The organism is Nocardia sp. NPDC127579 (assembly GCF_042672005.1).
Lineage (GTDB): Bacteria > Actinomycetota > Actinomycetes > Mycobacteriales > Mycobacteriaceae > Nocardia.
This window is the reverse complement of record NZ_JBHXVZ010000003.1, coordinates 169,206-281,995: the sequence shown is the minus strand read 5'-3', so window position 1 is coordinate 281,995 and position 112,790 is coordinate 169,206. Positions and strand designations below refer to the sequence as shown.

Annotated in this window: 111 protein-coding genes and 1 pseudogene (2 of these 112 cut by a window edge); 58 read left to right on the top strand and 54 right to left on the bottom strand. The window is 68.6% G+C overall.

Features of this window, described 5'->3' with window-relative positions; translation table 11 throughout:
* Positions 1-528 carry the 5' portion of an SDR family NAD(P)-dependent oxidoreductase gene (locus ACFVMC_RS13690; protein ID WP_379210572.1) on the bottom strand. Its footprint begins 321 nt before the window's first position, so only the first 528 of its 849 coding nucleotides appear in the window; its start codon is at positions 526-528; its stop codon lies off the left edge, out of view.
* A gap of 85 nt (positions 529-613) precedes the next feature.
* On the opposite strand from ACFVMC_RS13690, the gene ACFVMC_RS13685 reads away from it, so the two are divergent.
* Both ACFVMC_RS13685 and ACFVMC_RS13680 read left to right on the top strand, forming a co-directional pair.
* Positions 614-1,066: a winged helix-turn-helix transcriptional regulator gene (locus ACFVMC_RS13685; protein WP_379210044.1), complete on the top strand. Its 453-nt coding sequence runs from the start codon at positions 614-616 to the stop codon at positions 1,064-1,066.
* Positions 1,067-1,155: 89 nt separating this feature from the next.
* On the top strand, positions 1,156-2,094 hold the full coding sequence (locus tag ACFVMC_RS13680; protein WP_379210570.1) for an ATP-dependent DNA ligase: 939 nt from the start codon (positions 1,156-1,158) through the stop codon (positions 2,092-2,094).
* A gap of 83 nt (positions 2,095-2,177) precedes the next feature.
* Here ACFVMC_RS13680 and ACFVMC_RS13675 read toward each other — a convergent pair whose 3' ends face one another.
* Together ACFVMC_RS13675 and ACFVMC_RS13670 are read right to left on the bottom strand one after the other, a co-directional pair.
* On the bottom strand, positions 2,178-2,528 hold the full coding sequence (locus ACFVMC_RS13675) for a DUF6968 family protein (protein ID WP_379210043.1): 351 nt from the start codon (positions 2,526-2,528) through the stop codon (positions 2,178-2,180).
* Positions 2,525-2,692, bottom strand: coding sequence for a hypothetical protein (locus ACFVMC_RS13670; protein ID WP_379210041.1), 168 nt, complete (start codon positions 2,690-2,692; stop codon positions 2,525-2,527). Before ACFVMC_RS13670 ends, ACFVMC_RS13675 begins: the two co-directional genes overlap by 4 nt.
* A 110-nt stretch (positions 2,693-2,802) precedes the next feature.
* On the opposite strand from ACFVMC_RS13670, the gene ACFVMC_RS13665 reads away from it, so the two are divergent.
* Genes ACFVMC_RS13665 through ACFVMC_RS13655 form a run of 3 tightly spaced genes read left to right on the top strand, consistent with a single transcriptional unit; the run spans position 2,803 to position 4,313 of the window.
* The gene (locus ACFVMC_RS13665) at positions 2,803-3,435 is read left to right on the top strand and encodes a maleylpyruvate isomerase family mycothiol-dependent enzyme (RefSeq protein WP_379210039.1); all 633 of its coding nucleotides are present in this window, start codon (positions 2,803-2,805) and stop codon (positions 3,433-3,435) included.
* Complete coding sequence (locus ACFVMC_RS13660; protein WP_379210037.1) at positions 3,435-3,593, top strand: hypothetical protein; 159 nt, start codon at positions 3,435-3,437, stop codon at positions 3,591-3,593. Before ACFVMC_RS13665 ends, ACFVMC_RS13660 begins: the two co-directional genes overlap by 1 nt.
* A gap of 18 nt (positions 3,594-3,611) precedes the next feature.
* On the top strand, positions 3,612-4,313 hold the full coding sequence (locus tag ACFVMC_RS13655; RefSeq protein WP_379210036.1) for a TVP38/TMEM64 family protein: 702 nt from the start codon (positions 3,612-3,614) through the stop codon (positions 4,311-4,313).
* On the opposite strand, the gene ACFVMC_RS13650 is transcribed toward ACFVMC_RS13655, so the two are convergent.
* The gene (locus ACFVMC_RS13650) at positions 4,289-6,145 is read right to left on the bottom strand and encodes a Na+/H+ antiporter (protein ID WP_379210568.1); all 1,857 of its coding nucleotides are present in this window, start codon (positions 6,143-6,145) and stop codon (positions 4,289-4,291) included. The genes ACFVMC_RS13655 and ACFVMC_RS13650 overlap by 25 nt on opposite strands.
* 113 nt (positions 6,146-6,258) lie before the next feature.
* Between ACFVMC_RS13650 and ACFVMC_RS13645 the strand changes: the two genes are divergently transcribed.
* From ACFVMC_RS13645 to ACFVMC_RS13635, 3 genes are all read left to right on the top strand, one after another.
* The gene (locus ACFVMC_RS13645) at positions 6,259-7,176 is read left to right on the top strand and encodes an alpha/beta fold hydrolase (RefSeq protein WP_379210034.1); all 918 of its coding nucleotides are present in this window, start codon (positions 6,259-6,261) and stop codon (positions 7,174-7,176) included.
* A 366-nt stretch (positions 7,177-7,542) separates the two neighbouring features.
* A complete protein-coding gene (locus ACFVMC_RS13640) occupies positions 7,543-8,148 on the top strand; it encodes a TetR/AcrR family transcriptional regulator (protein ID WP_379210032.1) in 606 nt (201 codons plus the stop codon).
* Positions 8,149-8,325: 177 nt separating this feature from the next.
* Positions 8,326-9,810, top strand: a complete 1,485-nt coding sequence (locus tag ACFVMC_RS13635; protein ID WP_379210030.1) for an amidase — start codon at positions 8,326-8,328, stop codon at positions 9,808-9,810.
* Here the strand turns inward: ACFVMC_RS13635 and ACFVMC_RS13630 are convergent.
* The 6 genes from ACFVMC_RS13630 to ACFVMC_RS13605 form a co-directional block, all read right to left on the bottom strand.
* A complete protein-coding gene (locus ACFVMC_RS13630; protein ID WP_379210028.1) occupies positions 9,777-10,280 on the bottom strand; it encodes a hypothetical protein in 504 nt (167 codons plus the stop codon). The two genes, ACFVMC_RS13635 and ACFVMC_RS13630, sit on opposite strands and share 34 nt — an antisense overlap.
* A gap of 346 nt (positions 10,281-10,626) precedes the next feature.
* Positions 10,627-11,838, bottom strand: a complete 1,212-nt coding sequence (gene thrS, locus ACFVMC_RS13625; protein ID WP_379210026.1) for a threonine--tRNA ligase — start codon at positions 11,836-11,838, stop codon at positions 10,627-10,629.
* 178 nt (positions 11,839-12,016) lie between these two features.
* On the bottom strand, positions 12,017-12,346 hold the full coding sequence (locus ACFVMC_RS13620; RefSeq protein ID WP_379210024.1) for a DUF190 domain-containing protein: 330 nt from the start codon (positions 12,344-12,346) through the stop codon (positions 12,017-12,019).
* Between the two features lie 44 nt (positions 12,347-12,390).
* The gene (locus ACFVMC_RS13615; RefSeq protein ID WP_379210022.1) at positions 12,391-14,535 is read right to left on the bottom strand and encodes a molybdopterin-dependent oxidoreductase; all 2,145 of its coding nucleotides are present in this window, start codon (positions 14,533-14,535) and stop codon (positions 12,391-12,393) included.
* A 54-nt stretch (positions 14,536-14,589) separates the two neighbouring features.
* The gene (locus ACFVMC_RS13610) at positions 14,590-15,468 is read right to left on the bottom strand and encodes an SGNH/GDSL hydrolase family protein (RefSeq protein WP_379210020.1); all 879 of its coding nucleotides are present in this window, start codon (positions 15,466-15,468) and stop codon (positions 14,590-14,592) included.
* Between the two features lie 61 nt (positions 15,469-15,529).
* Entirely contained in the window at positions 15,530-16,105 is a 576-nt protein-coding gene (locus tag ACFVMC_RS13605; protein WP_379210018.1) for a TetR/AcrR family transcriptional regulator, read from the bottom strand.
* A 96-nt stretch (positions 16,106-16,201) separates the two neighbouring features.
* Between ACFVMC_RS13605 and ACFVMC_RS13600 the strand changes: the two genes are divergently transcribed.
* The 4 genes from ACFVMC_RS13600 to ACFVMC_RS13585 all read left to right on the top strand — a co-directional run bounded on the left by ACFVMC_RS13600 (position 16,202) and on the right by ACFVMC_RS13585 (position 20,012).
* Positions 16,202-17,026 (top strand): SDR family oxidoreductase, encoded by an 825-nt coding sequence (locus ACFVMC_RS13600; protein ID WP_379210016.1) that lies wholly within the window; start codon positions 16,202-16,204, stop codon positions 17,024-17,026.
* Entirely contained in the window at positions 17,023-18,096 is a 1,074-nt protein-coding gene (locus tag ACFVMC_RS13595) for a dihydrodipicolinate reductase (RefSeq protein ID WP_379210014.1), read from the top strand. Before ACFVMC_RS13600 ends, ACFVMC_RS13595 begins: the two co-directional genes overlap by 4 nt.
* Before the next feature lie 156 nt (positions 18,097-18,252).
* Positions 18,253-18,657, top strand: coding sequence for a hypothetical protein (locus tag ACFVMC_RS13590; protein ID WP_379210012.1), 405 nt, complete (start codon positions 18,253-18,255; stop codon positions 18,655-18,657).
* Between the two features lie 359 nt (positions 18,658-19,016).
* Positions 19,017-20,012 carry a hypothetical protein gene (locus tag ACFVMC_RS13585; protein ID WP_379210010.1) on the top strand — a complete coding sequence of 332 codons (996 nt, stop codon included), beginning with the start codon at positions 19,017-19,019 and terminating at the stop codon, positions 20,010-20,012.
* Here the strand turns inward: ACFVMC_RS13585 and ACFVMC_RS13580 are convergent.
* The 3 genes from ACFVMC_RS13580 to ACFVMC_RS13570 form a co-directional block, all read right to left on the bottom strand.
* Positions 20,002-20,298, bottom strand: a complete 297-nt coding sequence (locus ACFVMC_RS13580) for a hypothetical protein (RefSeq protein ID WP_379210008.1) — start codon at positions 20,296-20,298, stop codon at positions 20,002-20,004. The genes ACFVMC_RS13585 and ACFVMC_RS13580 overlap by 11 nt on opposite strands.
* A gap of 1 nt (position 20,299) precedes the next feature.
* Positions 20,300-20,707: a hypothetical protein gene (locus ACFVMC_RS13575; RefSeq protein WP_379210006.1), complete on the bottom strand. Its 408-nt coding sequence runs from the start codon at positions 20,705-20,707 to the stop codon at positions 20,300-20,302.
* Between the two features lie 89 nt (positions 20,708-20,796).
* Positions 20,797-21,408, bottom strand: coding sequence for a hypothetical protein (locus ACFVMC_RS13570; RefSeq protein ID WP_379210004.1), 612 nt, complete (start codon positions 21,406-21,408; stop codon positions 20,797-20,799).
* 141 nt (positions 21,409-21,549) lie between these two features.
* On the opposite strand from ACFVMC_RS13570, the gene ACFVMC_RS13565 reads away from it, so the two are divergent.
* Positions 21,550-22,521, top strand: coding sequence for a diiron oxygenase (locus tag ACFVMC_RS13565; protein WP_379210002.1), 972 nt, complete (start codon positions 21,550-21,552; stop codon positions 22,519-22,521).
* Between the two features lie 61 nt (positions 22,522-22,582).
* The gene (locus ACFVMC_RS13560) at positions 22,583-22,969 is read left to right on the top strand and encodes a DUF4913 domain-containing protein (RefSeq protein ID WP_379210000.1); all 387 of its coding nucleotides are present in this window, start codon (positions 22,583-22,585) and stop codon (positions 22,967-22,969) included.
* A 51-nt stretch (positions 22,970-23,020) separates the two neighbouring features.
* Here the strand turns inward: ACFVMC_RS13560 and ACFVMC_RS13555 are convergent, their stop codons facing one another.
* Positions 23,021-23,650, bottom strand: a complete 630-nt coding sequence (locus ACFVMC_RS13555; RefSeq protein ID WP_379209998.1) for a hypothetical protein — start codon at positions 23,648-23,650, stop codon at positions 23,021-23,023.
* Between the two features lie 199 nt (positions 23,651-23,849).
* Here ACFVMC_RS13555 and ACFVMC_RS13550 point away from each other — a divergent pair, with 199 nt between their 5' ends.
* Positions 23,850-24,566, top strand: coding sequence for a metal-dependent hydrolase (locus ACFVMC_RS13550; protein WP_379209996.1), 717 nt, complete (start codon positions 23,850-23,852; stop codon positions 24,564-24,566).
* Positions 24,567-24,734: 168 nt separating this feature from the next.
* Here ACFVMC_RS13550 and ACFVMC_RS13545 read toward each other — a convergent pair whose 3' ends face one another.
* Positions 24,735-25,829, bottom strand: a complete 1,095-nt coding sequence (locus tag ACFVMC_RS13545; RefSeq protein ID WP_379209994.1) for a hypothetical protein — start codon at positions 25,827-25,829, stop codon at positions 24,735-24,737.
* Between the two features lie 193 nt (positions 25,830-26,022).
* On the opposite strand from ACFVMC_RS13545, the gene ACFVMC_RS13540 reads away from it, so the two are divergent.
* Together ACFVMC_RS13540 and ACFVMC_RS13535 are read left to right on the top strand one after the other, a co-directional pair.
* Positions 26,023-26,502, top strand: a complete 480-nt coding sequence (locus ACFVMC_RS13540; RefSeq protein WP_379209992.1) for a VOC family protein — start codon at positions 26,023-26,025, stop codon at positions 26,500-26,502.
* A 31-nt stretch (positions 26,503-26,533) separates the two neighbouring features.
* Complete coding sequence (locus tag ACFVMC_RS13535; protein ID WP_379209990.1) at positions 26,534-27,409, top strand: TIGR03619 family F420-dependent LLM class oxidoreductase; 876 nt, start codon at positions 26,534-26,536, stop codon at positions 27,407-27,409.
* Here the strand turns inward: ACFVMC_RS13535 and ACFVMC_RS13530 are convergent.
* Positions 27,387-28,169: a helix-turn-helix domain-containing protein gene (locus ACFVMC_RS13530; RefSeq protein WP_379209989.1), complete on the bottom strand. Its 783-nt coding sequence runs from the start codon at positions 28,167-28,169 to the stop codon at positions 27,387-27,389. The two genes, ACFVMC_RS13535 and ACFVMC_RS13530, sit on opposite strands and share 23 nt — an antisense overlap.
* Positions 28,170-28,457: 288 nt before the next feature.
* Here ACFVMC_RS13530 and ACFVMC_RS13525 point away from each other — a divergent pair, with 288 nt between their 5' ends.
* Together ACFVMC_RS13525 and ACFVMC_RS13520 are read left to right on the top strand one after the other, a co-directional pair.
* On the top strand, positions 28,458-28,835 hold the full coding sequence (locus tag ACFVMC_RS13525; protein WP_379209987.1) for a hypothetical protein: 378 nt from the start codon (positions 28,458-28,460) through the stop codon (positions 28,833-28,835).
* Between the two features lie 70 nt (positions 28,836-28,905).
* Complete coding sequence (locus ACFVMC_RS13520) at positions 28,906-29,397, top strand: GNAT family N-acetyltransferase (RefSeq protein WP_379209985.1); 492 nt, start codon at positions 28,906-28,908, stop codon at positions 29,395-29,397.
* A 129-nt stretch (positions 29,398-29,526) separates the two neighbouring features.
* Here ACFVMC_RS13520 and ACFVMC_RS13515 read toward each other — a convergent pair whose 3' ends face one another.
* Positions 29,527-30,063: a hypothetical protein gene (locus ACFVMC_RS13515; RefSeq protein WP_379209983.1), complete on the bottom strand. Its 537-nt coding sequence runs from the start codon at positions 30,061-30,063 to the stop codon at positions 29,527-29,529.
* A 210-nt stretch (positions 30,064-30,273) separates the two neighbouring features.
* On the bottom strand, positions 30,274-30,882 hold the full coding sequence (locus tag ACFVMC_RS13510; RefSeq protein ID WP_379209981.1) for a TetR family transcriptional regulator: 609 nt from the start codon (positions 30,880-30,882) through the stop codon (positions 30,274-30,276).
* A gap of 106 nt (positions 30,883-30,988) precedes the next feature.
* Here ACFVMC_RS13510 and ACFVMC_RS13505 point away from each other — a divergent pair, with 106 nt between their 5' ends.
* From ACFVMC_RS13505 to ACFVMC_RS13490, 4 genes are read left to right on the top strand one after another with little or no spacing between them, the layout of a single operon-like run.
* The gene (locus ACFVMC_RS13505; RefSeq protein WP_379209980.1) at positions 30,989-32,203 is read left to right on the top strand and encodes an alkane 1-monooxygenase; all 1,215 of its coding nucleotides are present in this window, start codon (positions 30,989-30,991) and stop codon (positions 32,201-32,203) included.
* Complete coding sequence (locus ACFVMC_RS13500) at positions 32,203-32,370, top strand: rubredoxin (protein WP_379209978.1); 168 nt, start codon at positions 32,203-32,205, stop codon at positions 32,368-32,370. The genes ACFVMC_RS13505 and ACFVMC_RS13500 overlap by 1 nt, the downstream gene beginning before the upstream one ends.
* Positions 32,367-32,546 carry a rubredoxin gene (locus tag ACFVMC_RS13495; RefSeq protein ID WP_379209976.1) on the top strand — a complete coding sequence of 60 codons (180 nt, stop codon included), beginning with the start codon at positions 32,367-32,369 and terminating at the stop codon, positions 32,544-32,546. The genes ACFVMC_RS13500 and ACFVMC_RS13495 overlap by 4 nt, the downstream gene beginning before the upstream one ends.
* Positions 32,543-33,772, top strand: a complete 1,230-nt coding sequence (locus ACFVMC_RS13490) for an NAD(P)/FAD-dependent oxidoreductase (RefSeq protein ID WP_379209974.1) — start codon at positions 32,543-32,545, stop codon at positions 33,770-33,772. The genes ACFVMC_RS13495 and ACFVMC_RS13490 overlap by 4 nt, the downstream gene beginning before the upstream one ends.
* A gap of 46 nt (positions 33,773-33,818) precedes the next feature.
* Here ACFVMC_RS13490 and ACFVMC_RS13485 read toward each other — a convergent pair whose 3' ends face one another.
* On the bottom strand, positions 33,819-34,190 hold the full coding sequence (locus ACFVMC_RS13485) for a hypothetical protein (protein WP_379209972.1): 372 nt from the start codon (positions 34,188-34,190) through the stop codon (positions 33,819-33,821).
* A 148-nt stretch (positions 34,191-34,338) separates the two neighbouring features.
* Between ACFVMC_RS13485 and ACFVMC_RS13480 the strand changes: the two are divergent.
* Positions 34,339-34,638 (top strand): annotated as a pseudogene (locus ACFVMC_RS13480) (contact-dependent growth inhibition system immunity protein); the annotation flags it as partial.
* 150 nt (positions 34,639-34,788) lie between these two features.
* Here ACFVMC_RS13480 and ACFVMC_RS13475 read toward each other — a convergent pair.
* Positions 34,789-35,196 (bottom strand): MerR family transcriptional regulator, encoded by a 408-nt coding sequence (locus ACFVMC_RS13475; RefSeq protein WP_379209970.1) that lies wholly within the window; start codon positions 35,194-35,196, stop codon positions 34,789-34,791.
* Between the two features lie 65 nt (positions 35,197-35,261).
* On the opposite strand from ACFVMC_RS13475, the gene ACFVMC_RS13470 reads away from it, so the two are divergent.
* Together ACFVMC_RS13470 and ACFVMC_RS13465 are read left to right on the top strand one after the other, a co-directional pair.
* Positions 35,262-36,221, top strand: a complete 960-nt coding sequence (locus tag ACFVMC_RS13470; protein WP_379209968.1) for an SDR family NAD(P)-dependent oxidoreductase — start codon at positions 35,262-35,264, stop codon at positions 36,219-36,221.
* Between the two features lie 94 nt (positions 36,222-36,315).
* Positions 36,316-36,981, top strand: coding sequence for a class I SAM-dependent methyltransferase (locus ACFVMC_RS13465; protein WP_379209966.1), 666 nt, complete (start codon positions 36,316-36,318; stop codon positions 36,979-36,981).
* Here the strand turns inward: ACFVMC_RS13465 and ACFVMC_RS13460 are convergent.
* On the bottom strand, positions 36,961-38,148 hold the full coding sequence (locus ACFVMC_RS13460; protein WP_379209964.1) for a lipase family protein: 1,188 nt from the start codon (positions 38,146-38,148) through the stop codon (positions 36,961-36,963). The two genes, ACFVMC_RS13465 and ACFVMC_RS13460, sit on opposite strands and share 21 nt — an antisense overlap.
* Positions 38,149-38,484: 336 nt before the next feature.
* Between ACFVMC_RS13460 and ACFVMC_RS13455 the strand changes: the two genes are divergently transcribed.
* A complete protein-coding gene (locus ACFVMC_RS13455) occupies positions 38,485-39,765 on the top strand; it encodes a PucR family transcriptional regulator (RefSeq protein WP_379209963.1) in 1,281 nt (426 codons plus the stop codon).
* Between the two features lie 127 nt (positions 39,766-39,892).
* Entirely contained in the window at positions 39,893-41,446 is a 1,554-nt protein-coding gene (locus ACFVMC_RS13450; protein WP_379209961.1) for an acyl-CoA carboxylase subunit beta, read from the top strand.
* Between the two features lies 1 nt (position 41,447).
* On the opposite strand, the gene ACFVMC_RS13445 is transcribed toward ACFVMC_RS13450, so the two are convergent.
* The 3 genes from ACFVMC_RS13445 to ACFVMC_RS13435 all read right to left on the bottom strand — a co-directional run bounded on the left by ACFVMC_RS13445 (position 41,448) and on the right by ACFVMC_RS13435 (position 43,042).
* Positions 41,448-41,789, bottom strand: coding sequence for a hypothetical protein (locus tag ACFVMC_RS13445; RefSeq protein WP_379209960.1), 342 nt, complete (start codon positions 41,787-41,789; stop codon positions 41,448-41,450).
* A 71-nt stretch (positions 41,790-41,860) separates the two neighbouring features.
* The gene (locus ACFVMC_RS13440; RefSeq protein ID WP_379209958.1) at positions 41,861-42,280 is read right to left on the bottom strand and encodes a hypothetical protein; all 420 of its coding nucleotides are present in this window, start codon (positions 42,278-42,280) and stop codon (positions 41,861-41,863) included.
* A gap of 48 nt (positions 42,281-42,328) precedes the next feature.
* Positions 42,329-43,042 carry a TetR/AcrR family transcriptional regulator gene (locus ACFVMC_RS13435; protein ID WP_379209956.1) on the bottom strand — a complete coding sequence of 238 codons (714 nt, stop codon included), beginning with the start codon at positions 43,040-43,042 and terminating at the stop codon, positions 42,329-42,331.
* Between the two features lie 9 nt (positions 43,043-43,051).
* Here ACFVMC_RS13435 and ACFVMC_RS13430 point away from each other — a divergent pair, with 9 nt between their 5' ends.
* Positions 43,052-43,978 (top strand): alpha/beta fold hydrolase, encoded by a 927-nt coding sequence (locus tag ACFVMC_RS13430; RefSeq protein ID WP_379209954.1) that lies wholly within the window; start codon positions 43,052-43,054, stop codon positions 43,976-43,978.
* A gap of 490 nt (positions 43,979-44,468) precedes the next feature.
* The gene (locus ACFVMC_RS13425; protein ID WP_379209952.1) at positions 44,469-45,224 is read left to right on the top strand and encodes a DUF3626 domain-containing protein; all 756 of its coding nucleotides are present in this window, start codon (positions 44,469-44,471) and stop codon (positions 45,222-45,224) included.
* A 160-nt stretch (positions 45,225-45,384) separates the two neighbouring features.
* Here ACFVMC_RS13425 and ACFVMC_RS13420 read toward each other — a convergent pair whose 3' ends face one another.
* Positions 45,385-46,596: an acyl-CoA dehydrogenase family protein gene (locus tag ACFVMC_RS13420; protein ID WP_379209950.1), complete on the bottom strand. Its 1,212-nt coding sequence runs from the start codon at positions 46,594-46,596 to the stop codon at positions 45,385-45,387.
* Positions 46,593-47,555, bottom strand: a complete 963-nt coding sequence (locus ACFVMC_RS13415) for a diiron oxygenase (RefSeq protein WP_379209948.1) — start codon at positions 47,553-47,555, stop codon at positions 46,593-46,595. The genes ACFVMC_RS13420 and ACFVMC_RS13415 overlap by 4 nt, the downstream gene beginning before the upstream one ends.
* Before the next feature lie 106 nt (positions 47,556-47,661).
* Here ACFVMC_RS13415 and ACFVMC_RS13410 point away from each other — a divergent pair, with 106 nt between their 5' ends.
* From ACFVMC_RS13410 to ACFVMC_RS13390, 5 genes are all read left to right on the top strand, one after another.
* The gene (locus tag ACFVMC_RS13410) at positions 47,662-48,279 is read left to right on the top strand and encodes a TetR/AcrR family transcriptional regulator (protein WP_379209947.1); all 618 of its coding nucleotides are present in this window, start codon (positions 47,662-47,664) and stop codon (positions 48,277-48,279) included.
* A gap of 167 nt (positions 48,280-48,446) precedes the next feature.
* The gene (locus ACFVMC_RS13405; RefSeq protein WP_379209945.1) at positions 48,447-50,912 is read left to right on the top strand and encodes an ATP-dependent Clp protease ATP-binding subunit; all 2,466 of its coding nucleotides are present in this window, start codon (positions 48,447-48,449) and stop codon (positions 50,910-50,912) included.
* A 48-nt stretch (positions 50,913-50,960) separates the two neighbouring features.
* Positions 50,961-53,156, top strand: a complete 2,196-nt coding sequence (katG, locus tag ACFVMC_RS13400) for a catalase/peroxidase HPI (protein WP_379209943.1) — start codon at positions 50,961-50,963, stop codon at positions 53,154-53,156.
* Between the two features lie 68 nt (positions 53,157-53,224).
* Entirely contained in the window at positions 53,225-53,578 is a 354-nt protein-coding gene (locus tag ACFVMC_RS13395) for a hypothetical protein (protein WP_379209941.1), read from the top strand.
* A 144-nt stretch (positions 53,579-53,722) separates the two neighbouring features.
* On the top strand, positions 53,723-54,685 hold the full coding sequence (locus ACFVMC_RS13390; RefSeq protein ID WP_379209939.1) for an NAD(P)-dependent alcohol dehydrogenase: 963 nt from the start codon (positions 53,723-53,725) through the stop codon (positions 54,683-54,685).
* Between the two features lie 176 nt (positions 54,686-54,861).
* On the opposite strand, the gene ACFVMC_RS13385 is transcribed toward ACFVMC_RS13390, so the two are convergent.
* Positions 54,862-55,818 (bottom strand): aminoglycoside adenylyltransferase domain-containing protein, encoded by a 957-nt coding sequence (locus tag ACFVMC_RS13385; RefSeq protein ID WP_379209937.1) that lies wholly within the window; start codon positions 55,816-55,818, stop codon positions 54,862-54,864.
* 53 nt (positions 55,819-55,871) lie between these two features.
* Between ACFVMC_RS13385 and ACFVMC_RS13380 the strand changes: the two genes are divergently transcribed.
* The 7 genes from ACFVMC_RS13380 (at position 55,872) to ACFVMC_RS13350 (ending at position 64,103) form a co-directional block, all read left to right on the top strand.
* Entirely contained in the window at positions 55,872-56,795 is a 924-nt protein-coding gene (locus tag ACFVMC_RS13380) for an N-acetylglucosamine kinase (RefSeq protein WP_379209935.1), read from the top strand.
* Positions 56,796-56,868: 73 nt separating this feature from the next.
* Positions 56,869-58,395 carry a sodium:solute symporter gene (locus tag ACFVMC_RS13375; RefSeq protein WP_379209934.1) on the top strand — a complete coding sequence of 509 codons (1,527 nt, stop codon included), beginning with the start codon at positions 56,869-56,871 and terminating at the stop codon, positions 58,393-58,395.
* A 17-nt stretch (positions 58,396-58,412) separates the two neighbouring features.
* Positions 58,413-59,555: an anhydro-N-acetylmuramic acid kinase gene (locus ACFVMC_RS13370; protein WP_379209933.1), complete on the top strand. Its 1,143-nt coding sequence runs from the start codon at positions 58,413-58,415 to the stop codon at positions 59,553-59,555.
* Between the two features lie 34 nt (positions 59,556-59,589).
* Positions 59,590-60,450, top strand: coding sequence for a MurR/RpiR family transcriptional regulator (locus ACFVMC_RS13365; RefSeq protein ID WP_379209932.1), 861 nt, complete (start codon positions 59,590-59,592; stop codon positions 60,448-60,450).
* A complete protein-coding gene (murQ, locus tag ACFVMC_RS13360; protein WP_379209931.1) occupies positions 60,447-61,340 on the top strand; it encodes an N-acetylmuramic acid 6-phosphate etherase in 894 nt (297 codons plus the stop codon). Before ACFVMC_RS13365 ends, murQ begins: the two co-directional genes overlap by 4 nt.
* Positions 61,341-61,572: 232 nt before the next feature.
* Positions 61,573-62,835, top strand: coding sequence for a PucR family transcriptional regulator (locus tag ACFVMC_RS13355; protein WP_379209930.1), 1,263 nt, complete (start codon positions 61,573-61,575; stop codon positions 62,833-62,835).
* A complete protein-coding gene (locus tag ACFVMC_RS13350) occupies positions 62,832-64,103 on the top strand; it encodes a PucR family transcriptional regulator (protein WP_379209928.1) in 1,272 nt (423 codons plus the stop codon). Before ACFVMC_RS13355 ends, ACFVMC_RS13350 begins: the two co-directional genes overlap by 4 nt.
* On the opposite strand, the gene ACFVMC_RS13345 is transcribed toward ACFVMC_RS13350, so the two are convergent.
* The 4 genes from ACFVMC_RS13345 to ACFVMC_RS13330 are packed head-to-tail and all read right to left on the bottom strand — an operon-like array spanning position 64,077 to position 76,069.
* The gene (locus ACFVMC_RS13345; RefSeq protein WP_379209926.1) at positions 64,077-65,393 is read right to left on the bottom strand and encodes an FAD-dependent oxidoreductase; all 1,317 of its coding nucleotides are present in this window, start codon (positions 65,391-65,393) and stop codon (positions 64,077-64,079) included. The genes ACFVMC_RS13350 and ACFVMC_RS13345 overlap by 27 nt on opposite strands.
* A complete protein-coding gene (locus tag ACFVMC_RS13340; protein ID WP_379209924.1) occupies positions 65,390-66,400 on the bottom strand; it encodes an AfsA-related hotdog domain-containing protein in 1,011 nt (336 codons plus the stop codon). Before ACFVMC_RS13340 ends, ACFVMC_RS13345 begins: the two co-directional genes overlap by 4 nt.
* Complete coding sequence (locus tag ACFVMC_RS13335; RefSeq protein WP_379209923.1) at positions 66,397-69,534, bottom strand: type I polyketide synthase; 3,138 nt, start codon at positions 69,532-69,534, stop codon at positions 66,397-66,399. The genes ACFVMC_RS13340 and ACFVMC_RS13335 overlap by 4 nt, the downstream gene beginning before the upstream one ends.
* A gap of 13 nt (positions 69,535-69,547) precedes the next feature.
* A complete protein-coding gene (locus ACFVMC_RS13330; protein WP_379209921.1) occupies positions 69,548-76,069 on the bottom strand; it encodes an SDR family NAD(P)-dependent oxidoreductase in 6,522 nt (2,173 codons plus the stop codon).
* Positions 76,070-76,302: 233 nt separating this feature from the next.
* Here ACFVMC_RS13330 and ACFVMC_RS13325 point away from each other — a divergent pair, with 233 nt between their 5' ends.
* The 4 genes from ACFVMC_RS13325 to ACFVMC_RS13310 all read left to right on the top strand — a co-directional run bounded on the left by ACFVMC_RS13325 (position 76,303) and on the right by ACFVMC_RS13310 (position 80,529).
* Positions 76,303-77,205 carry an SDR family NAD(P)-dependent oxidoreductase gene (locus tag ACFVMC_RS13325; RefSeq protein ID WP_379209919.1) on the top strand — a complete coding sequence of 301 codons (903 nt, stop codon included), beginning with the start codon at positions 76,303-76,305 and terminating at the stop codon, positions 77,203-77,205.
* Positions 77,192-78,409, top strand: a complete 1,218-nt coding sequence (locus tag ACFVMC_RS13320) for a lipase family protein (RefSeq protein ID WP_379209917.1) — start codon at positions 77,192-77,194, stop codon at positions 78,407-78,409. Before ACFVMC_RS13325 ends, ACFVMC_RS13320 begins: the two co-directional genes overlap by 14 nt.
* Positions 78,410-78,440: 31 nt before the next feature.
* The gene (locus ACFVMC_RS13315; protein ID WP_379209915.1) at positions 78,441-79,628 is read left to right on the top strand and encodes a lipase family protein; all 1,188 of its coding nucleotides are present in this window, start codon (positions 78,441-78,443) and stop codon (positions 79,626-79,628) included.
* A gap of 97 nt (positions 79,629-79,725) precedes the next feature.
* Positions 79,726-80,529: a thioesterase family protein gene (locus ACFVMC_RS13310; protein ID WP_379209913.1), complete on the top strand. Its 804-nt coding sequence runs from the start codon at positions 79,726-79,728 to the stop codon at positions 80,527-80,529.
* A 7-nt stretch (positions 80,530-80,536) separates the two neighbouring features.
* Here ACFVMC_RS13310 and ACFVMC_RS13305 read toward each other — a convergent pair whose 3' ends face one another.
* The 7 genes from ACFVMC_RS13305 to ACFVMC_RS13275 form a co-directional block, all read right to left on the bottom strand.
* A complete protein-coding gene (locus tag ACFVMC_RS13305) occupies positions 80,537-81,469 on the bottom strand; it encodes an ATP-binding protein (RefSeq protein WP_379210566.1) in 933 nt (310 codons plus the stop codon).
* 133 nt (positions 81,470-81,602) lie between these two features.
* The gene (locus ACFVMC_RS13300) at positions 81,603-82,304 is read right to left on the bottom strand and encodes a response regulator (protein WP_379209912.1); all 702 of its coding nucleotides are present in this window, start codon (positions 82,302-82,304) and stop codon (positions 81,603-81,605) included.
* Between the two features lie 224 nt (positions 82,305-82,528).
* Positions 82,529-83,008 (bottom strand): SRPBCC domain-containing protein, encoded by a 480-nt coding sequence (locus ACFVMC_RS13295; protein WP_379209910.1) that lies wholly within the window; start codon positions 83,006-83,008, stop codon positions 82,529-82,531.
* Between the two features lie 90 nt (positions 83,009-83,098).
* On the bottom strand, positions 83,099-83,890 hold the full coding sequence (locus tag ACFVMC_RS13290) for an SCO1664 family protein (RefSeq protein WP_379209908.1): 792 nt from the start codon (positions 83,888-83,890) through the stop codon (positions 83,099-83,101).
* A gap of 1 nt (position 83,891) precedes the next feature.
* Entirely contained in the window at positions 83,892-84,476 is a 585-nt protein-coding gene (locus ACFVMC_RS13285; RefSeq protein ID WP_379209906.1) for a DUF3090 domain-containing protein, read from the bottom strand.
* A 103-nt stretch (positions 84,477-84,579) separates the two neighbouring features.
* Entirely contained in the window at positions 84,580-85,290 is a 711-nt protein-coding gene (locus ACFVMC_RS13280) for a histidine phosphatase family protein (RefSeq protein ID WP_379209904.1), read from the bottom strand.
* A gap of 49 nt (positions 85,291-85,339) precedes the next feature.
* Positions 85,340-86,275: an undecaprenyl-diphosphate phosphatase gene (locus ACFVMC_RS13275; protein ID WP_379209903.1), complete on the bottom strand. Its 936-nt coding sequence runs from the start codon at positions 86,273-86,275 to the stop codon at positions 85,340-85,342.
* A gap of 233 nt (positions 86,276-86,508) precedes the next feature.
* Between ACFVMC_RS13275 and ACFVMC_RS13270 the strand changes: the two genes are divergently transcribed.
* The 4 genes from ACFVMC_RS13270 (at position 86,509) to ACFVMC_RS13255 (ending at position 90,759) form a co-directional block, all read left to right on the top strand.
* Positions 86,509-87,504 carry an aldo/keto reductase gene (locus tag ACFVMC_RS13270; RefSeq protein WP_379209901.1) on the top strand — a complete coding sequence of 332 codons (996 nt, stop codon included), beginning with the start codon at positions 86,509-86,511 and terminating at the stop codon, positions 87,502-87,504.
* A gap of 21 nt (positions 87,505-87,525) precedes the next feature.
* On the top strand, positions 87,526-88,545 hold the full coding sequence (locus ACFVMC_RS13265; protein WP_379209899.1) for a hemin ABC transporter substrate-binding protein: 1,020 nt from the start codon (positions 87,526-87,528) through the stop codon (positions 88,543-88,545).
* The gene (locus ACFVMC_RS13260; RefSeq protein WP_379209897.1) at positions 88,542-89,726 is read left to right on the top strand and encodes a FecCD family ABC transporter permease; all 1,185 of its coding nucleotides are present in this window, start codon (positions 88,542-88,544) and stop codon (positions 89,724-89,726) included. Before ACFVMC_RS13265 ends, ACFVMC_RS13260 begins: the two co-directional genes overlap by 4 nt.
* A gap of 193 nt (positions 89,727-89,919) precedes the next feature.
* Entirely contained in the window at positions 89,920-90,759 is an 840-nt protein-coding gene (locus ACFVMC_RS13255) for a heme ABC transporter ATP-binding protein (RefSeq protein WP_379209895.1), read from the top strand.
* 88 nt (positions 90,760-90,847) lie between these two features.
* On the opposite strand, the gene ACFVMC_RS13250 is transcribed toward ACFVMC_RS13255, so the two are convergent.
* From ACFVMC_RS13250 to ACFVMC_RS13240, 3 genes are read right to left on the bottom strand one after another with little or no spacing between them, the layout of a single operon-like run.
* The gene (locus tag ACFVMC_RS13250) at positions 90,848-91,174 is read right to left on the bottom strand and encodes a YrdB family protein (RefSeq protein ID WP_379209893.1); all 327 of its coding nucleotides are present in this window, start codon (positions 91,172-91,174) and stop codon (positions 90,848-90,850) included.
* A 42-nt stretch (positions 91,175-91,216) separates the two neighbouring features.
* Positions 91,217-93,331, bottom strand: coding sequence for an MMPL family transporter (locus ACFVMC_RS13245; protein ID WP_379209891.1), 2,115 nt, complete (start codon positions 93,329-93,331; stop codon positions 91,217-91,219).
* A gap of 6 nt (positions 93,332-93,337) precedes the next feature.
* Positions 93,338-93,862 (bottom strand): hypothetical protein, encoded by a 525-nt coding sequence (locus tag ACFVMC_RS13240; RefSeq protein WP_379209890.1) that lies wholly within the window; start codon positions 93,860-93,862, stop codon positions 93,338-93,340.
* Positions 93,863-94,199: 337 nt separating this feature from the next.
* Between ACFVMC_RS13240 and ACFVMC_RS13235 the strand changes: the two genes are divergently transcribed.
* From ACFVMC_RS13235 to ACFVMC_RS13225, 3 genes are read left to right on the top strand one after another with little or no spacing between them, the layout of a single operon-like run.
* Positions 94,200-95,198 (top strand): YncE family protein, encoded by a 999-nt coding sequence (locus tag ACFVMC_RS13235; RefSeq protein WP_379209888.1) that lies wholly within the window; start codon positions 94,200-94,202, stop codon positions 95,196-95,198.
* A complete protein-coding gene (locus tag ACFVMC_RS13230) occupies positions 95,199-95,447 on the top strand; it encodes a DUF5703 family protein (RefSeq protein ID WP_379209886.1) in 249 nt (82 codons plus the stop codon).
* A gap of 5 nt (positions 95,448-95,452) precedes the next feature.
* A complete protein-coding gene (locus tag ACFVMC_RS13225) occupies positions 95,453-96,529 on the top strand; it encodes a quinone-dependent dihydroorotate dehydrogenase (protein WP_379209885.1) in 1,077 nt (358 codons plus the stop codon).
* Between the two features lie 6 nt (positions 96,530-96,535).
* On the opposite strand, the gene ACFVMC_RS13220 is transcribed toward ACFVMC_RS13225, so the two are convergent.
* Positions 96,536-96,904, bottom strand: coding sequence for a hypothetical protein (locus ACFVMC_RS13220; RefSeq protein ID WP_379209883.1), 369 nt, complete (start codon positions 96,902-96,904; stop codon positions 96,536-96,538).
* Positions 96,904-97,206, bottom strand: a complete 303-nt coding sequence (locus ACFVMC_RS13215; protein WP_379209881.1) for a hypothetical protein — start codon at positions 97,204-97,206, stop codon at positions 96,904-96,906. Before ACFVMC_RS13215 ends, ACFVMC_RS13220 begins: the two co-directional genes overlap by 1 nt.
* Before the next feature lie 414 nt (positions 97,207-97,620).
* Here ACFVMC_RS13215 and ACFVMC_RS13210 point away from each other — a divergent pair, with 414 nt between their 5' ends.
* From ACFVMC_RS13210 to ACFVMC_RS13200, 3 genes are all read left to right on the top strand, one after another.
* Positions 97,621-99,144, top strand: a complete 1,524-nt coding sequence (locus ACFVMC_RS13210) for a carbohydrate kinase family protein (protein WP_379209879.1) — start codon at positions 97,621-97,623, stop codon at positions 99,142-99,144.
* 137 nt (positions 99,145-99,281) lie between these two features.
* The gene (locus tag ACFVMC_RS13205) at positions 99,282-100,040 is read left to right on the top strand and encodes a GTP cyclohydrolase II (RefSeq protein ID WP_379209877.1); all 759 of its coding nucleotides are present in this window, start codon (positions 99,282-99,284) and stop codon (positions 100,038-100,040) included.
* Positions 100,041-100,195: 155 nt separating this feature from the next.
* The gene (locus tag ACFVMC_RS13200; protein ID WP_379209875.1) at positions 100,196-102,028 is read left to right on the top strand and encodes an AMP-dependent synthetase/ligase; all 1,833 of its coding nucleotides are present in this window, start codon (positions 100,196-100,198) and stop codon (positions 102,026-102,028) included.
* A gap of 44 nt (positions 102,029-102,072) precedes the next feature.
* On the opposite strand, the gene ACFVMC_RS13195 is transcribed toward ACFVMC_RS13200, so the two are convergent.
* The 5 genes from ACFVMC_RS13195 to ACFVMC_RS13175 all read right to left on the bottom strand — a co-directional run bounded on the left by ACFVMC_RS13195 (position 102,073) and on the right by ACFVMC_RS13175 (position 106,113).
* Positions 102,073-102,600 carry a YbhB/YbcL family Raf kinase inhibitor-like protein gene (locus ACFVMC_RS13195; RefSeq protein ID WP_379209873.1) on the bottom strand — a complete coding sequence of 176 codons (528 nt, stop codon included), beginning with the start codon at positions 102,598-102,600 and terminating at the stop codon, positions 102,073-102,075.
* 24 nt (positions 102,601-102,624) lie between these two features.
* Complete coding sequence (locus ACFVMC_RS13190; RefSeq protein WP_379209871.1) at positions 102,625-103,986, bottom strand: M20/M25/M40 family metallo-hydrolase; 1,362 nt, start codon at positions 103,984-103,986, stop codon at positions 102,625-102,627.
* A gap of 81 nt (positions 103,987-104,067) precedes the next feature.
* Positions 104,068-104,205 carry a hypothetical protein gene (locus ACFVMC_RS13185; protein WP_379209870.1) on the bottom strand — a complete coding sequence of 46 codons (138 nt, stop codon included), beginning with the start codon at positions 104,203-104,205 and terminating at the stop codon, positions 104,068-104,070.
* A gap of 172 nt (positions 104,206-104,377) precedes the next feature.
* Positions 104,378-105,010, bottom strand: coding sequence for a hypothetical protein (locus ACFVMC_RS13180; RefSeq protein ID WP_379209868.1), 633 nt, complete (start codon positions 105,008-105,010; stop codon positions 104,378-104,380).
* A gap of 260 nt (positions 105,011-105,270) precedes the next feature.
* On the bottom strand, positions 105,271-106,113 hold the full coding sequence (locus ACFVMC_RS13175; RefSeq protein WP_379209866.1) for a phytanoyl-CoA dioxygenase family protein: 843 nt from the start codon (positions 106,111-106,113) through the stop codon (positions 105,271-105,273).
* A gap of 42 nt (positions 106,114-106,155) precedes the next feature.
* On the opposite strand from ACFVMC_RS13175, the gene ACFVMC_RS13170 reads away from it, so the two are divergent.
* Positions 106,156-106,731, top strand: coding sequence for a TetR/AcrR family transcriptional regulator (locus ACFVMC_RS13170; RefSeq protein ID WP_379209864.1), 576 nt, complete (start codon positions 106,156-106,158; stop codon positions 106,729-106,731).
* 126 nt (positions 106,732-106,857) lie between these two features.
* On the opposite strand, the gene ACFVMC_RS13165 is transcribed toward ACFVMC_RS13170, so the two are convergent.
* The 5 genes from ACFVMC_RS13165 to ACFVMC_RS13145 all read right to left on the bottom strand — a co-directional run bounded on the left by ACFVMC_RS13165 (position 106,858) and on the right by ACFVMC_RS13145 (position 111,979).
* Complete coding sequence (locus tag ACFVMC_RS13165; protein ID WP_379209862.1) at positions 106,858-107,481, bottom strand: ABC transporter ATP-binding protein; 624 nt, start codon at positions 107,479-107,481, stop codon at positions 106,858-106,860.
* A complete protein-coding gene (locus tag ACFVMC_RS13160; RefSeq protein WP_379209861.1) occupies positions 107,481-108,368 on the bottom strand; it encodes an ATP-binding cassette domain-containing protein in 888 nt (295 codons plus the stop codon). The genes ACFVMC_RS13165 and ACFVMC_RS13160 overlap by 1 nt, the downstream gene beginning before the upstream one ends.
* A gap of 64 nt (positions 108,369-108,432) precedes the next feature.
* Positions 108,433-109,254, bottom strand: a complete 822-nt coding sequence (locus ACFVMC_RS13155) for an ABC transporter permease (protein WP_379209859.1) — start codon at positions 109,252-109,254, stop codon at positions 108,433-108,435.
* Positions 109,255-109,382: 128 nt separating this feature from the next.
* Positions 109,383-110,336, bottom strand: a complete 954-nt coding sequence (locus tag ACFVMC_RS13150; RefSeq protein ID WP_379209857.1) for an ABC transporter permease — start codon at positions 110,334-110,336, stop codon at positions 109,383-109,385.
* Positions 110,337-110,383: 47 nt separating this feature from the next.
* Entirely contained in the window at positions 110,384-111,979 is a 1,596-nt protein-coding gene (locus ACFVMC_RS13145) for an ABC transporter substrate-binding protein (protein ID WP_379209855.1), read from the bottom strand.
* Positions 111,980-112,060: 81 nt separating this feature from the next.
* Between ACFVMC_RS13145 and ACFVMC_RS13140 the strand changes: the two genes are divergently transcribed.
* Positions 112,061-112,396 carry an ArsR/SmtB family transcription factor gene (locus tag ACFVMC_RS13140; RefSeq protein ID WP_379209854.1) on the top strand — a complete coding sequence of 112 codons (336 nt, stop codon included), beginning with the start codon at positions 112,061-112,063 and terminating at the stop codon, positions 112,394-112,396.
* A gap of 23 nt (positions 112,397-112,419) precedes the next feature.
* Here the strand turns inward: ACFVMC_RS13140 and ACFVMC_RS13135 are convergent, their stop codons facing one another.
* Positions 112,420-112,790, bottom strand: partial view of a GntP family permease gene (locus ACFVMC_RS13135; RefSeq protein ID WP_379209852.1) — the final stretch only. It continues 1,057 nt past the right edge of the window; only the last 371 of its 1,428 coding nucleotides appear in the window; the start codon falls outside the window, past its right edge; the stop codon is at positions 112,420-112,422.

Below are 112,790 nucleotides of genomic sequence, written 5' to 3'. Positions count from 1 at the left end.
GGCCGGCACGCCCCAGGTCGCGACATTGACGATGTGGCCGTCGCCGCGCTCGATCATGGACGGCAGCAGTTCGAGGGTGAGTGCGACGGGCCCGTAGTAGTTCACGGCCATCGTGCGTTCGAAGTCGTGGAATCGCGTGCACGACTCGAGCACGGTCCGGCGGATCGAACGCCCGGCGTTGTTGATCAGGATGTCGACCTGCCCCCAGGTGCCGAGCAGTTCGGCGGCCAGCTCGTGCACGGCGGCGCGGTCGGTGAGATCGCACGGGAGGACCAGCGCACGCCCGCCATGACGGGCGATCTCGGCGCCGACCTGCTCGAGTTCGTCGCGGCGCCGGGCCACCAGGGCCACCTCGGCGCCGAGTTCGGCCAGCCGCAGCGCGGTCGCGCGCCCGATTCCCGAGGAGGCGCCGGTGATCACGACGCGCTTTCCCGGCAGCGCGACCGCGCCGGCCGTGCGCAGTCGCCAGGGCGCGCAGAGGGGTTGCAGGGCGGCGGTCAGCGCCCGGTCGCGGATTCTGGCGAGCATGTCGGCCTCCCGAGTGAGTTTCGATTCGAGACCCACCTTGGCAGGGTAGGTTTTGTTTCGCAACCCACCTGGGTAGGCTGAGCGAATGAGCGAACCCCGCGACGACCTGCCGCGCCTGCGCCACGATCCGGTCGCCGCGGCCGTCGACCACGTGGGGGATCGCTGGACCTTCCTGATCCTGCGCGAGGCGTTCTTCGGCGTCCGCCGGTTCGCCGATATGCGCCGCAACCTGGGCGTGGCCCGCAATATCCTGACCGAACGCCTGAAGAAACTCGTCGACAACGGCATCCTGGAGCGCCGCCGCTACAGCGAGCGGCCACCCCGTGACGAATACCGGCTCACCGACAAGGGCCGCGATCTCTACGGAATCACCGTCGCCCTCATGCGCTGGGGCAACCGGTGGGGCCCGGACGGTCCCACCCTGCGCCTGCTGCACGCCGCCGACGACGGCGACCTCGAGCAGGTGATCCGCTGCACCTGCTGCGGCCGCGACGTCGACGCGCGCGAGGTGCGCTACGAGTACCCCGGCCCGCACTGAACATCCCGTGACCGAACCGTATTCGATACCGCAGCCCAGCGAAGTTTGCTGAAAGTACGCTGACGTGGGTGGGATCGGTGCCCTCGCCCATGCTGGCGACCCCCGGACAGCCGCCGGACGAACCCGGCCGGTGGGCCATCGAGATGAAATGGGACGGCGTACGCGCCCTGGCCGTCTGCGACGGCGGCGCCTGCCGGCTCTACAGCCGCAACAGCCGCGACATCAGCGGCTCCTACCCGGAACTCACCACCGCCCTGACGAAGGCCGCCGCGGGCCGGACCCTGCTGCTCGACGGCGAGATCACCGCACCCGACCCGGCCACCGGCGCACCCTCCTTCGCGCGACTGCAACGACGCATGCACGTCCGACAGCCGACCCCGACGCTGCGCGCGCAGATCCCCGTCGAATACTTCCTGTTCGACGTGCTCGAAGCCGACGGCGCGACACTGCTCGGCCTGCCGTATCGGCAACGCCGCGAACACCTGGCCGGACTCGGCGTGGAGGGCCCCGGCATCCGGCTGTCCCCGTACTGGATCGACCGCGACGCCGACACCCTGCTGACCCTGGCCCACGAGCACCACCTCGAAGGCATCGTCAGCAAACTGCTCACCGCCCCCTACCGGCCCGGCACCCGCTCACCGGCCTGGATCAAGACCCCGTTCCGCCACACCACCGAAGCCGTCATCGCCGGCTGGCTCCCCGGAAACGGCCGCTACACCGGCACTTTCGGCTCCCTGATCCTGGGCGCCCACGACGCCGCCGGTCACCTGGTCCACATCGGCAATGTCGGCACCGGCTGGACCCTGCCCGCCCGCCGCGCCCTGCAAGCCGACCTCGACCGCCTCGCCCGGCCCGACCCCCCGTTCGACACTCCGCCCACACTGCCCACCGCCCACTGGGTCGCCCCGACCCTGGTCGCCGACATCGAATACCGCGAAGCCACCCCCGAGGGCCTGCGCCACCCCAGCTGGCGCGGCCTGCGCACCGACAAGTCCCCGCGGGAGGTGACGGTGCCCGAATCCGGATAGCCGAGCGGGATTCTCGACCGTCGTCTCGCGTTGTCAACGGCACCGACAACGACCGGGCTATCCGGTGAACTCGGTGCCCGGCATCAGCGCTGGGCCGAACCCGTGGGCACCGACACCGTCGCTTGCCACCGATCGGTCAGGCCGAGTTCCGTACGGAGCATTCCGAGATTCGCCTCGTCACCGAGAAAAGACACGGGTTCGTTCTCGGCGGCGATCCGGTCACCAACGGCCGCGAGAGCGAAGATCAACGCCTGCATCGCGTCGATACCCATCGCGAAACTCGCGATCGGCCCGTCCTCGGATCCCTCGATGGTCCACGGGCAGAACCAGTCCGGCCGGTCGTCCGGTTGCACCGGTCTGCCGATGTGTGCGGTGATCTCTCCGTGAGGGGAGTCGAACACACGGGTGGCTATCGATTCCTCGAACTCGATCATGTCGAGATTCTCCTCCTGGACCCGCGCTGATGATCGATGACGGCTTGCACGCGAGATGCGGGCGCCGGATAGTCCATCTCGGCGACGATGTCGGCCGTGGGGCCCTCGTCCTGGCCGTCGGTGATCGGGACGATGTTGCCGTAGCGGCGGCTGTCGCTGAACACATCCGATCATCAGTGAACACCAGGCCGATGAGTTCGCGGGTGCGGCGCCGTCTGTAGTGGCGATCATCGAAACTGCTGCCATGCAGGCGGTCGAAGTGGAAGGTTCCCCGATGTCGTACTCGCGCGCCGAACTGTGGGCGCTGGCGCACGCCGAACGTGTGGCGCTGGCCGAGGATCTCGTCGGCCTGACCGACGAACAGTGGGCGCGGCAGTCGCTGTGCGGTAGCTGGTGTGTCGAGGAGGTGGTAGCGCATCTGACCGCCGCGGCGAGTATCGGGCGATGGCGGTGGCTGGTCAGTGTGCTGGGCGCCCGGTTCGACTTCGCCGAGCACAACGCGCGGCGGCTGGCCGAGCATCGCGGGGCCACCCCGACCGAGACCCTGCGGCGATTCCGTCGGGTGCTCTACAGCACCACCGGCGCGTCCGGTCACACCGCGGCCTGGGTCGGCGAGGTGATCGTGCACGCCCAGGACATCCGCCGGCCACTGGGACTGCCGGGCAAACCCTCGATCGAAGCCGCGACCGCGGTGGCCGAGTTCTACGCCGGCCGCGACTTCACCGTCACCGGCCGCACCGCCACCGCCGGGCTGCGCCTCGAGGCCACCGACGGCGAGTTCCGCACCGGGTCCGGCCCGCTGGTCACCGGCACGACGCTCGCGCTGACCATGGCGATGGCCGGCCGCGCCGTCTACTGCGACGAACTCACCGGCCCCGGCCTGGACACGCTGCGCAGCCGTCTCTGATGCGCTCGGCCGAGGACGTGCGCGATAGCGGGCAGCGCATCCGGCAGCAGGCAGCACGTACCCCGGATACCGCGCGGCTCAGCCCGGCACTGCGGTTGTCGGCCGGGCCGCGCGAACACAGCGCCCGGCAAGCCGATTCGCGCGTGCTGCCCGGGTAGGGCAGGGTTGTGCCCACCATGACTGACCTCGAGGAGCCCGGCAGCCGGTGGCGCGACGGTGTGCGGCTGGCGGTGTTCGCCGCCTTCCTGCTCGTGACGTTCTATCTGGTGGCGGTGGCCCGCGTCATCGACGTCGACGGGGTGCGGGCGGCGGTGGCCGCGACCGGTCCGGCGGCTCCGGTGGTGTACGCGGCGGCCGCGGCGCTGCTGGGTGCGGCGCTGGTGCCGGGCCCGATCCTGGCGGCCGGCAGCGGACTGCTGTTCGGGCCGTTGACCGGAACGTTCGTCACCTTGTCCGCGACCATCGGCGCGGCGGTGGTGTGCGGATTCCTCGGGCGCCGGGCCGGGCGCGGTAGCGCGCGCCGGCTACTCGGGCCCGAACGCGCGCAGCGGCTCGACGCGCAGATCGCCCGGCGCGGGCTGTGGGTGGTGGTGGGGCAGCGGTTCGTGCCCGGCGCCCCGGACGCGCTGGCCTCCTACAGCTTCGGCGCGCTGGGAATTCCGCTGTGGCAGTTGGCCGCCGGGGCGTTCATCGGATCCGCGCCGCGCTCGTTCGTCTACACCGCGCTCGGCGCCTCGCTCGGGGATCTGTCGGCGCCGCTGGCCTATTCGGCGATCGCGGTGTGGTGTGTGGTCGCGATCATCGGCACGTTCGCCGCGCATCGCGGCTGGCGCAGCTGGCGACGCGAACGCGCTCAGCCCAGCAGTTCGTCCTCGTAGCACCACCGCCACGCCTCACCCGGTTCGATACTGCGGATCACCGGATGCCCGCTGTCGGTGTGGTGGCGGGTGGCGTGGTTACCGGGGGAGGAATCGCAGCAGCCGATCTGCCCGCAGGTCAGACACATTCGCAGATGCACCCAGGTCAGCCCCTCGGCGATGCACTGCGCGCATTCGTCGGGGCCCTGCGGTTGCGAGAGCAGCGGCGCGGCGCGCAGGTGCGCGCACTCGTCGGCGCCGGGCCCGGCCAGCGGTTCGACCCGATCGTCCTCGGATTCGTCGAACCGGTCGATCATGGACTCCTCGAGGTCCAGACGTGCCATCACATGTTGCAGGATCTCGTAATCCATGCCGCCGGCGTCGCGTACGGCGAGCACGGTGTCGCGTTCGGCGGTCAGCATCGCCAGGCGCAGCCGCCGGTATTCGGCGGTGGGCGTGGCCTGTTCGGATTCCGCGCGCCCCAGCCGCTCCCAGGCGGCGTTGGTCTTCCAGGTGACCCGTTCGCGCAGTGACTGCACGACCGCATCGGGTGTCTCGGCGGTGACCTCGGCGTCGAGCACGGCCAGTCCCGCGGTCGTGGCCTGCGAGAGCAGGCTCGCCTTGGCGAGCGCGTCCTCGGCACGGCTGGGCCCGCGCAGTTTCAGCATGCGCACCAGCCACGGCAACGAGGTCCCCTGCAACAGCAGGGTGCCGCCCACCACAACCAGCGCCAGCAGTTTCAGCACCGCCAGCTGCGGGGTGTCCTCGGGCAGCAGCAGCACCGCGGCCAGGGTGACCACGCCGCGCATCCCCGCCCACGACACCACCGTCGCGTGTCGCAGCGCCTCTTCCGGCGGTGCGCTGGCCTCCCCGATGCGGCGCATGAGCAGCGACCACGGGAACACCCACAGCGGCCGAGCCAGCATCACCGCCGCCAGCACCGCGACCGCGGCCACCAGCAGGGTGGTGTGGTCCAGACCGCTGCTCCAGGCGTCCTCGACGATGCCGCGCACCTGCAATCCGATGATCAGGAACACCGCGCTTTCCAGGATGAACTGGATGGTGCGCCAGTTGGTGCGCTCGGCGATCCGTGAGGCCGCGCTCTGCCAGTGCGGCGCGTTGTGGCCGAGGATCATCCCGCACACCACGACCGCGATGACACCGGAGGCGTGGATCTCCTCGGCGGGCAGATAGGCGATGAACGGCGCCAGGAACGACAGCGTCGTGTCCAACACCGGGTCGGCGATGCGGCGGCGCAGCAACGCCAGCAGATAGGCCACCGCCATCCCGACCAGCGCGCCGCCACCGGCCGCGAGCAGGAAATCCCCGCCGGCGTTCCACACCGACACCGTGCCCGCCGACGCCGCGATCGCGGTGCGCAGCGCCACCAGCGCGGTCGCGTCGTTGAACAGCGACTCGTCCTCGAGAATGGTGACGATCCGGCGCGGCATCCCGATTCGCCGCGCCACCGCGGTGGCGGCGACGGCGTCCGGCGGCGCCACCACCGCACCCAGGGCGACGGCCACCGCGAACGGCACCGGCAACAGCAGCCACACCACCGCGGCCACCGCGAAGGTCGAGAACAGCACCAACCCCACCGACAGCAGCGCGATGGTGCGCAGATTCGCCCGGAAATCGACCAGCGAGGTGCGGATCGCTGCGGTGTAGAGCAGCGGCGGCAGCAACCCGAGCAGCACCACCTCCGGATCCAGGTGCACGGTCGGCACGAACGGCAGATACGACGCCGCCACGCCCGCCACCGTCAGCACCAGCGGCTCGGACACCCCGAACCGGCGCGCCACGGCCGCCAACCCGGCTGCCGCCGCCACGAGAATCACCAGGCCGATCGCCATATGCACCGCAGCATTCTCCCATCACCGCGACAGTTGACATGTCCCGCAGCAGGCGAACCGGCTGTGGGCGTAGCGTGCACGCGCAATGCTGGTCGCCACGAGGAGGTTTCGACATGGACGAGTTCGCGCGCTGGCGCGCCACCGGCCGCCGGTTCACCCACCGCGGGCATCAGATCTTCTACCGCGACAGCGCCTTCGACGCCGGCCCGCCGGCCACCGGCACCGACGGTGCGCGGGTGCTGCTGTGCGTGCACGGTTTCCCGACCGCCTCCTGGGACTGGCACGCCCTGTGGCCCGGGCTGTGCGCGGAGTTCACCCGGGTGCTGGCGGCGGACATGATCGGCTTCGGCTGGTCGGCCAAACCGCGTGATTACCGGTACTCGATTCTCGATCAGGCCGACCTACAGGAGCGGCTGCTGCGTGAGCAGGGGGTGCGCCGGGTGCACATCCTGGCCCACGACTACGGCGACACCGTCGCCCAGGAGTTGCTGGCCCGCGCCGCCGAACGCCGCCACGCCGGGGACGACTCGCTGGTCATCGAGTCGGTGTGCCTGCTCAACGGGGGATTGTTCCCCGAAACCCATCGCGCCCGCCCGATCCAGCGGCTGCTGGCGGGCCCGCTGGGGCCGCTGGCCTCGGCGCTGGCCAGCCGGGCGGCGTTCGAGCGGAGTCTGGGCGCGGTGTTCGGGCCCGAGACCAAACCGTCGGCGGCCGATCTCGATCGGTTCTGGCTGCTGTGGTGCGGGCGGCGCGGAAAACGCAACGGCCACAAGCTGATCCGGTATATGGCCGAGCGACGGGTGCATCGGCGGCGGTGGGTCGCGGCATTGACCGAGACGCCGGTTCCGCTGCGGTTGCTCGACGGCATGCTCGATCCGGTCTCCGGCGGGCACATGGTGGCTCGCTACCGGGAACTCGTTCCCGAACCGGACGTGGTGGAATTGGCCGATGTGGGGCATTACCCGCAGTTGGAAGCCCCCGAGGAGACGCTGGCCGGTGTGCTGGAATTCCATCGCACACGGGTGGGCTGAGCATCAAAAGCCCGAGCGCCAACCAGATAACCGAGGGTTACCATTGGTGGCGTTCGGGGTGGAAAGACTGCGGCGTCACCGAACCCGGCGCCGCGTGCGCGGGGCTCAGAGGAAGATACCAATTCCCGAGAGCAGAACTGTTGCCACAAACACGATGCCTGCGACGAGTAGCTCGATGAGCATGGAACCTTTCCTTTCCTTCTATTCGTGTGTCATCCGCAATGAGCGGACATGGAGTTAATCTCCAGCTAAACGTGATCTGTTTCACTTTTTCGGGCATAAAACCGAAATAGCCACCTGACCAGCGGCCGTTCGACCGACCTCCGGCAACCCATCCGTTATGGCATCGGCCATAGAATGTCGGGTGTGGCAGCCACCCGCCGAGCACGCACCGGAACCCGTCCGCGCCTACCCGACGCCCGCGCGCGCATGATCACCGGCGCCATCGACTCCCTGCGCGTGCACGGCGCCAGCGCCACCAGCATCGACCGCGTCCTGGCCGCCACCGGCGCGCCCCGCGGCTCGGTCTACCACCATTTCCCGGGCGGCCGCACCGAACTGCTGGGCCGCGCCCTGGATGCCGCGGGCGCCACCATGAGCGAATACATCGAACACCTCACCCGCACCCACGACCCGATGACCGCGCTCGAACAGTTCGCCGCCCTGTGGCGGCACACCTTGTGCGAGAGCGACTTCCGCGCGGGCTGCCCGGTCTTCGCGATCGCCGTCGAAACCAACGACGACGCACCCGAACTCGCCGGGACCGCCGCCGAGATCTTCGCCCGCTGGCACCGCGCCCTCACCGAACAGCTGCTGCGCCACGACTATCCGCCCGCACGCGCCACACGCCTGGCCTCGCTGACCGTCGCCGCGATCGAAGGCGCGATCGTGCTGTGCCGCATCCACCGCGAAACGACCCCGCTCGAGGACACCGTCACCGAACTACGCGTCCTCTACACCGGCGGTCAGTGAGACATCCATCCCGTTGTGCGTGACGGGCTTTCGTGCCCGCGCCGAACAACCGGTCCATGATCCCCGGCGTGACCTGGGCCGAGCCTGTTTCGGGCGAAACGGCCCGCTGAATCGGGCTCATCCATTGCGCGAACGACCGTTTTATGTCCTGCGCGGCAGGTCGTTAGCGTCGAATTCATGCGGTGGAGCTACCTTTCAGCACAAGAACAGTCGGCCGCGTTGCGGGCCGGTGCGGTGACCTCGGTGACGCTGACCGAGGAGGCGATCGCCCGGATCGAACAATACGATCCGGCGATCAACGCGATCTGCGTACCGGATTTCGATCGCGCGCTGACCGCCGCGCGGGCGGCGGATGCGGCACGCGCCCGCGGCGCGGACCGGCCGCTGCTCGGTGTGCCGGTGACGGTCAAGGAGTCCTACGACATGGCCGGTCTGCCCACGACCTGGGGTATGACACGGCATGCGCACCATATCCCCGATCAGGACGCGGTGCAGGTGGCCCGGGTGCGGGCCGCGGGCGCGGTGGTACTCGGCAAGACGAATGTGCCGGAGACACTGCGCGATATCCAGAGTTTCAACGACATCTACGGCACCACCGCCAATCCGTGGGATCTCACGCGCACCTCGGGCGGGTCCTCCGGCGGTTCGGCGGCGGCCCTGGCGGCCGGGTTCGGTGCGCTGTCGCTGGGTTCGGATCTGGCCGGTTCGCTGCGCACCCCCGCGCATTTCTGCGGTGTCTACGCGCACAAACCCACCCTCGGGCTGGCGCCGGTGCGCGGCATGGTCGCCCCGACCGCACCGCCCCTGCCGATCGACCTCGATCTGGCTGTCGTGGGCCCGATGGCTCGCACCGCCGCCGATCTCACGCTGCTGCTCGAGGTGATGGCCGGGCCCGATCCGCTGACCCACGGCCTGGCCTACGACCTGACCCTGCCGCCGGCCCGGCACGAGCGGCTGGCCGACTTCCGGGTCCTGGTCCTCGAGGACCATCCGCTCATCGCGACCGGTGCGGCGGTGCGAGCGGGCGTGAACCGGGTCGCCGACGCGCTCGCCGACGCCGGCGCGCACGTGCGGCGCCACAGTCGGTTGCTGCCGGATCCGATCGAAGCGGCAACGATCTACATGCAGCTGATGCTGTCCAATGCCGCCGCGGGGCTACCCGACGAGCTCTACGAACAGCTGCGCGACCGCGCCGCCGCCCGGGACCCGGCGGACCGGAGTCTGGACGCGGCCCGGGCGCGCGGCATGGTGCTCAGCCATCGCGAGTGGGTGCGAGCCGACCACCGGCGCGAACACCACCGCCACGGCTGGCGGCGGCTGTTCGCCGAATTCGACGCCGTGCTGTGCCCGATCACGCCCACGCCCGCCTTCCCGCACGACCACACCGGCGGGCTCGAGGACCGGCGCATCGAGATCGACGGCGCGACCTACCCGTATTTCGACCAGCTCGTCTGGGCCGGTACCGCCACCATGCCCGGCCTGCCCGCCACCGCCGTCCCCGCGGGCCGCTCACCCGAGGGTTTGCCGGTGGGCGTGCAGCTCATCGGGCCGATGTTCGAGGACCGCACGCCGCTGCGGCTGGCCGAACTGCTCGAACAGGCCATCGGCGGCTTCGACCCGCCCGCGGGTTACCGGGACTCGGCCAGGACCCGGGCCCGGTAGATCGAGAACACCGCGACGATGGCCAGGACCGCCGTCGCGAGCGAGGCGGCGATCCGGAACCCGTGTCCGACAAGGAATTCCGTCACCGCGCTCTCGATCTCGGCCACCGGGCGCTGCTCGTGTTCGCCGATGATGTCGGCGCGCGGCCACTGATACAGGATCGACAGCAGGAACTGGCCACTGACCAAGAACACCAGCGACGCGGCCAGCCACCGGCGCGCCTGCCGCGCCCACAGCGCCACCGCGATCGCGATCAGCGCGGACACCGTCATCACCGCACCCATCGGGCGCATCACCCCGCCGATGTCGACCACCGTCAGGAACTCGTCGGACAGCGCCAGCGACTGCGGCACGTCCCGAAACATGTTCGGGTACAAGAAGATCGTCTCGGCGGCGGTGACCGCGAAGACCAGAGCGGCGAGCGTCGCATACAGGCCGGTCGTCACGAGTGGGATGGTGGTCGGTTTCATGCACTCGACGCTACGACGGGGCCGCCGCCGCCACATCCGGCGCGAACCCCCACCTCGGATCAGGGTGTCCCCTGACCCCGGCTTCGACACCGGCCCCGCACGCGCGGCCACCTCCGAGGGCGCCCGCCGCATGCACCCTGCCCACCGTGCAACAGCCGATCCGGGTCGCCGAGTTCGACCGGTTCTTCGCCACCTCCGTGCGCGCGGTCCGCCGGCTCGACCCGGTTCGGCTGGAACTGCTCCTCACCTCCGACGCCGAAGCGGCGGCGCATGCGCTCGCCGCCCGCGAGACGAATTGCTGCGCGTTCTTCACCTTTCTGCTCGAGGGTGGATCCCGCCATCCCGATCATGCCTGCCACAGATCGGTCTCGTGCGACCCGATCAGACCCCGGATCCGGGCGATCGCGTCCTGGACCCCGAGCGCGGGCAGACGACGTCCGTCACGCAACCGGATCGCCACCTGCCGCGCCGCCTCCTCGGCCGGACCGAGAACGAACCGGTACGGCACCAGACGGGTCTCGCGTACCCGCGCCGAGAGGCTTCCGTCGCCGACGACCCGCACCCGCAGATCGGCGCGCACGCACTCCGCGCGCAGACCCTCCGCGGCCGCCTCCTGGGCGGGGGAGACCGGCAGGATCGCCACCTGCACCGGCGCCAGCCAGGCCGGGAACGCGCCACCGTGCACCTCGAGCAGCTGAGCGACCGCGCGTTCGACGCTGCCGATGATGCTGCGGTGCACCATGACCGGGCGGTGCGCGGCCCCGTCGGCGCCGATGTAGCGCAGATCGAACCGCTCGGGTTGATGGAAGTCGACCTGCACGGTGGACAGGGTGGATTCGCGCCCGGCATGGTCGCTGATCTGGATGTCGATCTTCGGGCCGTAGAACGCCGCCTCACCCTCGACCGCCTCGTAGGGCACACCGCAACCGTCGAGCACCTCGGTCAGGATCCTGCTCGACTCCCGCCACAGCCGGGGCTCCGCAACATATTTCCCGCCCGCGCCGGGCAGCGACAGCCGATAGCGGGCGGGCGCGATACCCATGGCCCGGTAGGCGGAACCGATGAGTTCCAGCGCGGCGGCGGCCTCACCGGCCACCTGGTCCAGGGTGCAGAAGATGTGCGCGTCGTTGAGCTGGATGCCGCGCACCCGGGTCAACCCGCCCAGCACACCGGAGAGCTCCGAGCGGTACATGCCGCCGAGTTCGGCCATCCGCAACGGCAATTCGCGGTAGCTGTGCGAGCGCGACCGGAACATCACCGCGTGATGCGGGCACAGGCTCGGCCGCAACAGCACCTGTTCACCACCGAGAGCCATCGGCGGATACATCTCGTCGCGATAATGCGCCCAATGCCCGGATATCTCGTACAGTTCGCGTTTGCCGAGCACCGGCGAATACACGTGCTGATAGCCCGCCCGCCGTTCGAGCCCGCGAATGTAGTCCTCGAGACTGTGCCGCACGATCGCGCCGTCGGGCAGCCAGTACGGCAGCCCCGATCCGATCAGCGGGTCGGTGTCGAACAAGCCGAGCTCACGGCCGAGTTTGCGATGGTCGTGCACGGGTCTTCCTTCCGGTGAAGGCGGATGACCACATGCGAAAGCCCCGGGCATCCGCCCGGGGCTTGGATTCGGAAACAGCAATCAGCGCGCCGGGACAAACTCCGGCGTCGTGGTGACACAAGCGCGCTGCATGCCGATCAACGTACACCGCGGCAATCCACCGAACAAGGCGGACAAACTATTCGGCGCGCCCCGGATACCGGATGACCTCCACCTCGTCGAGAACGACCAGCCCCTCGGTGACCAGCTCGTCGAGTTCGGGCAGGAACTCCCGCACTCGTTGCGCGTCGTCGACGATGACGATCGCGACCGGCAGATCCTCGCTCAGCGACAGCAGCCGGGTGGTGTGGATCCGCGAGGACGCCCCGAATCCTTCGACACCGCGGAACACGCTCGCCCCCGCCAGCCCGGCTCGCTGCGCACGGTGCACGATCTCGCTGTGCAGCGGACGGTGCCCGACGGTGTCGCTTTCGCCGACGAACACCGTCAGGCGCAGTGCCGATCCCATGACATCCCTCCAAGCGGTACGCGAGGCCAGACGATGCCGACAGGCTACCGCGACGAAGCCCCCGCGGCCCGCACCCGCACCCAGGTGCTGTTCACCGCCGCCGCTCCGGAGAACATGTCGGTCAGGCCCGGATCGTGCAGCAGGTTGACGTTCTTGCCCGGCACCGACGCCGCCACCTGCCAGCCGACGCCGGGTTCGCCGTGGCCCCACCCGTGCGGAACGGCCACCGTCCCGGGACGGATATCGGCACTGATCTCCACCGGGACCTCGATCTGCCCGGTCGCCGAGGCCACCGTGACCGCCACACCCGCAGCCAGGCCGCGCGCGGCAGCGTCCTCGGGATGCATGAGCACCGTGCACCGATCCCGGCCCTTGACCATCTCCGGCACATTGTGCAGCCAGGAATTGTTGCTGCGCAGATGCCGTCGCCCGATCAGCCGCAGATCGAAACCGTCGGTGCGCGGCTCGGCGTCGACGCGCAACGCGCGCGCGGCGGTCACGAAATCCGGTGGAGCCAAACACACCCGGTGATCGCCGGTACCGATCAACTGCCGCAGCCGCGGACGCAACGCACCCAGATCCATCCCGCCCGCGCTCGCGCGCACCTTCGCGATCGTCAGGCCCCGCATGCCCTTGCGCAGCACACCGTAGGGTCCGGCCGCGACTCCGAGCGCCGACAACCGCATCGGACTCGCCTGATCGAACACTCGCCGCAACACCCCGGCACTCCACCGGCGCGCCGGTAGCGGCAGCACCTCGGTGATCAACCGCGCCAGGATCTCCCAATCCTCGAGCCCGTCGGCCGGCGGATCGAACACCCGCGCGCTGTAGCGCATGTTGTTGCGCACACTGAACACCGGCAACAGCACGTCGACCTCCTCGCGCTCCAACGGCGAGATCGGCGGCAGGATGATATCGGCGTGGCGGGTCGTCTCGGTGACGTACATGTCCACCGCCACATAGAAATCCAGGCCCGCCAGCGCCGCGTCCAGCTCGCCCCGGTTCGGGGTCGAAAGCACCGGATTACCGGCGTAGGTGACCATCGCCCGGATCGCGCCACCGCGGATCTCCCCGGTCAGCGCCGCCACCGGCAACTCCGACCGGAACGATTTGAACCGTCCCGAACTGTCGGTCCACGCGCCGTGGCCCATCGGCAGATACTTGCCCAGCCGCGGCGCGTCGATCGGCGGCGTCGCGAACATCTGCCCGCCGGCCCGATCCAGATTCCCGGTCACCGCGTTCACGACATTGACCAGCCAGTGCGTCAGCGTGCCCGTCACCTGCAGGCACACCCCCAGCCGGGCATACAGCACCGCCGACCGCGCGGCGGCGTGCTCGCGCGCCAGCCGGCGGATCACCTCCGCGGGCACACCCGCGGGGCCCGCCATCCGCTCCGGCGTCAGATCCGAGACCAGCGCCCGGATCTCACCCCACCCCGAACACTGGCGCGCGATCGCCGCCTCGTCGCACAGCTTCTCGGTGACCAGCACATGCAACATGCCCAGCAGCAGATACGGGTCACCGCCGGCCGCGACCGCCACATGCTCGTCGGCCAGCCGTGCGGTCTCCGTGCGCCGCGGATCGATCACCACCACCGTGCCGCCGCGTCCACGCACATCCTTGATGCGCTGCTTGGCATTCGGCATGGTCGAGATCGACCCGTTCGACACCGCCGGATTCGCGCCCAGCACCACCAGCCGGTCCGTGCGATCGATATCGGCCACCGGCATCAGCAGATTCGACCCGAACATCCGCCATGCCGCGAACTCCTGCGGGAACTGATCGATCGAGGACGCGGTGAAGAAATGCTTGGTCGCCAGCACCGCCCGCAGCAGCGCCCCGTAGATCACCGAGGAACTGTGCGCGGCGGGATTGCCCAGATACATGCCGATCGCGCTCGCGCCGTGCTCGGCGCGCACCGCCCGCAAGCGCCTCCCGATCTCGTCGAACGCCTCGTCCCAGCCGATCGGCTCGAACGTCGACCCGACCCGGCGCACCGGGGTACGCAGGCGATCCGGGTCGTGGTGCAGCCCACCCATCGCGGTGGCCTTCGGACAGATGTAGCCCTTGGACAGGACATCGTCGGGATTGCCCTCGATCCGGCGCACCCGCTGCTCCTCGACGGTGACCAGGATGCCGCAGTGGGCTTCGCACAGGGTGCATTGGCGGGCAATTGTCTTGGCGCTCACGGGAATCAGGCTACCCCGACTGGCCCAGACGGTCGATCCGTCCGTGGGTGGATCTCAGCGGCCCAGCACCGCCAGCACAGTGCGCGCCTGATGATCGGCGCCCAGCTGATTCGGATGGAACGGCACCGCCGGTCCCGCCGGATCACTGGTGAGCGGCCACAGACCCTCACCCCAGCGCACACCCGGCGCCTGGCACGCGTCGTGACCGTGACTGCCCGCGAAGGTGTCCACCAGCTCCACCCCGCTCGCCTGCGCCACCCGAGCCAGCATCGAATTCAGTTCGAGCAACCGGTGACCCAGCCAGCTCGCATCCGGATCCGAGATCGGGATGCGCGGGAAACAGCCGCCCGTCGTGCCCACGATCTCGAAATAGTTCAGCAGCAGGATCCGGGCCCGCGGAGAGCGCTCCCGGATACCCGCGAGCACCGCGGCCACCCTCGGCTCCGCCGCGACGATCGCCGCCGACATCCGATCCGAACCGCCGGGGGAGTAGCGATCCAGGCACGGTGTGGCCGTCGCACTCGTCGTCACGCACCCCATCACCGCCGCCGCCAGCCCCGCGTCGTTACCGCCGATCAGTACCGTCACCAGATCCGTCGCCGGGCTCAGCTGGTCGAACTGCGGGGGATTGCCGACCGAGGTCGTCGAGGACTGCGTGCGGGTCATGTCGCCGGTCATCGCCCCACCGCAGGACGCGTCGCGGAACCGCGCCACCGCCAGCGCCCGCGCCACCTGCCGCGCGTAATTGCTGCCGCTCTGCAGACACGACAGCGGCGCGAACTCCGCACTCACCAGCGCCGGATTCAGCGTCACATCCGCGGCCCAGGAATCACCCAGCGCCACATACTCGGTGACCGCGGGCGCCGCCTGCGCGGCCGGTACCCACCCCAGCAGCACAGCACACGCCGCCACCGCCGACCACGCCTTCATCATGACCCTCCCAGCAACCCCGGCACTGGTGAAAGTAGCAGTCGCGCAACCGCTTCGCCAGCGTTCAATCCGGACGCCGGCCCACGATCCCGTACAGCAGCAGGTCCTCGAGCGATTCGGCGAACCCGTCCAGATCCTCGACATCACGAATGCACATCGCGAACAACGCCGCCCCGGCGATGGTGTCCAACAGGGTGTCCGGATCCAGCCCCGCTCGCCGCGGCTGTTCGGCGAGGAACTCGCCCAGCTCGGCACGGGTAGGGGAGTCCAGGCGCGCCGACAACTTCTCGTAGAGGGTCGCGTCCTGGCGCATCTCGGTCATCAGGCCCGGCATCGCCGCGCGGGTCTCGGGAGAGCCGAACAGCTGGATGGTCCCGCGGATCACCTTGCGGATCTCACCGATCAGATCCGCGGCCGTCTGCGCCGATCCGACATCGGGGAACACCGCCTGCGCGATCAGATGCGCCTTGGAGGGCCAGCGCCGGTAGATCGCCGGGCGACTCACCCCCGCGCGGGCCGCGATCGCATCGATCGAGGTTGCGGCGTAACCGTTTTCGACCAGCAGCCCGCGCGCGGCATCGAGCACCGCGGTATCGACCGCGGGGTCGCGGCGCGGGCCGAGGCGATGGCGGGTGGTCACGAAATCTCGTCCTTGTGAGGGTGGGCAGCAGTCGTTACAGTCTGTCACAACAAAGTCGTTACAGAGTGTAACTGCTGCGGACTTCGAGGAGGAGCCGTGTCAGCCATCCACCCCACCGCACCCGCGGACGCCTACACCCCCGTCCCGCTACTCCAGGGCAAAGTCATCGTCATCTCCGGCGTCGGCCCCGGCCTCGGCCACGCCCTGGCCACCGAAGCCGCCCGCATGGGCGCCACCCTCATCCTCGCCGCCCGCACCGAACAACGCCTGAAACACCTCGCCGAGGAAATCCGCCAACTCGGCGCCGAAGCCACCACCATCACCGCCGACATCACCGACGAACAGCAGCGCACCCACCTCGCCGAACACGCACTCCACGCCTACGGCCGCATCGACTGCCTGATCAACAACGCCTTCGCCATCCCCCCGATGCACCCCATCACCCAGATCGAGCTCGACGACCTGCGCAAGGTCAACGAAACCAACGTCTTCGCACCCCTGCGCCTGAGCACCCTGTTCGCCGACGCCCTCGAAACCACCCGCGGCTCGATCATCATGCTCAACTCCTGCGTCGCCTACAGCTCCCAACCCGAATACTCCGGCTACAAACTCTCCAAAGGCACCCTCGCGCACCTCGCCTCCTCACTGGCCACCGAACTCGGCCCGCGCGGCATCCGCGTCAACAGCATCGCCCCCTCCTACGTCTACGAAGACATCAACAAGGCCTACTTCGACTGGCTCGCCGGCCAAGCCGGCGTCGACCACGCCGAGATCTACCGCCGCAAAGCCGAACCCACCGACCTCAAACGCCTCGCCGGACCCGAAGAAGTCGCCCGCGCCACCCTGTTCCTGGCCAGCGACCTCGCCACCGCCATCACCGGCCAGATGCTGACCGTCGACTGCGGGGAGTTCCACCGATGAGCACCAAACGCATCGCGCTGTGGGGGACCGGCGTCGTCGGCACCATGGTGCTCGCCGAAATCCTGCGCCACCCGAACTTCGAACTCGTCGGCGTCGGCGTCAACAACCCCGACAAGGTCGGCAAAGACGCGGGCGCACTGTGCGGCGCCGACGAAACCGGTGTACTGGCCACCGACTCCATCGAACAGCTCATCGCCCTGCGACCCGACGCACTGGTCCACTACGGGCCCACCGCCGCACTCGCCGACGACAACATCCGCGTCATCGGCGCCTTCCTGCGCGCGGGCATCGACGTCTGCTCCACCGCCATGACCCCCTGGGTGTGGCCGCAGATGAAACAACTACCCGACGTCTGGCGCGACCCCATCACCGCCGCCTGCGCCGAAGGCGGCGCCTCCTGCTTCACCACCGGCATCGACCCCGGCTTCGCCAACGACCTGTTCCCGATGACCCTCATGGGCCTGTGCGGCGAAGTCACCTCGGTGCGCGCCTCCGAACTGCTCGACTACACCGACTACGAAGGCGACTACGAATTCGAGATGGGCATCGGACACCCACCCGAATTCACCGCGCTACTCGAACATCCCGACATGCTCATCATGGCGTGGGGCGCCACCGTGCCCATGATCGCCGCCTCGGCCGGCATCGAACTCGACGACATCACCACCACCTGGGACAAATGGGTCACTCCCACCGACCGGCCCACCGCCAAGGGCGCCGTGAAAGCCGGAACCGTCGCCGCCATCCGCTTCACCATCAACGGCATCTACCGCGGACGCGAGGTCATCACCCTCGAACACGTCAACCGGATCGGCCTCGACGCCGCCCCCGACTGGCCCGCCGGCACCCGCGACGACGTCTACCGCGTCGACATCCTCGGCTCACCGTCGATCTCCCAGGAAACCTCCTTCCGGTTCACCGACGGCTCCGGCCGCACACCCGCCGTCGCCGGATGCCTCGCCACCGGACTACGCGCCCTCAACGCCGTCCCCGCCGTCAACGACCTCCCGCCCGGCTGGGTGACACCACTGGACCTCCCACTGATCCCTGGTGCGGGCACCATTCGCTGACCGCACGGCGCTGGTTCATCGCACGGAATGAACCAGCAGGCTCTTGGGCAGCAACTGACGGCTGGCCAACCTGACGATCCGGGCACTGCCCTAGTCAAGTGAAATCCCGTGGCGCTCGACACCGCGGCCGGAGATGATGAGTCCACAGTTCGCTCAGTGAGATACGGGGACAGCGGAATGAAGAAGAAGGTCGTCGCCGCGGTCGCGGCAGTGTTCGCGGGCGGCATACTGCTCGGCTGCTCGAGCGACGCCGATGTCGTATCGGAGAACCTCTCCAAGGAATCCGACCAGTTCAAGATCGACCGCCGGGTCGTGTTCTTCAACGGAATCACCGACAAGTACCTGCTGTCCATCGAAGGCAGGTGCTCGATCAAGGACGAGAACAACCAGCTCGAGGTCACCTGCAAGACCGGCGAGAACGAGTACAAGAAACACTTCCTCGGCCTGTCGGACAACGTGAGCTACTTCGTCGAACAACTCGAAGCGGTCGAGGTGAGCCGCTACCACTACAAGGTCATCTTCAAGCCGGAAGCGATCATCCCGGACGTCGACCGTCCTTGAGTGCTCGGGCGACAGACAATACGTCACAGTGACGTTTTATCGATGAGTGATCGGGTCGTGGGGAAGTGGGGTGTCGACCTCGAATTAGAGCCAGAGGCAATAATTGCGGCAAAAACGTGAGTTCGCAGGAATTTTTACACGGCGAGTTGATCGGTGACGCGGAGCGATCCAGCGCTCGGCACGCACCGCATCGACGCAGTGGCTGCCGTAGGCGCGTCGAGGTTCAGCCATGACACATGCGCCGGAACGCATATGTTCGTATCGTTCGGTCACTTCCGCGAGCTCATTATTCAACCGATAATCGACATTATGTCAAGCACGCCTGGTAGATCACTCCTCCGGCCGCTAACCTCTCGAGCATGCATCGAATGCCAGTTCGTGAGATAACCGACCTGATAGTCGAACTCGGCCTCACCGACACGGCCACGGTGCACTCGGCACTCACCCCTGACGAACTCGACTCGCCACTGGACGACTTCGGTGACACCGCGCAGCAGTCCGTGCTGCTCGTGCTCGACTACCTGACGATTCGATACAGCACTGAACGCAAGACCTTCCGCCACGCCTGCACCGACAACGCGTGGGTGTATCGAGCGGAGCTGGAACGGATCGCTGCCTGCGGACAGGGCCTGCTCCCTCTCGCCGAGATCGAGGTGACCGATACACCCGCCGGTCACCACCTGATCCGATTCCAGTGCAACGGCCGCTCGCACGAGTGGCCGATCGCCCACGGACCCGACGAGGAATTCGACGCCCAGCAGATATTCTGCTGGTCCGTCGGCGAGCTCGTGCCGCCCGCCGCGCCCGCACGCTGGTGCACCGTGGACCCGGGCGACCCGGACGTGACCGCGGAAGCATTCTTCGGCGACCCGGCGGCACTGAACGCGCTGGGCCACAAGTTCGGCCTGACCTTCACGCCGATCGCGATCTCCCCCGCCACACCCGAATCCGAATACCTCCAGAACTGGTTGCAGGCCCGGCAAGCCGGATTCGACCACTGGAGCGCGACCTATGGCGCCGGAGTCACCTGGGACCATTCCCCCGCGTCGCTCGAAGCCCTGGGCGCCCTCGTCCTGCGCCGCACACCGACACTCGACACCCTCGACGATCCGGCGAACAAGGACTTCCTCGAGGGTGCGAGCTGGTACCTCGGTGAAGCACTGCTCCGAGTGGACGGCGGCCAGTGGGTCTATCGTGACGGTGATCCCATGATCAACCCATTCGACGGCTATCCGTTCATCGAACAGTACGGTCCCTTCCCCAACAGCGCCGTGCCCTACCGGGCACTGCGCGTGCTGATCAAACGCGCGGACCCACACCACCTCCGCCGGCGCTACGACGACTTCACGGCGTGATCGGGTCCGGCACCGTACGGGCGCGACACAGCGCCATCACGTGGGTTCCCGCGTCGTGAGCGGAATCCCCCACCGTGGCATGCACACGCTGATGCTCGAGCACCTCCAGACCCTCCGAGCGGGCCATGGCGAGAAAATTGCGCAGATACGTCTTAGGTTCCACGTCGTAGTCGATACCGGCCACCAGAGCCTCGAGTTCCAGTACAGCGAAACGCACACGCTGCCAAGGACTACGAATTCCGACGGGCTGGGCCAGGTGCTTCATGGCCCGGAAGAACAGCCGCATATCAGATGGTGTGACGCGCCCACCGACACCACCACCGGATAGCGGTCATGGCCGGGAAATTCGGTGATGCCACAGTGATGCGCCGCCCAGCCGCATTGGCCACCAGGTACGGAAACGCGGCGCGACTCGGCTCGACCGCATCGATCCGGGTATCCGGGAAGAGCTCGGTCAGCATCACCGTCGGCAATCCGGGACCACTACCCACATCCAGCATGGTCGCGGGCACGCTCGCCGCATGCCGCCGCACCATTCGGGCGAGTTCGACCACCTGCACCGCGTAAGCCGGATGCGTGGCCTCGTAGAGCGCGTACTCGTCCACATCGATGCGCGACTCCCACATCTGAGAGGCTGGAACCTGCTCGTGCCGCACGACCTCGCGCGGGACGTGCTCCCGCACGAACCGGGGCACGCGCGCCACACCCGCCGAACGCCTGGAGAATCCGGCCCCGGCCTCGGCCGCGATCGCTACCCAGGACTTCTTAAGCGTGACAAGTACTCTCAGGGATTTCGCCGTACCAGCTCGGCGCAGGTCAGGGCGGCGAACATCGCCGCTTCCCCCGCATTGCCGAGCGGCGGGCAGGCCACTGCCGCACCCGAGGCGACGATCAGTGCGCCGACGCCGATCAGCGGGAAACGCAGCCCCTCGCGCCGCCACAGGATCACGCCCACCGCCAGTAGCGCCACCGATACCACCAGTGCGGGGATCGGCACAGCCGGATGCTCGGCGCCGTAGCGAACCGTATCGGCGAACGACCGCGGTATCAGGCGCACATGTGCCAGCTCGCCCGCCAAGCCCCACAGCACCAGGCCCGCCGTGCTCACCGCCGCGACCAACCGCCAGCGCGCACCCGCACCGACCCGATCGACCGCCCACCACAGCAGTAGCGGCGTGAGCACAGCGTGGCCGGCGAAACGCCCGACGCTCAGCCCATGTAGCAGCGCGCCTTCACCGATCGACGTGCCCAGGCCGAAAACCGCGGAATCATAGGCGATCCCGACACCGACCACCGCGAGGAGCAGGACCCGGCCCGACTGTTCGGCGCTCCGCCACAGCCGAACCACACACCACATCTCGATACCCGCGACCACGAGCAGTACGACTGAGACCACGACAAACCTCCCCCTCGGACAATAGGGACATCGAATACAGGCGTGCGGCGCCGCATGATCTATATCTACATACAGCATTGTATGTAACCGTCAGTATCGTTAAGCTGCGGATAGTCAGATCACCAGAAGGAGACATCACCGATGCTGTCCGCCACCTCGACCGACGCGTCCTACCACGAAATCCTGCGGAATCTCTCCGACGGGTCGGTGAACAAGCACTTCGACCCCTATCTCGACATCGACTGGGACTCACCGGAGTTCGCCGTCGATACCGCCGATACGCGGTGGATCATGCCGGAGGAAGACCCACTGGGCCGCCACCCCTGGTACAAGGCGCAGACAGTGGAACGGCAGATCGCCATGGGTATGTGGCGACAGGCCGGCATCGCCAAGGTCGGCCTGGACTTCGAACAACTGCTGATCCGCGGCCTCATGCAGTACTCGACCGCGATCCCCAACGGTGACCCGGAATTCCGGTACGTCGCCCACGAGGCCGCCGAAGAGTGCAATCACACGATGATGTTCCAGGAGATGATCAATCGCATCGGCGAGGACGTCGTCGGCATGGGGTCGATCGACCGGAAGCTGACGATGATCATCTGGCCGGCGGTGAAGTACTTCCCCGCCGCGTTCTTCACGATGGTGCTCGGCGGAGAGGAGCCCATCGACCACCTCCAGAAGTCGCTGCTGCGAGCGGGAGCCGACCTGCACCCGATGGTGCAACGGGTCATGCAGATCCACGTCGCCGAGGAAGCGCGGCACATCTCGTTCGCGCACGAGTATCTGCGCCGCGAGGTCCCTGGGCTCGCCACGATGCCGAAACTCGCGCTATCTGTGGCGTTTCCGATCGCCATGCGCGTGATGCTGAGCATGATCATGACCCCGCCCAAGGAGTTCGCCGAGAAATTCGAGATCCCCGCCGAGGTGATGCGCGAGGCGTACTGGCAGGCACCGCACTCGCGCACCCTCAAGCGAGACATCTTCGCCGATGTCCGTGCCCTGGCCACGGACATCGGCTTGATGAACCCGGTCGCGAAGTCGACGTGGCGTCTGCTCGGCATCGACGGCCGAGTTTCGCGCTACCGCAGCGAACCGGCCCGCGAGACAGCCTGATCCGGGCGTCGGGAACAGCGATCGGTCAGCCGCCGGTCGGCACACCCCAGACAATGGGGACATGGAAGACAGACAAGCGACGCCGACGGTCCATCTCTCGGTGGTGGAGTTCGTCGAGAACTACCTCAGCCTGATCTATCGGCGCGACGTCAGCGAGCAGGCGCGGCGCAGCTGGTGCCCGGAATGGTGGAAGCATGCCGAGGCAGTCGTACGGCTCGACGCGCTGTGGCGCACCTGGGAGCACTACCGCTTGATTCCGGCCACCGGGCTGAGCATCTGGATGCTCGACCATGCCGACCCGCACATGCGTGAACTGTTCGACCCGGAAGGCCCCTTCCTGCACTGCTCCCCCACGCGTGGACACCGGGATCAGCTCCCCCCGCTCCCGCTGAAATCCCCGGAACGCGGCATGTTCGGCGAGCCCCTCACACGATCCGACGACACCTAGGGCACGAAACGGCCGCACGGCAAGAGCCGTGCGGCCGTTCAGGATCCGGGTTCAGTTGTAGACGGCCCCGAAGGACGGAATCGAGATGGTGCCCAGCTGATACTGGAAACCGTCCGGGTTGGCCTCGCTCACCGGAACCGACCAGCGATGCCACAGCGAACCGTAAACGGCCGCCACGACCATGCCCGGGCCCGTATCCAGGACGCGGGTGCGGATCGTGGTGTCGACCGGAACATCGTTGTGCTCGTACAGCAGATCGGTCGCACTACGTCCGTTGGACAGGTTGTACCAGACGACCTCCATCTTCGCGCCGGTCTGATTCGGGGCGATGGTGCCGGGGCCACCGAAGAAACCGAGCCGGAAACCGTCCACGCCCAGCGCGATTCCCGAACCGTAGACGCCGGGGCCGCCACCCCGGCCGATATCGGACTGCGCCGGAATCTGGAACGGCTGCGCCGGCAACGCCGCCTTCTGCATGGCCAGCTGCTGGTTGGAGGCGATCAACCGGTCCACCGCTGCCAGCGCGGCCGGGTTGTCGGCCGCCGCCGCACGCAGATGGCGCATGGCCGAGGACCAGTCCACCGATTCTCTCTCGGCGGTGGCGTGCCCGACGCCGGTGAGCATGAGCAGAGCGGAGGCGGCAGCGGCTGCCGCCAGTCGTATCGAACGCACACGATGCATAACCGAGTTCTCCTGCGGTCGAAGGAATATCACGGAGCCAGCGAACGAATGTGCCGAAAGCATGCCAGCCACACGGCGCGCCGAAGGCCCGACACGCCGAGAATTCGGCTGTCCGTCCACCGCCGCACTCGCGGGTGATCTTGATTACTGGGCCGTATTACGTTGCGTGACAGCGCCATTCCCCCACTACCGTGAACCGGTGCTTGGACATTCTCACGCGACCAGTGGCGCTCTGGCCTGGTCGGGGGCGGCGGCGCTGCTGCCCGTTACCGTATTGAGCTACCCCGCATTACCGGACGCCACCGGCCATATAGGCACCGTGGAACTGGTTCTCGGGGTCTTCCTCACCGCCGGCGCGGCCCTGCTCCCCGACGCCGACCACCCGAAGAGCTCGATCGCGCATGTGCTGGGGCCGGTTTCGTACTTCCTGTGCGTACTCATCAGCAAACTCTCCGGCGGACACCGCCGCGGCACGCACTCGCTGCTGTTCGTCGGGGTCGCGGCCGCCACGACCTGGGCCGGCATGCACTGGATCGGCCGCCCGTTCACCCTCGCGCTGGTCTTCTTCCTGCTTGCCCTCGCGGTCCGCGCACTGCACCTGTGCCCGCCCGGCGACAGCGTCCGCACCTACGGCGCGGTCATCGTGCTCGCCGCCTCCGGCACCTTCGTCATGGACCACTACATCAGCGACAAACCTGCCTGGCTGCCGTTCTGCGTCGGCCTCGGCGCCCTGGCCCACATCCTGGGCGACTGCCTCACCGATCGCGGCTGCCGCCTGTTCTGGCCGATCGACCTGCGGGTGCGCTTCCCCATCATCGAACGCACCGGGAACAAGGTCGAAACCTGGGTGCTGTCACCGCTGTTCGTGATCGGAACGATGGCGGTGCTCTGGTACTGCATCACTCAGCAACCCTGATGGCCCCACGGCAGCTGCCCCCTCTCTTCGTTGCTGTCTTTTGGAGAAGTGCGGGGGCACTGTCGCGAGGGTCCATAGGTGCAGCAATACATAGTTCAATGCGCATATCTACACACTAGGATGTTTTAGTGCGACAGTGGGTTGCCGAGACGGCAACCTCACTTCAGCTCAGAACAACTGTTCCGAGTGCGCCTCCGCCTCGGCGCGGACATCGTCGGCGAACTGCTCCTCCAACTCGTCCTCCTCCCCTGCCCCGTGCGCGATGTACAGCAGCAGACAGCCGCGGATTCCGTCGAGCAGGTCCTCCAGCAGATCCAGCGCGGGGCGCACCGGATCGAGCCGGCTGATCCGGAACTCGGCCAGCAACGCCGCCCGGGTCGCGCTGTCGGCCTCGGATTTGCGTGCCTGCTCCTCGATTTCGGCCACCCGCGCGACGACGGCCCAGGGGGCGGGCACCCGACCTTCCGACACCGACATGGCCTCGGCGATGAGGTCGGCGACGATCTCGGTCGGGGTCTCCCCCGCTACCAGCCGCTCCAGCACCAGCGTCGGAGTCTCCACCTGTAATGCTTCGATCTCGTCCGCCTCCACGACCACGTCGGCGGTCGGAACACCGGCGAGTTCGCCCGCGACCTCCGCGGCGGCGTAGAGCCAGTGTGCGGCGGCCACCGACGCGGAGGCGGGGTCGAGTTCGGTGAACAGTTCGGCGCTCCCGAGCGGGTCGGCGCGCAGCAGTTCGTCGGCGGCCTGGACCTGGGCCGGTGAGACGTCGGGCCGGGACAGTTCGACAGCTTGGCGCGCCCGTCCGGACAGGTCGCCGAGTTCTGCGTTCTCGATGGCGCGCTGTTCGCGATCGACCTCGGCGACAATCGTCGCGGTGAGCTGGTCGTCGCCGATGACGTGCAGGGCGCGACCGACCCGGTGCGCGGATTCGACGATGCCGCTGTAGGAGATGACCAGGCCGTGGTCGGTGGGCAGGTGCGGCCGGCGCAGTCCCGCTTCGACGTCTTTGAAGTTGCGGCGTTCTTCGGCGCGGCGCCACGCTTCGCTGTTGGGGACGTCGGGGTCGCCCGCGGCGCTGGCCGGGTGGGTGTAGGTGCGCCAGTGGAAACGGGACAGGGTGGTGAGATTCGACGCCAGGCCGGCGGCCTGCTCGTGGCTGACGGGTGGCAGTACGGCCACGGTCTGGGTCAGGTCACCGCGCCCGGTCGCCCAGATGGCGACGAGGGCGTTGCGGTCGGTGTCGAATGCGTATCGGGTCACGCCGGACAGTGTCGCTTATCGGGTGTTCTCGCGCCTGGCAATGGGGTCATTGCCGTTCGGGGAGTGGCGATTCCGCAGGGGCGGTTTCGCGGGCGGATCAGCCGGATCTCTTGACGGAGGGCGGTGCGGGGTGGTTGGTTGAGATGGTGAATCTAGAACACGTTGCAGTTGAGTGCCGGTCCGGGAGCGGCCGGTGACGATTGCGCGTGGGCCGATCTTCCAGCTGTGCTGGGTCGTCACCGATCTCGCGGCGGCCACCCGGGAGTTCGGCGAGCGCTACGGGGTCGACCGGTGGACGACCTTCCCGGATGTGCGATTCGGTCCGGATCGGTGCGAGCTGCGTGGCGCGCCCGCCGACTACACGATCAGCGTCGCCCTGGGATATGCGGGCGGGCAGCAGCTGGAGCTGATCGAGCCGCGCTCGGGCGTGAGCCTGTACTCCGAGCACGGTCCCGGCCTGCACCATGTCGGGTGGATACCGGAGGACTTCGACGCGGCGGTCGCCGAGGCGGGCCCGGACATCGTGGCGCGCGGGGCGTCGGAGGGCATGGAGTTCGTCTATCTGGCGGGCGGGCCGCTCGGTTCGTATGTGGAGCTGATGCGGTTGTCGGAGCCGATGCGGGCTTTGTTCGATCAGCTCGTCCCGGACGGTTACCGCAACCCGTGGACCTAGTTTTCCGGCACACCAACAGAAAGGCCGCACATTGCGTTTCACCTATGCCGAGGCGATGACGAATCCCGAGTACTACGTGCCGTTGGCGCAGGCGGCCGAGGCGGCGGGGTACTCCTCGATCACGGTGGCCGACAGCATCGCCTACCCCAAGGAATCCGACGCCACCTATCCGTACACGCCGGACGGTAATCGGGAGTTCCTGGAGAACAAGCCGTTCATCGAGGCGTTCGTGCTGTCGGCGGCGATTCTCGCGGCGACCAAGACGCTGCGGGCGACGCCGTTCGTGGTGAAGTTGCCGATCCGGCCGCCGGTGCTGGTGGCCAAGCAGGCGGCGTCGGTGGCGGCGCTGAGCGGCAACCGGTTCGGGTTCGGTGTGGGTATCAGCCCGTGGCCGGACGATTTCGAGATCCTGGATGTGCCGTTCGAGAAGCGTGGCGCGCGTATGGACGAGTGCATCGATATCGTGCGCGGGCTGTGTGCGGGCGGGTATTTCGAGTTCCACGGCGAGTTCTACGATCTGCCGCCGATCAAGATCAACCCGGTGCCGACGGAACCGATGCCGATTCTGATCGGCGGGCACAGCGGCCCGGCGCTGCGGCGCGCGGCCCAGCGCGGCGACGGCTGGATGCACGCCGGCGGTGACGGCGAGGAGCTGGATCGGCTGCTGGTCAAGCTGGACAAGCTGCGCGAGGAGTACGGGACGCGCAAGGATTTCGAGGTGCATGTCATCTCACTGGACGCCTACACCGTCGATGGGATCAAGCGGCTCGAGGACAAGGGGGTGACCGATGTGATCGTCGGTTTCCGGGTGCCCTATACCCGCGAGCCGGATACCGAGTCGCTGGACACCAAGATCGCGAATCTGTCCCGGTTCGCCGAGCGGGTCATCGCGAAGACAGCGTCCTGAGCGTTTCGCGGGTGGCGTCGTCGGCGGGCAGGAAGGATTCGATCGCCAGTTCGGCGACGGTGACGTTCATCGGCGTGCCGAACACGGTGCTGACGCTGAGCAGCGACAGGACCTGCCCGTCGTGCTCGAGGCGCAGCGGTACCACGACCTGATGGGGTTCGGGTAGGACGAGTTCGGTTTCGCCACCGGGGTATTCGCGGACTTCGGCGCACAGGTCGGCGAGCTCGGGTGAGCCGGTGACCTCGACCTGGCGGGTGAGCCGGGCCAGCAGATGTCCGCGCCATTCGGCCAGGTTGCGGATTCGCGGGGCCAGCCCGTCGGGGTGCAGGCTCAGGCGTAGCGCGTTCACCGGCGGTGTGAGCAGTGCCGGGTCGACGCCCGCGAGCAGTACCGTCACTCCGGCGTTGGCGTCGACCATGGTCCAGGCCTGGTCGATCGCCAGCGCCGGGTAGGGCGCGTGCCCGGCCAGGATCTGCCCCATCGCCGCCCGTACGGGCGCCATCTCGGGCGCGTCTATGGCCGGTTCGGCGAAGGCGGGCGCGTATCCCGCGGCGAGCAGCAGCCGATTGCGTTCGCGCAGCGGGATCTGGAGGTGCTCGCACAGGTTGGCCAGCATGGCCCGGCTCGGTGTGGCGCGGCCGGTTTCGATGAAGCTCAGATGCCGGGTGGAGGTTTCGGCGCGGCCGGCCAGTTCGAGCTGGCTCAGGCGGCGTCGCAACCGCCAGTGGCGGAGCAGGTCGCCGGCGGTGAGAGTGGGCATGTCGTGCAGCCTAGGATTTTCGGCGGGGCTGAGCCATTACCCGGTAGGTCATGCCAGCAGTTCCCGGGCCAGGATGTCGGCCCACCAGTTCTCGACCTGGTCGGGTGACCAGCCGCGTTCGGTGATGAGCGTGGTGTAGACGTCGATGGCGCACAGGGCGGCGTAGATGTCGACCGAGGTTTCCAGATCGGTGCGCAGTGTCCCGTCGGGCCAGGAGGTGAAGACCTGGATGCGGGTGGCGTCGGCGCGGCGGCGGGCACGGCATGGTCGGTCGTCGGATCGGCCGGATTGCTGTTGCAGAACGCCACATTCACGGTGATCATCGCGATCCGCTACGCACTCGGCAGCACCGACGACGGCCGGGCACTGTGGTCGTTGTGCGACGCCCTCCTCGCACTCAACGGCACCTTCCTGGCACTGGCACTGGTCGGACTGAACGTCGCCGGTCGACTCGGCGGACTGCTCCCCCGCTGGCAGACCGTCATCGGGTTCCTGGCCGCCGCACTGCAATTCACCGCCGCCACGATCGCGCCGCTCACCATCGACGCGAACGGGCCACTCGGGCTGATCGGGTTGGCCGGGTGGCTGCTGTGGGTGATCTGGTTCGCGGCGTACGGGCTCACGCTGCTCCGGTCCACGGGCGAGCGCACGCCGGGGATGGCTTAGACCGTCCGGTAGGGCGTGGCCGAATCTGTTGTGTAGCGGGCAATGTCGGTGTCGCCCATAGGATGACGCCATGGATATCGACTCGGTGCGGATTCTCGAACTCGAACCCGAACAGTGGGATCGCTTCCGCGCCATCCGGTTACGCGCGCTCGCCGAGGCACCCTACGCTTTCGCCTACACGCTGGCCGACGCGCGCGGACGCCCGGAGCAGAGCTGGCGCGACCTGCTCGCCGCACGCACCCTGTTCCTCGCCACCACCGGCGAGCTCGATCTCGGCACCATCGGTGTGGCCACCATCGGCGGCGGCGCGCACATCATGGCGATGTGGGTGGCCCCCGATGCCCGCGGGACCGGGGTTGCCGATCTGCTGGTCCGCACGGTCCTGGATTGGGCCACTCGCACCGGCCATCCGCGAGCCGATCTCGAGGTGTCCGACGGCAACATCGCCGCCGAACGCCTCTATCACCGTCACGGGTTCCGCCGCACCGGCGCAGTGCGGCCGATCTCCGACACCGATCCCCGGCTCGAATTCGATATGACGCTCACGCTGGCGCAGGGCTGATTCAGAGGCCCTCGGCCCGGCCTCGCCCGGTCTGCGATGCCGGCTTCGGAGGGGAACCCCGACCGGGCCGCACAGTGTCGACTCCGGCACATGGATCATGACCGGATCAGGGTTGATACGCCCGCTCGTTCAGTTCTCACTCGGGTCGGCGGCCAGACCCCGAGTGGGGCGGAACGCGCCGACGAGTACCGCTATGCCGCCGAGGCCGAACAGCGATCCGAGGACCAGGCAGAAGGCACCGATGAAGACGGTGACGAAAAGCAGGCTTCCCCAGCCTTGCCCAGGCTCGAAGGCGGTGTCGGCGCGGTTCGCCGAATTCCAGTTACCCGGATCGCCTTTCACCAGTTCGGCACGGACCTGTCGGCCGGGCACGCAGGACTCGACGGAGACTCGTATCGTCGACCGGACCGGCCCACCGTCATCGGGGGTGAAGTCGCCTCGGCAGATGATCTCACTGCTACGCCCGCTGCCACGCTTCTTCTGGGTGACCGTGATAGTTCCCGCGCTGTCGCCCCATCCCGCCCACGTTGCGCCGAGTCCACGCGCGGCATGTCCTGGCAGGTCGACAAGAGCTCGAAGGAAGAAGCACCCGACAACCAGGCACACCAGCGCCAGTGCTACCGCGAACCATCGTTCCGACGATCGCTTCGGTCCGGTCCCGCCCATCAGCGCTCTCCTACCATGCATGCAGTAGAAACGCGTGCCCGTTCGATTCACGCCACCGACCGGACTTCCCGGCACAGCTGCGGAGAGAATGCCCGGTCGCGTCGAGTTTCGCAATCCCGACGTCACTGATCAGCGGGTCGGATCTAGCAGCTCCGAGCGGATATCGGCTGGCGACCGATATCACTCGCTCGTACGCGGGGTGGTTGTCCGCTAGGCGGTCAGCGCGGTGAGCAGGCGGGTGATCACCACTTCGATCTGGGCGACCGCGTGTTCGATCGGGCCCAGCGGCTGGAACAGGTGGCTGAGGGTGAGCCGGACCAGGATTTCGATCAGTGATTCCAGGTCGTCGTCGGAAACCGTCGGCAGGTCGTAGTTCTCGCGCATCGCGGGCAGTAGGGCGGTGAGTGCGCGGCCCAGGACGGGTTCGGGTTCGGTGACCAGGGCGGGCAGCAGGGTGGTGTCGCTGCTGTGACGGCCGGACAGTACGGCTTTGAGCAGTGTGTTGTCGGCGCCGGTGCGCAGGGTGTATTCGGCGGCGCGGGTCATGCCGACGATCGGGTCGCCGGGGTGGCGGGCGACGGTGTCGAGGATGCCGCCGACGAAGACGGCGAGTTCGCGGGCGATGAGCGCGTCGGCGAGCGCCTGTTTGGTGCCGATCTCCTTGTAGAGCACGGGCCGGCTGATGCCGACGTCCTTGGCGATGCGGGACATGTTGACCGCGCCCCAGCCCTCGGTGCACACCACCTCGCGGGCCGCGTCGAGGGCGCGTTCGCGCAGGAGCAGGCGCATCTCCATCTGAAAGTTCGGCGCTTCAGCCACGTCGGCAATCGTACATCAGCAGCACATCTGACTTCACCGTTGACAATCAACCATGAGTTGTTTCTACTGAATACAGATCGACCGAAAGTGTAAACGGAGTGGGAACATGACCTCTACAACCGGCGACGCGGTGCTCGCGCCCCCGTGGCGGGACCGCAAGCGATACCTGTGGCTGCTCGGACTGGTGGCGCCGACCGCGCTGCTCATCGCGGTCGCCCTGGTCTGGGCGTTCAACCAGCTCGGCTGGAACGCCGTCGCGCCGGTCTGGTGGTGGATCGGCCCGATCCTGGTCTACGGCCTGCTGCCCACCCTCGACCTGTTCTTCGGCCCCGACGGCCAGAACCCGCCGGAAGAGGTGATGGAACAGCTCGAGCACGACAAGTACTACCGCTACTGCACCTACGCCTACATTCCGCTGCAACTGGCCAGCCTCACCGCCGCCTGCTACCTGTGGACGGCCACCGACCTGTCCTGGCTCGGCATCGACGGCGGGCTGGGCCTGATCTCCAAGATCGGGCTGGCCATCAGCATGGGCGCCATGGGCGGCGTCGGCATCAACACCGCGCACGAGCTCGGGCACAAGAAGGACAGCCTGGAACGCTGGCTGTCCAAGATCACCCTCGCCCAAACCGCCTACGGCCACTTCTACATCGAGCACAACCGCGGCCACCACGTCCGCGTCGCCACCCCCGAGGACCCGGCCAGCGCCCGCATGGGCGAAACCTTCTGGGCCTTCCTGCCGCGCAGCGTGTGGGGCAGCCTGCGCTCGTCCTGGGAACTCGAACGCGCGCGACTACAGCGGCTCGGGCACAGCCCGTGGACCCCGCGCAACGACATCCTCAACGCCTGGGCCATGACCGTGGTGCTGTGGGGCGCACTCGCACTCGCCTTCGGCCCGATGGTGCTGCCGTTCCTGGCGCTGCAAGCCGTCTACGGGTTCTCGCTGCTCGAGACCGTCAACTATCTCGAGCACTACGGGCTGCTGCGCCAGCGCACCGCCAGCGGTCGCTACGAGCGCTGCACCCCCGAGCACAGCTGGAACTCCGACCACATCGTCACCAACATCTTCCTCTACCACCTGCAACGGCACAGCGACCATCACGCCAACCCGACCCGCCGCTACCAGACCCTGCGCAGCATGGACGGCGCACCCAACCTGCCCAGCGGCTACGCCAGCATGATCGGGCTGGCCTACTTCCCGCCGCTGTGGCGCCGGGTCATGGATCACCGCGTGCTCGAGCACTACGACGGCGACATCACGCGGGTCAATCTGCACCCGCGCGCCCGCCGGCGCCTGCTCGCCCGGTACGGGACACGCTGATGGCCGCCTACCGCTGCCCGGTCTGCGAGTACGTCTACGACGAGGCCACCGGCGCACCCCGCGAAGGATTCCCGGCCGGAACCCCGTGGTCGGCGGTGCCCGACGACTGGTGCTGCCCCGACTGCGGCGTCCGGGAGAAGATCGACTTCGAACAGGAGAAGCCATGAACTACAAGCTGTTCCGCTGCCTGCAATGCGGTTTCGAGTACGACGAGGCGCTCGGCTGGCCCGAGGACGGCATCGAGCCGGGCACCCGCTGGGACGACATCCCCGCCGACTGGTCCTGCCCCGACTGTGGAGCCGCCAAGAGCGACTTCGAGATGGTGGAGGTCAGCCGCTCGTGACCGGACAGATCGTGATCGTGGGCGCGGGCGTCGCGGGCGCGACCGCGGCGCGCACCCTGCGCAGCTCGGGCTACACCGGCCGGATCGTGCTCGTCGGCGCCGAGCAGCACGCGCCCTACCGGCGGCCGATGGTGTCCAAGGACCTGCTGGCCGGGACCCGGGAACTCGAGCGTTGCCTGCTCGAATCCGAGAGTTACTGGGCCGGAAGCGATATCGAGCTACGGGTGGGGACCACGGTCACCGATCTGTGCACCGATCGCGGGCGGGTGTGCCTGAGCACCGGCGAGTCGCTGGGCTACGACAGTCTGCTGCTGGCCACGGGCGCGCGGGCACGTCGGCTGGAACACCATCCGCCGCTGCGGGTGCGGACCCTGCGCGGTGTCGCCGATATCGCGGCGCTGCGGGCCGCGATCGCGACTGGCCCGCTGCTGATCGTCGGCGCCGGACTGGTCGGGCTCGAGGTCGCGGCGACCGTGCGTGGCCTCGGCGGGCAGGCGCAGGTCGTGAACGCGAGCGCGGGGCCGCTGGATCGCGTCGTCCCCCACGAGGTCTCGGCACTGGTCCGGGATCTGCACGCCGAACACGGTGTACGGATCGACAACGATGTCGAATTGACCGGCATCGAGCAGATCGACTCGCACGGCGTGGTCGCGACCGCCACCGACGGGCGCACCTGGAGCGCCGCCTCGGCGCTGGTCGCGATCGGCGCCGACCCCGACACCGCCCTCGCCCGCACCGCCGGCCTCGAGATCAGCGACGGCATCCTCGTCGACGCCCACTTCCACACCTCCGCGCCCGGCGTGTTCGCCGCCGGTGACGTCGCCGCCCGCTTCACACCCCAGCGCCGCCGCCACGAACGCGACCAGCACTGGAACAGCGCCCAGGCCCAGGGCGCCGCGGCCGCCAAATCCATGCTGGGACAACCGGACACCGACCTGGAGATCCCCTGGGGCTGGTCCACGCAGTACGGCGTGAACCTGCAATTCGCGGGCTGGCCGCACCCGTGCGAGGACCTGGTCGTGCGCGGATCCATCGCCGACCGCGACTTCATCGCCCTGGCCCTGACCGAGGGCGCCCTCGTCGGCGCGGTAGCCGTCGGGCGCCCACGCGATCTGCGCACCGCACGCGAACTCATCGCCGGGGGCGCGGTGCATCCTCGCGCCGACTGGGCCGAGGCGGCCGAGCTGGCGGAGCTCAAGCGTGAGGTTCAGCCCGTACGACAGTGAACCCGCCAGTCCTCGGGTGCCCCTGCTGAACGCACGATATTGCCGATCACTCCTCGTCCAGACGTTGGAGAACCGCCGTGAGGCCATCGTCATCGTCATGAAGGCCGATGAGGACAGCGGTCATGGCACGCACACCCGGATCACCGACGATGACACCGTCCCTGCACCAGAAGTAGGCGCCGCCCCCGCATTCCCCGGTCTGCGACCAGCGCGCCATCAACCTCTGGACCTCCGCCACAGTGAACATCGTCGCGCTCCACCGTGAACCATCGGTCAACCGCACCTCGACGTCCACGTTCTCCACTCGTTCGGGATCCGCATCCGCGCTGATGATGAACCTGGCATCGAACGATGTCGTCTGGACACGGTAGAAGATTCCGTCGAAGCTCTGCGATAGCACGGATGTAGCGGTGGCCATGGATGGACACCGTACGGACGGACGCACTGAACTGCCGAATAGCGTGTCGATAGCGGACTCGGATCGAACCGGTAACGCTAGTGTGGGCGGACCTCGACAGCGGCGGATGCTGCGCGAGAACGGGTAACCCACAAAGGAGACGAGGGCGGTGACGAGCGTGGCCGGCGACGAAGAGTTCCCACGATCGGTGCAGGACATCGAGGGCGTCGTTTGGCCGGTATCCACCCCGGAGGACACCTACGTGGTTCGGACGATCCATCGGCTGCGGCAGACTCCGATCGGAGAACTGGGTATCGAAGACCTGCGAATCATGTTGTCGCAGAACGTTGGAACAGCGGCAATATTGCCTCGGGCGCTCGACCAGCTGGAGCTGAATCCACTCGCAGCCGGTCACTATTACCCAGGCGATCTGTTGCGGGCCGTACTCCGGCTTCCTCGCGACCAATGGTCACGCTCGGCCGGGCTCTCGGGCAGAGCACGGGGCATCGCTGATCGAGCGGACGCGATGGTCGCCGAACTGGACGGCGCGCCATATCCAGAACTCCGCGGCCTGGTCAAACACTTCCTGTCAGACCCACTACGGACGGAACTCTTTCGGTCAGCGGCGCGGCTTCGGGGACCAGAGCCCGGCCGCAGTCCCATCCTCGACGTGCTTGCGGTAGGTGACGACCTTGCTGTGGATGATCTCCAGACTTGCCGTCAACTCCGCGATCTTGTCTTGGACGGTCCGTTCGTGGTGCGTTAGAAGTGCGAGGCGCTCACGCTCATTGCCAGGCCCCGACCGGACGAGTTGAGCGAACTTTCGCACAGTGGCGATGGGCATGCCGGAGTCGCGCAGCCGATTGCACAGCAGGAGCCACTCCACATCCGTCGAATCGTAGATCCGCTGCCCTCCAGCGGTACGCGGGATGGGGCGCAGGAAAAGCTCCTCGCGTTCGAAGAAGCGCAACGCGTGGACTCCGAGCCCGGTCGCCCTCGCGACATCTCCGATGGAAAGACCATCCATGTGATTGCCCAAACCGCCCCTCATAACTTGACCTAGATCGCACTCTAGATCTTAGCGTCGAGGGCATGCCACCAACTCAGCAGCACAAGCTCGGTTCAGGGTTCGGCGCCTCCAGCACAGCGGACGAAGTTCTGGCCGAGATCGACCTGACCGGCAAGACCGTTCTGATCACCGGCGGCTACTCGGGTCTGGGCAAAGAGACCACTGCGGCACTGGTTCGCGCTGGAGCGAAGGTCATCGTGACCGCGCGCCGGCCCGACCTGGCCCGGGAAGCGCTGCGCGATACAGCACAGACCGAAATAGCCGAACTCGACCTGGCCGACCTCGACAGCGTCCGAACCTTCAGCGACCAATTCCTCGACACCGGCCGCACCCTCGACATCATCATCAACAACGCCGGCGTCATGGCCTACCCGCACCAGCTCATCGGCCCCGGCTGGGAAGCACATTTCGCCATCAACCACCTCGGCCACTTCGCCCTCGTCAACCGACTACGCCCAGCCATGTCCACTACCGGCTCGCGCGTCGTTTCAGTCGCGTCCTCAGGGCACTTCCTGACCGACATCCGCTGGGACGACATACATCTGCGCCACGGCTACGACCACTGGATCGCGTACGGGCAGTCCAAGACCGCCAACGCATTGTTCGCCACCCATCTCGACGCACTCGGCACGGCCACCGGTCTGCATGCCTTTTCGGTGCATCCGGGCAGCATCCTCACCCCGCTGCAACGAAACATCCCCCACGCGGAACAGCTCGCTCAGGGCTGGATCACCCGAGACGGCCGCGCCGCCACCGGGTTCAAGACTCCCGCACAAGGCGCAGCGACAACAGTCTGGGCGGCCACCTCACCCCTACTCGATCAACACGGCGGCCTCTACTGCCAGGACTGCGATATCGCTGAATCCGCCACCACCGACGACATGCTCGTCGGCGGCGTGAAACCATGGGCTGTCGACCCCAGTTCCGCCGCCCGCCTCTGGGCAGTGTCCAGCGAACTGACCGGGCTGGACAGCTTCTCGTGACCTCGGAGCGTGACGCTGGCGGGTTCGAGCCGCATCAGCCGAATTCTCGGACGGGTGGCGGCCGTTCCGGGCCACGATCGCTACCGTGGGTGCGGTGACCTTGCTTGCCCGGCTGGACCGGTTCAACCAGCGGCACCCGTGGAGCCACAACGACTTCTACGGTCGATGGGTCCTCGGCCGGGTGCGTTCGGCCCGTGCCCGCGAGGTTCTCGATATCGGCTGCGGCACAGGCAATCTCATCGATCGACTCCGACCGGACGTCGAACGGGTGACGGGAGTGGAGCCGGACCCGGACAGCGCGCGGGCCGCGGCGGATCGTTTCGCGGGCGACGCCGCGGTCGTCATCGAGCAGCTCCGCTTCGATCAGCTGCCACCCCGGCGGTGGGACGCGATCACGCTGGTCGCGAGCCTGCACCATCTACCGCTGCACGAGAGCATCCCGGTCCTGGACCGCAGCCTGAACCCCGGCGGCCGCCTGATCGTCATCGGCTGCTACCGCGCGTCGAGCCTGCTCGACCACTTCGTCGGCGGGGTGGCCGCACTCGCCAATCCCCTGCTGGGCCTGCTGAAACATCCCCGCGTCGCGGAACGGCTCCCCCACGCGATGACCGCCCCGACCGCCCCACCCCGCGAAACCCTCACCGACATCCGTGCCGCCGCGCGAGCCCACCTGCCGGGGGCTCGCATTCGCCGCCGCCTGTTCTGGCGCTACTCCCTCGTCTACGACAAGCCCGGCCGCCTACCCACGCCGCCGGGCTGAGATCTGCTCGCGCGCAAGCATTCCCGGCTGGAACGGGCGGCCGCACAGCAGACGCAGGCAGAGGGCGGCGAAGCGGAGGTGGCCGAGGGCTTCGCGGGGGCGCCAGGCGACCGACCAGACGGTGCGGGTCGCCGGTGGCGGGAGCGGCGTGCCGGCGAAGCGGTCGGCGAGCCAATTCATGGTGAGCGGGGTGCCCAGGTACAGCAGTGGCAGGTGCAGGCTCAGGCGGTCGCGCACGTAATGGATCGCCGCGCCCGCGGCGCGGTAGCGGTCGACGTGGTCGTCGATATCGGCGACGGCGATCAGTTCGTCGTGGACGCCCTGCAGGATCAGGACCGGCATGGCGGGCGGGTGGGCGCCGGGGCGGATGTCGTCGAGGACGCCGCGCATGTCCGGGCCCGTGAGCAGATCGGTGAAACTCGTGCGGCTGTAGCGGTCGAGGTTCTTGCCGGCCAGGCGCGGCAGCAGGGCGAGGGTGGTGTGGGCGGCGGCGGTCGCGAGTACCGCCTGGAATTCGGGAGTGCCGTGCGTGTCGACCGCACGGGCCACCTCGGGGTAGGCGCGCTGGAGCGCCGCCACGCAGACTGTCGAGAAGCCCGACAGCAGTGAGCCGTTCAGGCGCGCGAACGCCGCCCCCGGGTCCCCCACCGGGGAACCGGCCACCGCGCCGACGATCCGCAGTTCCGGGGCGTAGTCGGCGGCCAGTTCCGCGGCCCAGGCGGTCGCCAGTCCCCCACCCGAATAGCCCCACAGCCCCACCGGACACTCACGGTCCACCCCGAGCGGCGCGAAATCCAGGCTCGCCCGCACCGCGTCCAGCGCCCGGTATCCGGGTTCGCGCGCCACCCCGAAATGCCCGCCCATCCCGCCGTGATCCGGGATCGACACCGCCCACCCTCGCGCCACCGCCTCCGCGATCACGGGCAGCTCCAGCTGCGGGATCGCCCCGAGCGCCCGCGCGCCTCGCCGCAACGCGTAGGACGGGAAACACCGGGAACTCACACCGTCGATCGCGCATTGGAACGACACCAGTGCCCGCACCGGCCCTGCGGGCACCAGCACCGTGGTCACCGCCGCGTCCGGCACACCGTGCAGATCGCTGGTCCGATACAGCAGCTGCCAGGCCCGCACCCGCATCGGCACCAGCCCGAAAACAGCCAACTGCACCGGACGGCTCCGTAGCATAGCGCCGGGCTCCGATCGTTCGAATCCCCTTGGTGGACAATAGAAGTCGTCATCATGAGGCAGTGGCGGCGCGGGCGGGGACGTTATCGGCCGAGGTGTTCGGCGGTCATCGGAGGAACGGACGGCCGAATCCACCCCGGCCACCGGCGAACCCGAAGCGCGCGGCACGCTCATGCGCGCCTACCGCGTACAGCCGCAGGGAACGCGCGAGGTGCGGGCAGGCGGTCGCGAGACGAGGTCATGGTGTGAGTGTGCTGGCGCGGTGGCGGGACGTCACTGCACTGGCGCACGAACTCCGGCGCTACCGGATTGTGTCCGGTGACAAAGAATTCGGCGCATCGCACGCGCGGCTATGCCGAATCGCTGTGCTCGGTGACAATCGAGCGCATGCTCGCTGCTTCGTCGTCGACCGCACACACCGCCCTGCTCACCCGGCTGCTCACCCGGTGGCCCCAGATCGCGGAACGGTTGCTGGCCGAAGGGCTCGATGCCAGTGCGCCCGCCGCCGAATTGCCCGCGGGCCATTTCCGGCCCGAGGTGCTGCCCGCCATCTACGCGTGCGGGCGGGCGGTCCTACAGGCGATCTCGCAGGGACGCACGCTCAGCCGCGCCGAAGTGGCGGCATTCGTGACACCGGTCGCCGAACGCCACGCCGAGGACCGGTTCCCGCTGCCGGTCCTGATCGAGGCGATCCACGCCTCCGCGCAGGCGGTGCTGGCCGTGGCCGCGGAGCTCGCCGAACCGCAGGAGACCGAGCAGCTGGTCGTCATCGGATCGGGGCTGCTCGATCTGCTCATGCACATCAATGTCACCGTGATGCAGACCTATCTGGAGGTCGGCCAGTCCATCCATCACGCCGAACGTGAAGCGCGCCGCGAACTGTGTTCGGCGCTGCTGCGCGGCCGGCCCGCCGAGGAACTGTCCGCTCGCGCCGACACTCCGCTCTCGGACCGCTACACCGTGGTCGCCGTCCACACCGGTCCCGCCATGCCCGCTGCCGCGGACCTGGTGGCGCGCAGGCGGATCCGGATCGTGCACCGCACCCTGGACGCGGCCACCAACGGCGCCGCACTGATCTCCTTCGACGGCTCGACCGGGATCGCGCTGCTACCCACCCACGCCGAGACCGGCCCCGACGCCCGCATCGAAGGACTCGCCGCCGAACTCACCGCCGAACTGGGCGCACCCGTCTACCTCGCGGAATGCGCGGGAGTGCGCCGCCCCGAACTGCCCCGGGCCGCCGCCGAGGTCACCGAACTCGCCACGCTCGCCCGGGTATTGGGCCGCGACCCGGGCGTGTACCGGCTCGACGACCTGCTGCTGGAATACCAGCTCACCCGTCCCGGCGCCGCCCGCGACCGGCTCGCCGCCCGCATCCGCCCGCTGCTGCGCACCCCGCATCTGCTCGAGGCCCTCGAAGCCCACCTGCGGTTCGGCGCCGACCGCAAGTCCGCCTCCGCGCACCTGCACGTGCACCCCAACACGCTCAGCTACCGGCTGCGCCGGGTCGGTGAGCTCACCGGCATCGACCCGTCCGAACCCGGCAACTCCCGGCTGCTGGCCGCCGCTGTCACCGTGCACCACCTGTACTCACGCTGAACTGTTCACTGCTCCAGACGGATACGACCCGCGTTTGTGATCTATCCCGCAAATCGCGTCCGGAATACCGGTTGCGGCCACACACCGCATACCGTCGCGGAGGCACAACTGAGGGAGGCACACGAGCGTGGTCGGAACGCGGTCGAAACTCGATGAACTGGAACAGATCCTGGCTCTCGCCACGGAACCGGCGGGCGCGGGCGGAATCGCCAAACGCGCGAAAAAGGGCATACCCAGTGTCCGTGACCGCATCAACCTGCTGCTCGATCGCGGCACCTTCCTCGAGACCGGCGCGCTGGCGCGCCAACCCGGTCAGGCCGACGCCCTCTACGGCGACGGCCTGGTCACCGGCCGCGGCCTGATCGACGGCCGCCCCGTGGTGGTGATCGCCCACGATCAGACCGTCTACGGCGGCTCGGTCGGCATCACCTCCGCGCGCAAGTTCATGCGGGCGCTACAACTGGCCTTCGACACCGCCTGCCCGGTGGTCACGATCAACGATTCCGGTGGCGCGCGGATCCAGGACGCGGTCGGCTCGATCGCCTCCTTCGGCGATATCTCGCGGGTGCTCGAGAAGCTGTCCGGCTATGTGCCGCAGGTGTCGATCATTCTCGGCAAATGCGCGGCCGGCTCGGTGTACGGGCCGATCAACACCGATGTGCTGATCGGCACCGGGGACTCCTACATGTTCGTCACCGGGCCCGAGGTGATCAAGGCCGTCAACGGCGAGGACATCACCGCCGAGGAGCTGGGCGGTGCGGCCGTGCAGGCGCGGCGCGGCACCCTGCACCATGTCGCCGACACCGAAGCCGACGCCTACGAGTGGGCACGCAAATATCTGAGCTATATGCCGACCAGCTGCCTGGAGCAGCCGCCGATCGTGAACCCGGGCCTGGAACCCGAGATCACCGCCTACGACCGCGAACTCGACGCGATCATCCCCGATTCCGATCGCACCGGCTACGACATGCACGAGATCCTGCTGCGGATCTTCGACGACGGCGACTTCCACGAGGTGCGCGCGGAATTCGCGCCCAATCTGATCACCGGATTCGCCCGCGTCGACGGGTATCCGGTCGGGGTGATCGCGAATCAGCCACTGGTGCTGGGCGGTTCGATCGACGCCGCCTGCTCGGACAAGTCGACCTATTTCATCCGGCTCTGCGACGCGTTCAACATTCCGCTGGTCTTCGTCGTCGACACCCCGGGTGTGCTGCCGGGCCTGGACCAGGAAGCCAGCGGTGTGATCATCCGCGGTGGCCGGGTGCCGCGCGCCATCATCGAGGCGACGGTGCCGATCATCAATCTGGTGGTGCGCAAATCCTATGGCGGCGCCTACGGCATGATGGCGGCCCGCCAGGTCGGCGCGGACCTCAGTTTCGCGTGGCCGACCGCCCGGATCGCGGTGATCGGCGCCGAGAGCGCGGTCGATCTGATCGGTAAACGGCAGCTGGCCGCGGTGCCCGAGGAGCAGCGCGCCGCGGCCCGCGAATTCATGGTCAACCACTACAACGAGACCATCGCGACGCCGTGGATCGCGGCCGAACGCGGCTACATCGACGCGGTCATCGAACCGGTGCGCACCCGGCTCGAGATCCGCAGCGCGTTGCGGCTACTGCGGGACAAGCCGCCGGTCAAGCCGGAATTCAATCCGCGCAAGCACGCGGTCTACCCGATGTAGGTCACTGGAGTTGCTTGCGGATCCCGGCGAACCACGCCTGGGTGTCGACCAGGCCCGCCGCGATGTCCTTGCGCGCGCCGTGGAATCCGTACAGTTCGCCGGCGAAGCGGGTCAGCACCGAGCCCTCGGGTTCGCCGAGTTCCTCCAGCAGCGCGGTGTCGCCGAGCAGGTAGGCGACACCGGCGAGTTCGCCCTCGGTCCAGGTGCCGCGGTAGTCGTCCCAGCCGTGCGCGCGGACCAGGCGGGCGCGCTCGAGCAGGGTGGTGCCCACGGCGGCGCGTTCGGCGTCGCTCGGGTGGCGGGTTTTCAGGTGCTTCCAGTCGACCGGCGCCGCATCCGACACGTCCGAACTCCTCTGCGGGTGGGTGGATTCGCCTCGGCGCGGCGGCTGCCGCGCCGAGGTGAGCCTACGCGTCAGTGCTGGCAGAGCCATTCGGTGCCGTAGTGCTCGGCATTGCTGCCCTCGAGGTGCACCCAGTGTCCGTCACCCTCGCAGGGCGCGCCCGCCACCGGACCGGCCTCGGCGCTGGTGGTCACCGGCGGCGGGCTGGGCACCGGTGTGGTCGTGGGCACGACCGGCACGGAGGTGGGGTCCGGGCCCGCGCCGTGGTTGGGGTTGGTGCAGATCGTGCCCTCGCACGGCACCCAGGTTCCGTCGCCGTTGGGGCTGGGGACGGCGTCGGCGCCGATGTAGCTGCCGGGCGGGCAGCCCGGATCCTGGTTCTTCGCACAGTATTCCGCGCTCATCGGGTGACCGCTGTGCTGCGGTGAGCTCGTCGCGGGCGCGCTCGACGGTGTGCTCGCCGCGGGCGTCACTGCCAGCAAACGCTTCATCAACGCTTCCTTTCTCGATCGATACTCGGAGAGCACGCGAATCTCGCATTAGCTGCCAGTTTGCCATCCGAGTATGCGATCGAGCAGATGATCGACGAGTTCGACTGCGGCGTCTGCGGTCCAATACCCCTGGAGCATGCCTTGAGCGAGTCCACCGATCGCCATCGCGACGAGCTCGGCATCCAGTTCGGGATTTCTCGGGCTCGAGCCGTCCGTGTGCCGTGCCCGTCCGAGTTGATCCGCAACCACCATGACCAGTGCCCTCGGTGCGGCGAAGGTTTCCTCCGCGGTGATGTCTCGGCTCGTGACAGCCGCCCAGCCGAAGGCGCCGAGCACGAGAGCTTCCTCCCGACGTCGATCGTCGAGCGGCAGCAGTTCGGTCAAAACCGCCCGGAGGGCTTCGCGAGGCGCGGCGTCCGGGCCGAGGGCGGTCCACCGTTGCATGAACCGAGCGCCGGCGTCCTCCATGACCGATCGGTGCGTCGCCAGGAGGAATTCTTTCTTGGTGCCGAAGTAGTACTGGACCAGCCGAACCGAGATCCCGGCCTCGGCGGCAACCGTTTGAAAGGTCACCCCTTCCAAGCCGCCGGTGACAATGACCCGCCGAACGGCATCGATGATGTGACGTCGCCGAACCTCGTGGTCGACCAATCGTGGCACGTGACCTGCCGCCTTCCTGCCGCATCGCGGAATCTTCGGTCTATATGGTACGCACATACCGCATCCGTGGTACGGTCGTACCGCATTAAGTGATACGAACATACCGTAACGATGACGAAGGGGAGGCTCGTGCCGAAGATCGGGCGATTCACCAACACCGAGGCAAAGGCCGCCTTCATGGCCGCGTACGACGCGGTGGCAGCGCAATGGCCGGTGCCCTCGGTCGACCTCGATGTCGAAACACCGTTCGGGACAACGCGAGTACGAAAGTCCGGATCCGGAGCGGGCGCACCGATCGTGCTGCTACCGGGCATCGGCGGCAACGGAATGGTGTGGCACCGGTTCATCGACGAGCTGTCGCGCGACCACACGGTGTACACGCCGGATGTCATCGGATGGGCCGGGCTGTGCGAACAGACTGCACCGCTGCACGATGCACAGGATGTAGCGACGTGGCTGGTCGCTGTGCTCGACGGTCTCGGCGAGAAGCGAGTACACCTCGCCGGAAATTCCTTCGGCGCCTGGCTGGCAGGTGTCGTCGCGGCGTACCACTGCGAGCGCCTCGCCAGCCTCACCATGTTCGAGCCGAGCGGAGCCACATTCGCCAAACCGAGCTGGGGGCTGTTGCTCAAATTCCTCAAGGCAGGCATGCGGCCGACACCGGAACGCATGAGAAAACTCAACAAATGGCTGATGCCCGGGTTCGAAATGACCGACCACGAATTCGCGGTAGCCATGGCGACGACGAAGTACCGCCCGGGAATGCCGTGGGATCGCCCCCTCACCGACGAACAGCTGGCCGCTGTCACCGCGCCGAGTCTGATCCTCTACGGCGCCGAGACCGTCGTCAGCGATCCGGTACATGGGGCCGCTCGCATCCGCGCCCACATCCCGACAGCCGAAGTCGAAACCTATCCGGGCATCGGACACGATCTGCTGTGGGCCAATCCGGACCAGGTGATTCCGCGCTTCTTGAACTTCATCGACAGCCACGATCCCGTACGGGCACAAGGCCGGCCGACGTTCGAGACATCCTGAAATGCCGCGCGGCGCGGTTCGAACGGGAAAGAGCTGTTGGGGAACTCGCCGACGCGAACCAGACTCCGGCCCCCGTTACAGGAGAGGCACTGCCGCTGGAGACGTCCGCATCTGCCGATGTCAGGATGGAAACAGAACCAAATGAAGGCGTCGAAGCCGACAGTGAGAATGTCGAATCCGAGGCGCCCGCGCAGACATCCGTACCGGTGGTTCGTGCCGGTAGTCACCAGATCGGTATGGCCCTGGAGTTAGCGCCAAAGTCGGCGGATCCCAGCCAGCGCGCAGTGTCCAAGTAGCCGCGGCCCACGCGTTGGGCGCCCGTCCAAAACTTCGGGCCGACAGGGTTTCCCGACACACCATCATGCCGAGTTGCGTATGGTCCGGCTTCGAGCAGACTGTGCTGATGCGAGGGGAGCGTTCGGTCGCGGGTGCAGTTCAGGCAGTTGCGTATGTCGCGTCGAGATCCGTTGGGCTCCCGCTGGATTCGTCGGTGTCGGTGACGGTGAACTTTCATCCGGACTGGCTGGTTGCCGATCGGATGGTTCTGGAAGCTTTGGCGAATGACGGAAGCTACCGCTCGCAATTCGTCACCGGGACGAGCAATGGCGGGTTGACCGCACACCCCGGTGGCGACCGCTGGCACTGGGAGAGCCGAATGTTCGGCGGTGCCTATGACCGCGCTCCTTCGGAAGATCGGCCTGTATACGGTGCGTTGAACTTTCGGCGAGCACCTGTCGGCGCCGCACCCCGGTTCGGCTCGGCACACCTGCGATTGGCTGCGACTGTGTTGGACCGGGCGACGTTCTGCTACCCCGACAGCTACCTGAACCCCTCGAACTTCGGAGTGGCGTCACACATGGGTCTGATTGCGCTGGCCGAGGCCGACAACCAAGACCCACTCGACAACTACGTCGAAGCGCATATTCATGGTCCGGTCCAACTCGATTGCGATGTCGAGGCGATTGTGCTCGACTCTAGTCACCGGGGCACCGACATCGAAGTGGTCGCGCACCGACTGCCCTGTGCAGTGGAGTGGCACAACGGATTCCGTCTCACCGTCGATCGTTTGCGACGGCATCCCGACTATCGGGGTCAGCAATATGTCGAACTGGGTATCTCGTTGGCCGTCGATGGTGTGCTGGACGCTCGCCTGGTAGGGCAAGCCGCACAATCCCGTCGATACGATCCGCAGGCGTTGAAGCGAGTCTGGCATTACCTCGCCCGCTTCGGGACCGGGCCGACGTGAGGGGGGCGACGCACTGTCATGCCGCTTATCGCGCTGACCTGAACGATTGACCTGGAAATCTGCGCACCCAGTAGGTTCGGGGCCGTGATTTCGGCAGCGGTGTTCGACGGGGGCACACTCGTGGACTAGACCCGCGAGTATTATTCCGTTGTCTCCCAGGTCACTTCAGCTCGGCACTGGTCTTGCCGAGCACCCGCCGCGCCACGATGAGCTGCTGGATCTGCTGGGTGCCTTCGAAGATGTCGAGAATCTTCGCGTCGCGGGCCCATTTCTCCAGCAGCGTGCGTTCGGAATAGCCTGTCGCGCCCGCCAATTCGACGGCCTTCGAGGTGATGTCGGTTCCGATCCGGCCCGCTTTGGCCTTGGACATCGACGCCTCGAGCGAATTGGGCCGCTTGTTGTCGGCCATCCAGGTGGCGCGCAACGCGAGCAGGTAGGCGGCCTCCCACTCCGCCTCCATGCGCAGGAATTCCGCGGCGGCGGCGGGCTGATTGCCGGGCGGGATGTCGTAGGAGGGCTCGATACCGGCCGTCCGCAACACCGCGCGCAGTTCCTCCAGTGCGGCACGCGCGACACCGACGGCCATCGCCGCGACCAGCGGCCGGGTGTTGTCGAAGGTCTGCATGACCCCGGCGAAACCCTTGTCCACGGCGACCTCCGGGCTGCCAAGGATGTTGTCCGCAGGGATCCGGCACTGTTCGAGGCGCAGTTCGGCGGTATCGGAGGCCCGGATGCCCAGTTTGTGCTCGAGGCGGGTCACGCTCAGGCCCGGGGCGTCGCGCGGCACCACGAACGACTTGATCGCGGCGCGACCGGCCGACCGGTCCAGGGTCGCCCACACCACGATGTGGGTGGCGCGGGCACCGGCGGTGACGAAGATCTTGGTGCCGTCGAGTACCCATTCGTCACCGTCGCGCACGGCGGTGGTGCCGACCGCCGCCGAGTCCGACCCGAAGCCGGGCTCGGTGATGGCCATGGCCGCCCAGATCTTGCCGAAGCGCGCCAACTGCTCCTCGGTGGCCACGGCCATGATCGCCGCATTGCCCAGCCCCTGGTAGGGAATGGTCATCATCAGCGCGGCGTCACCCCAGCAGGCTTCCATGGCGCTGACCATCGCCGTCATATTGCCGCCGTTGACATTGCCGAAGGCCGTTGCGCCGCCCGGGTTCCGGGTGCCTGCCGCGCCGACGGCCTGCCGGCTGCCGGAATCGGCCAGGCCCGCCATCAGCGCCGCCATCAGGTCGAGTTCGACCGGGTACTCGTGTTCGGCGCGATCGTATTTGCGCGAGATGGGGCGGAAGATCTGGGCCCCGACCTGATGGGCCAGATCGGCGGTGGCCCGCAGCTTCCTGGAGAGTTCGAGGTTGATCACGGCTGTACCGAACGCGCGGGTTCGCTGCGGTAGCGCGAAGCCCTGCCGTCGACCCGCAGCAGCCGCCACAGCTGCGCGGACACCGGGTTCATCAGGCCGCAGGCGTGCGCCAGGCCGCGCACATCGGAGAGCATGTCACGGCGCATCTGCCGCGATGCCGGCGAACGCCAGAACGCCTCGCGCATGGCGTGGCGCGGAATCCCCTGCTGCGCCGCCCACTTCGGTGACGGCTTCGCGATCAGATCACACGCGATGGCGAACATCACCGGGAACAGCAGCGACAGCAGCGTGCGTCCCGCCGGGTGCAGCGCGGGCACGGTCCGGCGCAGGTACTCGTGCGCGAAGGAGATGTGCCGGGCTTCCTCGGCGACGTGGATCTGCATGATGCGCAGCATCAGCGGATGATTCGCGCTGCCGGCCCGCAGGATCGTCTTCTGCATGTGGTCGATCGGTTCCTCGCCGCACAGCACCATGGAGAAGAAGAACGCGGGCACGACCTGCACCGTCATCGGGATGAACGACTGCACCGACCGCACCAGCCAGTGCACGCCGGGAGTGTCGACACCCGCGCGGTTGACGAACTCCTGGAACATCTGGGTGTGGTGGCTCTCCTCGGTGACCTCGTGGGTGAGGTACCGGAATTCCGGGTCGCCGTTGGGTAACGCGAAGACGTATTCGAGGATGCCGCGCATCAGCAGGTTCTCGAATTGCAGACCGACTTTGGCGGTATTGGCCTGGCGGGCCAGCCCGATCCGGATCCGGTCGGCCAGCGGCTGGGCCTGATACCACGCCGAGGCGCCCAGCGGTTCGCAGTCCGGCAGCACCCAGCGGGGGTCGTCCGGATCGATCGCGAATTCCGGGTCGTCCCAGGCGATATCGGTGAACGCGTCGAAATGACGGTGCACCGACCCCTCCGAGAGGGTTCGCAGGATTTCCTCGTAGCCGGGTGCTGAGGTCATGGCATCCACTCCTGAGATCGCTGCGGTGCGGGCCGGCAGCACCCACATCCACCCATAGAACAGTAGACAGTTTCTGCATTTCTGTCTACGCCGTAGGATTCCAGCCATGCACGCACTGCGGATCGGCGCGACACCCGACACCAGGGACATCCGCACGCGCATCATCGATGCCGTCGTGTCCGCGGCCGCCGCGACCGGGCTGCGCAAGCTGTCGATGGACGAGATCGCCCGCAGCGCCGGCGTCGGCCGCGCGACCCTGTACAAGTACTTTCCCGGCCGCGACGCCCTCATCGCCGCCGCCGTCGACTCCGAACTGGCCGCGTTCTTCGCCGAGGTCGCCGCCGTCCGCGACCGCCACGACGATCAGGACGACCAACTGATCCACGGCTTCGCGCACGCCTACCGGCTGCTGCGCCACCATCCCGCCCTACAGGCCGTGCTGCGCCTCAACCCCACCCTGCTGCTGCCCTACCTGATCACCGACGCCAGCCCCGCCCTGGACTTCGGCCGCTTCTTCGTCGAATCCGCGACCCACCTGGACGAGACCGTCCCCGCCGCGACCCGGGCACAGTTCGCCGAACAGGTCGCCCGCGCCTTCCACACCCTGATCCTCATCCCCACCACCACCTTCGACCTCGACGCCCCCGAAGGCCCGGAGAACTACGCCCGCAACTTCCTGCTCCCGGTCAAGGACCACCTGCTGAAAACGGCTGCGGAGCACTAGGCGATAAAGCCTTGCCCGGCAAGAACACTCGCGAGTGTTCCGGTCGGTCTCACTTCTCGAACGGTCGGACGACTCCTCTGGACACCACTTCGCACGCTCAGCAAGATTGGCCTGGCGACGAGTCCGGAGACATCAGAGGAATCGACTACAAGATACGAGGTGCCGGCATGACCGCAGCGTGGCCCAATTCCTTCGGATCGCTCAATTCCGGCGACCCGTTCGACGGAATCTTCGATCGGTTCTTCGGCTCGGGAATGTCGGCCCGGCCGCCGGTACAGCGCACCGACCTCGGACGACTGCTCAGCAACAACGCCAAAGAGTTGGTCGCCAAGGCCGACGCGGCAGCCCAGGAGTGGGGAAACGCGGAGATCACCCCCGAGCACCTGCTCTACGCGGCCACCGAGGTCGAGCCCGCGCGCAGCGTCATCGGCCAACTCGACCTGGACCCCGACCAGGTCGCCGCGCAGATGCGCGCCGCCGCGGGCAGCGGCCAGGCCACCGCGACCACAGCGGGCGGTGTCGTGCTCGGTCCGGCCGCCAAACTGGCCTTGCGCAACGCGCAGCGCGGCGCTGCCGAGTCCGGCTCCAGCTACATCGGGCCGGAACATATTCTGCTCGGCATCGCCGCCAACCCGGAAAGCCCGGCCGCGCAGATCCTGGCCGGTGCCCGGCCCAGCGGCCCCGAAGGCCGCAAGACCACTGGCAACACACCGACATTGGACGAATACGGTCGCGATCTGACCGCCGAAGCGCGCGCCGGCAAAGTCGATCCGGTGGTCGGACGCGCCGAGGAGATCGAGCAGACCGTCGAGGTGCTGTCGCGGCGGCGCAAGAACAATCCGGTGCTGATCGGAGATCCCGGCGTCGGCAAGACGGCCATCGTCGAAGGGCTGGCGCAGCGCATCGTCAACGGCGACGTCCCGAGCACTCTCGCCGATCGCCGGGTCATCGCCCTGGATGTCGGCGCACTGGTGGCGGGCAGCAAATACCGTGGTGAGTTCGAGGAACGCCTGACCAAGATCCTCGACGAAGTCCGCGCGCACACCGACGAACTGGTGCTGTTCATCGACGAATTGCACACCATCGTCGGCGCGGGCAGCGGCGGCGAGGGCGCCATGGACGCGGGCAACCTGCTCAAACCCGCGCTGGCACGCGGCGAACTGCACTGCATCGGCGCCACCACGATCGACGAATACCGCAAGCACATCGAGAAGGACGCCGCGCTGGAACGTCGATTCCAGCCGGTGCTGGTCGCCGAGCCGTCCGTCGCCGACACCATCGAGATCCTGCGCGGACTCACCGACGCCTACGAAGAGCACCATCAGGTCCGCTACGACGACAGCGCGCTGGTCGCCGCGGCTCAGCTCTCCGACCGCTACATCACCGACCGCTTCATGCCGGACAAGGCGATCGATCTGATCGACCAGGCCGGCGCCCGGGTACGGCTGCGCAACCGCACACCCGGACCTGACCTGCGCGACGCCGAGGAGCAACTGGCGCGTCTGCGCCGCGAGAAGGACGCCGCTGTCGCGGCCGAGGACTATTCGAAAGCCGACGAGCTCAAGGACCGGATCAGCGCCGCCGAGACGCGAGTGGATCGGATCGAGAGCGACGACTCGCCGGTGGTCGGCGTCGACGATGTCGCCGCGGTGGTGTCCAAGCAGACCGGCATCCCGGTGTCGGAACTCACCACCGAGGAACGACAGCGACTGCTGCGCCTCGAGGACGTCCTGCACCGGCGGGTCGTCGGCCAGGACGAGGCGATCGTAGCCGTCGCCGAAGCCGTGCGCCGCGCCCGCGCGGGCATGCAGGATCCGAAGCGCCCGATCGGCTCGTTCCTGTTCCTCGGCCCCACCGGCGTCGGCAAGACCGAACTCGCGAAAGCGTTGGCGGAGGCGGTATTCGGTGACGAGGACCGGATGATCCGGTTCGATATGAGCGAATTCCAGGAGAAGCACACCGTCGCGCGGCTGGTCGGCGCGCCGCCGGGGTATGTCGGCTACGACGATGCCGCCCAGCTCACCGACAAGGTTCGGCGGCAACCGTATTCGGTCATCCTGTTCGACGAGGTGGAGAAAGCCCACCCCGACGTGTTCAATGTCCTGCTGCAACTGCTCGACGACGGCCGGGTGACCGATTCCAAGGGCCGCACCGTGGATTTCAAGAACACCATCGTGATCATGACCAGCAATATCGGCTCCGACCTGATCCTCGATGCTCCGGCCGGTGACCTGGATTCGATCGTGCCGCAGCTGGAGGAGCGGCTGCGGCAGCATTTCCGGCCGGAATTCCTCAACCGCATCGACGAGCAGATCGTCTTCCACCGCCTGGACCAGGCCCAGCTGCGCCACATCGTCGATCTGGTCCTCGACGGACCGCGACGTCGGCTGCACGCGCAGGACATCGGGCTCGAGGTGAGCGACGGTGCACGGGATTGGCTGGCGGACAACGGTTACCGGCCCGAATTCGGGGCCCGCCCGCTCAAGCGCGCCGTGCAGAAGGAACTGGAGAACCGCATCGCCACGCTGGTGCTCTCCGATGAGGTCGACCCCGGCGACACCGTTCGCGTCGACACCGGCGACAACGCTCTGGCCGTCAGCGTGATCGGCGGTGCCGGCAGCGAACCGCAATAGTTTCCACCTAGGCCCCCACGTGATTCGCTCGAATGAGAGGACGCTGTGATGACCGATCCGCACGCAGGCTGCCCCGTCGGCGCCGGAACATTCAGCCGCCCCGAGGCTCTGGGCGGCGTACCGGACTGGTGGCCGGGCCAATTGAATTTGCGCATGCTGCAACAGAATCCGCCGGCGATCAACCCGATGGACGACGACTTCGACTACGGCGCCGCTTTCGACACCCTCGACCTCGCCGCGGTCCAAGCCGACCTCGAAACGCTGATGACCACCTCGCAGGACTGGTGGCCCGCCGATTTCGGCCACTACGGACCGTTCTTCATCCGGATGGCCTGGCACGCCGCGGGCACCTACCGCATCGAGGACGGCCGCGGCGGAGCCGGGCACGGCATGCAGCGATTCACCCCGATCAACAGCTGGCCCGACAACGCCAACCTCGACAAGGCCCGGCGGCTGCTGTGGCCGATCAAAGAAAAGTACGGCGACGCACTCTCCTGGGCAGACCTGATGGAATTCGCCGGCAACTGCGCACTGGAATCCATGGGCTTGCAGACGATGGGCTTCGGCGGCGGACGCATCGACTGGTGGCAGGGCGACGACACCTACTGGGGCCCCGAACGCACCTGGATGACCAATGAGCGGTTCTCCCCCACCCGCGAGCTCGAACAGCCCCTTGCCGCAGCGCAGATGGGCTTGATCTACGTCAATCCCGAAGGCCCGGACGGCAATCCGGATCCGCAGGCATCCGCGAACGACATCCGCGAGACGTTCCGCCGGATGGCCATGAACGACATCGAGACCTGCGCGCTGATCGTCGGCGGCCACACCATCGGCAAGACCCACGGCGCGGGCCCGCAGGACGCGATCGGCCCCGCACCGGCAGCGGCGGAGCTCGAGGAACAGGGCCTCGGCTGGCGCAACTCCTTCGGCACCGGAGTCGGCGCCGACACCACCAGCAGCGGCATCGAGGTGACCTGGACCCCCACCCCGACCACCTTCGACAACACCTTCCTCGAGAACCTCTACGGCTACGACTGGGAGAAATGGCGCGGCCCCGGCGGCCTGTGGCAATGGCGGCCCAAGGGCAACGCCGGGACCGACACCACCCCCGCACCGGATGACCCGCACCGCAAGCATCAGCCCGGCATGCTCACCTCCGATATCGCGTTGAAGGTCGACCCGGTCTATCAGGAGATCACCCGGCGCTGGCTGCACAACCCCGAGGAGATGTACGAGGAATTCCGCAAGGCCTGGTTCAAACTCATCCACCGCGACCTGGGCCCGATCGCCCGGTATCGGGGATCACGGGTCCCGCGCACACCACAGTTGTTCCAGGACCCGATCGAACCGGTCACCCACGCCCTCATCGGCCCTGACGACATCGAGACGCTGAAGGCCGAATTGCTGGCCTCGGGTCCCACCCCGCAGCAGCTGATCTACACCGCCTGGTCGGCGGCATCGACCTTCCGCGGCAGCGACATGCGCGGCGGCGCCAACGGTGGCCGGATCCGGCTTGCGCCGCAACGCAATTGGGAACGCAACCAGCCCGATCAGCTCGCCCGGGTGATCACCGCGATCGAGCGGGTTCAGCAGCGATTCAACGACGATCGCACCGACGACGTCCGGGTCTCCTTCGCCGATCTGGTGGTGCTCGGCGGCTGCGCCGCGATCGAGCAGGCCGCACGGGCGGCCGGACACGAGGTCACCGTGCCGTTCACCCCCGGCCGCGGTGACGCGGTCCAGGAATGGACCGAGATCGAATCCTTCGACGCGCTCGAGGGTGTCGCGGACGGATTCCGCAATTACGTTGCCAAGGGCGCGCCGCTGGAACCGGAGTACCTGCTGATCGATAAGGCGAACCTGCTGAACCTGACCGTGCCGGAGATGACCGTCCTGCTCGGCGGTCTGCGAGTACTGGACGTGAACTACCAGCAGTCCCCCCTCGGTGTGCTGACCGACAAGCCCGGATCGCTGACCAACGATTTCTTCGTCAATCTCCTCGACATCGGCACGACCTGGCAACCCGCGCCTGCCGAGGACGGCACCTACCTCGGAATCGACCGCCGCACCGGTCAACACCGCTGGACCGCCAGCCGGGTCGATCTCGCCTTCGGCTGGGATGCCCAGCTGCGTGCGATCTGCGAGGTCTACGCGGCCCGGACCGCGACCCCGAAATTCCTGCGCGACTTTCTCCGCACCTGGGACAAGGTCATGAACCTCGACCGTTTCGACCTGCATCCCTGACAGGAATTCGGCGCTCGGCCGAGGTTCGCGGGCGTAGAGTGGGTGATCCGAGGCGACAGGAGCCGACGATGTCTATAGCCACCGGTCCAGCGATAGTCCGTTCTGCCGCGATCGCCGTGGCCGCCGGCGCCACCGTGCTCTTCGGCGCCGGCCAAGCATCCGCCGAGGTCGAACCGGGCTCCTACACCTCCACCACCTGGTCCTCCGGCATCGTGCTCCTGCAACGCGACGCACGCGTCGCGGACGGCCACCTGGTCCTCATCGGGAGCTACCCCATTCACCCGACACCCGACGGTGGCTACGTGGACCTGTTCCCCGGCCACCGAGTCGTCCTGATCGACGACGGACACGGCGGATACCAGGGACCGGCGTTTTTCGGTGGAGCGGTGATCGGCTCGATCACGCTGACGCCCCACCGCTGACCGGTCTCCGATGCTTCCCGGGCGCGGCGATTCGATCGAAGAGCCCGCGCACCAGGCGGCGCTGTTCGCCCCTTCGTGCGAGGCTGCTCCGGCTAGACTTCGCGTTGTGCCGCAACGTCGTTCGCTATTTCATGTCGGCCTCACGTGAGAGCTGTCGTGTACGACCGCTACGGCGGTCCCGAGGTGCTGTCGATCGCGGAGATCCCCGTGCCTTCTCCCGGGCCGAAACAGGTGCTCGTCCAGGTGCACGCGACCTCGATCAACCTCTCCGATTGGGAGACGCTGCTAGGGACGCCGCTGTATTCACGCATCGGAGGGCTCCGGGCACCGAGACGCCCGGTTCTCGGATCCGATATCGCCGGCCGGGTCGAGGCGGTCGGCTCCGAGGTCACCCGGTTCGCGCCGGGCGATGCGGTCTACGGCGACAATCTCGCGCTCAAAGGCGGTTTCGCGGAATACGCGGTGGCACCCGAATCGGCGCTGGCCGGTAAACCTGCGTCCCTGAGCTTCGCCGAGGCATCGGCCCTGCCGCAGGCAGCCGCAATCGCGCTACAGGGCACCGCCGATATCACCGCCGGAATGTCGGTGCTGATCAACGGTGCGGGCGGGGGCTCCGGCGCATTCGCGATCCAGTTGGCCAAGCGCGCGGGAGCGCACGTGACCGGAGTGGACAACGCGGCCAAACTGGCGTTCATGCGCACGCTCGGCGCCGACGAGGTCATCGACTATCGGGCCGGGGACTTCACCCGAACCGGCCCCTACGACCGGATACTCGACCTCGTCGCCCACCGGTCGGTCTTCGCCTGTCGCCGGTCGCTCGCACGCGGCGGCCGCTACCGTTGCGTCGGCGGCACCACCCGCGCATTGCTGCGGACGACGACGGTCGGCGCGGTCGCCGGGTTGCTGACCGGCCGCCGCCTCGGTGTCCTCGCGGTGCGAGAAGGACCCACGCACTTCACACCACTCGCGGACCTGTGTGTCGCCGGCCGGATCGATATCCACATCGACCGCAGCTTTCCCCTCGACAAGACCGCGGCCGCGCTGGCGCATGTCGGCGCTGGGCACGCCCTGGGCAAAGCGGTGGTCGAGATCCGCGGTACGGGCTGAGTGCAGGCTTCGTCCGGGGCCCTGGTTCGACCGGGGCATAGCGAATCGCTCCACAGAGGGCTGCTTGCCGGGTGTGTCCTCCGCCCCCTCGAGGAGGACACCATGGGAATCAGATCGACCATGCTGACCGTGGCGGTCGCCGCGCCCGACTACGTGGTCCACATCTACGACGGCAGCTACTGCCCGCGCTGACAACGGCTGTCGCCCGATTCCCTTTCGGCACTCGCGGCGGCTTCTTCGACACGGTCGCGGACCCATGCCAGGAAGGTCCGTACGTGTGTGGCGGGCAGGTCGAGCGCTGCCGTGCGTGGGCGCTCGAAGCTGCGCACCGCGGTTTCGAGGAGGGGACGGAATTGCGGTTCCGATTCCGAGATCAGTTGGGCGGACTCACGTTTGGCGAACCACCGGCCTGTGCGGCAGTAGACGACAGAGCGACAGCCGTTGAGGACCTGATTGTCGGTCAGGTGGCCGACGCCGGTGGCGTGCTCACGCACCGAGGCCAGGATCGCTGCGATGAGATCGCGCTGGGATGGTGCGGCGAGCACCTGGCGCACCGGACGCCCGTGCAGGACACGTCCGGCCTGGCAGGCGATCGAGCGATCGATGACGTACCAGAATGCCGGTGCCGACGCGGGATCGAAATCGGCGCGGTCCGGCAGTAGCGGCCCGGTGTTGAGATCCAGCAGGTACCCGGCGCGATCGGAAGGCCGCTCGGCGAAAGACGAGTCGTAGACGACAAGTTCCAGACCTGCCGCAGGGCACGGCAACGCCGCATGGGCCAGCGATTCGGCCAGCTCGCGCACGACCTCGCCGGTAACAGGCGGCCGCACGACCACGTTCACGTCGACGTCGCTGCGCCCGTGGCGGTAATCCCCGAGCGCGATCGACCCGACCGCGAACACACTCAGGAGATGGGGGCCACAGATCGTGCGGGTGCGTTGAACGAGTTCCTCCAGGTAAGGCCGCAATTCGGAGGGAACTGCGGCGGGGTCGAGGAGTGCGCGGGTCATCCGGCCAGTATCCCGGCCGTCGAGGTCACGGCACAGCGCCTTGGACACCGTGGCGGTGCCGCGGCATCGGCGGCGGCCGATGCGCGCCGAGCAGAGCTGAGGACTGTTGCGCGCGATCGGCACCGAAAATCGTGAAAGCTGTTGGCGGCTCGGCTTACCTGCGACCATAGTCGACCATGACCGGCGACGTGCTTGCGATCGATCTCGGAAAGACCGGCTGCCGGGGCTCGCTGCGCAGCGACGGGCGGCAGCGGCGCTTCGCCGAAGGGGCGGGTGCGCCCGGTGTGGCCGCTGCGACGGGCGTCGACACCGCTGAGCGCGCGATTCGGGCCGTGGTCGAGCAGATCGCGCCGGCAACGGATTTCGCGCTGTCGGTCGGGGCCGCGGGAGCCGCGTCCGCGCCGGAGGCGGCCGCACGGCTGGCCCGGCGGCTGGCCGGACTCGCGGGCGTACGCGCGGTAGCCATGACCTCCGATGCGGTGACCGCGCATGCCGGGGCGCTCGGTGGCGCGCCCGGTGTCGTGCTCGCTGCCGGTACCGGAGCCGTCGTGACCGCGGTCGACGACGCGGGATGTTTCACCCGGGTCGACGGCTGGGGTCCGCTGCTGGGCGACGAGGGCAGCGGCGGATGGATCGGTCTCGAGGGTTTGCGGGCGGCGTTGCGCGCGCACGACGGGCGCGCACCGGGCACGGCGCTGGTCGAGGCCGTCGGCTCCCGGTACGACATCGGCCCGGGCGACCTGCCGAGATTTCTCGGGCAGCAAGAGAATTCGGCCTCGACCGCCGCACGGTTCGCACCCGATGTGGCGGCGGCGGCCCCGACCGATGCGACCGCCGCGGCCATCATGACTGCGGCGGGCCGGGCCCTGGGCCGTTCGGTGCTGGCCGCGGTCGAGCGGTCCGGGCTCCGGCGACCGGTGCCCTGCGCGCTGACCGGCGGCTTGATCAATCTGGGTGCGACGCTGCTGGATCCACTCGATCGCGTGATCGCGCACGCCACCGACCGGCGCACTCCCCTCGGCTCATCGATCGACGGTGCCGCACTGCTGGCCGTCGACACCAGCACCGCGCTGGAAACACTGATCACCAGAATTCGCTGACACATATTGACAGCATTCATGTGACATCTGACACTTACTTGCAATCGATCCACCGCGTCACCGGGGAGCTGCGATGAACGCACTCAATCTCGCCGTCATCGTCATCTATCTGATCACCGTCGCGTGGATCGGCCTACGGCTGTCCGGCAAGCAGAAATCCAGTACCGACTACTTCGTCGGCGAGAGCCGAATGCCTTGGTGGACAGTGTGTTTCTCGGTCGTGGCCACCGAGACCAGCGTGCTCACCGTCATCTCCATTCCCGGCGGCGCCTACACCGACCAGGGTTTCGGCAATGTCGAGCTGGCCATCGGCTACATCATCGGGCGCACGGTCGTCGCCGTGGTGCTGATCCCGCTGTACAAGCGCGGCGGTTTCGTCAGCGCCTACCAGTACCTCGAACTGCGTTTCGGCCGCTATCTCCAGGGGGTCGCGGCCGTGACGTTCGTCTTCACCCGGCTGCTCGCCGAAGGGGTGCGGCTGTTCGCCTCCGCCATCCCGATCAAGTTGCTGCTCAGCGAGTTCGGCCTCACTATCGGCTACGACGTCATCATCATCGCGCTGACCCTGGTGACCGTGGTCTACACCTACCTCGGCGGCATCAAGGCCGTCATCTGGACCGACGCACTGCAAATGGGCCTGTACCTGCTCGGCGCGGTCATCGCGATCTGCGTGCTCACCGGCAAGGTCGGCGTCGACGGCTACGCGGATGCGTTGCAGGCGGGCAAGTTCCGCGTCTTCGACACCGATTTCGACCTCGCACACATACTCACCAGCACCTTCGCCCTGCCGACCGCGATCCTGGGCGGCGCCATCTTCGCCATGGCCTCGCACGGCTCCGACCAGCTGATCGTGCAGCGCATCCTGGCGACGCGATCACTGCGCGACAGTCAGAAGGCGATGATCGCCTCCGGGGTCTTCGTGGCGGTGCAGTTCGCGGCTTTCTCCCTGGTCGGTGCGCTGCTGTGGTCCTACAACGACGGCAAGTCGCCCAAGGAGCTCGGCCTGACCAGCGCGGACGGTTTCTACCCCGACTTCATCCTGCACGGGCTGCCGGTCGTGATCTCCGGACTGCTGGTCGCGGGCATTCTCGGCGCGGCCATGGGATCGTTGTCCGCGGCGCTGAACTCGATGGCGAATTCGACTGTCGCGGACATCATTCGAAGTTTCAGCCGCACGGAGATCTCCGACGCGTCCATGCTGCGCCTGGCGCGCGTCATGACGCTGGTGTGGGCCGTGCTGATGGCGCTGTTCGCGATGGGGTTCAGCGCGACCACCGGCAATGTGTACCTCACCGCGCTGACCATCGCCGGATACACCTACGGCGCCCTGCTCGGCGCGTTCCTGCTCGGCCGGATCGTCAAGCGCGCCAATCAGTTCGACGCGATTATCGCCTTCGTGGTCACCGTGCTCGTGATGACGTTCGTGGTGCGCGTGATCAAGATCGATGTGACGGTGGCCGGGAAGGTCGTCGAGAAGGGCATCGCCGCGCAGTGGCTGGTGCCGATCGGCGTGCTCGTCACGCTGGTCGTCGGCGGGATCAGCTCGCGCTCGCATCCCGCGCCCGCCGCCACCGAGCCGGACCCCGTGGCGGTCGCCTGATGCGCGTCATCGGGTTGATGTCGGGGACCTCGCACGACGCGATCGACGCGGCGGGCGTGGACATCCGGCTGCGCGCGGACACCCTGGAGGTCCGCCTCGCGGGTCTGCTGAGCCGGCCCTACCCCGAGCCACTACGCGCGGACCTGATCGCGGCGTTGCCGCCGGGACCGGTCGACATGGCCGCGGTATGCCGCCTGGACACCGGGATCGGCCGGGCCTTCGCCGCGGTCGCCGCCGACGCGAACACCGAATTCTTCGGCGGTGCAGCCGATCTCGTCGCCTCGCACGGGCAGACGGTCTATCACTGGGTATCCGGCGGCACGGTGCACGGCACACTCCAACTCGGTCAGCCCGCCTGGATCGCCGAACGGACCGGCCTGCCGGTGGTGAGCGATTTCCGGTCCCGTGACATCGCCGCGGGCGGTCAGGGCGCGCCGCTGGTCGGGTTGTTCGACGTGCTGTGGCTGGCCGGACGGCCGGGCCGCGCGGCCGCGCTCAATATCGGCGGCATCGCGAACGTGACCCTCACCGGCGCTTCCCCGGTCGCGTTCGACACCGGACCGGGTAACGCGCTGATCGATGCCGCGGTCGCCCGCGCCACCGGTGACGTCGAGCACTTCGACCGCGCTGGCGCCCGCGCCGAACGCGGCAGCGTCGACGGCGAACTGCTGAAACAACTTCTCGCCGAACCGTATTACGCCGGGCACGCACCCAAGTCCACCGGCAAGGAGCTGTTCAACCGCGACTACCTCGAGCGCGTGTTGCGTGGCCACGCGCTCGCGCCCGACGATATCGTCGCCACTGTGACCGCCTCGACCGCACACACCATCGCCACCGCGCTCGAACCCTTCGCACCCACCGAGGTGATCGCCTCGGGCGGCGGGATCCGCAATCCGGTGCTGCTGGCGATGCTGCGCGAGCGGCTGGGCCCGGCGCGGCTGCGCACCTCCGACGAACTCGGCCTGCCTTCGGCGGCGAAGGAGGCCACCGCGTTCGCCGTCCTCGGCTTCCTCACCGCGCACGGGCTCACCGGCAGCCATCCGGCCTGCACCGGCGCCGCACACGCCGGCGTGCTGGGCTCGATCACCCCCGGCGCGGCCGGATTCGCCCTACCCGCGACACCGGCCACGCCACCTCGGCGATTGACGGTGCGGGCATGAGCGCGCGGATCACGCGCCGGTGCGAGGCGCGGATATGAGCGCCACGGCGGACGATGTCCGCACCCGGCTGCTCGCGGCGATCCCGCGGCTGCCGCCCAGCGGGCTGAAGGTCGCGCGGGTGATCCAGCAGGATCCCTCCGGGGTCGCGCAGCTGACCGTGCACCAGCTCGCGCAGCGGTCCGCCACCAGCACTTCCGCGGTGGTGCGGCTGGCCAAGACGCTCGGCTACGACGGCTATCCACAGCTGCGCCTCGCGCTGGCGGCCACCGGCACCGACGCCGGAACTCCGGTGTTCGCCACCGATATCGCCGCCGACGACGAGCTGTCGAAGGTGCTGCACAAACTGACCGCGTTCGAGACCGAGGGGATGCTGGCCACCGCGGAACTCGCCGACCCGGCGAGCATGCAGGCCGTCGTCGAGGCGCTGGTCGGGGCGCGGCGCGTGCAACTGGTGGGTATCGGCGCGTCCGGGCTGGTCGCCATGGACATGGCGCAGAAACTGACCCGGATCGGAATGTGGTGCACCGCATGTACTTCCGAGGACGACGCGCTGGTGCAGGCCAGCCTGCTCGAGCCGGGTGACGTGATCGTCGCCTTCTCCCATTCCGGTGAGACCGCCGCCGTCGTCGAGGCGGTCGAACACGCCGGGGAGGCGACCGCGGTCGCCGTGACGGCGGGCAGCCGGTCGAAACTGGCACGCGCGGCGCGGCACACCGTGCTCGTCGCCGGACGGGAGGACGGTTTCCGCTCCGCCGCCCTGGCCAGCCGGATGAGTCAGCTACTCGTCGTCGATGCGCTCTATGTCGGTGTCCTGCAACGTATTCCGTCCGCCCATGCCGCCTTGCATCGTACCTACGACGCGGTCGCGGATCGCCGGAAGAAGGAGGTTCGATGAGCCGGATCGCGGCGCTGTCCACCGAACTCGCCAATCCGCGCACCGCCCGGCTCGATTCGATGCCGATCGAGGAGTTGCTGCGCACCATGAACGCCGAGGACGCGAGAGTGACATCAGCTGTGGCGCAAGCGATTCCGCAGATCACCCGGGCGGTCGAACGCATCGTCGACGCCAGGCGTCGCGGTGGCCGGCTGATCTATATCGGGGCCGGTACCAGCGGCCGGCTCGGCGTCCTCGACTCGGTCGAATGCCCGCCCACCTTCGGCATCGCCCCCGGCGAGGTGCTCGGCCTCATCGCGGGCGGCCCGGACGCCCTCACCCGTGCCGTCGAAGGCGCGGAGGACGATCCGCGACAGGCCGAAAGCGACCTGGCCGCAGTGCATCTCACCGCCGCCGACGCCGTGGTAGGTCTGGCCGCGAGCGGCCGCACCCCCTACACCCTCGCAGCGCTGCGCTACGGGCGCACCGTCGGCGCCACCACGATCGCGATCTCCTGTAATCGCAACGCCGAGACCAGCGCCCACGCCGACGTGGCCATCGAGATCGAGACCGGCCCGGAGGTCCTGACCGGTTCCACCCGGCTCAAGGCCGGCACCGCGCAGAAACTGGTCTGCAATATGCTCACGACGGCGACCATGGTCCAGGACGGCAAGGTCTACGGCAACCTCATGGTGGACCTGCATCCGACCAACGCCAAACTCGTCGACCGCGCCCGCCGCATCGTCGCCGAGGCGACCGGCGTCGACCTCCCCACCGCCACCGCTGTCCTCGAGGCCGCGGGCGGCCATGCCAAAACCGCCATCGTCATGCAATTGGCCGGAGTCGACGCCGTGACCGCCGGTACGCTCCTGGCCCGGTCGAACGGATTCGTTCGACCGGCGATCGGCTGACTCGGCCGCGCTGTCGTCTCCCGGCTCCCGGCCTGGGGCACTGGGCGAATTCCTAGATCCGCCGCGCCCGTTTTCCGCCATATCCAGGACATTGGTGACGTGACCCAGTTCATTCCGGGCGTCCATGTGAAATCTCCAAGCAGTTGATCGAATCTGTTCACGGGCTCATTGCCGTGACGCAGCCTGTAGAGCCGACGGAGCAGGTGTTGTCGAGACGGAAAAGGAGTCGTCGATGACGGTCACGAGCGAGGACAGGCCGGGGCTGACCATGTCCGGAAAGCCGATGTCGCAGCCATTGCAGGACGTCCGCGGACTGGCACGGCACATGGTCGGGCATTTCGTCGAGAATGTGGTGCCGTGCGGAACGCTGCCGGGCGAGGCGATCCGCGGTGACGTCACCAGCATCACCCGGATCTGTCTCGAGCTGGCGGTGAGCATGCTCGACGGCCGGAATCTGCCCACCAAGATCCAGCGGCTGCAGGACGCCGCCGCCCGCTGGGCCCGTGAGGGCGTACCCATCGATACGATCCACCACGCCATCCACGAGGGCTTCAAGATCGGCGTGGATCTGGTCGTCGCCGCCAACGCCTCGGCCGGCCGCCCCGGAACGGACGACGACCTGCTGGTGCTCACGAAAGCGGATTACGGCAGCCTGATCGACGGGGTCAAACTCGGCGTGGAAATCCTCAATCGGATGACGACCGCCGTCTCGCTGGCGTATGTGCGCGAACTGCGCGCGGTGGTCAGCGAGCACCACACCGCGGTGCACACCCTCACCTCTGCCCTGCTCGCCGGACATCCGACCTCGACCATGGCCCGCGAATGCGGAATCCAGGTGGCCGGCTCGTACGCCGTGCTGGCACTGGCTATTCCGCCGCACCCCGAGGAATCCGACACCAGGCTCGACGGGAAGGTGGTGGCGCGCCGAAAGCTCCGCAGGGTGCAGGCCGAACTCGCGATCCGCTGTGGCGACAAGGCCCTCTCCCTGCTCAGTGTCGATGGCGGCACCATCCTGATCCCCGAGACCACCCCCGCCGCGGACCTCGACGAACTGATCGGCCGGCTGTCGTCGGCGGCCGGTGTCGCGATCGTGGCGACCACGCTGACCGTCGCCGCCCGTACGATCCCTACCGCCGCCGATCAGGCCCACGAACTCCTCGACATGGCCCAGCAGATGCACTGCCCGGGCGGGCTCTACCGCTTCGACGACCTGGCATTGGAATTCCAGCTCACGCGCCCGGGGCCCGGACGCGAGCACCTCGGCTCGCTCCTGGCCCCCCTGGACGAGCATCCCGAACTTCTCGAAACACTGCGGTGCCACATCGCCAACGACCTGAACCGCAGGCTCACAGCCCGAGCCATGCACGTGCACACCAACACCGTGGACTACCGGCTGCGTCGAATAGCGCAGCTGACCGGGATCGACCCCGCGAAGAGTTCCGGGCTCTGGCACCTGCGCTCGGCTCTGGTGGCCCGAACCCAGGCCGCCGAGTGAGCGCAGGGCAGAACGACCTGGCGATCGATTCGATTCTCGACCGCCGGATCGCACCGATCGGCATCTCGGGCGGCCGGGCCGCCTCGGCGTTCCTGGGCGAACTCCATTCCCTGGCAACGGAAATGGTCACCCATTTCGCCACCAACGTCGTGCCGTGCGGCACGCTTCCCGGTGAGGAGCTGCACGGAGACGTCACCTCGATCACCCGCGACTGCCTCGTGCTGGTCCGGGAGATGCTGGACTCGCGTCGTCCGCCCACCGATTCGCAGCTCGCCGCTGTCCGAACCGCCTCGGCCCAGTGGGCGCGCGAAGGCGTCCCGCTGGAGACGATCATCGGCACCTACTACGAGGGTTTCCGCATCGGTTTCGATCTCGTCATCGGACATGTCACGGCCGACGACCTCGCCGAGGTGGTCGCGGGTACCCGCCTGGTCCTGCAGCTGCTCCAAGCGATCAACACCGCGGTGGCCGCGGCGTACGCGGACGAACAGCGGGAGGTGGCGCGCGAGCACCAGACGAGCATGCAGGCACTGGTTTCGGCGTTGCTCAGCGGGCACGGCGTCACGTCGATCGCCCGGACCACCGGCATCCGGGTCCACGATTCGTATCAGGTCGCCGCGGTGATGATTCCGCGCCACCCCGATGAGCGAAATCCCCGCGTCGACCCGCGGATCGCCGCGCGCCGCAAACTCCGGCGGGTGCAGGCCGGTCTGGCCGGCGCCTTCGATTCCCACGCGCTGGCGTTGTTGAATCCACAGGGTGGGACGCTGCTGATTCCGCTCGATCCCGAGCTGCCGCGACTCACCGGCGAGACGCTCGAAATTCTCAGCGCGGCCGCCGAAGTCGAACTCACCGCGACCGTTGTCGACACCAGCACCGAACTCATTCCGGCCGCCGCCGAGGACGCGCACGAACTGCTCGATCTGGTGCGGGGCATGGGGCGATCGGCCGGGTTGTATCGGCTCGCCGATCTCGCCATCGAGTATCAGCTGACCCGTCCCGGGCCTGCCCGAGACCAGCTCGCCGATGTGCTGGCGCCCTTGGAGCCACACCCCGAATTGATGGCGACCCTGCGGGCCTATGTCGCCGCCGGGTTGAATCGCAAGGCGGCCGGGCGACGGCTGAACGTGCATCCGAACACCGTCGACTACCGGCTGCGCCGAGTCGCCGCGGTGACCGGGCTCGATCTCACGACGGCGGAGGGGATTCTGCGGGCCCGGGTGGCGATGCTGGCGGCGGATCTACCGCATGATCGGCGCGCGTCCTGAACGCTCGAGCAGCTGTTCGGCGGCCAGCCGGCCGCTCCGAAAGCAGGCTTCCAACTGCGCGCCCGCCAGGTAGTCCCCCGCGAGCTGCAACCCGGTGACAGTGGCCAGGCTCTCCCGTACTCCTGCCCGAAAGCGGCTGCCGTAGGGAACGTATGCGCAGTGCGCCGCCGACCAGCCGCGCGACCGGACCTCGAGCCGCGGGACCTCGGCCAGACCGAGGTCACGGCGGACCCGCGACTCCGCCTCCTCGATCCAGCCATCGAGCACATTCCGCTCCGGCAGTGGCCGGGCCGCACGCCCGCTGAAGGTATAGCGGACGATATCGCGATCGTTGGCACCGTAGACCCCCACCGCGCTGCACGGTCCGGAATCCAGTGCCAGGGAACGTATCTCGGAACCGAAGAACGGTCGCGCGTACCGCACGACGGCGACCGTCGACGGGAAGTAGCGCACCGAGTCCAGTAACGAGCCCAGGGCAGGCAGCCCGAATTCCAGCAAGCGGGCCGCGGCCCACGCGGGTGTCGCGACCACCACAGCGTCGAATTCCCGCAGCCGGGCAGACGTCCCGTTCTCGCCCAGCATCAGCCCCCGGACGCGTCCGTCCCGGATCAGGACTTCTCGCACCGGCGTACGCAATCGGACGGTGACGCGACCGGCGAACCAATCCAGCACCGGCTGAATCCCCTCGACGAGCTGGTCGTAGCGGTCCATCACCATTCCCAAACTCACGCCGAACGCGCCCATGAACACCTCGTCCGGCTCGGCGGCGTTGAGCCGCAAGGACAGCGGACGCACCACATCGCGGGTGAAGTCACCGGTGAAGTGGTGGTCGAGCGCCCTTCCGTCGGCGGCCAGACCGATGCGGTCGAAGACTTCCGTGCCGAGATATCGGTTCCGCTCGTCCAGCCGGACCAGCGCCCCGACAGTCAGCATCTTGGCGACATCCGCGGGCGAACCGAGCCGGAGCAGGTGCCGGATCAGCGCGAGCACCCCCGGGTTGTCGAGAGTGCGTGGTCTGCCGTCGATGATCTGCGCGGAGTTGATGCCGAAGGGCTCGTACTCGTACGGCCCCGCCTCGGCGACGAATGCGCGTAACTCGTGGTATCGACGCCCGATATTCTTGCCCCCCAGCATGATCGGACGCTCACCGAGCCGGTCGGGACCGCATCGACCGCCGAGCACGTCGTCGCGCTCGAACAGCTCGACCTCATGGCCTGCGCACCGCAGGTGGTGCGCGGCGGCGATTCCCGAGAAACCGCCGCCGACCACGGCGAAACGTTGTCCGGTCACAGTGTTCCCATCCCTTCCCGCTGCGTCCCGCCCGGGTAGGGCGTCAATTCGACTCGGGCTGTGGCTATTCGAGTGCCGTGCTGATGCAACTCGACCCGCACGGCGATCTCACCGAACGCGAGGTCCCCGGCCAGCACCGCGGTACAGGACACGTCGGCGTCGAGCTCTGCGAAGCTGCTCAGTTCGGCTGTGACGGCGGTGGGCATCGCCAGCGGCGTGGGCAGGGCATCCGCTGTGGTCGCGGTGTACAGCGCGGCCTGGCGAAACACCTCGAGCATGAGAGGCCCGGGCAGATGGTCGTAGGGGTGGTCGAAGAAGCTGGGATGCCGGCGATCGGCCACCACGATCAGGTCGTGCGGTGCGGCGGCGGTGTGCGCGAGCACCACATTGCGTGGATCGCGGCGGCCGACCCGATCGGGTTCCAGCGTCAGATGACCCGGGCAGCCGTTCGGCGGTGGCGACGGCTGTTGTCGGCGCTGCCAGTCCCGGAAATCGTCGTACACGGCGCGCGGGAAGGTGATTCCGCTGCCGTGCACGGTCAGTGCGCGCGCCCCGGCGATCGTCAGGACCGCTTCGAAAGACTGGTTCCGGAAGTAGGACAGGGTCGCGTCGTCTCCATCGGGGCGCAATCGGACCACCCCCTCGAGCGGTTCGCGCTCGTTGTCCCGGAAGGCGCTGAGATCTTCGACCTCGAAGCGCAGGTGCTGCAATGTCGCCTGCGCGTCACCGGGGACACCCAGATGTCGCTGTCCGATGACCAGCAGCGATTGCCGGACAGCCTCCAGCGCGGCCATCGGATCGTGGTACTCGACCGATCGGTCGAACCACAGGGAGTGCGCGCGCGGCAGTTGTATCGCGGCGAGGAATTCGTTGTCCCCGACGGGCGCGGTATCGGCGACGAATACCTCGGCCAGCGCGCGACGGTGCGCCAGCGCACGCGGCACGAGCTGTTCGAAGGACAGTCCGTCGCCGCGTCCGGCAGGTGAGCTGGTCCAGGAACCGGTCACGTGAGCACCGCCGCCGAATCCGCTGTGGCACCCCACATCTCGCCGACGAGCAACGTCGCCAAAGCGCGCGGCGTCGGATGTGTGAACAGGTCCTCGACCGTGATCGAGGTGCCCGCCGCGGCGTTGATCCGGCTCCGCAGCTCGAGCGCGGACAACGACGTGAGCCCGATCTCGAGAATCGTCGCGTCGAGTGCGATGTCCTCCTCGCGGATATCGATCAGGATCTCGCGAATCCGGGCCAGCACCAATCGAAGAGCGAACTCTTCCCGTTCACCGACTTCGACACTGTCCCGAGTGGCGTGCGGAGCTGCCACCTGCGCTGCCTGCCCGGGACCGGGCCCGGCCAGCGCGCTGCCCGCTGCCCCGAGCAGGCGTTCCAGGACCGTGGCGTCGGTGCGCACCCAGTAGTCGCGTCGTTGGAACGCATAGGTGGGCAGGTCCGCCGGCCGAACCGGGACGCCGTCGAAGACCTTGGCCCACGTCACCTCTGCCCCGTGCACCCACGCGCCGGCGAGGCCGTGCAGCGCGCAGGCTGTTTCCTCCGCACCCGGCCGCAGCAGCGGCAGCGCGCTGACATCCGCGTCGGCCAGCGTTTCGCGTACCAGCGCGCAGAGCGTGTCTCCGTAGCCGATCTCGAGGAATGTTCGCACTCCTGCGGCGTAGGCGGTGCGCACGGCGCGCTGGAATTCGACCGGTTCGCGAGCGTGGCGGGGCCAGTAGCCGGTCGCGGTCAACAGACCGGGCGCCGCGATGTCGCCGGTTACCGTGGACACCAAGGGGATTCGCGGCTCGCGCGGCCGCACCGCCGCGGCGGCGCGCGACAGGTCCGGGAGAATCGCCTCGACCTGGGGCGAGTGGAAGGCCCGATCGACAGCCAGCGGCCGCACCCGCCGACCCTGCCGGCGCCAGTATCCGGCTATCGCGTCGATCGCCGCGGGATCACCCGAGACCACGGTCGCATTCGGTGCGTTGTCCGCGGCGACGGCGGCCACCGCAGCGTAGCCGGACAGGGACGCGCGAACCTCGGCGACCGTGCCGCGCACCGAAATCATCGCGCCGGGCGGCATATCCCGCATCGCGCGGGCGCGAGCCGCCACCAGTGACACCGCATCGGGGAGGTCCAGCGCCCCGCAGACATGGGCCGCGGCCAACTCGCCGATCGAGTGGCCGATGACGAAATCCGTTCGCAGGCCCCAGGCTTCGAGCGTGCGGAACAGCGAAACCGTCACGGCGAAGACAGCGGGCTGGGTGTACTCGGTACGCGCGAGCAGTCCCTCGGCGTCGTCGAACACGACGGCGCGCAGCGGGTGCTCCAGATGCGCGGCGAACGCGTCGCAGACACGATCGAAGGTCTCCGCGAAGACGCCGTAACGCCGATAGAGCTGCCTCCCCATGCCGGCACGCTGCGTACCCTGACCAGGAATGAGCAGGGCCACCCGGCCACGGATGGCGCCCACGGCTCGGACGACCGTCGCCGAGTGCCTGCCATCCCGGAGGGCCGCGAGTCCGTCGAGGAGCCGGTCCGGGGACGCGCCCAGCACGACCGCGCGGTGCTCGAAGGTCGTGCGGGTGGTGGCGAGCGCGTGCCCGATATCGACCGGATCACCCTTCGGATCCGCCGTACAGCGCGCGAGCAGTCGAGCCGCTTGGCCACACAGCGCATCGGATGTCTTCGCGGACAGCACCCAGGGCACAGCGCCGAACTCCCCGCCGCCGGACACGGGACCGGTCACCGCGAGCTCGCTTCCCGGGCCGGCTTCCTCGACGATCACATGCGCATTGGTCCCGCTGATCCCGAAGGAGGACACCGCACCCCGGTGCGGCCGTTCGCCGTCGGACAGCGGCTGAGCTCGCGTAGTGAGACACATCGTTTCGGCGGACCAGTCCGCGTGCGGGGTGGGAGTATCCACGTGCAGGGTGGGCGGAACCACGCCGTGGCGCAGGGTTTGCACCATCTTGATCAGACCGGCCACCCCGGCCGCCGACTGTGTGTGGCCCATATTCGATTTCACCGAGCCCAGCAGCAATGGCGGCGCGCCGCAGCGCGCACGGCCGTAGGTCTCCTGAAGCGCCCGCACCTCCACCGGATCGCCGAGCACCGTTCCGGTGCCGTGGCCTTCGACCACATCCACCTCCGCCGGCTCGACACCGGCATCGGCCAACGCGCTCTCGATCACCCGCCGTTGGGCCAGGCCGCGCGGAGCGGTGATCCCGTTGGACGCACCGTCGGCGTTCACCGCGGAGCCACGCACCACCGCGAGGACCGGGTGGGCGAGCCGACGGGCATCGGAAAGTCGTTCCAGCACCAGGATTCCGGCGCCCTCACCCCAGGCCGTACCGTCGGCGTTCGACGAGTAGGACTTGCATCGGCCGTCCGGCGCCAGCGCCCGCTGCCGGGAGAACAGCGCGAACGGCCCCGGAGTGGCCATGACGGCCACACCACCCGCCAACGCCATATCGCATTCGCCGCCGCGCAACGCGCGCGCCGCGTGATGAACCGCGACGAGCGACGACGAACACGCGGTGTCCAGGGTGACGGCCGGACCTTCCAGGCCGAGCACGTAGGAAACCCGTCCCGCGGCCATGGCCGCGGCGTTGCCGGTGAAGTAATAGGTCTCCGCGCCGTCCCAGGCCTGTGTGGCGCCGAAGCCGTAGCCCTGGTCGCTGAGCCCCAGATAGACCCCGGTCACCGATCCCCGTAACGTCGCCGGATCCACTCGCGCGTGCTCGACGGCCTCCCACGCCACCTCCAGCAGCAGCCGTTGCTGTGGGTCCATCGCTTCGGCCTCGAGCGGGCCGATCCCGAAGAAGCCCGCGTCGAAGGCCGCTGGGTCGGTGAGGAAACCACCCTCACGCACATAGGATTTCGCGAAAGCGTCGGGATCGGGGTCGTAGAGGGCCTCGATATCCCAGCCACGATCCCCGGGGAACGTCGTGATCAGATCACGCCCCTCGAGCAGTGCGGTCCAGTAGTCGTCGGCATTCTCGATGCCTCCGGGAAAGCGGCACGCCATACCCACGATCGCGATCGGCTCGTGCGCGCGGGCCCGCTCCTCGGCCAGTTGCTGTCGGGTCTGCCGCAGTTGCCTGGTCGCCCGGCGCAGGTATTCACGGAGCTCGGCTTCGTTCGCCATCGACTTCTGCCTTTCAGCCCAGCGCCGCGGGATGGACCTGGTCGATCAACCCGAAGAGCTCGTCGTCGTCGGCACTGTCGAGATCGTCGATATCCTCCGCGGCCGCACCGCGCAGGGCGCGCACGATCGTGTCGATCTTGCCCATGACGGTGTTCACCTCGTGCGAAGCGAGTTCGATGCCGGCACAGCTGGCCGCCAGCGCGTCCAGTTGATCGGTGATTCGAGCGGCCGGATCGTCGACGGGCGCGATCTCGGTGCGCAGATAACGGGCCAGCGCGGCGGCGTACGGGTAGTCGAAAACGACTGTGGTGGGCAGCTTCGCGCCCGTGGCCGCCTTGAGCCGGTTCCGGAATTCGACCGCACCGAGCGAGTCGAACCCCAGATCGGTGAAGGCGGTGTCGGCCGGTACCGCATCGGGTGTTTCGTGTCCCAGGACCGCCGCCGCGTGGGTACGGATCAGGTCGAGTATCACTCGTTCCTGTTCCGCTGGCGCCAGACCGGTCAGTGCGGCGACCAGATCGGCGGCTGCTCGGGGGCCCGCCTGGGCGGCGCGGCGGATCCCCGTCGACAGTGATCGCAGTACCGCCGGCAGCTCGTCCGGGTCCGAGTGTCCGCGCAGCGCGGGCAGATCCAACCGGGCCGCAACGATATGCGGGCGGCCCAGCGCCACGGCCGAGTCGAAGAGCGCGAGTCCCTCCGTGTCGGAGAGTGCGATCAGGCCCTCCCGGCGTATCCGCGCTCGATCACGCTCGGCGAGATGTCCGGTGATTCCGGTGGCACGGTCCCAGAGCCCCCAGGACACGGCGGTAGCCGCGAGCCCCGAGCGGGCGCGGCGCTGCGCGAGCGCGTCCAGGAAGCTGTTGGCGGCGGCGTAATTCGACTGTCCCGGCGAACCGAGCACTCCCGCGATCGAGGAATACAGCACGAAGGCCGACAGCGGCAGCCCGCGGGTCGCCTCATGCAGATTCCACGCGGCATCGACCTTGGCGCGGAACACCTTCGCGAGATGATCGGGAGTCTGCGCGGTGAACACCGCATCCTCGACCACGCCGGCGGCATGGACGACCGCGATCAGGGGATGCTGATCGGGTATCGCACGCAGCAATCGGTCGACCGCGGTGCGCTCGCCGAGATCGCACGCGGCGATCTCGACTTCGGCCCCGAGCGCGGCCAGCTCCGCCGCCAGTTCGCCGGCCCCTTCGGCCTCGGCGCCACGCCGGCTGGCGAGCAGCACACGCCGCACGCCGTGCGCCACGACCAGGTGCCGAGCCGTCAGCGCACCCAGGCCGCCGGTGCCGCCGGCCACCAGGAGGGTCCCCGCCGGGTCCGGCGGGACCGGCATCGTGAGGACGTACTTGCCGGTGTGCCGTGCCTGACTCAGCTGCCGGAACGCCTCGGGCGCCCGGCGCACATCCCAGGTGGTAACCGGAAGCGGTTGCAGCACACCGGATTCGAACAGCGAGACCAGTTCGGCCAGAATCTCGGCGAGTCGGTCCGGCCCCGCGTCCATCAGGATGAAGTTCTGGTAGCGCACGCCGGGATGCGCGGCGCCCACCTGCGCGGCGTCGCGGACATCGGTAAGTCCCATCTCGATGAATCGGCCGCCGCGTGGCAGCAATCGCAGGGACGCGTCGACCTTGTCACCGGCCAGCGAGTTGAGCACGATATCGACCCCGCGTCCGCCGGTCGCGGCGCCGACGTGCCGCTCGAACTCCACGGTGCGGCTGTTCGAGATCCGATCGTCGGGGAATCCCTGCTGCCGCAGCACTTCCCACTTACCCACACTGGCGCTGACGTGGAGATCCAATCCGAGGTGGCGGGCGAGCTGTACCGCCGCCATACCCACGCCGCCGGTCGCGGCGTGAATCAGCAGCGATTCACCCCGCTGGGCGACCGCGAGGTCCACCAGCGCGTAGTAGGCGGTCGCGAAGACGATCGGTGTCGCCGCCGCCTGTTCGTAGGACCAGCCCGCCGGTATCCGCGCCACAGTGCGCCGGTCGGCGACCACGGTCGCGGCGACGCCGGTGAAGATACCCATCACCTGATCACCGGGCCGCAGGTCCACGACATCGGAGGCCACCTCGACGACGACACCCGCGCCCTCACCGCCGACCGGAGTGTCCGGGATGGGATACATCCCCAGCACGATGAGCACATCCCGGAAGTTGACCCCCGTCGCGCGAACGGACACCCGGACCTGCCCCGGCCGGAGCCGGCGCCCTGCCGCGAGGTCGGCGGCGAGCACCATGTTGTCACCGTGCAGGGTTCCGCGCCCACGAGTGGTCAGCAGCCAATCACCACCGATCAGCTCCGGCGAGCCGACGGTGTCGGCGCCCGCCCGGACCAGTCTGGGGACGAATGCGCCCGCGCCGCGAATCGCCAGCTGCGGCTCCGCCAGCGAGGCCGCGATCAGAGCCGCCTCCCGACACTCCCCCGGATCGCCGACATCGAGCAGCCGGACCCGGCCCGGGTTCTCGTTCTGGGCACTGCGCAGCAGACCCCAGACGGCAGCACCGGCCAGATCGGTGACATCCTCGGCGCCGTCCACCGCGACGGCACCGCTGGTCACCGCGATGATCGTGGCGTCGCTCAGGTCCGCCACGGCGAGCAGCTGTTGCACCAGCGCTTGCATCGAGGTCACCCGGTCGCGCACTGTGGCCGGAACGGTAGAAAACGTTGCCCCGGTGCCGAAGCAGGAGAGCACCACATATGTCCGGCTCGCGATCACACAGGACTCCACGCCGTTCGGCCCGCTCGCGCCGAGAGCGAGATCGGTCCAGACCGCGCCGGTTTCGGTATCGGTGACGGGCACCGGAGTCCACGCGAGTTCGAGCATCGCGTCCTCGGCCGGCCGTGGCCGAGCACCCAGCGCCTCGAGCGGAACCGCACGCAGCACCAGCGATTGCGCGCGAGCCACCAGCCCGCCGCTGCTGTCGGCCACCTCCATCCGGATGCGGTCGGCGGCTACCGGTTCGATCCGCACGCGCAGCGCCGAGGCGCCCACCGCGTGCAGTGACAGACCTTCCCACGCGAACGGCAGCCGCACCTGGCCGGAGTCCGCGGATCCCGACATCCCGGCGGCGATCATCGCGTGCAGTGCCGCGTCGAGCAGGGCGGGATGCAGGCCGAACCGTTCGGCATCCGTCTTGGCGTCGTCCGGCAGGGCGACCTCGGCCAGAACGACTTCGCCGACGCGCCACAATGCCCGAAGACCCTGGAAAGTGGTCCCGTAGTCGTACCCGAGCGCGGCCAACGCCTCGTAGGGGGCCGCCAACGGCACCTCGACAGCGTCGACCGGCGGCCAGGTCCTGAAGTCCGCCGGCGCCACAGGATCCGGCTCGCCGGCGTGCAAAGCGCCGGTGGCGTTGACACCCCAGGGGGAATCGGTGCCGTCCTGCGCGCGTGAATAGATCGACAGCGGGCGTCCCTCGTCCCCCAGGTCCGGGCCCACGACCACCTGGACCTCCATCGCCCCGGTCTCGGGAACCACCATCGGTGACTCCAGCACCAACTCCCGTAGCGCCGGGCAGTTGACCAATTCGCCTGCGTACCAAGCTAGTTCGGCGAACGCGGTACCCGGCAGCAGCACCGTCCCGCCGATTCGGTGCCCGGCGAGCCACGGATGAGAGCTGAGCGAGATCCGGCCGGTGAGCAGCAACCCGCCGTCGTCGGCCCGGTCGAGCCGCGCCCCCAGCAACGGATGATCCGCGGCACCCAGACCGGCACCCCGTACATCGCCACCGCCGCTCGACTCCAGCCAGTAACGCTTGCGATCGAAAGCATAGGTGGGCAGATCGACGCGCCCGGGGCGCGTACCCGCGAACAGCACGGACCAGTCGACCGGCACTCCGTTCACCTCGGCGACCGCGAGCCCGCGTAGAAAGCCCACATCGCTCGGCACGTCCGGACGCTGCAAGCTCGTTGCGGTCACACCTTCGTCGTCCTCGTCGCCCAGCCCGGCCAGGGTCAGCGCGGTGAGCGACGCGCCCGGTCCCACTTCCAGGAAGCAGCCCGCCCCGCCTTCGGCTCGAACCCAGCGCACCGCGTCGAGATAACGCACCGGTTCCCGCAACTGGGCTACCCAGTAGTCAGGGGTGCACAGCTGCGCGGCATCGGCGATCTTCCCGGTGACGGTGGAGACCACCGCGAGGGCGGGTTCCCGATAGGTCAGCTGCCGGCACACCTGCGCGAACTCGCGCAGGACCGGGTCCATCAGCGGCGAGTGGAAGGCATGGCTCACCTGTAGTCGCGTCGCCCGAATTCCCTTGTCGGACAACTGGTCGGCGATGCCGGCGACGACGTCCTCGGCACCGGAGATCACCACCGACGCCGGACCGTTGACCGCGGCGATCGCGACACTGCCGGAGTGCGGTCGAACGAATTCGGCCACGGTGTCGGCGTCGGCGTTCACCGCCACCATCGCCCCCGAGGCCGGCGCCGCGCGCATCAGGCGGCCGCGCGCTCCTACCAGAGCGCAGGCATCGGCCAGTGTCCACACCCCGGCCAGATATGCCGCGACGAGCTCGCCGATCGAATGCCCGAGCACGAAATCGGGTCGCACGCCGCAGGATTCGGCCAGCCGGTAGAGGGCGACCTCGGTCGCGAACAGAGCGGCCTGGGTGAAGTCGGTACGGTCGAGCAGGGCGGCCGGCGCGGACCCCGCCGCTGCGAAGAGCACCTCGCGCACACCACTGTCGAGGTGCCGGTCGAGTTCAGCGCATACCTCGTCGAAGGCCGCGCGATAGACGGGATGGCCCTGATACAGCTCCCGCCCCATGCCCAGACGCTGCGCGCCCTGTCCCGGAAACAGGACCGCGACCCGTGCCACGCCGGTCGCAGTGCCCCACACTGCGTTTCGCGCCTGCGCGCCCTCGGCTACCGCGCGAAGGCCGGCGGCCAATTCGGTCCGGTCGCGACCGACGACGACCGCGCGGTGGTCGAATCGGCCGCGTGCGCTGGTGAGCGCGCATCCGATATCGACAGGATCGGTATCGGCCGCGGTGTCGAGAAAGTCGAGCAGCTTGCGCGCCTGTCCCGGCAACGCCGCGGCGGTGCGTGCGCTGATGACGAACGGGACGACCGGCGGGACAGTCGCGTCCGATCCTGGACTCGGGTCCTCGTCGGCTTGTCGTGCCGGGTCCCCCTGCTCCACGACGACATGCGCGTTGGTGCCACTGATACCGAACGACGACACCGCCGCGCGCCGGGGCCGGCCGGTCACGGGCCAGGCTCCGGCCTCGGTGACCAATTCGACGCCCCCCTGCGACCAGTCGACGTGTGGAGTAGGGCTGTCCACATGCAGGGTGGGCGGAACGACGCCGTGCCGCATGGCCATCACCACTTTGATGAGCCCGCCGACACCCGCCGCCGCCTGGGTGTGCCCCATATTCGATTTGAGCGAGCCGAGCAGCAGCGGCCGATCAGCCTCGGCCCGGTGTCGCCCATACGCGACGAGCAGCGCTTGCGCCTCGATCGGGTCGCCCAGCGGCGTGCCGGTGCCGTGCGCTTCCACGACATCGACATCGGCGGGGGTCAAGCCGGCGTCGGCCAGAGCAGCCTGGATCACCCGCTGCTGCGACAAGCCGTTCGGCGCGGTCAGTCCATTGGATGCGCCGTCGGAGTTCACCGCCGATCCCCGCACCACTCCGAGAATCGGATGCCCGAGGCGTTCGGCGTCGGCAACGCGCTCCAGCAGCAGCATGCCGACGCCCTCACCCCACGCCGTTCCATCGGCGGCCGCGGCGAACGACTTGCAGCGGCCGTCCGAGGCCAGCGCCCGCTGGGTGGAGAACGCCACGAACGCCGCCGGCGTCGTCATCACGGTGACCCCGGCCGCGAGCGCCAACGACGACTCACCCGAGCGCAGCGACCGCACCGCCTGATGGATCGCGACCAGCGACGACGAGCAGGCGGTGTCGACGGTTACCGCGGGCCCTTCCAGGCCGAGTACATAGGCCACTCGCCCCGAGGCGACGCTGGCGGCCTGCCCGGTCATCAAGAACTGCTCGACGCCCGCGCGAATCTGTTGCCGATTGTCCCGGGCGTTCGCGCCCTGCGGATCCGACATCATCCCGATGAACACCCCGGTGTCGGTGCCCCGCATCGAGAGCGGATCGATTCCCGCACGCTCGAACACCTCCCACGCGGTCTCCAGGATCACCCGCTGCTGCGGATCCATGGCAAGCGCTTCGTGCGGGCTCACGCCGAAGAATCCGGCGTCGAATTCGGCGGCGCCGGAAAGGAATCCACCGGACCTCACATACGATTTCCCCTCCTGGCCGGGCTCGGGGTCGAAGAGATCGTCCACATCCCAACCACGATCCTGCGGCCAGGGCGCCATCAGGTCCCGGCCCTCGGCCACCGCCTGCCACAGCTGTTCCGGAGTCTCGATCCCGCCTGGGTAGCGACATGCCATGCCCACGATGGCGATCGGCTCACGGCTCCGCGCCTCCAGGTCGGCCAAGCGTTGCCGGGTGGAGTGCAATTCGCGGATCGCCTTCTTCACGTAGGCGCGAAGCTCGTTCTCGTTCGCCATCGGGCACACCTCTCCTGCCTCGGTGATCTACGGGGAATCGAGCAGGTTCCATACCAGGTAGCGACCGGCCAGCGACCTGCTCGAGCGCTGACTTCGGTCACGCTATGGCACTGCGTCGGCGAAATCCGCTCGAGTTCACAGACTTTGGGAAACGACCAACGATCAGACGGTCGCCCCGGACAATCCACAATCTCATTGCCCGCCGATTGCCGGCGCTCGTAGGGTTGCGGCCCATGGCGTGGAACATCGACCCGATACCTGGTCAGAGCGGGCGCACCTTCGTGATCACCGGAGCCAACGGCGGCCTCGGCGCCGAGATGACCCGAACCCTCGCGGCGAGCGGGGCCGCGGTGATCATGGCCTGCCGCAGCCGCGAACGCGCACTCGCGATCGCTCGCACCGCACCCGGCGATGTCACCGTTCTCCCGCTGGATCTAGCGGATCTCTCCTCCGTTCGCGCCTTCGCCGGCGACTGCGGCGCAATCGATGTGCTCATCAACAACGCCGGTCTGATGAACGTCCCGTTCGCCCGCAGCGTCGACGGATTCGAAATGCAGCTCGCGGTCAATCACCTCGGCCATTTCGCCCTCACGGGGCTGCTGCTCGACCGGATCCGGGATCGCGTGGTCTCGATCTCGAGCATCGCCCACCGCTGGACCGGCCGATTCCCGGAGAACCCGAATATGACCGAGGGCCGATACCTTCGGCCTGTCGCCTACGCGCGCGCCAAACTGGCCACCCTCATGTTCGGGCGCGAGCTCGAGCGGCGGCTCCGGGCAGCCGACGCACCGCTGCGCTCCTATGTGGCCCACCCCGGGGTCGCCCCCACCGGCTTGGTGGCCCGCACCGGCACCGCATTGGACCGGATCGCCGAGCCAGCAGTCGCCCTGGTCGGCCAAACCCGCAGCGCCGCAGTACGATCCATCCTGCATGCCGCGCTCACCCCGCAGGCCGATCCGAACGTCTACTGGGGCCCCACCCTGCTCTTCAACACCCGCGGCCCGATCGGCCCATCGCCGTCGAGCCGTCTGGCACTGGACCGCTCGCTCTGGCAGCAGCTGTGGATCTACTCCGAGGACGCCACCGGCGTGCGCTTCCCCATCGGCTCGCCCAGGACTGCCGATGATCCGCGGTAGCTCCCGTCCCGCGCTGCGTACCGCCGTCGGCGCCGTCCTTGCCGGACTCATGCTGACCAGCGCCGCCCCCGCAGCGCCGCGACCGCTCTATCCCACACCCGACCCGGACGTCTTCTACGCGACCCCCGCCGACATCGACACCAAGGCCGCAGGCCAGGTGCTCGGGGTGCGTGAGCAACCTCCGCTGCCCTACTTTCCCACCGCATCGGTGGCACTGGTCAAATTCCGGTCCACGAACTCCCAGGGCAGGCCGATCGCCGCCACGACGACGGTGCTCACTCCGCGCGACCATTCCTCGAACGCGCCGCTGCTGTCCTACCAGCACATCATCAACGGGCTCGGCACCAGATGCGCGGTGTCACACGCCCTCTACGACTACGACCCGAACCTGCTGTACCGAGCTGTGCCGCTGCTCAACACCATGCTCATGCGGGGATGGAGTGTGGCGCTACCCGACCATCTCGGCCCCACCGCCGCCTACGGCGCCGCCCGCCTCGGCGGCATGATCACCCTCGACGGCCTGCGCGCGATCCGTCAGGTGCCGAGCCTGGGGCTGGCCGAAAGCCCGCTGGCCATGCTCGGCTACTCGGGCGGTGGGATGGCCACCGCGTGGGCGGCGGCGCTGGCACCCGACTACGCACCGGAACTTCGGCTCGTCGGCGCCGCGGCCGGCGGAGTGCCGACCAACATCGTCGCCATGGCCCGCGCGCTCGGCCTCTCGCCTCATCCCATGTTCGGCTTGGCCATGGCCGCCGCGCTCGGCCTGGAACGCGAGTACCCCGACCGGCTGCCGATCAGCGACCAGATGAACGCCGCGGGCCTGGCCGTGCGCGAGGCGATGACGGACGGATGCACGCTGGAACTCATCGGACAGGGCGCTATGCGCAGCGCGGCAGAACTGGCGACCAGCACATCCCTGATCGATGACCCACACGTGTGGGAGGTCGGTGCGGAGAACAGCCTCGAGCTGTTCGACGGCATTCCCGCCATCCCGATCTTCGAATGGCACACCCCGCTGGACCCGTTGGTACCGGTCGATTCGATCGATCGCACCAATCAGCGCTACTGCCGGGCAGGCGTTCGTTTGCACTCCGAGCTGTATCCGAGTCCCGATCACCTTGCCACGGCAGTCATGGGCTTCCCCTCCGCCGTCGCGTGGCTGGATGCCCGATTCCGCGGTGAAGCCGCGCCGAGCAACTGCTGACCATCACCCTGCACCACCCCGAGGAATCGCCATGCGCCGAATATCCACCACTGTCCTGGCTGTGCTGCTGTGCGCGCTCTACCTGGTCGCGCCGGACCCGGCCGCGACTGCCGAACCCCTGTATCCCACACCGAATCCCGACCCCTTCTTCCGTGCTCCCGACGACCTGGGGCGGTTGGCTCCCGGCGACGTCGTGCGGGTCCGCCGCCTCGATCTCGGCCCGGTCACGAACATCTCCGTGTGGCACGTCGCGTTCCGGTCCACCAACTCGGCCGGAAACCCGATCATGGGCGTGACCACGGTGCTCGTACCCGCCGGGGTCGTCCGGCCACCCTTGGTCTCCTATCAGGCCCTCATCAATTCCCTTGGCACCAAATGCAATCCGTCCTCCTCGCTGATCAACGAGGAGACACTCGATGCCTGGGGTTCGGTGCTTCCGCTCAGCCGCGGCTGGGCGATCTCCCTGCCGGACTATCTCGGCCCGAACGTCGCCTACGGTGCCGCGCGACTCAGCGGTATGGTCACCCTCGACAGCGTCGAAGCGGTGCAGCGCGTACCCGAACTCGGATTGGACCAGTCACCGGTCGGCCTCGCGGGGTACTCCGGCGGCGGGATGGCCACAGCCTGGGCGGCCGCGTTGCAGCCGACCTATGCACCGACTCTGAAGCTCACCGCGGCCGCGGCCGGCGGCGTCCCGGCCGACCTGGAGCAGATGGCGCTGGGCATCGGATTCGGCCCACATCCAGGCTTCGGGCTGGCCTTCGCGGCAGCCATGGGACTCGAGCGGGAATACCCGGATCGACTCCCGATCTCCCGGCAGCTCAACGAGACCGGCCTGTGGTTCCGCGATTTCACCCACGACGAGTGCCGTCGATTCCTGCTCCTGCACGGCGCGATCCGCAATGCCGAACAATTGGCTGCCACCAAGAACCTCATGGACGACCCCGACGCTCGCGCGGTGCTCCGCGAGAACAGCCTGCGCCACTACCCCGGGCTACCGACCGTACCCACGCTGCTCTGGCAAGGCGTCTACGACGAACTGACCCCTTTCGACGCAGTAGCAGACGTCGCCGCCCGCTACTGCCGAGAGGGCGTCCCGATCACGTTCTCCCGATACGACCTCTCCGAGCACATGACAACCGCCGTGGCGGGACTACCGGAGGCCTGGAACTACTTCGAGGCCAGATTCCGCGGTGAGCCCACACCGATACGATGCTGACCCGACGTCGCGGCGGACCTTGTCGATTACCCCGCGGGTAATCGACAAGGTCAGCGGGCGCGGGCAGGATCAGGGCGAGTGAAAGGATCTTGTCCGGATGACCACCACTACGCCCTTCATGTTCGACACCGATACGGCCAGTACCCGGGTCGGTGCGCACGAGTTCGCCCTCGAGTTGTCCGAACGCTGGACCACCTTCGGCGGTGCCGCCAATGGCGGCTATCTGCTGGCCACCTGTTTGCAGGCGTTGCGGCAGGAGATTCCGCAACCGGATCTGCTGTCGGCGTCGGCGCATTTCCTGCGGCCGGGGGTGCTGGGGCCCGCGCGGATCGCCACCGAGGTGGCGCGGATCGGTCGGCGCACCGCGAGCGGTGCGGCGGTGCTGACCCGCGACGATCGCGAGATCATCCGGGTGCTGGCCACTTTCACCGATCTCGGCCAGGCCACCGGCCGGACCGCCGAACGAGCCGACGCGCCCGAGTTGCCCGCGCCGGAGGACTGTGTCGATCCGGCCGCCGGGCTCGGCGCCATCGGCGGAGCGACGATCGCCGAACGCGTCGAGTTCCGGATGCCGAAGGTGCCCGGATTCTGGACGGGCGCGCCGGGCGGCACCACCGCCGCCGACTTCTGGTGCCGGTTCACCGACGGCCGCGACCCCGACCCGGTCGCGCTGGCCCTGCTGGTCGATTCCGCCGCGCCCGTGGTCATGGACCTCGGTGTGCCCGGGTCCTCCACCGTCGAACTGACCGTCCACATCCGCCGCCGCCCCGCACCCGGCTGGCTGCGCTGCCGCGTCCGCACCGACTACCTGATCGACGGATTCCATGAGGAAGACTTCGACATCTGGGACAGCACGGGTGCGCTGGTCGCCCAATCCCGGCAGTTGGCGCTGATCCCCTAGAGCACGCTCACGAGGCGGGCAGGGTGAGGCGGATGCGGGAGCCCGGATCGGTGACCGCGATGGTGCCGCCGTGCAATTCGACGATCCAGCGGGCGATGGACAAGCCGAGCCCGGTGCCGCCGGTGTCGGTGCGGCCACCGCGGGTGAACCGGTCGAAGATGTGGGCGCGGTCGGCGTGCGGGATGCCCGGTCCGTCGTCGGCGACGTCGATGATGACCGAACCTGATTCGGTTCTGGCGTGAATCCGCACTTCACCGCCTGCGGGGCCGTGCCGGGCGGCGTTGTCGAGCAGGTTCAGCAGCACCTGATGCAATCTTGCACTGTCTGCAAATATGCGTGCGGTGCTGGGAAGTACGTCGGTTCGGAAGGTGACGCCGCGACCGAGCACGGCGGTCATCACCTCGGCTTCGGCGACGACCTCGTCCAGCAGGGTCGCCAGCGCCAGGTCCTCACGGTCGAGCGGGAACGCGCCCGCTTCGATCCGGGACAGGTCCAGTAACTCCGAGACCAGCAGGCCCAGCCGTTCGGTCTGGGCCAGCGCGGTGCGCAGCGTGCCCGGATCCGGTTGGGAGACACCGTCGACCAGGTTCTCCAGCACCGCGTTCAACGCGGTGATCGGGGTGCGCAGCTCATGGGAGACATTGGCGATGAGATCGCGGCGCTGCTGGTCGGCCGCGGCGAGGTCGGCGGCCATCTGATTGAACGCCTCGGCCAGCTGGCCCACCTCGTCCCGCGAGCTGGCCCGCACCCGCCGGGTGTAGTCGCCCTGGGCCATGCGCTTGGCCGCCGCGGTCATCTCCCGCAGTGGCCGGGTGATCCCGTGCGCCAGGAACTGCGACGTCAGCAAGGCGATCACCACGGCCGTGACGGTGGTGCGCGGCGGCAGCCAGCCGATCCGGAACCGGAAGAACCCGAACGCCACTCCGCCCGAGACCAGCATCAGGATCGCGAGCTTCACCTTGATCGACCGCACCGGATCCAGCGGACGCGGCAATACCTCCGCGACCCAATCCCCCACCGCGGCAAGCCTGGATCTCACGACGCCTCCCACTGCCACCGGCAACGCGCGGCGATCACGAACGACCCTCCAGGGCGTAGCCGACACCGTGAACGGTGCGGATGAGATCGGCGCCCAATTTGCGGCGCAGGGCTTTGATGTGACTGTCGACGGCCCGGGTTCCGGAAGCGTCGGCCCAATCCCACACCTCCTCCAGCAGGCGCTCGCGGGCCAGCACGACGCGGGGGCGGCGAGCCAGCCGCGCGAGCAGATCGAATTCCAGTGGCGTGAGCTGGGCTTCGAGCTCCCCACGCCAGACCCGGCGCTGATCGATATCGATGCGCAGGTCGCCGACAACGATGGTGGCGCCGTCGCGTTCTGCGGTGCGTTCCATGCGGCGCAGCAGGGCATGCACACGGGCGGCCAGGACCCGCATCGAGAACGGTTTCGTCAGATAGTCGTCGGCGCCGACACCCAGCCCGATGAGCTGATCGGTTTCATCGGTGCGTGCGGTGAGCATCAGCACCGGCAGCGAACGCCCCGTCTGGATCCGGCGACACACCTCCAGGCCGTCGAATCCGGGCAGCATCACATCCAGCACCACCAGATCCGGTTCGCGCGCTTGGACCGCTGCCACCGCCGCGGGCCCGTCATGGGCCATCTCGACGAGGAAACCCTCCGCGCGCAGCCGCGCCGCCACGGATTCGGCGATCGTCACCTCGTCGTCGACCACCAGGATCCGCCGGGCCGCGCGCCCGGTGCCGCCAGTCTGTTCCATGAGCGAACCCTAACCATCGCGTGTGCGCGACCGGGTCGGCACATGTGGAGATCCTGTGCGCACACCCCGATCGCGGATCCCGGGCGCGCCGGACCGGCAACGGGATACGTCGGCGACCGACCAGGGTCGCGGCCGCCGACTCCGTCGTTCTCGAACCCACGGCCGACGGACGGTTTCGTTCGCTTCGTCGGCGAACAGGTCCGCCCCGCTGCTCGCTCGAGCGGCTATTCCGCCCAGAACAGGTGGCCGATCTCGAGCAGGTCGCGCAACCGAGCCAACCTACCCCGCCACATCCGTTCCATCCCGTTGCGCGCCATCTTCTGCCGCCGGTCGGTCAGATCGAACCCGCTGTGCGTCAGCAACAGTCGGGTGCCGTGCCCCTCCGGTGCGAGGGCCACGTCGACCACCCATTCGATCGGCTGCTCGGCACGCAGGTCGGCCCAGCTCAGGGTCAACTGCTCACCATGGCGCACCGCCAGCACCACGCACTCGATCTCGCCGACCGAGGCGGTCTGCTCCGATCCCGCGGCCGGAGGCACGCTGAAGACGAATCGTGTGCCGACCGACGCGTCGAGCCCGGTCGAGGGCATCAACCACCGCTCCACCAGCACCGGCTCCACCAGCGCACGCCAGACCTCCGACGGTGCGTGCGAAAAATAGACATCGATCTCGACCGACGCGGGATCACGCGTCGGATCGGACATCACCACGTCGGCCCCTCCACTCCCGGTCCCTCGCATTACGCGGCAGTATTCCACAGCCGGCCGCCGGATCGAGCCCGCGCGGACGGCGGGTCAGAAGGCAGGCCAGGGAATCGGACGGGAGGTACGCGGCACCGGCATATACGGGTGGGCCAGTAGCTCTTTCGCGCGGTGACCGAGTGCGTCGATCTCGGCATCGGTGATATGGGCGGCGAGACCGTCGGCGATCTCCCCCGGCAGCGCCTTCACGAACTTCTCGATATCGGCCAGCAGCACCTCGTCGACCGGTCGACCTGCCCAGCCCCACAGCACGGTGCGCAGTTTGTGCTCGGTGTGCAGGCAGATGCCGTGATCGACGCCGTAGACCTGCCCGTCGGTACCCTCCAGCGCGTGCCCGCCCTTGCGGTCGGCGTTGTTGAGCAGCACATCCAGCACGGCCATCCGTTGCAGGCGCGGATCGTCGGCGTGGATCAGGCAGACCTCGTTGCCGAGATCGTCCTGGGCGCGCAGGATCTCGCGAAATCCGTCCGGCACCGCGCCGACCGGGCACAGATCGACCAGGTCGAGCCGGTCCCCGCGATCGGTGTGATTGTCGACCGCCTCCACCCACCGCTGCACCATGCCGGGCCCGAACGGCCCATCACGCAGAATGGTCTCCGGGATGACACCCCAGCCCAGCGCGTCGGAGATCAGATACGAGGCGACCTCCCGCCCGGCGAGGGTGCCGTCGGGAAAATCCCACAGCGGCCGCTCCCCGCGCACCGGCTTGTACACCACCCGCGGGCCGCCCTCGGCGTCGCAGACCAGGGTGACGTTGGAGGCGGTGCTGATCCGCCCGATCACCGTCAACTCGCCCGTGCCGAAACCGTCGGCGACCGCGCTCACCTCACTCCTCTAGCTCGGCCGGACCGAAGGTGTCGCTGCGCTTGTAGCCGTTGGTGCGCACACACATGTGCCCGCGCGCGGACAGCGGTTCCCCGCACAGCGGGCACGGCGGACGACCCGCCGCGATCACCCGGGTGGAGCGCAGCGCGAACTCGCGCGCCTGGATCGGGGTCAGGAATACACGGACCGCGTCGGGGCCCTCCTCGGTGTCGTCGAGCACCACCGATTCGTCGACCTCGGTCTCGGTGATGGCCAGCAGCTCCACCACGACCGCGCCCGCGTCGGAATCCCAGCCCAAACCCATGGTGCCGACCCGGAATTCGGCGTCGATCGGCGTGACCAGCGGCGCGACATCGGCGACCTCGTCGGCCTGCGGCGGCACCGTGGCGCCGAACCGGCGCGCGACCTCGTCCAGCAGCAGACCCATCCGGTCGGCGAGCACCTTCACCTGCTGCTTCTCCAGCAGCACGCTGACCACCCGGGGTTCCTGAACGGCTTGCAGATAGAAGGCGCGATCGCCCGGCTCACCGACGGTCCCGGCGACGAACCGATCGGGGGTGCGAAATACATGGATTGCTCGTGCCAATCTGCACCTCCTGCGCAGTGTTCCTGGTTCGCGCGCGAGCCCGCTCACGCACCCTGGTCATCCCGCGACGCCCGAGCGCCGCCTCTTTCGTTTACAAGGAATCTCAGCGCTCCGCATTCCCATTATCCGCGCCCGAAGGGTTTCCCGTTTCGCCACCGGGGACCGGAGCCGCGGCGACCGCACCGGCCGGTGCCAGCCCGGACAGGTCCGCGCCGGTGTCGTTGACCCGCCACACGAAGGGCGCGGTCGGGGTGTAGCGGATCACACTGAGCGAGGCCGGTTCCACCACGATGCGCTGAAAACCGTCCAGATGGATGCCGAACGCGTCGGCCAGCACCGACTTGATCACATCACCGTGGGTGCAGGCCACCCACAGCACGTCACCGCCGTGCTTCTCGGCGAAGGCCCGGTCGTGGTCGCGGATCGCGGCGACCGCGCGGGCCTGCACCGCGGCCAGCCCCTCGCCGCCGGGGAACACCGCGCCGGAGGCATGCCGCTGCACCACTTTCCACAGTGGTTCGGTGACCAGGTCGGCCAGGGGTTTCCCGGTCCAGTCCCCGTAGTCGACCTCGAGCAGCCGCTCGTCGAATTCCGGTTCCAGGCCGAGCTTCTCCGCCAGCGGCGCCAGCGTTCGCTGACAGCGCAACAGCGGCGAGGACACCAGGCGCGCGATCGGCAGCGCGGACAGCCGGTCGACCAGGCCGCGGGCCTGCTCGGCGCCGCGGTCGGTGAGATCGACGCCCGCACTGCGTCCGGCCAGCGTCCGGGCGGTGTTGGACGTGGATTGGCCGTGCCGCAACAGGATCACCGTCATGGCGCCACCCTACGCGGGCGGGTCGGCGGCGTATCGCCGTGCCGGAGGCTCACGTCGCCGACACCACCCCGCCCGCCAGCAACCCCATCATGGCCAGGCCCAGCACGATGCGGTAGCCGACGAACCAGTTCAGCGAGTGTTTGCCGACGAATTTCAGCAGCCACGCCACCGAGGCGTAGCCGACCGCGAAGGCGATCACGGTCGCGACCAGCAGCTGCGGGCCGCTGGCATTGAGCCCTTCGCCCGCCGGAGCGAACGCGTCGGGCAGGCTGAACAGGCCGGACGCGGTGACCGCGGGAATCGCGAGCAGGAATGAGAACCGCACGGCCGCTTCGCGTTCCAGGCCCAGGAACAGGCCGGCGGTGGACGTCGCGCCGGAACGCGACACGCCCGGGATCAGGGCCAGGCACTGCGCGAAACCCATGATCAGCCCGTCGCGGGTGGTGAGCTGCTCGATCGGGCGCTGTTTGCGGCCGTAGTGTTCACCGGCGGCGATCACCAGCGCGAAGGCGATCAGCATGAACGACACCAGCCACAGATTGCGTGCGCCGGTACGGATCTCGTCCTTGAACAGCAAGCCGAGCACACCGATCGGAATGGTGGCGATGATCACGTACCAGCCGATCCGGTAGTCCAGGTCGCGCTGGGCCTGCGCCTGCGCCACCGCCTGGCGTTCCCGCGTCATCACCGGCAGTTCGGTGGTCACCTGATCGGTGATCGGTACCCGGTTGCGCTGGGTCAGCTTCTCCCAGTTCACGCCGAACCAGACCTTGACGATCCGGCCGATATCCTTGGCGAAATAGACCAGTACCGCCGCCTCGGTGCCCAGCTGGGTGACCGCGGTGAACGAAGCGCCGGCATCGTCACCGAAGAACACCGACGACACGATCCGCAGATGCGCCGAGGAGGAGATCGGCAGGAATTCCGTGAGCCCCTGAACCAGACCGAGTACCAATGCCTGAATCCAGGTCATCGACTCACCCACGCGCGCGCCTCCTCTTCGAACTGCCTGAATTGCCCGTTCTCAGTAGGCAATTGGGGTGCGGCAGCGCACCCGAGGGCACAGACCGCCGCAATCTCGAGCGACAGTACAGGCTCTCGGCGCGCCGCGGCCTACCGGCCGGTTCCAGTCTGCGCGGCACACCCCGCGCCTGTCGACGACCTCCCGGCCCCGCCGCCGTTTAGGCTTGGCGCCGTGACGAATGCGTGGACGCGGTGATGGAACAGCGGACGATCGGCCGCAGCGGCCTACGAGTGTCCCGGATCGGATTGGCCACCCACACCTGGGGTGCGCACACCGACGCCGAGGCCGCGGCCGTGCAACTGGTCGCGTTCGCCGAGGCGGGCGGCACCCTGGTCGACACCTCCCCCGCCTACAGCGGCGGCGCCGCCCAGCGGGTGCTCGCCGAACTGCTCGGCGACCTGGTCTCCCGGGACGACCTGGTGATCAGCGGCTGCGCGGGTGTCATCCCGGCGCAGGACCCACCACACGCCGATCCGGAGCTACCGGCCCCGGACCCCCTGCACCCGACGCCGGAGACCGTGCGGCCCACCATCGATACCTCGCGCCGGGCGCTGTTGCGTCAGCTGGACCGGACGCTGCTGGAACTGGGCACCGACTACCTCGACATCTGGAGCATCGCCGCCTGGGATCCGGCCACACCGCTGGACGAGGTCGCCGAAACCCTGGACTACGCGGTGCGTTCGGGCAAGGTTCGCTACGGGGGGGTGCGCGGGTTCACCGCCTGGCAGCTGGCCAGCCTCGCCGCGACCGCGCCGGTATGCGTGGCGCAGACCCCGTATTCGCTGCTGGCCCGCGATATCGAAGGCGATGTGGTGCCCGCCGCCGAACATCACGGCCTCGGGCTGATCGCGTCGGCGCCGCTGGCCGGTGGCATTCTCACCGGCAAGTACCGCGACGGAGTGCCCGCGGACTCGCGTGGAGCGGACGAGGCGACCGCGGCCGAGATCAGCAATCGGCTCGACGAGCGGGCAACCCGCGTGGTCGACGCGCTGGTCACCGCGGCCGATGGGCTCGGTACCTCGCCGCTGGCGGTGGCGCTGGCCTGGATCCGGGACCGGCCGGGCATCGCCTCGCTGATCGTCGGCGCCCGCGATATCGGGCAGCTCACCGGGGTGCTGGCCGCGGAGACGCTGGAGTTGCCGCGCGCCATCGGCGCCGCCATCGACGACGTCAGCGCACGCACCGAATGAGCGCCGCTTAGGCTTGCCTACATGAGTCGTTCCGTCGGTATCCGCGTCCTGCTCGCCGTGCTCGCGCTGTTCCTGGTCGCCGCGACCGCCGCCTGCGGCAGCGACACCGGGGCCGGCGGCGGGCAGCGCGGACTGTCCACCGCGACACTCACCGACATCGCACCCGAACCGGTCGGGCCACCGCCCACACCGATCCTGCCGGTGACCGTGCGGTCCTTCGACGGCGGCGACGTGACGGTGAACTCGGCGGACCGGATCATCGCCGCCGACCGCTACGGCACCCTGATGCAGACCGCGTGGGCGCTGGGGCTGGGCGCGAACCTGGTGGGGCGCAGCACATCCGGAGTGTTTCCGGCGGTCGCCGATCTGCCGGTGGTCACCGGCGGCAACGGCACCTTGAACGTGGAATCGATTCTGGCGCTGCGGCCCACGGTGTTCCTCACCGATTCCACCAGCGCCACACCGGCCGTGCGGGAACAGCTGCGAGCGGCCGGGGTCACGGTCGTCTACTTCGATCCGCAGCGCAGCATGGCCGGGGTCGTGCCGCAGATCGAGGCGGTCGCCGGGGCGCTCGGCGTGCCGGACCGCGGGCAGGCGCTGGCACAGCGCACCCGCGCCGAGATCGCCGCCGCCGAGGCCGCCATGCCCGCACACGAGGACCTGAGCATCGCGTTCGTGTATCTGCGTAGCTCCGCCATCACCATGCTCGCCGGCCCCGGCTCCGGCGCCGACGCGTTGATCGCCGCGCTCGGCGCGCGGGACGCGGGCGCCGCCGCCGGCCTGAAGGAACCCTTTACCAGTATCACCAGCGAGGCCATGATCAGCGCCGCCCCCGACCTGCTGCTGGTCATGACCGACGGGCTGAAATCCATCGGCGGCACCGACGGGCTGCTCAGAGTCCCCGGCATCGCCCAAACCCCCGCGGGCCGCAACCAGCGCATCGTCGATATGTCCGACTCCGTCCTGCTCAGCTTCGGCCCCAACACCGGCCGCGTCATCGCCGCCCTCGGCAAGGCCGTCTACACCCCCACCCCCGCATGAGCGAATCCCGCACCCCGGGCTCGACCAACGGCTCAGGCACACAACCCGATTCATCGACCAGCGCGGCGGCCGGTCCTGGCGGCGCGCATCCGAAGGCGGTGACCGGATCGGCCGGTGCCGTGTCGGTGGACGTGCCGAAGTCGCGGGGAAAGTCGCGAACGACGGCGGTGTTCGCGGTGGCGATCGCGGCGTTGATCGGGCTGGCGTTGGTGTCGGCGGCGGTGGGTCAGGTGCCGACGACACCGGCCGAGGTCGCGGGCAGTATCGCGCATCGGATCGGGCTGGACTGGGGACCGATGCCGGCGCATCCCGCCGGTGAGGTGACGCTGTGGGAGGTCCGGTTCCCGCGGGTACTGCTGGCGATCATGGTCGGGGCGGCGCTGGCTACAGCGGGCGCATTGTTGCAGGGCGTGTTCGCGAATCCGCTGGCGGAACCCGGTGTCATCGGTGTGTCCGCGGGTGCGGCGGTCGGGGCCGGCACGGTGATCGTGATCGGCGGGGCGTTCGTGGCGGCCTGGTCGGTCGCGGCGGCCGCGTTCGTCGGCGGACTGCTGACCACGGCGCTGGTGTATCTACTGTCTCGATCCAACGGGCGGACCGAAGTGGTGACGCTGATACTCACCGGTGTCGCGGTCAACGCGTTCGCCGGTGGTTTGATCGCGTTCCTGCTGTTCATCGCCTCCCCCGCCGCCCGCGACCAGATCGTGTTCTGGCAGCTGGGCAGTCTGAACGGCGCGACCTGGGACGCGGTCTGGGTGGTCAGCACCTTGACGATCACCGGTGTACTGGCCGCGATCGTGATCGCGCCGCGCCTGGATCTGCTCGCACTCGGCGAATCCGCCGCCCGGCACCTCGGTGTCGACGTCGATCAGTTGCGCCGCAATGTGATCGTCATCGTGGCCGTGCTCGCTACCGCGGGCGTCGCCTTCTCCGGCATCATCCTGTTCGTCGGCCTGATCGTCCCGCACCTGGTGCGCATGTTGGTCGGCCCGGCCCACCGCGTCCTGATCCCATTGTCCGCGCTGATCGGCGCCGTGGTCCTGCTCGCTTCCGACGTCGGCGCCCGCTCCCTGGTCGACAACGCCGACCTCCCCCTCGGCATGCTCACCTCCCTCATCGGCGGCCCCTTCTTCTTCTGGCTGCTGCGCCGCACCCGCGCCCGCGCCGGAGGCTGGGGATGAGCGCCACCCGCGACACCACACGACCGCACCGCGTCACCCGGCGCGGCGCCCCCGGCCGATCGCCCGCGAGGAGCGTCGACACCGCACGTGATCACAGCCTGCCCGGATCGAGCAGGCGCGCGGGTATCGATTCGCGCCGTGGTCGGGCGAGAAGTGTCCCGGCGACGGCACATTCGAGGGCGGGAGGCCGACGGTGAGCGGGCTGGAAGCGGTGTTCCGGCGGGAACACGAGTTGCCGAAGCGACCGGAGTCGGGCGTCGTGACACTGCGGGCAGCCGGGCTCAGCGTGGCGCGGCGCGGTGCGGCGCGGCCGGTGCTGGAAGGCGTGGACTTCGAGGTCGCGGCCGGTGAGGTGGTGGCGCTCGTGGGGCCGAACGGCGCGGGCAAGTCGACTCTGCTGGCGGCGCTCGCCGGGGAATTGGAGCCGAGCGCGGGTGCGGTGGAACTCGACGGGCGTGCCCTGGCCGAATGGACAACGCTCGATATGGCGCGGCGGCGCGCGGTCCTGCCGCAGACGCACACGGTCGGGTTCCCGTTCACGGCACGGGAGGTCGTCGCCATGGGGCGGGCGCCGTGGGTACGCACCGTGCGCCGCGCCGACGACGACGCCCTGATCGCGGCGGCACTGGCCGCGGCAGACGTGGAACATCTTGCGGCGCGCCCGTTTCCGGCACTGTCCGGTGGTGAGCGAGCGCGGGTCGCGCTGGCGCGGGTGCTGGCGCAGGACACGCCGACGCTCCTGCTCGACGAGCCCACCGCCGCACTGGATCTCGGCCATCAGGAGGCGGTATTGCGCCTGGCTGCCGATCGCGCGGCCGCCGGTGCCGCGGTGGTAGTCGTCCTGCACGATCTGGGGTTGGCCGCCGCCTACGCCGACCGGGTCGTTGTCCTCGAATCGGGCGAGGTCGCCGCCGATGGGCCGCCGCGTCAGGTGCTGAGCACCGAATTGCTCACGCGGGTCTACCAGCATCCGGTCGAGGTGCTGGATCATCCGGTGACCGGCGCGCAATTGGTGCTACCTGTTCGGCGTTGACCGGGCGGTAGGATCTGCCGAGGTCGCCTCGCCGTGTGCACATCGCCCGAGGCGGTGCGCCCAGGCGCACTTCGAGCGAATTCTGCACTTACCCGACCTCGACCTCCAACGTCCCGTCCCCGAAGTACCGACCCAGCGCATTCAGTACCCACACCGCGAAGAACACGAGACCGACCACCGGCGCCACCGCACCCCATGCGATCGCCCCGCCACCGAACCAGATCAACTCCAACGCCACCCGCCACGGCCCGTGCAACCGGAACCGCGCATTGCCCGCCGCCCCGAACATCGCCCACATGAGCGCGAACAGCAGCGGCGCGACGATTCCGCTGACGATCCGCAACGGCAGCGCCTCGTCCAGGGTGAATCCCCACCAGCCGGCACCCACGAGCACACCCAGCTCGAGCAGAAACATCAGAAATAGATTGGCGCCCTTGACGACTCGCACAGCTCCCCCTCAGCGCCAGATCAGCTTCAAGACCGCCGGTGTCAGCAGCATGCGGATCACCGTGGCGTCGAGGATCAGCGCGGCGATCATGCCATAGGCGATGTATTTCATGAGCACCAGGTCCGAGAACCCGAACGCCCCGGTGACGACGATGAGAATGGCCGCGGCGGAGGTGATCACGCCGCCGGTGTGCGCGACGCCGTAGCGGATCGCCTCGGTGGCGTCGGCGCCCGAGCGACGCGCCTCCGACACCCGCGACAGCAGGAACACCTCGTAGTCGGTGGACAGCCCGAACACCACGGTGACGATCAGCGCCAATACCGCGAACATCAGCGGACCGGGCGTGAACTGGAAGAACTCCGCGCCGTGGCCTTCGACGAAGATCCAGGTCAGGAACCCCAGCGTGGCGACCAGGCTGAGTGCGCTCATGGCGACGGCCTTGAGCGCCAGCACGATCGAGCGGAACGCCACATACATCAGCACCAACGCCGCCAAGGCCAGGATCGCCACCAGCAGCGGCAGACCACGCAGCAGCCCGTTGATGCTGTCGCGTTCCAGTGCGGGCACGCCCGCGACCATCACCCGCACGCCGTCGGGTTCGGGCAGGGCGCGCAGCGCATCGATGACCCGGTCGGCGTCACGTTCCTCGGCCAAGCCCGCGTTGAGCACATTGACGCCGTCCTTGGTGGCCGCACCGGGTTCGAAACGCCCGGTCAGCCCCGGCACCTGATTGGCCGCATAGCGAATGTCGCTGAGCTGCTGCGGATTCGCGTCCACGATGACCAGTTTCAGCGGTTCGGTACGGAAGCTGGGGAACAGTTCGTCGAAGCGTTCCTGCGCGACCCGGGCCGGGTTCTGCGCGGACAGATACTTCTCGCTGATCCCGCCGAATTCGATATTGCGGAACGGGATCGCCAACGCCAGCAGGGCCAGCACGATCGGCACCGCGACCGCCCACGGCCGCCGTCGGCGCGTCTGCGTCCCGTCCACCGCGGTGCCCATCGACCAGCGGGCGAGCCGCGCGAAGAACCCGGCGTCGATCTGCGCTTCGGTCTTGGTGCGGGAGAACCGCTTCCACCCCCACAGGTCGATCCGCCGACCGGCGATGCCCAGTGCCGCGGGCAGCGCGGTCACCGACAGCAGCGCGGCCAGCAGCACCGAACTGATCCCGCCGTAGGGCACCGAGCGCAGCACCCCGTTCGGGAAGATGAACAGCGCGGCCAGACTCACCGCGATGATCGCCGCCGAGAACATGACCGTGCGCCCCGCGGTCGCGACGGTGCGTGCGGTCGCGTCCTCGACGCTGCGTCCCGCGGCCAGTTCCTCCCGGAACCTGGTCACGGTGAACAGTCCGTAGTCGATCGCCAGGCCGAGACTGACCAGCGTCATCACGATGCTGGCGAACACGTTCACATCGATCACGCCGGTGAGCGCGCGCATGATGCCCGCGGTGCCCATGATCGTCATGCCGCCGATCAGCACCGGCAGCAGCGCGCCCACCACACCGCCGAACACGAAGTACAGCAGGATCGCCACCAGGGGCAGCGCGATGATCTCGGCCCGGTGGATGTCGTCCTGCATGCCGGTGTTCAAACCGGCCAGGATCGGCTGCAATCCGGCCAGTTGGACAGTGGTGCCACCCGGCCCGCCGCCGGGTTCACCGGCGCCGAGATGGTCGACGATCGCCGCGTAGTTCTCGACGGTCGCGGTCCCCTCGCCGCGCAGGCCGACGCTGGCGAACGCGTGGGTCTTGGTCGCGTCGGTGGCATTGGCCGCGAACGGGCTGTCCCAGTAGCTGTCGATCTTCTGGATCCGGTCCGGGAACCGTTCCAGCAGTTCGCGCAACGCACCGGTGACCGGTCCGCGCACGGCCGGATCGTCGACGGTGGCCCCGTCGGGCACCGTGTAGAGCAGGATCAGGTCGCTGTCGGTGTCACGGCCGAAGGTGGCGTCGGCGATCTTGGATGCGGCGACGGATTCACTGGATTCGTCGAACCAGCCCTCCTGGGTCATCCGATCGGCGAGGCCGCGGCCGTAGAACCCGGAGATGAGCACGGCGCACAGGGCCAGGCCGAGCACGAGATAGCGGTGGCGGTAGACGTACCGGCCCCAACGTTCACCCATGGAGCGTCAGCCGCAGGCGGGCGTGCGGTAGTCGGCCGAGCGCAGGATGCCGCACAGATCGGTGCGGGAGATCTTCCATTTGCCGTCGAGCAGGACGAAATGCACGACCGTGGTGCGCACGGCGGTGCCGGTGCCGTCCTTGTCCAGGCGCATGGTGGCGGTGAGCGTGCCGTCGCGGTTGTCGAACACCGGGTCGGTGACGCCGTAGACGGCACGCGGGTTGTCTTGCAGCGCCTTGTACATGTCCGGGATGGCGTCCTTGAACGCGTCGCCGTCCTCGATCAGCGCGGTGCGTTCGCTGTCGGGCAGCGCAGGATCGAGCGCGCGTTTGATCTGCGCGTCGAGTTCGGCGGCGGTGGGCAGCGGCCGGTTCGCCAGCGAGGACGAGGTCGCCGCCGAAGCCGAGAGCGAAGCGTTCGCCGAGGACCGCGCGGCCGCGACCGTATCCTCATCGGGTCCGGAGCCGCCGCAGGCCACCGTGGCCCCGGCCACCAGCACCACCAGTGCGGCGCAACGTATCGAACGCATCATTCCCCTACCCGTTCCTACATTCCCTCGACGACGGATGATCCGCCCCGGCGGAGCTCGCACGGCCGTCACGTCCCGGTCCACGGCGGCCGCGACCGGCTCCGCGTCGGCGATCATATCCGCACCAGCACCTCCACCGCTGCAACGTCGACGGCGAGGGCCGATCACCCCCTCAACGTACCGACACCCGCGGAGTTTTCGAGCCGTCCCGGGCGCGGCCGTGCGGATCGCCGATATCGTCGGCCCCCGCCGACCCGCCGCTGTCGCTACCCCGGTCGGCGGCCGTCCTGCGCCATCATGGTCAGATAGTGGGGTTGGCCCTGGTGTGAAGGAGTTCGGTGTGCGCGTCCCGTTGGCGCTTGCGAGTGCGGCGACGCTGCTGTTGCTGACCGGGTGTTCCGGTTCGGACGACAAGCCGGACGCACCGACCCGCGAGCCCGCTGCCGCCGCGGTGGCGCCGGTACCGACCGCCGCGCCCGCCGGCCGGGTCGTCCCGGTGGGTCGCGCGGTGACAGCGCTGGTGTCGGATCCGGGCACCGGGCAGCTCGCCGCGCTCGACGGCGCCACCGTGCTGCTGATCGATCCCGCGACCGGCGCCGTGCGCACCGTCGCGCTGCCCGCGCCCGGCGCGAGCCTGGCCCTCGGCGCGCCCGGCGAAGTCCTCGTCGCCGCACCCCAGCGGATCGTGCGCGTGCAGGTGGCGGCCGCGGCGGTCAGCGAGATCCCCGTCGAGGGCGATGTGCGCTCGGTCCTGAACGGCACGGACGGCACCGTGCTGGCGGGTACCGCCGACGGCCGGGTGCGCACCCTCGCCGCCGACGGCGCCGTGCTGCGCACCGTGACGGGCCTGGTGTCGGCCGACGTGCTCGCCCGCACGCCCGATCACCTGGCGGTACTCGACCGCCATCAGTCCTCGATCACCGAGATCGACCCGGGCGCAGCCGATCTCGGCCTGGCCCAGCGGGCCGGTGACGGGGCCACCATGATGATCGCCGATCATTTCGGCCGGGTGCTGGTCACCGACAGCGACGATAACGAATTGCTCGTCTACAGCACCGGACCGCTGCTCCTGCGGCAGCGGTTCCCGGTAGGATCTTCGCCTTACGCACTTGCCTACGATCAGCGGTCGGAGACCGTGTGGGTGACGTGCACGCAGAGCAACGAAGTTGTCGGATTCGATCTCGGCACGGGTATCCCCGTGGAAGTGGGCCGATACCCGGCGGTGCGCCAGCCGAACTCGGTGACCGTGGACGAACGCACCGGTGATCTGTTCGTCGGTTCCGCGACCGGGGACGGTGTGCAGCGGATCCCGGCGGAGCAGCGGAAGAGAGGGCAGTAGATGGCGCCGAAACACTCCCGCGCATTACCGGCGAGCTGGGCGGAAAACACCAGCGACGACTATGAATACGTGCCGTTGCGACTACCGAAGGACATGAATCGGGTGACCGCCTCCATGCGTCTGGCCATTCAGGCCGAATTCGGCGGCTGGGAATTGTCGCGGGTGCGCGCCTACACCGACGGCAGCCGCCGGGTGCTGTTGCGCCGCCGCAAATCTGCTCTGCTACCCCAGCCCGAGCCGGGGATGTGACGCCGATGTATTCCTTACTCCTGCGAGTCATGTTCCTGGTCGATCCGGAACGCATCCATCATTGGGCTTTCGCCGTCATGCGCTGGGCCGCGCGGTTCGCCCCGGCCCGAGTGCTGCTGCGTAAGCTGCTCGTCGTCGACGATCCGATTCTGCGTAACCGGGTCTTCGGCGTCGACTTCCCCGCGCCGCTGGGTCTGGCGGCCGGGTTCGACAAGAACGCCGAGGGCGCCGACACCTGGGGCCCGCTGGGTTTCGGCTATGCCGAGATCGGGACCGTGACCGCCCAGGCGCAGCCGGGCAATCCGGCGCCGCGCCTGTTCCGCCTGCCCGCCGACCGCGGTCTGATCAATCGGATGGGGTTCAACAACTTCGGTGCGGCCGCGGCCGCGGCGAAGCTGCGTGCCCGCGCGTCGACGGTTCCGCTCGGCGCCAATATCGGCAAGACCAAGATCGTCGAGCCGGCCGACGCCGCCGCCGACTACGCGACCAGTGCGGCGCTGCTGGGCCCGCTGGCCGATTTCGTGGTCGTCAATGTCAGCTCGCCCAACACCCCCGGCCTGCGGGATCTGCAAGCCGTCGAATCGCTGCGCCCGGTGCTACAGGCCGTGCTGGACACCGTCAGCGTGCCGGTGCTGGTCAAGATCGCCCCCGATCTGTCCGACGAGGACATCGACGCGGTCGCCGATCTGGCCGTCGAATTGGGTCTGGCCGGGATCGTGGCCACCAACACCACCATCCGCCGCGACGGCCTGCGCACCCCGGCCGCCGACGTCACCGCCATGGGCGCAGGCGGCCTGTCGGGTCCGCCGGTGGCCGAGCGGTCGCTCGAGGTGCTGCGCCGCCTGTATCGCCGGGTCGGTGACCGCGTGGTCCTGATCTCGGTCGGCGGCATCGAAACCGCCGATCAGGCCTACGAGCGGATCCTGGCGGGCGCCAGCTTGCTGCAAGGGTTCACCGGGTTCATCTACGGCGGCCCGTTCTGGGCCCGCGCCATCCACCGCGGTGTCGCCGAGCGATTGCGCCGCGACGGCTTCGGCTCGCTCGCCGCGGCGGTCGGCGCGGAGCACGTCAACCGCGCCTGAGCGGTGTCAGTGCAGCCGGACCAGAGGGTGCGGCCGACGGCGATATCGGTCGCTCACCGGCGGGTCCCGCGGTTCGAGCTGTTCGAGCCGTAAGCGCGCGATCATCCGCTTGGACAGCATGATCACCGCCTGTTCGAAGAGCAGGCCGAGTTCGCCGGCGCAGTCGGCCGCGCGGGCCTGAGCCATCCGGTCGTGGACCGAGTCCAGGTCGCTGATTATCTCGTCGAGCTCCATTCCCGCCCGGGCCTCGGCGCGGGTCAGGTAGCGGTCCGGCAGCCAGCTCAATCGCCACAGTCGTTCGCCCGCACCGGTTTTCCGGTACGCGGACTCGGGTGTGAGGTCACTGGTCATGGTCCATTCGGTGATGCGGATCATTACGCTGTCTCCGGGTTCTCCAGCTCGCGGCCGGGCGGTTCGGATGGGATGTCGGTGCTCGGACGCTGCCGCACGCGGGTGCGTCTGCACAGCAGCGGACGGATTCGGCGGTCCCACGCGGCGGCGGGATACCGGAGTTCTCGCGCGCGGAGCGCGGCCAGTGCTTCTTCGCGGGTGCAGACCGAGCCGGGTTCCCAGCTGAGCCGCCAGGCCGGTTCGGCCGCGCAGCGGCTGGGGCGCCAGGCCCAGATGTCGGGCGTGACGCTGCTGGTCATGGACCGGCTGCTTTCGTAGATCGTCACGTCTGTCTCCCCGAGGCGGCGTCGACCGAGTGCAGCGTGTGGGGCGCGCACGGAATGGATGGCGGGGATGTGGGGCGACACGCGATGCGTTGCCGCCTAGGCGCGGGCGGACAGTTCCGGCTCGGTATCCGGCCGATGCTGCCGACGCCGCCGAATCCGGCGTTTCACGAGAACCACTCTCATCACCAGACCCTCCCGAGCTCCTGGTGGGGGCGATAGGTCGCCTGGACTCCAGTGTGGCGGGTCCGAGGGGTCTATCGCTACTCCTCTTTGACAATTGCCGCCCGATTGGCGTCAATTGTCGTGACACTCAAGGAATTCACCGCTCGAAGTATGGCTAAACCCGCAAATGCCGCCTATCGTGAGCGCCAGACGGCCAGCAAACCCTCGACCACCAGAGGAGTGGATCGCGCTATGGCGCCGCAGGATTCGGGAGCCGCCGCGGTGCGGAGCATCCTCACCCGGCTGGGGAAGCACCGCGGCCTCGTCGGCGGCGCGGAACGCCTGCGCAAGAGCGTGATCGACATCGGCCCGCTGCTCGATCTCGAGCCCGTGCGCAAGCGCGCGTACCGCGACCGCGTGCCACCCGAAGAGGCTGTCCTGCTGGTGGTCCGTGAGCTCGCCCGGCAGTTGCCGCCCACCGAACGCTTGATCGCGGATGCCGCGCTGTCGCTGGAGCTGCTGGCCGCCCGCCCGCCCGCGACCCTCGACCTCACCCAGTTCTACGGCACTGACCTCGGAAAGCGGCGCGAGTTCCTGAACGAGCACTGGTCGGCACTGCTGGCGCACCTGGGCGTCGAGTCGATCCCGGACGCGCCGTCGGTGCGCTCTCTGCGCGACAAGCGCGAGCATCACGCGGTGACCCAGCTCGCGCGCCTGCTGACCAGCGAAACCGATTACGCCGGAACACTCTACGAACTCGACGAGCCCGCCGACGCCGGTGTCCGCCAGCGGGCCTCGCGCACCGCGCGCGGCGTGATCACCGTGGTCGGTGCCGCCGTCATCGATCACATCTACCGCACCGATCACCTGCCGACGGTGGGCGGTCCGGCCGCGCGCGGGCGCTTCGAGGAGCAGATCGGCGGCAAGGGCTTCAATCGGGCGGTGGCCGCGGCGCGGCTCGGCTTCCAGGTCCGGCTGCTCACCGCGGTGGGCGACGACGAGAACGGGCGCAAGATCCTGCGGCAGCTGGCCAAGGAGAAGGTCGACACCGAACTCGTACGGGTGCTGCGTGGCCTGCGCACTCCGGTCGCGGCGATGATCATCGCCGGTGGCGGCGGGATCGGCACGATCGGCAGCATCGACGACGCGGTCCGGCTGAGCGAGAACGATCTCAACGATCCCGCCGCCCAGGAGGCGATCACCGAGTCCGACGCGCTCCTGTTGACCTTCGAGCAGCCGATCTCCGTGCTGGAGAAGGTATTTCGAATGATCCGGCCGGTCGCCGACCCGCCCTGGCTGCTGGTGCAGCCCACGCCGTCGCTGGATCGGCCGCAGTACCTCTACCAGTATTTCGACCAGATCGATTATCTGCTGGGCACCCGGCGCGAGCTGGGCAGTCTGCTCGCCACCGGCGAGCAGTCGCCGCCCGGCGATCCGGAGTCGGTGGCCCAGCAACTCGTGGCAATGGGAGTTGACACCGTGTGCACGGTGGAGGGTTTCCAGTGCGCCGCGCGCTCGGCCCGGACCGCCTACGACCTGCCCCGCCCGGCCGCCGCGCACCTGGACGAGTCCCCGGGCGCGCGTGCGGCGTTCACCGCCGCGCTGGCCGCACGGCTGCTCGTCAACGAACGCTCGGCGGACCGCGACGATTTCGTCTACGCCACCGCCGCGATGGCCGCGACCCAATCGTTCGGCGATGTCGCGAGCGCGATGCCGCCCGCGACCAAGATCGACGACATCGTCAACTTCCCGGCAAACGGGACGGACGGGCACTGAGATGACGGCCGCCTCGACCCCCGCGCGCAGCGGTCGCTATCGTCACTTCGCGTCGCCCGATTCCGGCCGCTCGACCGGGGTCGGTGGTTCTTGTTCTGCCCCAGCCTCTTTCATCCCATCACCGCCTCGGAGGAGAATTGAACACTGACCCCGGGATCCTTCAGGAAACCGCTCACACGCTGACCCGCAAGGGTAGTGATTTGCAGGTCCGAGTCCAGGAATTGCCCGATGAATGCAATGGTGGCTATCTCCTGGTTTTCGGCGATCCCGGCCCGGATTGCCTGGTGCGCGTGCACTCGCGCTGCCTTTACGGTGACGCGCTGGCCTCCGACGACTGCGACTGCGGCCCCGAACTCGACATGGCCATGGACATGATCCAGGAGGACGGCGCCGGGGTGCTGGTCTATCTGGAACAGGAGGGCCGCGGCGTCGGGCTGATCGCCAAGGCGCGCGGTCTGCGCGAGAGCGAACTCTCCGGCGACGACACCTTCACCAGCTATCACCGCCTCGGTTTCCCGGAGGACGCGCGCTGCTACAAACCCGCCGCCTGCGCGCTCGCCGAACTGCTGGCGACTCAGTTCGGCGTCACCTCGGTGCGGCTGCTGACCAACAATCCGGACAAGCTCGACGCGCTGCGGTCCGCCGGGCTCACCGTCACCGCGGTGCCGCTGGGCACGCGGGCCCGCAGCGAACGCGCCCGCAAGTATCTGGAGGCCAAGCGCACCCACCGCAAGCACTGGATCCCGATCGAGGACGCGTTGCAGGACACCGCCCGGTTCGAGGCCCTGGATATCGATGTGCCTTGGGAATCCCCGGCGCCACCGGCGCCCCGGCGGCGATTCGCGCGCCTGTGGAAGCGGGCCGCACTGGTTCCGGATTGCTCGGCATCGGAGTAACGGACGCCACTTTACTGTTTCTTTGGTTACGATAAGTGAGCCGCGCCACTCGATGACGCGCCGCCTCGTGAGTTGATGACACAACCTGCTGCACACCGTGTCATTCGCGGACGGCGCTTCGAGGACGGTTCACACAGAACTATCGGGACAGGAATATGAGCAACACAGAAATCGGTTTCGCGCACGAGTCCGGCAAGACGGTCTACACCGTTCCCGAGGCATTCCAGGAGACGATCAAGCTGCGGCCGGACGCCATCGCGTTGCGCACCGTCGGCGGCACCACCGAGATCTCCTGGCAGCAGTACGGCGACCGGGTCCGGGTGATCGCCGCGGGGCTGGCCAAACTCGGTATCGCGCACGGCGACACCGTCGGCATCATGCTCACCAACCGGCCCGAGTTCAACCTGGTCGACACCGCGGCCCTGCACCTGGGCGCCACCCCGTTCTCCATCTACAACACCAGCTCCCCCGAGCAGATCACCCACCTGTTCACCAATGCCGAGAACAAGGTCGTGATCACCGAGCGCGTCTTCCTCGACACCGTCCGCGCGGCGGGTGTGCCGCTCGAGCACATCGTGCTGGTCGACGGCGCCGCCGAGGGCGCGCTGGATCTGGCGGCGGTCGAGGCGGACCCGGCCGAGGACTTCGACTTCGACGCCCGCTGGCAGGCGGTCAAGCCCGAGGATCTGGCCACCCTGATCTACACCTCCGGCACCACCGGCCCGTCCAAGGGCGTGGAGATCACCCACCGCAATGTGCTGGCCCAGATCATCGCCCTGGTCAACGGCCCGCTGCGGGTCGGCTACGACGACCGCGCGATCTCCTACCTGCCGGCCGCGCACGTCGCCGACCGCATCTCCGGGCACGCCATCAGCCTGCTCACCGGCATGCTCGTCACCTGCGTGCCCGACCCGCGCGAGATCGCCGCGGCGCTGCCCGATGCCCGGCCCACCGTCTTCTTCGGCGTGCCGCGGGTGTGGCAGAAGATCAAGGCCGGGATCGACGGCAAGCTGTCGGTCGAGCCGAGCCCGGTGAAGAAGAAGCTCGCCGCCTGGGCCATCGAGACCGGTATCCAGGCCGCCCGCGCCGATCTGGCGGGCAAGTCGCGCGGCCCGCTGCTGGGACTCCAGTACACGATCGCCGACACGCTCGTGCTGTCCAAGCTGCGCGCCGCCCTCGGCATGGACAACCTGAAGGTCGCCGCGTCCGGCGCGGCGGCCATTCCGCCGGAAACCCTCGAGTACTACCTCGGCCTCGGCTTCACGGTCACCGAGGTGTGGGGCATGTCCGAGACCACCGGTGTCGGCACCTACACCGAGCTGGCCAAGCCCCGCCCGGGTTCGGTCGGGCGCGCCGTGGACGGACTGGAGCTGCGCCTCGGCGAGGACGGCGAGCTGCTGTGCCGCGGCCCGATCGTCACCCCCGGCTACCGCAAGCAGGCCGACAAGACCAAGGAGGCGATCGACGACGACGGCTGGCTGCACACCGGCGATGTCGCCACCATCGACGCCGACGGCTACGTGCGCATCGTGGACCGCAAGAAGGAACTGATCATCAACGAGGCGGGAAAGAACATCTCCCCCACCAATATCGAGAACGCCGTGAAGTCGGCGTCCTCGCTGATCGGTCAGGTCGTCGCCATCGGCGAGGCCAAGCCCTTCATCGGCGCGCTGATCACCCTGGATCCCGATACCGCCGCGCTGCGCGCCAAGGCGCTGGACACCCCCGGCGACGATCTGGCCGCCCTGTCGGTGCGCAAGGAGATCCTCGACGAGGTGCGCGCCGCCGTCGAGGCGGGCAACCGCAAGCTGTCGCGGGTCGAGCAGATCAAGCGGTTCACCGTGGTCCCGCAGCCGTGGGAGCCGGGCGGTGAGGAACTGACCCCGACGATGAAGCTCAAGCGCAACCCGATCGCGGCCAAGTACGGCGCCGAGATCGCCGCCCTCTACGAGGCGGAGGCCCCGGCCACCGTCATCGACCTGAAATAACCTGTGACGAAATGGATCCCGGCGCTCGCCGGGATCCATTTCCGCTACGCGATCTCGTACTTGCCGATCAACGTCGCCCGGCCCAGGGTGTGGAAGAACAGGTTGAAGCCGAGGAACGCGGGCGTGCCGTTCGCGTCGATCTCCAGCTCTTCGACGTCGACGGCGTGTACCACGACGAAGTAGCGGTGAGGCCCGTGTCCCTGCGGCGGGGCCGCGCCGACATAGCCCGGGAACCCGCCGTCATTGCGCAGGGTCACCGCACCGGCGGGCAGCGACCCGCCTTCGCTTCCCGCGCCGGACGGCAGCGAGGTGGTCCCCACCGGGATGTTCGCCACCGCCCAGTGCCAGAATCCGGACGCGGTCGGCGCGTCCGGATCGAAGACGGTGACCGCGAAACTCTTGGTCTCCGGCGGGAATCCGGACCAGGACAGCTCCGGGGAGATGTCCTTGCCGCCCGCGCCGAAGACTCCGCTGACCTGGTCGTTGCCGAAGGTCTCCCCTTCGGCGAAATCGGCGGAGGTGACGAGGAAACTCGGCACCTGCGGCAGCGCGTCGTACGGGTTGTAGGTCATGGTTGCCCTTCTGGGTCGATGAGATCAGCTGTGCAACAGGAAGTGTTCCAGCACCCGGGTGCCGAATTCGAGCGCCTCGACCGGCACCCGCTCGTCCACGCCGTGGAACAGGGCGGTGAAGTCCAGATCCGGCGGCAACTGTAGCGGTGCGAATCCGAAGCAGCGAATACCCAAGCGTGCGAACGCTTTCGCGTCGGTGCCGCCGGAGAGCATGTAGGGCACCGTGCGGCCCTGGGCATCGTGGGCCAGGATGGCGTCGTTCATCGCGTCGACGAGATGCCCGTCGAAGGTGGTCTCGTAGGAATCGAGTTTGGTGATCCACTCGCGTTCCACGTCGGGACCGATCAATTCGTCGACCTCACGCTCGAATTCGGCCTGGCGGCCCGGCACCACCCGGCAGTCCACCACCGCCTCGGCGGTCTGCGGGATGACATTGGCCTTGTAGCCGGCGTTCAGCATGGTCGGATTGGCGGTGTCGCGCAGTGTCGCGCCGATGATCCGGGAGATCGTGCCCAGTTTGGCCAGCTGGCCTTCGATATCGGGACTGTGCGGATCGAACTCCAGGCCCGTCTCCTCGGCGACCGCCGCCAGGAATTCCGCGACCGAATCCGAAAGCACCAGCGGGAAGGTATGTTTGCCCAGCCGCGCCACCGCGTCGGCCAGAATCGTGACCGCGTTGTCCTCGTGCAGGAACGAGCCGTGCCCGGCGCGGGCCTTGGCGCGCAACCGCATCCAGCCCAGGCCCTTCTCCGCGGTCTCCACCAGATACAGGCGACGCTCGGTGCCGTCGGGACGCGGAACCGTCAGCGAGAAGCCGCCGACCTCGCCCACCGCCTCGGTGACGCCCTCGAACAGATCAGGACGATTGTCGACCAGCCACTGCGAACCCCACTTGCCGCCCGCCTCCTCGTCGGCGAGGAAGGCGAAGACGATATCGCGCGGCGGCACCGTGCCCTCGAGCTTGAACTGACGGGCGATGGCCAGCATCATGCCGACCATGTCCTTCATATCGATCGCGCCGCGCCCCCACACGTAACCGTCGCGCACCGCGCCGGAGAAGGGATGCACGCTCCAGTCCGCGGCCTCGGCGGGCACCACGTCCAGGTGGCCGTGCATGAGCAGTGCGCCGCGACCGGAATCGGCGCCGGCCAAGCGCGCGAAGACATTTCCGCGTCCCGGCTGCCCGGATTCCACGTACTCGGTGGTGTAGCCGACCTCGTGCAATCGGTCGGCCACCCACCGCGCACACTCGCGCTCACCCTTGGTGGTTTCCAGCTCGCCGGTATTGGAGGTGTCGAACCGGATCAGCGCGCTGACCAGCTCCACCACCTCGTCCACCGCACGAGACCTGCCGTTGGGATCGAGTCGTTCACCATTTGCGGACACGACCCCTTCCTACCATCCGCCACAACGGTGGCACCGGCCGCCGGTTTCGATCAGCGCGAGCGGATGTCTTGCCGGGAAAACCTATCGGGGGCAGGCGACGCCGACCGGGCAGACCAGCTCGGTCAGTGGCGCCGCCTCGGCTTCGGCCAGGGCCAGGCCGATCGCCGTCATCACGACCGAAACGACACCGGTGATCGCGAACATCCGGGTCAAGCGCATGTCACTCCTTTCGGTGGATTTGTACGTTTCGGGCGGAATGGTAGGTCCGGTGCAGGCGTGTCGCCGGGACCGTCGCGGTGTTTCCCGGCCTCGACTCGGTATCGGTCGCGGACACGCGAAGGCCCCCGATCGTTCGACCGGGGGCCTCACGTCTACGCGCGGTGCGCGTCGGTTACCCGACGCTGCTGCCGGAATTCGCTCTCGCGGTGGCCTCTTCTTCGTCGTCGCCCTCGTCGTCCTGGCTGGACTGCGAGTTCTCGGTCGCCTCACGTTCGTCGGCCATGCTCTCCTGCGGGCGAGGCCCGGCCTGCGAGTTGGCGGCCGCACCCGAGGAATCCTCGTCCGGCAGGTCGGAGCCCGGCGCCGCGAGCGTCTGCGTCGACCGCTCCTGCGGCAGGCTCGACGAGTTCGCCTGCGGCTCGGTGCTGTCGGCGTTGGCCGTGCCGTTGGTCGCCTCGTCGCCGTTGGAGCTGTTCGGAACGACGTCTCCCGCTTCATCGTCCTGGCGGCTGTTGGGCACCACCTCGTCGGCTTCGTCGTCCTGGCGGCTGTTCGGAACGACCTCGTCCTCGTCACCGTCGTCCTGGCGGCTGTTCGGGGCGACCGCGTCCTCGTCGCCGTCTTCCTGGGCTCCGAACATCCCGAACAGCACATCCAGCGGCGACTCGGTCTTGCCGTGCTCGGTGACGGCGGAGTTGCCCGTGGCCGGGGTCTCCGCCACCGCCTGAGCCGCGGGCAACGCGACGAACGCCGCTGCCGTCGCGGCGATGACTCCGGCCGTGGAGAACAATCCTGCGATACGCATACCACTCCCTTTCCGGTTGGTTTGATCCGCAGGCGATGCTATTGGACCCGCGCACCACCACCGGCATATAGAGAATTTCGGCGTTTCCGGATCGAGCATGGATTTGTTTATTTTTCGAAACACATTTCCCCAGGTCAGGTCCGGTAGCTGCGACCGAATCGATAGCGTGTCGATACACGGGGCCGACCTCGGTAAATTGTGCGGAGATGAATTGTTACCGCATAATTCGACACAATTCAGTGTTGAATCGCACTCGACCGTCAGGGTTCCAGCAGTCGTTTGGGGTGCATGCCGTCGACCTGGCCGATGAAGGGCGGGTGGATGCTGTAGCCGAGCATGCGGCGGATGTCCTCGCTGACCTCGCGTACCACCTCGCGCGGCGTCGACAGCGTGAACGCCTCCTGCGGGCGCAGCCAGGGTTCGCAGTACTGGGCGGTGAGGGCCAGGCGCGGATCCGCCGAACGATTCGCGCCGCCGCCGTGCCACAGGGTGCCCAGGAAGAACACGCAGGAACCCGCGGGCATGACGACCGGGGCGCGCTCGGCGTCCTCGCCCGGTAGCCGGTCACCCCAAACGTGGCTGCCCGCGACGATATCGGTGGCGCCGTTGTCGGCGGTGAAATCGTCGACAGCCCAGATGGTCGCCGCGCCGAGCGCCGCCCGAGGCCGCGGGATCGGATAGAAGCTGTCGTCGGTGTGCAGCATCTGCGCGGACTCGCCGGGCAGGATGTTGATCACCTGGAGCATCGACAGCAGGTAGTTCGGCAGGAACAACCGGTCCAGCAGGGCCAGTACGCGGGGATGATCGACGATCCGGTCGCAGCTGCGGGTCTTGTTCAGGACGCTGTAGATCCGTTGTGTCGCATGGCCTTCGAAGTCGTTGCGGCCGGTTCGCGCCAGCAGCGGCAGCACGTCGGCGCGGATCTCGGCCAATTGCTGTGGGGTGAGCAGGTTCTCCAGGATGACGTAGCCGTCGCGGCGCAGCGCCGCGAGATCTGCCTCCGCGATCGCGGGATCGACTGTGCGCCCGCTACTTTCGGTGCGCCGGTAGGTTCCGGCGAGATCACCGGCCAGATCGACGATGGACGAAACCTCGGCGGCCATGACGCCCTCCAAACATAACCGAGTTCTGTTATTGTTCCGACTGTGGCACGCGCACCTCTCGGACGTCAACAGCTGCTCGACGCCGCCCGCGCCGAACTCCTCGAGGGCGACGGGCAGGTCGATCTGCACGCGCTCAAACGCCGTTCCGGCCTCAGCACCGGCGCCCTGTACCACCACTTCGGCTCCAAAGCCGGTCTGCTGGTAGCGGTGTACGAGCAGTTCCATGCCGGTCTGGTGGCCGCCATCGCCGACGACACCCTGCCCGCCGCCGCCTGGCCAGAGCGCGAACGCGCCCGCACCCACCATTTCGTGGCCTACCATTTCGCCGACCCGCTCGCCGAACTCCTGCTGAACCGCATCGTCCGCGAGCCCGAGCTGGCCGAACTCGAGACCGGCGCACTGGCCCGCCTCACCGCCGCCGCGGGTCGCAACATCCGCCAGGGCCAACTCGACGGCGAGATCGACCCCGCCATCGACGCCGATCTGGCCGGCGCCTGCATCATCGGCGCCCTCCGCTACGGCATCGCCGACCAACTCCGCCGCAACCCCCGCCCCACCACCGACGACGCCGCCAACCGCCTCTGGAACGTGATCGCCGGGGCCCTGACCATCCACTGACCGGACCCGACGTCGAACCTCGAAGCCTGTGGGCGCGTGGGCGATCCACGTCGCGGCCCACCGCCTGTTGCCCCGGCGACAGCGGTCGGGTCCGTGGTGCGCGGCGTTCGATGCGGTGCCGCGGCCCTAACCCGGGTGGATCGATCCGCCTGCGAGCGTGGTGGTTCGAGTGCACGTGGCGCCGAGAAGGTCCTCGTCGTGGCTGACCAGCAGGACGCCCGTGCCGGTGTCGGCGCGGGACCGGATGACGTGCATGACGGCGGCGGTGGTGGCGGCGTCGAGCATGGCGGTGGCTTCGTCGCAGAGGAGGTAGCGCGGGTTCTGGGCCAGGGCGCGGGCGAGGCAGGCGCGCTGGAGTTGGCCGTCGCTGACCTCGTGGGGGCGGCGGTCGAGCAGGTCGGGGGTGAGGCCGGTGGTGGCGGCCAGCGCTTCGAGGTCCGGACGGTCGCCGCGGATGGCGGCGGGTTCGCCGATGATGCGGCGCAGCGTGAACCGCGGGTTGGTGGCGGCGCGCGGGGATTGGAAGACGACGGCGATATCGGCGCCGCGCTTCGGGAGCGCGGCGCCGTCCACCGTGACCGTGCCGGATGCCGGGTGCAGCAAGCCCGCGAGCACGCGCACGAGAGTTGTCTTCCCCGAACCGGATTCACCGCGCAGGCCGACCACCGCACCCGGCGGGACGGTGAAATCGATGCCGGTGAGTACGTCCGCGCCGCGGTAGCGGGCGGTGACATCGGCGGCGGCCAGCACTACAGCTCCTCTCGAATCATGCGCTCCCCCTGGCTCTTCAGGACACCGTGGCCCAGATACGGACGGTCCGGGCGCAAGTTCGTCAGCTCCGGCGGCGGATGCGGCAGCGGCCGCAGTCCCCGGGTGGGCAGCGCGGCGAGCAGATCGCGGGTGTAGCCGTGCCACGGGTCGGCGAGCACGTCGGCGGCGGGCCCGATCTCGAGCAGGTGCGACGCGTACATGACGGCCATCCGGTCGGCGACCCCCGTGCGCTCCAACGCGGCGAGGTCATGGGTGATCAGCAGGACCGCCGCACCGTCATCGGCGCACCGCCGCAACAGCTTCAGCGTGCGGTCGGTTCGTCCCCGGTCCAGCCCGGAGGTCGGCTCGTCGGCTACCAGCACCGCCGGATCACCCGCGAGCGCCGCCGCGATCGCGGCCCGCTGCGCCATCCCGCCCGACAACTCGTGCGGGTAGCACTCCAGTGCCGACACGGGAAAGTCCGCCCGCTCGGCCAATTCGGCACAGTCCAGCCGGCCACCCACTGCCCGCACCGTTTCCGCCAACTGCGCCCCCACCGTCCGCACCGGCGTGAAATGCGTTGCCGGAGACTGCGGCACCAGCCCGACCCGCCGTCCCCGCCACCCCGCACCCGCCGAGGTCACGTCGGCACCAGCGACCAGCACCGCACCGGTCACCATCGCCCCCGGCGGCAACAACCCGACCACTGCCGCGCCCACCATCGACTTCCCGCACCCCGACTCACCCACCAGCGCGGTCACCGTCCCCGCCGCGACCTCCAACTCCACCCCGGTCACCGCGTGCACAACAGCCTTGCGCCCCACCGGGATCCGCACGGTCAGGTCCCGCACCACCAGCCCGGCCATCTCATCATCAGCACCACTCATCGCACTCCCTCGAACGGTTCCAGCGCACCGCGCACGGCAAATCGACGGCTTGATGACACCCCGTTCATCGTGGCACCCGTGAGGGTTTGGGTGGCGTGAGCTTCGTGCGCAGCGCCGAACCGGCGAGAGCGACGGCGAGGGTGGTCACGACCAGGGTGGCGGCGGGGAAGGCCAGCGTCCACCAGCCGCCGAGCAGGAGCGAGGAGCGTGCTTCGGCGAGCAGGGTGCCCAGACTCGGCTCATGCGGCGGGAGACCGAAACCCAGGAAGGACAGGGTGGATTCGTGCCATACCGCGTGCGGGAGCAGCAGGACGACGGCGATCAGCGCCTGCGGGGTGACGGCGGGCACGAGGTGGCGGGTCAGCAGGTGCGGCCATCCGGCTCCGGCCAGGCGGGCGGCGGCGATGTACTCGCGGTCGCGCAGCCCCAGGACTTCGGCGCGCACGATCCGCGCGACCTGCACCCAATGCGTGAGACCGATGGACAGGACGACGGCCACGGTATTCCCGCGGAACAACGCCACGATGACGATTCCGAGCAGCAGGTGCGGCAACGCGTTGGCGGTGTCGGCGACCCGCATGACGACCCGGTCGACCCACCCGCCCGCGAGCGCCGACAACGTCCCGACCACCAGCCCGAGCCCGGTGGCCAGCGCCGCCGACCCCGCCGCCACCAGCAGCGACACCTGTATCGCCGCGGCGATCCGCGCGAACAGATCCCGCCCGGCCGCATCGGTGCCGAACCAATGCTGCGCCGAGGGCCCCTGCCGCGCCGCCGCGAAATCGGTGAGCCGATCGTCGACTCCACTGAGCCAGGGCACGAGCACCGCGTAGGCCGCAACCACCGCCAGCACCGCCCCCGCGACCGCGATTCGCCGTTCAGCCACCAGTTCGCGCCCTCAGATCCATTGCCGCACAGTCATATCCGCGCGTCTTCTCCGAATATCGTTCAGCCGCGGCCGGCACCCCTGCGATCCACGCGAAATCCGCGAACGAAGACCCGGCCGCATATCGTTCAGCCATCGGCGCGCACCCTCGGATCCAATGCGGCGCAGGCGATATCGGCGAGTAGCGAGCCCACCAGTACCGCCCCGGTCGCGCCGACGGTCAGCACGGCGAGTAGCGGCATGTCCAGGTCGGTGGCAGAGCGGACGAACGCGCCCGCGATTCCGGGCCAGGAGAAGATCTCCTCGACCAGTACCGCTCCGACGACGATCTCCGGCAGTCGCACGCCCAGGATCGTCACGAACGGTCCCAGCGAGGCCGGGACGATGTGCCGTCGCACGATGGTCGTGTCGTCGATGCCCCGGGCGACCGCGCCCGCCACGAAGTCCTCGCCGCGGTTCGCCGACACCGATTCCCGCACCGCCAGCAGCAACCAGGGCAGTTGCGACACCGCCAGCACCGCCGCCGGCAGCACCAAATGCCTTGCTACCTGCACGATTCCGGGTTCGGCCCCGGCGTCGGTGGCTCCGGCGGGCGGCAACCATCCCAGTCCGACGGCGAAGATCCCGATCGCGCCCAGCGACAGTACGAACGGCGGCAGCCCCTGTACCACCACGCACGCGGCCGTCACCGCTCGATCGATGCTGCCGCCGCGCCGCATCCCCGACCACACGCCCGCACCGAGCGCGACCAGGATCGCGGTCGTGACTCCGACGCCGACCAGCAGCACCGTCCACGGAACCCGTTCGGCGAGTACCTGCCCCACCGGCTGCCCGTAGGTCCGCGAAGCGCCGAGATCACCACTGAACAGTCCGCGCACCCAGCGCCCGTACAGCTCGTACCACGGCACATCCACCCCGAGCTGACCGGCGATGAGTTCGCGATCGGCCCGGCTGGTCGTCACGTACCGGTCCCCGAGGTAGCCGACGAGCGGATCGAACGGTGAGGCCGCCGCGGCGGCGAACAGCCCGAGCGAGACCACCCCGAGCACCGGCACGACGGCCAGCAGCCGCCGCCTGACCATCGATCCCAGGCCGCGGCCTCGAAATCGGCTGCGCCGCACCGTAACCGTCACCGACGACGAGTCCAGGTCTGCAACGACCACCACGGCCCCCAGGTCACTCCGTGCGCATGCGGCTCCAGCACCGGGCCCGACATCGTCCAACCAGAATCCTTCGCCACATAGACGTGGTCGAGGAATACCAGGAACACATAGCTCGGTTCGGCCACGAACGCCGTCTGCAATTCCCGGTAGGCGGCGGCCCGCTGCCCCGGATCGATACTGCGGCGCGCCGTGTCGAGCAACCGGTCGAAGTCGGGATCGGCGTGGCGGCTGGCGTTGTCGTACGGGCTGCCGACCCCGGGCTTCAGATACGACGAGTGCAACGTCTTGTACCCCTGCGTATCCGGATCGTAGGGTTCGTCTCCGCCGCCGAGCAGAATCCCGTCGCCCTCGACGCGAGGTTCGATCCGATCCCAGGACAGTGCCGCCAGATCGACCTCGATCCCGACCCGCCGCGCATCGGAGGCGAACGCCTGCGCGAGGTCACGGCGCAGCGTGTCCGTGGAGTTGTACATCACCGTGAAGGCCGCTCGGCGACCGTCCCTGTGCCGCACGCCGTCTCCGCCCGCGACCCAGCCCGCGGCCTCGAGGATCGAGGCGGCCAGCCCCCGATCGAAGGCGAAGACGGCGTTCGGGTTGTAGGACACCCCGTACTCCTCCGGGAACGGCGTGTACGCCGCGCGCCCGTGCCCACCGAGCACGCTGTCGATGATGGCCTGCCGATCCACCGCGTGGTTGAGCGCCCGGCGCACCGCCGGATCGCCCGCGACGGGATCGCCTTCGGGCAGCGAGACCCCGCGCCAGTCGGCGGAGGTGTTCGAGGACACCGGATACTTGCCCTGGAAGGTCTGTGCCAGCAGCGGCGGCAGCGTCGTGCCGTCGAGTTCGCCCGCCGCCATCCGCTGCGCGCGGGTGTTGTCGTCGGGTACGTACAGCAGTGTCAGCTTCCGCACCTGCGGCCTGGGGCCCCAATAGGTTTCGTTCGCTTCCAACACCGCCCGATCGGGCGTCAGGCCGGTCAGCCGGTACGGGCCGGTGCCCACGGGTTCGGTATTGAGCCGGGATTCGGCGGCCGGGCCGGGTGTGGCCACGGCTTCGGCGGGCACGATCCCGATCAGCAGTTTGGTCGGAAACGCCGCGTACGGATAGCGCAGGGTGAATCGAACGGTCGCGGGATCGACGGCTTCGATCCGGTCGATCATCTCGAACGACGACCGCGCCTGCGACGCCGACACCGGATCCAGGATCGCCCGATAGGTGGCCACCACATCCTCGGCGTCGAATTCGGTTCCGTCGCTGAACCGCACTCCCGGCCGCAGCCCCACCGTCCACACGGTCGCGCTCGGGTCCGCGGTCGGCGCGGCACCGGCAAGCGCGGGTTCGAACCCGGTCAGCCCCGCCCCGCCCTTGGGCCGCAGCAGTCCCTCGTACATCTTGGCTTCCCCGGCCGCGCCGTATCCGGCGATCGGGTTGTAACCGCCGAGCTCGTGCGCGTCCGCGAGCACCAGCGAATCCCCTTGGGCCGCACCGGGTGTGCCGCAACCCGACACCACCGCGGCGAGAACCGCCAGCACGCCGAGCACTACCCCGGGTCTGCTCCGCATCGGAAGCCCTTCCATCCGTTCATCTGTTCAGATCGACAGATGATAACCGGGCCGGGGCCTCCGGCTACGCTGAGCGTCACTATGGGTGAACCGCAGTCCGTTCAGGGGTCGCCGGTCGAGCGTGGTCGGCTCGCGATCCGGACGATCGATATCCACGCCTGGTCGCGGCGGTTCGGGCTGCTAGCGGACCCGAACCGGCTGGAGATCCTGCTGTGCCTGCATCGCGCGCCGGGCAGCACCGTCGGCGAGATCGCCGCCGCCACGGGGCGCAGCGAGAACGCCGTCTCCCAGGCGTTGCGGATTCTGCGGCACGAGAACTGCGTCGTCTCGACGCGGGTCGGGCGTTCGGTGATCAACCGCCTCGACGACCCGATCGTCCACGAGATCCTGCACAGCATCGGCGCGGGACACGAATAACCGACCGGGTCGTCGAGCGCGGCTCAGGCGACGATCGCAAAGAGCAGTGCCGCCACCGCGAAACTCACCACCGACAGCACTGTTTCGAGCACTGTCCAGGTTTGCAGCGTCTGCTTCACCGTCAGGTTGAAGTACTTCGAGATGATCCAGAAGCCGCCGTCGTTGACGTGGCTGAGGATGATCGAGCCCGCCGCGATGGCCATGGCGATCAGCGCGATCGCCAGCTGCGAGTACCCGTGCCCGGTGACCAGCGGCGCGACGATGCCACCGGTGGTCACGATGGCGACGGTCGCCGAACCCTGGGCGATGCGCAGCCCGCAGCTGATGATGTAGGCGAGCACGATCACCGGCAGCCCCGCCGCGGACATGGTGTCCGCGAGCGCGGTGCCGATGC

Excerpts from the sequence above, each read along its gene's own strand:
- ACFVMC_RS13500 (WP_379209978.1), top strand. The coding sequence starts at position 32,203 with ATGGCCGCCTACCGCTGCCCGGTCTGCGAGTACGTCTACGACGAGGCC.
- ACFVMC_RS13185 (WP_379209870.1), bottom strand. The coding sequence starts at position 104,205 with ATGCGCTTGACCCGGATGTTCGCGATCACCGGTGTCGTTTCGGTCGTG.
- ACFVMC_RS13160 (WP_379209861.1), bottom strand. The coding sequence starts at position 108,368 with ATGAGTGGTGCTGATGATGAGATGGCCGGGCTGGTGGTGCGGGACCTG.
- ACFVMC_RS13260 (WP_379209897.1), top strand. The coding sequence starts at position 88,542 with ATGAGCGAATCCCGCACCCCGGGCTCGACCAACGGCTCAGGCACACAA.
- ACFVMC_RS13375 (WP_379209934.1), top strand. The coding sequence starts at position 56,869 with ATGAACGCACTCAATCTCGCCGTCATCGTCATCTATCTGATCACCGTC.
- ACFVMC_RS13270 (WP_379209901.1), top strand. The coding sequence starts at position 86,509 with ATGGAACAGCGGACGATCGGCCGCAGCGGCCTACGAGTGTCCCGGATC.
- ACFVMC_RS13305 (WP_379210566.1), bottom strand. The coding sequence starts at position 81,469 with ATGCTGGTCTCGGGCGGAGTGGCGTTCGGGTTCTTCCGGTTCCGGATC.
- ACFVMC_RS13195 (WP_379209873.1), bottom strand. The coding sequence starts at position 102,600 with ATGACCTACAACCCGTACGACGCGCTGCCGCAGGTGCCGAGTTTCCTC.
- ACFVMC_RS13365 (WP_379209932.1), top strand. The coding sequence starts at position 59,590 with ATGAGCGCCACGGCGGACGATGTCCGCACCCGGCTGCTCGCGGCGATC.
- ACFVMC_RS13470 (WP_379209968.1), top strand. The coding sequence starts at position 35,262 with ATGCCACCAACTCAGCAGCACAAGCTCGGTTCAGGGTTCGGCGCCTCC.
- ACFVMC_RS13295 (WP_379209910.1), bottom strand. The coding sequence starts at position 83,008 with ATGTCCGATCCGACGCGTGATCCCGCGTCGGTCGAGATCGATGTCTAT.
- ACFVMC_RS13405 (WP_379209945.1), top strand. The coding sequence starts at position 48,447 with ATGACCGCAGCGTGGCCCAATTCCTTCGGATCGCTCAATTCCGGCGAC.
- ACFVMC_RS13410 (WP_379209947.1), top strand. The coding sequence starts at position 47,662 with ATGCACGCACTGCGGATCGGCGCGACACCCGACACCAGGGACATCCGC.
- ACFVMC_RS13430 (WP_379209954.1), top strand. The coding sequence starts at position 43,052 with ATGACGAAGGGGAGGCTCGTGCCGAAGATCGGGCGATTCACCAACACC.
- ACFVMC_RS13630 (WP_379210028.1), bottom strand. The coding sequence starts at position 10,280 with ATGAAACCGACCACCATCCCACTCGTGACGACCGGCCTGTATGCGACG.
- ACFVMC_RS13685 (WP_379210044.1), top strand. The coding sequence starts at position 614 with ATGAGCGAACCCCGCGACGACCTGCCGCGCCTGCGCCACGATCCGGTC.
- ACFVMC_RS13280 (WP_379209904.1), bottom strand. The coding sequence starts at position 85,290 with ATGACGGTGATCCTGTTGCGGCACGGCCAATCCACGTCCAACACCGCC.
- ACFVMC_RS13495 (WP_379209976.1), top strand. The coding sequence starts at position 32,367 with ATGAACTACAAGCTGTTCCGCTGCCTGCAATGCGGTTTCGAGTACGAC.
- ACFVMC_RS13210 (WP_379209879.1), top strand. The coding sequence starts at position 97,621 with ATGGCGCCGCAGGATTCGGGAGCCGCCGCGGTGCGGAGCATCCTCACC.
- ACFVMC_RS13150 (WP_379209857.1), bottom strand. The coding sequence starts at position 110,336 with ATGGTCAGGCGGCGGCTGCTGGCCGTCGTGCCGGTGCTCGGGGTGGTC.
- ACFVMC_RS13475 (WP_379209970.1), bottom strand. The coding sequence starts at position 35,196 with ATGGATGGTCTTTCCATCGGAGATGTCGCGAGGGCGACCGGGCTCGGA.
- ACFVMC_RS13485 (WP_379209972.1), bottom strand. The coding sequence starts at position 34,190 with ATGGCCACCGCTACATCCGTGCTATCGCAGAGCTTCGACGGAATCTTC.
- ACFVMC_RS13320 (WP_379209917.1), top strand. The coding sequence starts at position 77,192 with ATGATCCGCGGTAGCTCCCGTCCCGCGCTGCGTACCGCCGTCGGCGCC.
- murQ (WP_379209931.1), top strand. The coding sequence starts at position 60,447 with ATGAGCCGGATCGCGGCGCTGTCCACCGAACTCGCCAATCCGCGCACC.
- ACFVMC_RS13610 (WP_379210020.1), bottom strand. The coding sequence starts at position 15,468 with ATGATGAAGGCGTGGTCGGCGGTGGCGGCGTGTGCTGTGCTGCTGGGG.
- ACFVMC_RS13370 (WP_379209933.1), top strand. The coding sequence starts at position 58,413 with ATGTCGGGGACCTCGCACGACGCGATCGACGCGGCGGGCGTGGACATC.
- ACFVMC_RS13440 (WP_379209958.1), bottom strand. The coding sequence starts at position 42,280 with ATGAAGCGTTTGCTGGCAGTGACGCCCGCGGCGAGCACACCGTCGAGC.
- ACFVMC_RS13650 (WP_379210568.1), bottom strand. The coding sequence starts at position 6,145 with ATGGCGATCGGCCTGGTGATTCTCGTGGCGGCGGCAGCCGGGTTGGCG.
- ACFVMC_RS13675 (WP_379210043.1), bottom strand. The coding sequence starts at position 2,528 with ATGATCGAGTTCGAGGAATCGATAGCCACCCGTGTGTTCGACTCCCCT.
- ACFVMC_RS13300 (WP_379209912.1), bottom strand. The coding sequence starts at position 82,304 with ATGGAACAGACTGGCGGCACCGGGCGCGCGGCCCGGCGGATCCTGGTG.
- ACFVMC_RS13180 (WP_379209868.1), bottom strand. The coding sequence starts at position 105,010 with ATGCGTATCGCAGGATTGTTCTCCACGGCCGGAGTCATCGCCGCGACG.
- ACFVMC_RS13310 (WP_379209913.1), top strand. The coding sequence starts at position 79,726 with ATGACCACCACTACGCCCTTCATGTTCGACACCGATACGGCCAGTACC.
- ACFVMC_RS13515 (WP_379209983.1), bottom strand. The coding sequence starts at position 30,063 with ATGGGCGGGACCGGACCGAAGCGATCGTCGGAACGATGGTTCGCGGTA.
- ACFVMC_RS13585 (WP_379210010.1), top strand. The coding sequence starts at position 19,017 with ATGCATCGAATGCCAGTTCGTGAGATAACCGACCTGATAGTCGAACTC.
- ACFVMC_RS13520 (WP_379209985.1), top strand. The coding sequence starts at position 28,906 with ATGGATATCGACTCGGTGCGGATTCTCGAACTCGAACCCGAACAGTGG.
- ACFVMC_RS13325 (WP_379209919.1), top strand. The coding sequence starts at position 76,303 with ATGGCGTGGAACATCGACCCGATACCTGGTCAGAGCGGGCGCACCTTC.
- ACFVMC_RS13665 (WP_379210039.1), top strand. The coding sequence starts at position 2,803 with ATGTCGTACTCGCGCGCCGAACTGTGGGCGCTGGCGCACGCCGAACGT.
- ACFVMC_RS13175 (WP_379209866.1), bottom strand. The coding sequence starts at position 106,113 with ATGGCCGCCGAGGTTTCGTCCATCGTCGATCTGGCCGGTGATCTCGCC.
- katG (WP_379209943.1), top strand. The coding sequence starts at position 50,961 with ATGACCGATCCGCACGCAGGCTGCCCCGTCGGCGCCGGAACATTCAGC.
- ACFVMC_RS13660 (WP_379210037.1), top strand. The coding sequence starts at position 3,435 with ATGCGCTCGGCCGAGGACGTGCGCGATAGCGGGCAGCGCATCCGGCAG.
- ACFVMC_RS13565 (WP_379210002.1), top strand. The coding sequence starts at position 21,550 with ATGCTGTCCGCCACCTCGACCGACGCGTCCTACCACGAAATCCTGCGG.
- ACFVMC_RS13230 (WP_379209886.1), top strand. The coding sequence starts at position 95,199 with ATGGCGCCGAAACACTCCCGCGCATTACCGGCGAGCTGGGCGGAAAAC.
- ACFVMC_RS13645 (WP_379210034.1), top strand. The coding sequence starts at position 6,259 with ATGGACGAGTTCGCGCGCTGGCGCGCCACCGGCCGCCGGTTCACCCAC.
- ACFVMC_RS13355 (WP_379209930.1), top strand. The coding sequence starts at position 61,573 with ATGACGGTCACGAGCGAGGACAGGCCGGGGCTGACCATGTCCGGAAAG.
- ACFVMC_RS13395 (WP_379209941.1), top strand. The coding sequence starts at position 53,225 with ATGTCTATAGCCACCGGTCCAGCGATAGTCCGTTCTGCCGCGATCGCC.
- ACFVMC_RS13435 (WP_379209956.1), bottom strand. The coding sequence starts at position 43,042 with ATGTTCGTATCACTTAATGCGGTACGACCGTACCACGGATGCGGTATG.
- ACFVMC_RS13245 (WP_379209891.1), bottom strand. The coding sequence starts at position 93,331 with ATGGGTGAACGTTGGGGCCGGTACGTCTACCGCCACCGCTATCTCGTG.
- ACFVMC_RS13335 (WP_379209923.1), bottom strand. The coding sequence starts at position 69,534 with ATGGCGAACGAAGCCGAGCTCCGTGAATACCTGCGCCGGGCGACCAGG.
- ACFVMC_RS13200 (WP_379209875.1), top strand. The coding sequence starts at position 100,196 with ATGAGCAACACAGAAATCGGTTTCGCGCACGAGTCCGGCAAGACGGTC.
- ACFVMC_RS13620 (WP_379210024.1), bottom strand. The coding sequence starts at position 12,346 with ATGGGATCGGCACTGCGCCTGACGGTGTTCGTCGGCGAAAGCGACACC.
- ACFVMC_RS13560 (WP_379210000.1), top strand. The coding sequence starts at position 22,583 with ATGGAAGACAGACAAGCGACGCCGACGGTCCATCTCTCGGTGGTGGAG.
- ACFVMC_RS13330 (WP_379209921.1), bottom strand. The coding sequence starts at position 76,069 with ATGGCGAACGAGAACGAGCTTCGCGCCTACGTGAAGAAGGCGATCCGC.
- ACFVMC_RS13145 (WP_379209855.1), bottom strand. The coding sequence starts at position 111,979 with ATGCGGAGCAGACCCGGGGTAGTGCTCGGCGTGCTGGCGGTTCTCGCC.
- ACFVMC_RS13635 (WP_379210030.1), top strand. The coding sequence starts at position 8,326 with ATGCGGTGGAGCTACCTTTCAGCACAAGAACAGTCGGCCGCGTTGCGG.
- ACFVMC_RS13580 (WP_379210008.1), bottom strand. The coding sequence starts at position 20,298 with ATGCGGCTGTTCTTCCGGGCCATGAAGCACCTGGCCCAGCCCGTCGGA.
- ACFVMC_RS13415 (WP_379209948.1), bottom strand. The coding sequence starts at position 47,555 with ATGACCTCAGCACCCGGCTACGAGGAAATCCTGCGAACCCTCTCGGAG.
- ACFVMC_RS13680 (WP_379210570.1), top strand. The coding sequence starts at position 1,156 with ATGCTGGCGACCCCCGGACAGCCGCCGGACGAACCCGGCCGGTGGGCC.
- ACFVMC_RS13530 (WP_379209989.1), bottom strand. The coding sequence starts at position 28,169 with ATGCCCACTCTCACCGCCGGCGACCTGCTCCGCCACTGGCGGTTGCGA.
- ACFVMC_RS13380 (WP_379209935.1), top strand. The coding sequence starts at position 55,872 with ATGACCGGCGACGTGCTTGCGATCGATCTCGGAAAGACCGGCTGCCGG.
- ACFVMC_RS13265 (WP_379209899.1), top strand. The coding sequence starts at position 87,526 with ATGAGTCGTTCCGTCGGTATCCGCGTCCTGCTCGCCGTGCTCGCGCTG.
- ACFVMC_RS13555 (WP_379209998.1), bottom strand. The coding sequence starts at position 23,650 with ATGCATCGTGTGCGTTCGATACGACTGGCGGCAGCCGCTGCCGCCTCC.
- ACFVMC_RS13225 (WP_379209885.1), top strand. The coding sequence starts at position 95,453 with ATGTATTCCTTACTCCTGCGAGTCATGTTCCTGGTCGATCCGGAACGC.
- ACFVMC_RS13240 (WP_379209890.1), bottom strand. The coding sequence starts at position 93,862 with ATGATGCGTTCGATACGTTGCGCCGCACTGGTGGTGCTGGTGGCCGGG.
- ACFVMC_RS13655 (WP_379210036.1), top strand. The coding sequence starts at position 3,612 with ATGACTGACCTCGAGGAGCCCGGCAGCCGGTGGCGCGACGGTGTGCGG.
- ACFVMC_RS13315 (WP_379209915.1), top strand. The coding sequence starts at position 78,441 with ATGCGCCGAATATCCACCACTGTCCTGGCTGTGCTGCTGTGCGCGCTC.
- ACFVMC_RS13595 (WP_379210014.1), top strand. The coding sequence starts at position 17,023 with ATGAGCACCAAACGCATCGCGCTGTGGGGGACCGGCGTCGTCGGCACC.
- ACFVMC_RS13140 (WP_379209854.1), top strand. The coding sequence starts at position 112,061 with ATGGGTGAACCGCAGTCCGTTCAGGGGTCGCCGGTCGAGCGTGGTCGG.
- ACFVMC_RS13505 (WP_379209980.1), top strand. The coding sequence starts at position 30,989 with ATGACCTCTACAACCGGCGACGCGGTGCTCGCGCCCCCGTGGCGGGAC.
- ACFVMC_RS13220 (WP_379209883.1), bottom strand. The coding sequence starts at position 96,904 with ATGATCCGCATCACCGAATGGACCATGACCAGTGACCTCACACCCGAG.
- ACFVMC_RS13250 (WP_379209893.1), bottom strand. The coding sequence starts at position 91,174 with ATGTTTCTGCTCGAGCTGGGTGTGCTCGTGGGTGCCGGCTGGTGGGGA.